We start from the raw sequence: 115,343 nt of genomic DNA on the forward strand, positions 1-115,343 counted from the left end.
CTGGAGCCGTAACGCGTATCCCCGCTGGCCTGCTGTTTCTGCACACCGAAGCGCGCACCCAGGCTACGACCGAACTTCTCATCTGCAATGACCAGGCGCGATTCGATCATGACCTGCTTCACCGGGATGTCGATCTTGTTGATGATGCTCTGAACCTCTTCCAGATGCTTGGCCGTATCCTGCACGAATACCGTATTGGTGCGCGCGTCCACCACGGCGCTGCCACGCTTGGACAGAATCTTCTGCTTGCTGTCGCTGATGATATTCTTGAAGTTCTCGGCCTTCTGGTAACGCAGGGTGAACACTTCCGTCCGCATGGGCTCCAGTTCCTCGATCTGCTGACTGGCCTCGAGCAACAGCTTCTCCTTGGCAGCCACTTCATCAGAAGGCGCGACCCAGATCACGTTGCCGGTCTTGCGCTGGGTCAGCCCCTTGCTGGACATGATGATGTCCAGCGCCTGATCCCAGGGCACATCCTTGAGACGCAGGGTCAGATTGCCCGTCACGGTATCGCTGGTGACGATATTGAGGCCAGTGAAGTCCGCAATCACCTGCAGCACCGAGCGCACATCGATGTTCTGGAAGTTCAGCGAGAGCTTTTCTCCCGCATAACCGGGCTTGGATCCCTGTACCAGCTTGTTCGGGTCTTCCACGACGGGACGGATGTCGATAATGAAGCGCTTGTCGGCCTGATAGGCTGATTGCTCCCACAAGCCCTTGGGCTCGATGATCAGGCGGGTGTTCTTTCCCTGCTTGATGGCATCGACATACAAAACTGGGGTATTGAAATTGATGACATTGAGCCGACGTTGCAGATTCTGCGGCAGCTCGGTATTGAGAAAATCCACGACCACGGTCTTTCCCTGCTGACGGATGTCAATTCCGGCAGATGCATCGGACAAATCGACAATGATCCTGCCCTCGCCATTCTTGCCGCGCATGAAATCGATGTTGTTCACGCTGTGGAATTTCTCACCAGCCTTGGCTTCGGCGAATCTGGACACGGTATCGTTGCTGGCAGTATTGGTTTCCGAAGGCTGCAGGATGATGGTGGTTTCCTTACCCTGTGTCGTGGTGTTATAAGCCACCATCTTGGCAAGGTTCAGCACGAGCCGGGTACGATCTCCGGCCTGGGCAAGGTTCACGCCTTTCAGCACCCCCTGCCCTGTCTGCAAACTGTTCTTGCCCAGACCATTGCCGACGGCAGGAAAATCCAGCGCAATGCGCGAAGGGTTATTGAGAGTGAATCCGGCGGGAGGATTGGGCAAGGGCATGGTCGTCTGCACCTGTACTGCGATTCTTCCTCCCGACAGGGCGACGAAATCGATTTTCTCGATCTTGTTGGCAAACTCATCCTGCTCTCCGGCTGCCTGTGCCAGCGGCATCAGCATCAGAAACACCAGCCCAGCAGCCCATTTCATTATGTTCATGCGTTCACCCTCAATCCTGCAATTCAATACTGGATATACGTTCTATCCAGTCACCGCTTAATTCGTCCTGTATGATTTCCTTGAGCGTCACGCCGCCTTCGCTGATCTCGGTCACCATGCCAAAATTCTGTCCCATGTACCCACCTACCTTGACTTGCTGAACCAGGTTGTCAGGGGTCAGGATCAATGCATACTTCAATTTCTCCTTCGACAAGGAGCCAACAAACTTTAGGCTTTCCAGTGGAAATGCTTCCAATGGTTCACGCGGCCGATTCATATTGGGTTGCAGACTGCTGCGCGAATTGATGATCTTGCGCGCCTTGAACGGGTCATTCAGTGCGCCGTCGGCGTTATAGGTCGCCGCAGTATATGGCTTCACCTCGGGCAATGGCTCCACCCGCGCGAGCATATCGTTGCCTGCATCCCGAATGAAACGGTCCAGATCGTCGCCCTGCCCATCCCCACACGCGCTCAGCAGCAGACTCATGCCCAGCGTAAGCGCCATGGCTTGCCAGCGTTCACGCCCCACTTTCATCCTCATTTACGTGCCTCTTTCTTTTCCGCCTGTTTCTTGCTGGCAATCTCATTGGCATCCAGGTAACGGTAGGTACGGGCGACCGCTTCGATCACGAGCCGCCCGTCCTTGCTGTCCTTGCCTGCGGTATTGATGACGATATCGTTCAGCGTCACGATGCGGGGCAGCCGAGCAATATCGCCCGCGAACTGGCCAAGGTCATGATAGGTTCCAGTCACCTTGATGGAGATCGGCATTTCCGCGTAGAAATCCGCAATGACTTCCTGTCCGGGCTTGAACAGCTCGAACTCCAGGCCGCGCTCAAGCCCCGCCTGGTTGATGTCGGTCAGCAGGCCATCCATCTGGGACCGGTCTGGCAGCTGCTTGACGAGGGCACCGAAGGTACGCTCAATTTCCACCATTTGCTGCTTGTAGGCTTCGAGGTTGATGGCCTGGCGCTTCTTGGCAAGGAAGGTATCCCGCAGCTCCTTTTCCTTCGCCCGCGCCTGCTCCAGCTCTTCCATTGCCGGACTCCAGAAGAACCAATAGCCGGCAATGACAATCACCACGAGCAGCAAACCCAGCAAGACCCCCTTCACTGGCCAAGGCAGGCTGCCGGCGTTTTTCAAGTCGATATTGTTGAAATCCTGCAGGTTCACTGTGCACCGCCCTTCTTCATGTCTGACACCCCATCCTCTGGCGATGGCGGTGCCTTGAGCTGGGCATTGACTGTAAAGTTGTTCTGCCTGATACCATTCACCGTCGCAGACTTGATTTCGACGAGATTGGGGGATTGCAGCCACTCGGAACCGGACAGGTTGCGTACCAGCGTGGCAACGCGGGCATTGGTATCTGCCACGCCTTCCACTGTCACCAGATTGCCCTGTTGTTTCAACGCCCGCAGATACATGCCTTCCGGCAGCTGACGGCTGATTTCATCCAGCATCATGACGGACTGGCTGCGATTGACCTGTAGGTTCTCCACAATCTGCTTACGGTCCAGCACATTGCGGATCTGGGTCTTGAGCTCCCTGATTTCCTCGATCTGCTTGTCGAGGTTGGCGCTGGCAGCTTCCAGCCGCGCATTGCGGTCCGCCTGCTCATCAAGCTTGCTGCCGAGAATGGTGCTGCCCAGGAAGACAATCGCAACGCCGGCTGCCGCAGCGCAGGCCAGCATCAGGTTGAATTGACGTTGCCGCTCCGCACGGCGGATCTGGCGGTGGGGAAGGAGATTGATCCTGACCATGCTAGTCAAACCTCCGCAGGGCCAGCCCGCATGCCGTCATCAATGCCGGTGCATCGGCAATGACTTGCTGCTGCTTGAGGCGTGGATTGATGGACATTTGGCTGAAGGGATTGGCAATCAGGGTATTGGCCTGGGTTTTTTCCTGGATCAGGGCTGCCAATCCCGGAATAGTGGCACATCCGCCCGCAAGAAGGATATGATCCACCTTGTTGTACTGGGTGGAATTGGTGAACAGCTGCAGACTGCGCATCACCTCGTTTGCCAACGACTGCATGAAAGGTTGCAGTACCTCGCTTTCATAACTTTCAGGCAACCCGCCGTTTCGTTTGGCAATTTCCGCCTCTTCCCCGGATATGCCAAAGCGGCGCTGGATTTCCAGTGTCAGCTGGTTACCGCCAAAGGCCTGCTCGCGGCTATGCACGAGCTGTCCATCATGGAATGCATGCACGTGGGTCATGACACTGCCTATGTCTGCCACCATGACCGTTCTTCCCTTACCGGATTTCGGCAATTCGGCTGCCGCAAGCGTATAAGCAGCCTCGGTCGCATAGGATTCGACATCGACAATCAGCACCTTGAGCCCTGCCCCTTCCGCCGCCGCAACCCTGTCCTCGATCTTTTCCTTGCGCGAGGCAGCAATCAGCACCTCGACTTCATCGGTGCTACTGGGCGAAGGGCCCAGCACCTGGAAATCGATGTTGACTTCATCAAGCGGGAAAGGGATGTATTGATTGGCCTCGGCCTCGACCTGGAACTCCATGTCTTCCTCGCGCATGCCGCCCTGCATGATGACCTTCTTGGTAATGACGGCAGTGGCCGGCAAAGCCAGCGCCACGCGCTTTTCACGCGAAGCCAGCAGCTTCCAGGCACGCTTGACGGCATCAGCAACCAAGTCGAGGCCAACAATGTTGCCATCCACAACAGCATCTCTTGCCATGGAAGCGATGGCGTAACCCTGCAGGTGATAACCACCCTTGCTCCCCTGCGTCAGCTCGACCATCTTGACCGAACTGGAGCTGATATCCACACCGATCAGAGGGGGGGTTCGCTCTGAAAAAAAGTCGAATTTCAAAAGAAATTCCCTTTCAAATACAGTTAGTTACATTAATTTTCAATAATCTACTTTAGATGCTACCAACAAGCATCTGAGAAGTCAAAACAGATTATTTGATTTTAAATTCACTGTAATGACAATTATAATAACGGCGTCTGTTACCAATACTGAACCCTAATCAATGCTCCCGAAAAAATGGTGGCAGTTCCTGATCCTCGCCGGCATCATCCTGGGATTGGTGGCAACTGCACTGGTAGCGCTGGCTGCCACATTGATCTACCCCGAACTGCCTTCCCTTGAAGCCCTCACCGACTACAAGCCCAAGGTGCCAATGCGCGTCTATTCCGAGGACGGCCACTTGATAGGCGAGTTCGGCGAGGAGCGCCGCGCCTTCATTAGTATCGACGAGACGCCGCAGGCGCTGAAACAGGCCATCCTTGCCGCCGAAGACGAACGTTTCTACCAGCACGGAGGTATAGACACACTGGGCATCCTGCGCGCGACCGTGTCCAACGTGACCTCTGGCCGCTTCAAGGAGGGCGCAAGCACGATCACCATGCAGGTTGCCCGCAATTTCTTCCTTTCCAGCGAGAAGACCGCCACTCGTAAACTCAGCGAGGCATTGCTCTCGATCAAGATCGAGCACAACCTGACCAAGGACCAGATCCTGGAGCTTTATATCAACCAGATCTACCTGGGCCACCGCTCGTACGGCTTTGCAGCCGCTTCACAGGTGTATTACGGCAAACCACTGGATCAGCTCAGTATTGCGGAGGTCGCCATGCTGGCCGGCCTGCCCAAGGCACCGTCCCGATACAATCCCTTCGCCAATCCCAAGCGCGCTGAAGCGCGCCAGCGCTATGTGCTGCGCCGCATGAAGGAATTGCGTTTCATCGACCAGCAGCAATATGAAGCTGCGCTGGCCGAGCCGCACCGTTTCCGAAAGTCCCGCAAAATACGCGATCTCTCAGCAGACTATGTGGCTGAAATCGTGCGGCAAGCCATGTACGAGCGATACAAGGATGAGATCTACAGTAGTGGCCTCAAGATCTACACCACGATCCGCAAGAGCAACCAGGAGGCCGCCAACCGCGCCATCCTCCAGGGAATCATCGACTATGACCGCCGTCATGGCTACCGCGGCCCAGAGAGAACCGTGACGCCCGGCGCCAATGACCAAGGCAACGGCAACTGGCTGGATAATGCCATGGACGACCTGGAAACATTCCAGGGCATGATCCCGGCCGTCGTGACCAATGTCACGCCCAAGGCCGTCAGCGTCCATGCAAAGGATGGTAGTAATATCGAGATCAGCGGCGACGGGCTGGCTTTCGTACAGAAACAGCTGGCAGAAAAAGATGCTGCCAAGCGTACCATCAAGCCAGGCGCCGTCATCCGCATCATGCGTCAGGGAGAAAGCTGGCACATCGTGCAGTTGCCGCAGGCAGAGGCGGCATTGGTGGCGATGGACCCGGAAACCGGTGCGGTACGGGCACTGGTCGGTGGCTTCGACTTCAACCGCAACAAATTCAACCATGTGACACAGGCATGGCGCCAGCCCGGCTCCAGCTTCAAACCCTTCATCTATTCGGCATCGCTGGAAAAAGGGTTCACACCAGCCAGCATGATTGAGGACGAGCCCATTTCCGTATCGGCGCGAGAAACCGGCAGCGGCTCCACATGGGAGCCCAAGAACTATGACCGCAAGTACGATGGTCCGATGCGCATGCGCACCGCCCTGATCAAATCCAAGAATATGGTTTCCATTCGCATCCTTGAAGGCATAGGCGTCAATTACGCGCAGGATTACATCACTCGCTTCGGCTTTTCGCCCAAGGACCACCCCCCTTATCTCGCGATGGCATTGGGTGCCGGCTCGGTCACCGCCTGGCAGATGGCCGGGGCTTATTCCGTATTTGCCAACGGCGGCTATCGCGTCAAGCCATACATCATCGACAAGGTCGTCGACAGCCGCGGGAATGTGCTTGAACAATCCAAGCCCTTGCTCGCCGGCCAGGGCGCTGCGCGTGTGATTGACGGCCGCAATGCCTTCATCATGAATTCGATGCTGCAGGATGTAGTTAGACTGGGAACGGCCACGCGAGCGCGCAGCCTGGGCCGGTCAGACCTGGCGGGGAAAACCGGCACGACCAACAACCAGATCGACGCCTGGTTTGCCGGCTACAGCCCGAAGCATGTCGCGATCACCTGGATGGGGTATGACAAGCCCAAGTCACTGGGCAGCCTGGAAACCGGCGGCAAGGCAGCGCTACCGATCTGGATAGACTATATGCGTTCCGCACTGAAAGGCGTGCCGGAAGTCACTCCGGAAATGCCTGCCGGTGTCAGCGCCATCCGCATCGACCCAGCCACAGGCATGCGGGTCAAGGGAGACGAGGAAGGCATCGTGGAATATTTCTATCATGAGTTTCCTCCGCCCGAGCCTGAGGAGTCCATCTTTTCCATTATTCCCGGTTTCCCGATTCCCGGCCATGGGTCGCCCCCACCCATGGAAAAACAGGACAATGCGCCACCAGGGCCAGATCAGTTGTTTTAGAGCACTCCAGCCCGCACGAGTTGGGAAGATGGCCAATAAGCGGGCGGATTAATTTTCAGAAGGGCGCTTGCACCATATGGCAAAAGACAGCAGCAATCGCCAATCCCAATTGCGTCAGAGGATTGCGCAGATGGCAGCGCGCATGATGGCAGAAGAAGGCATCGCCGATTACGCCCATGCCAAGCGCAAGGCGGGCCGCCAGCTTGGCATCACCGATTCGCAATGTATGCCCACCAATAGCGAGATCGAGGAAGAAATTCGCGTTTATCACGACCTCTACAGCAGCGAGGATCAGCCCGAAGCGTTGCTGCAGTTGCGCAAGGACGCATTGGTGGTCATGCAACTGCTGGCGCGCTTCAACCCACACCTGACTGGGGCGGTGCTGGACGGCACGGCCGGAAAGTATGCAGAAACCCACGTTCACCTGTTCGCGGACAGCTTGAAGGAAGTAGAGATGTTCCTGCTCAACCAGCAAATCCCCTATGCCACTGACGAGAAATCCTATCGCATCAGCGATCGGCGCAGCATGGAACGCAAAAAAGTGCCGTTATTTACCCTGGAAGGACCGAACGGCCTGATCAGGCTCAGTGTGTTCGAGGTCGATGACATGCGCATGCCGACCAAGAGTCCGGTCAATGGCAGTAACGCGAGCCGGGCCAATATCGAAACACTCGCCAGCCTGATTCAGCAGAGCAAGCCTTACCCTGAGATTTAAGAGCCACTAACAAAATCCAGAGAAACGATTCTGGCTAGACGCTCTGCCGCAAACAACAGTACAACAAGGCAGAGCAACAACGCCGGAAGGGGTTTTAACGGCGCTAAGCCTCGCGCAACCAGCGGGCAATATCCATGGCGTAATAGGTCAGAATGCCGTCGGCCCCGGCGCGCTTGAAACCCAGCATGGCTTCCATCACCACGGCCCTTTCATCCAGCCAGCCGTTCTGCACGGCGGCCTTGAGCATGGCATATTCGCCACTCACATGATAGGCATAGGTTGGCACGCCGAATTCATGCTTTACACGGCGTACGATATCCAGGTACGGGATGCCCGGCTTGACCATGACCATATCGGCGCCCTCCTCAAGGTCGAGCGCTACTTCGCGCAACGCTTCGTCCGAATTGCCCGGGTCCATCTGGTAATTGTATTTATTTCCCTTACCCAGATTAGCGGAAGAACCGACTGCATCGCGGAAAGGGCCATAAAAAGCGGAAGCATACTTGGCAGAGTATGCCAGGATACGGGTATGAATGTGCCCGGCCTCTTCCAGCGCGTCGCGGATCGCCCCGATCCGCCCATCCATCATGTCCGAGGGCGCCACCACGTCCGCCCCTGCCTGCGCATGGCAAAGCGCCTGTTTCACCAAGATTGCCACAGTCTCGTCGTTGAGCACATAACCGGTATCGTCGATGACACCGTCCTGCCCATGCGTGGTGTAAGGGTCGAGCGCGACATCGGTGATGATGCCCAGTTGCGGATAGAGCGCCTTGAGCGCGCGCACGGTGCGCGGCACCAGCCCGTCGGGATTCCATGCTTCATCTGCGGTCAGACTCTTGTATTGCTGGTCGACGACAGGGAATAGCGCCAGTGCAGGTATGCCTAGCGCCACGCATTGCCCAGCGGTTTCCAGCAGGCGATCTATGCTCTGGCGTTGCACGCCAGGCATGGAGGCGACTTCCTCGACTCGGTGCTCCCCTTCCAACACGAATACAGGATAGATCAGGTCATCGACAGTGAGCACATGCTCGCGCATCAACCGACGCGAAAAATCGTCACGTCGCATGCGGCGTGGGCGGATGGCAAGAAACTGGCGTGCTGATGCAGTCATACAAATTCCTTATGCGAATACCTGGGCCAATGCCAAACCTGGATCAGGCTGGCGCATGAATGCCTCGCCAACGAGGAAGGTATGCACCGCATGGCGGCGCATCAAGGCAACGTCCTCGGCAGTGAAGATGCCCGACTCGGTGACGACGGTCTTGCCTGCAGGGATACGGGGCAGCAGTGACAATGTCGTTTCCAGCGTCACCTCGAAGGTGCGCAGGTTTCGATTGTTGATCCCCAGCAACGGCGTCTTCAGCTGCAAGGCCTGCTCCAGCTCCTCGCCGTTGTGCACCTCTACCAGCACGCTCATGGCGAGCCGGTGGGCGATGGTTTCCAACTCACGCATCTGGGACAGGTCAAGCGCTGCCGCGATCAGCAGGATGCAATCAGCCCCCATCGCGCGCGCCTCGAACACCTGGTAGGGGTCTATCATGAAGTCCTTGCGCAATACAGGAATATCACAGGCGGCGCGCGCCGCCTGGAGATATTCGGCACTGCCTTGGAAGAACTGCTCGTCGGTCAATACGGAAAGGCAGGCCGCGCCATGGCTGGCGTAACTGGCAGCAATCTCGGCAGGACGGAAATCCTCGCGAATCACGCCCTTGGAGGGACTGGCCTTCTTGATTTCCGCAATCACGGCCGCCTTGCCTGCCGCAATCTTCTCTTGAATTGCGCGGAGGAATGCACGTGGCGCGGCCTGGGCCAGCGCCTCCGCTTCGACTGCCGCCAATGGCCTACGCTGTCGCGCAGCATCGATTTCCGCCCGCTTCACTTCCAGAATTTTATTGAGTATGTCTGACATTGCCCTGCAATCGCTTTCGTTAATCATGACTATATTTCTGATTATTGATACAACCTGCCTTGATAGCGCAGCCATCCGCCCGCATGCTGGCCGCGAGGGTCATGATGGGTCCAGTGTATGACGCCCCCCTTGGCGTTCCATTCATAGACACCATTGAACTCCACGACATCGCCGACCTCCAGGCCATCCAGCCTGGGCGCCAGATCGATATTATGCGCCACCAGCACTGTCATACCGTTATCCAGCTCAAGAATGAAGCGCTGGTGGCGCGACCCATCATTGTCGTCCGGCAGCACTTTACTCACCACGCCGGCAGATTGTACCGCCACGCCATGCTCCCGCTGGCTGAATGCCTGTGCTATCCGCTGGTTCGCCGCAGCATGGGAAGAGACCGATACTGCCTGAACCCCGGCAGCATCATGCTGCCCTGGCTGCGTGAAATGGAAAAAGGTATAGGCAGCTGCAATGGCAACCACCAACCATAAGAACCTGTTCACGATATTTTCATGGGGCGCGCTGTCCCGGCGGTGTAAACGATGCAAGGCACGAACCGAAGCCATCTTGATTGTCCGGCGAGGATTTGCAGCGCGGCTGCGCTGCCGGGGCAACCCGAAGGGCATGGCTCTAGGCGCATCATGCCGCCTGGCTCAGCGCCTTGAGCTGCTGCAGCTTGTGCAATGCCGCGCCGGAGTCCAGCGAATGGGCAGCCTGCGCTATGCCGTCCTGCAAATCGCCCGCGATCCCGGACACGTAAATCGCCGCCCCCGCGTTCAGCAGGACGATGTCGCGCGCCGGGCCACGCGCGCCAGACAACACCCCGAGGATAATCTCGCTGGATTGCTGGGCGTTTTCCACATGGATGCTGTCGATCTCATGCAAAGGCATGTCGAACTGGGCAGGATTGAGGGTATATTCGTTTACCTCGCCATGCTTGAGCTCGGCAACATAGGTATCCGCGGAGAAGGAAATTTCATCCATCCCGTCCGCGCTGTGCACCACCATCACATGCTCGCTACCGAGCTTTTTCAACGTATGTGCCAACAGGCTGACCAGGTCGCGATCGAACACGCCCATCACCTGACGCTTGGCCCCTGCCGGATTGGTCATCGGCCCCAACAGATTGAACATGGTGCGCACGCCTAGCTCGCGCCGCACCGGCGCTGCGTATTTCATCGCCGCATGGTGGTTAGGGGCGAACATGAAGCCGATACCCGCCTCATTCACGCATCGGGCCACTTGCTCGGGTGTGAGGCCGATATTGACGCCCAGCGCCTCCAGTACATCGGCGGAGCCGCTCTTGGACGAGGCTGCGCGCCCGCCGTGCTTGGCGATACGCGCACCGGCTCCGGCAGCCACGAAGGCCGACGCCGTGGACACGTTAAAAGCCTTGGTGGGAGCACCGCCGGTACCGCAGGTATCGACCAGGTAGCTGCTGTCTTCCACTTCCACCTTGCTGGAAAGTGCACGCATCACCTGCGCTGCTGCAGCAATCTCCGTGACGGTCTCGCCCTTGACGCGCAAGCCGGCAAGAAAGCCGGCGATCTGGACCGTGGTGAAGGCGCCGCCCATGATCTGCTGCATCACGTCCAGCATTTCTTCGTGTGTGAAATCGGTATGGTCGATCAGCCTCTGCAGGGCAAGCTTGGGGGTCATGCTCATCAATACGCTTTCAGGAAATTGTTCAGCAGCTCGTGGCCGTACTGGGTGAGAATGGACTCGGGGTGGAATTGCACGCCCTCGATCGGCAATGTCTTGTGGCGCACACCCATGATCTCGCCGTCTTCTGTCCAGGCAGTAATTTCCAGACAATCCGGAATCGACTCGCGCTCAATCACCAGCGAGTGATAGCGCGTTGCCGTGTAGGGATTGGGCAAGCCTTTGAACACGCCAAGGTCGGCATGGTGGATTTCGGAGGTCTTGCCGTGCATGAGCTGCTTGGCATGGACGATCTTGCCGCCAAAGGCCTGGCCTATGCTCTGGTGGCCGAGACATACCCCGAGGATGGGGATCTTGCCCGCGAATTCGTGGATCAGCGGCACGGAAATGCCGGCCTCATTGGGCGTACAGGGGCCGGGCGAAATCACGATATGGCGAGGGTTGAGGGCAGCTACGCCTGCCAGGTCGATCTCATCGTTGCGGTAGACCTGGACGTTCTGCCCCAACTCGCCCAGATATTGCACGAGATTGTAGGTAAACGAGTCATAGTTATCGAGCATCAACAGCATAATGTGCATCCTTCATCTTGCACCGGGCGAATCTGTTATTCTGGGCGCAATTGATCATAAAAAAAAGTCCTTGTCCTGCACCATCTGCTCAAAATCCTGGATCAACATGGGCTTGGCAAACAGATACCCCTGGAAAAACCGGCAACCATAGCTTTGCAGCAATTCAAACTGCACTTCGGTCTCCACACCTTCGGCAATCACCTTCAGTCCCAGTGTGTTGCTCATCGCCAGAATGGCCTGCACCATAGCCGCATCGCTAGCATCCTCGGCGATCTCGCGCACGAACGACCGATCAATCTTGACCTGGCTGAGCGGCAAGCGCTTGAGATAGGCCAGGGAAGAATACCCGGTGCCGAAGTCATCCATGGAGAAACGCACCCCGAGCTCACGCAAGGCGTTCATCTTGGCAACCGCATCCGCAATATTGTCCAGCACCACACTTTCAGTCAGCTCGAGCTTGAGCAGGCTGGGATCCGCGCCTGTGCTCTGCAGGATCTTCCTGACTTCGTCGACAAAATCAGCATGGCGGAACTGGCGGGCGCTGACATTCACGGCCAGCTGCAAGCTGTCGAAGCCCGGGCGAGCTTCCCAGTCCTTGAGCTGCAGACAGGCGTTATACAACACCCAATGGCCTATCGACACGATCAACCCGCTGTCCTCGGCAATACCGACAAACTCCTTGGGAGCCAGCAGTCCATGGTCCGGATGTTGCCACCGCAACAGGATTTCCGCCCCAAAGACCTTGCGCTCGGCATCCACCTGTACCTGGCAGAATAGCCTGAGTTGCTTCTGTACGATCGCCAGGCGCAGCTGCAATTCCATATCGACCCGTCTTTCCAGGGCCGCCTGCATGGCAGGATCAAAAAAGCGCAAGGTATTGCGCCCGGCCGCCTTTGCCTCGTACATGGCAGTATCGGAACGCTTGAGCAGCTCTTCCATGCTGACGAAATTGCCATTAAACAGGACAATGCCGATACTGGATGAATTATGATGCTCAATTTCGCCCAGCTGGTACGGATGGTTGATGATCTCCAAGACCTTCTGGGCAACCTGCCGGGTTTGCGCAATGGCCTGCTCCAGATTGAGGCTGAGATCCTCCAGCACAATCACGAACTCATCGCCCCCGAGCCGGGCTACCGTATCTTCATTGCGCACGCACTGACGCAGACGGCGCGCCACTTCCACCAGCAGCAAGTCACCGATATCATGCCCGCGTGAATCATTCAGTGCCTTGAAGTTATCCAAGTCAATGAACAATACGGCACCATGCCTGCCATGCCTGACACTTGCCGCAATCGCCTGCTGCAGCCTGTCCAGCAGCAGGCGGCGGTTCGGCAAGGTAGTCAACGCATCATAGAAAGCCAGGTTACGGATTTCAGACTCGACCTTGCGGCGCTCTGTCAGGTCGCGGAAAAAGCCCGTCAACAGCGGCAGGCCCTGCTCCTTGAGCGAGGTGATGGTCACTTCGACCGGGAACTCGGTACCGTCGGCGCGCAAAGCGCTCAGCTCCAGCCTGCGGTCGAGCATCTTACTGACCCCTGAAGCCAGATATCGCTCGTGCCCCCGCCTGTGGGCATCACGTAGCGAGAGTGGAATCAGGATATCCACCAGCATCTTTCCCAGCACATCCTCGCGGCGATAGCCAAACATGACCTCCGCTGCATGATTGAATTCCACCAGCCTGCCGTCCTCATCTATGCTGACGATACCGTCCTGGGCATTTTCGATCACCGCCCTGAACTTGGTTTCGCTGTGGCGCAATGCCCTTTCCGTCACCTCGCGCGAGGACTGCAGGGCAGCAATCAGCATACCGACAATCGAGAGTGTCGCCATCAGCACCCATAACGCCCATACCGGCTGATACCCCGCGTGATCCAGGCCGGCTTGGTAATCGACCTGGGCCGACATGAGCGCCACAATGGACAAGGCAAGCACCACCATGGATACGCCGGTGATCCCCATGCGCATGGAAATCAGCACCACCAATGGCAAGACCAGGAAGGCAAACCACATGTATTGGTCCGCATAGTCCGGAACAAGCTGGAAGATCGCCCATTCGACCGTCACCGCAAGCAAGGCCAGCAGGCTGAAACGCGCCCGCCGCTGCCAGAAACTCCGTATCTCGGCCCAGGTGATATTCAGCAACAATGGCAGCAACAAGAGCACGCCTAGCGCATTGACGAGCCAGGCGAACAGCAAGGCCGGCAATACATGCTGCAGTGTCACCAGCTGTGCCTGGTACAAAATGGCCACATTGACCACAGCGGACACCAGCATTCCCACGGCGACGCCCAACATCATGATGGGAATGCGCGTATCCTGTCCAATGCATGATGGAAGCCGCTGAGCCGCAAGATCCACGCGGTAAGGAGGTAAGTGGTCGTGCAAGCCGTAGGAAGCGCAGCGATCAAGAATGCATTGGCCGGAATAGGGTCATACGTTGCAAATGCCAACGCGACATGCGCGCCAAGAATGGCGGGCCAGTAGACCATCCCCCAACGGAGCAGGGCTGCGACGGCAACACCTGCTGATAGCCAGACCAGGTTGGCTTGCCATGCAGGAAATGGCAGCACCTTAGCCAGCATGCCAACAGCAAAACACCCGAGTGCCAGAATGATGAGCCGGAGCAGAATCCGACTGTTAGCTGCCGCCATGCCTACTCCTTGTTATCGAGTCCTGCCTGTACGATCTCCGCGGCGCGCAATACCGCGCGCGCCTTGTTCTGGGTTTCTATCCACTCGTTTTCCGGTATTGAGTCGGCGACGATGCCGGCCCCGGCCTGGGAATACAACATACCATCCTTGATCACGCCAGTGCGGATGGCAATTGCGAGATCCATGTCGCCATTGAAGCCGAGATAACCGACAGCGCCGCCGTAGATGCCTCGCTTGCTTGGCTCCAGCTCATCAATGATTTCCATCGCGCGCACCTTGGGTGCACCGCTCAGGGTGCCGGCAGGGAAAGTCGCCTTGAGCACATCGATCGCGTGCAAACCGGACTTGAGCCTGCCTTCGACATTAGAGACGATATGCATGACGTGCGAATAACGCTCGATCACCATCTTCTCCGTCACCGCCACACTGCCTACCTGCGCAACACGGCCGACATCGTTGCGCCCCAGGTCCATCAACTGCACGTGCTCGGCAATTTCCTTGGGGTCGGCCAGCAGCTCTTCCGCCAAGGCGATATCTTCCTCTCGGGTCTTGCCGCGGGGCCGCGTGCCAGCAATCGGCCGTGAGGTTACCGTCTCATCCTCCAGGCGCACGAGAATTTCCGGGGAAGCACCAACGACATGATGGTCCCCCATGTCGTAATAAAACATGTAGGGCGAGGGGTTGAGGCTGCGCAAGGCACGGTAGAGCGACAACGGCGGCGCTGTGAAAGGCTTGGCCATGCGTTGCGACAGCACCACCTGCATGATGTCACCATCGAAGATGTACTGCTTGGACTTGGCCACTGCTTCCTTGAAGCTCTCCTCACCAAACTCCGACTGCGCCTCGGTGACCGGCATGGCGACGGCATACGGAATATCCACCGGCTGGCGCAGGCGTTGTACCAATGCGTTCAGGCGCTGGATGCCCTGGGTATAGGCATTTCCACTTGCCGGATCGGCATACACGATGAAATACAGCTTGCCTGAGAGATTGTCCACCACGGCAATTTCTTCCGACACCATGAGCAGAACATCAGGCACGCCGAGCGCATCCTGTTTGGCATTACCCGCCAACCGGCGCTCGATATAGCGAATGGTGTCATAGCCGAAATAACCGGCCAAGCCTCCGGTGAAGCGTGGCAAGCCCTGATACGGTGGAATGCGAAACCTGGCCTGGTAGGCCTGGATGAAGTCCAGCGGATTTACATGATTCGTCTGTTCCAGCACCTGATCGCCGTCGAGCACCCTGACCGTCTGGCCTTGCACCTCTATACGGACGCGGGCAGGCAGACCTATGATGGAATAACGACCAAAGCGCTCCCCGCCCTGCACCGATTCGAGCAGGTAGGAATAAGGCTGGTTAGCCAGCTTCAGGTAGAGCGAGAGCGGGGTATCGAGATCGGCAAATGTCTCGACGACCAGAGGAATGCGGTTATAGCCCTGGCTGGCCAGGGCATCAAATTCGTGTTGACTGATGGTTTGCAGCATAAAGACTCCCGAATCCTGATGATTTCCAATTGGGGTGGCACCCATGCATCAGCATGGGCCAAGGCGGCTACTTCAGCGCCACCATCGCCAGCTGCTGCGATAATTCAGGATTCGGGCGTTCATGCGCAGGCTGCCTATACTTTGGCCAACTCAGCACGCAATGCGCCGATGACAGTGTCATAACGGTTGGGATCGGTATCCTTTCCTGCGCCAAACACGGCAGAGCCTGCCACAAAAGTGTCGGCGCCAGCACGGGCGATTTCAGCGATGTTGGATGGATTCACACCACCGTCGATTTCCAGCCAGATTTCGCGGCCGGTCTTCTCCGTGTAGGCATCGATACGGGCACGCGCCTCACGCAACTTGTCCAGCGTGCCGGGAATGAACTTCTGGCCACCGAAGCCTGGGTTCACGGACATCAGCAATACCATGTCGATCTTGTCCATGACGTAGTCCAGGTAGGACAGCGGCGTCGCAGGATTGAACACCAAGCCTGACTTACAGCCGTTGTCACGAATCAGTGACAAACTGCGATCGATATGATCGGAAGCTTCCGGATGAAAAGTAATGATATTGGCACCAGCCTTGGCAAAGTCAGGAATGATGCGGTCAACGGGTTTCACCATCAAATGCACATCAATAATGGCATCCGTGACGGGGCGGATAGCCTCACAAACCAACGGACCAATGGTCAGATTGGGAACATAATGGTTGTCCATCACGTCAAAGTGGACAATATCCGCGCCGGAAGTGATCACATCGGTAATTTCCTGGCCCAGCTTGGCAAAGTTGGCGGAAAGGATACTAGGGGCAATTCTGAATGGTTTAGCCATGATGTCGAGGTTATATAGCGTAAAAAATGGTTATTTTAACTGAAAATGTGTCAACGCACCCGGCCTCAGCAACGCTTATTGCAAAACCCATACTGGAATCAGGTTTATACGCGGCCCAAGATCATGCTATTCCCATAAGCGGCGGGGGATGATAGCCAAATACTTGGGTCCAACAACCAATGGCTTGGTTCAACGCTACCAAATGAGAGTATGATAGCGGCCTGCCGGGCATGCAATACAGTTAGCTTAATTACTTGAAATTGTTGCTCAAGTTGCCGCGATACAGGAAAATTGCAGGATGCACTTATTTACAGTCGGCGTTAATCACACGACCGCACCAGTTTCAATACGTGAGAACGTCGCTTTCCAGAACGAGCATCTCAGTGGCGCCCTGCGCGACTTGAACTCTCACGGCATTCGCGAGGCCGCCATCCTGTCGACCTGCAACCGCACCGAACTCTACTGCAATACCGATGACCCGCAAAAGGCCCTGGAGTGGCTGGCGAACTATCACAGACTTAAGCCGCAAGCCATTGCTCCTTACATGTACACCCTGCCCCAGGAAAATGCCGTCAAACATGCTTTCCGCGTGGCTTCCGGACTCGATTCCATGGTACTGGGAGAGGCCCAGATACTGGGCCAGATGAAGCAGGCAGTCCGCATTGCGGAAAATGCCGGTACCTTGGGCACACTGTTGCATAAACTATTCCAGCGCACCTTCTCCGTCGCCAAGGAAGTGCGTACCAATACCAATATCGGCGCCAACTCGGTCTCGCTGGCGGCGGCCAGCACCCGCCTGGCACAGCGTATCTTCGGCGCCCTGAACAACCAGCATGTGCTGTTCATTGGCGCAGGCGAAATGATTGAACTCTGTGCCGAGCATTTCGCAGCACACCGACCCTTATCACTGACTGTCGCCAACCGTACGCTGGAACGCGGCCAAGAGCTGGCTGCCAGCATTGGTGGCACCAGCATGCTGCTGGCCGATCTACCCGATCGCCTCGCGGAATTCGACATCGTCATCACCTCAACTGCCAGCCAATTGCCCATTGTGGGCCTGGGGATGGTGGAGCGCGCTATCCGCGCCCGCAAGCACAAGCCCATGTTCATGGTGGACCTGGCAGTGCCGCGCGATATCGAGCCCGAAGCAGGAGAACTCGATGATGTGTTCCTTTACACCGTGGACGACCTGGCCCAGATAGTCCAGGAAGGGATGGAGAACCGCCAGGAAGCCGCGGCGGAAGCCGAAGCCATCATCGACATGCGCGTGGAAAACTTCATGCAATGGTTGAAAACCCGCAGCGCGGTACCGACCATCCGTGCCTTGCGCGAGCAGGCGGAGCGCCACCGCCTCAACGAGCTGGAAAAGGCCCGCAAGTTACTTGCCCGCGGGCATGATCCTGCACAGGTTCTGGACGCACTGAGCAACGCCCTGACCAACAAGTTGCTGCACGGCCCCAGCCATGCACTTAACAGTGCTACCGGTGAAGATCGCGAACAGCTGGAAGCGACATTGCGCCAGCTATACCAGATTCACCACTAGCCTTCCCTCTCAACTCCTTAAATAAAGTATTCCCTACTTTCCTAGCAATGAAACCTTCAATGATCAAAAAGCTCGCCACTTTGAGCGAGCGCCTCGACGAACTGAACCGCCTGCTGTCCAGTGAGGACGTGACTAACGACATCGACAATTATCGCAAGATCACGCGCGAACATGCCGAAATCACACCCATCGTCGAACAGTTCCGCGCCTACGAGCAAGCTGAAATCGATATCAAGGAAGCCCAGGCCATGTTGGCCGACCCGGAGATGAAGGAGTTTGCACAAGAGGAAACCGAGGCAGGCAAACAAAAACTCGACGACATCGAGAAACAGTTGCAGAAGCTGCTGCTGCCCAAGGACCCCAACGACGAGCGCAACATCTTCCTGGAAATCCGCGCGGGCACCGGTGGCGACGAATCTGCGCTGTTCGCGGGCGACCTGTTCCGAATGTATTCACGCTATGCAGAACGTCAAGGCTGGAAAGTCGAGATCGTCTCCGCCAATGAATCCGAAGTGGGCGGGTACAAGGAAATCATCGCCAAAATCGAGGGCTTCGGTGCCTACTCCAAACTCAAGTTCGAATCCGGCGGACACCGTGTGCAACGTGTTCCGGAAACCGAGACCCAGGGTCGCATCCACACCTCGGCCTGCACCGTGGCGGTATTGCCGGAAGTGGACGAGGTCAGCGATGTCACCATCAACCCGGCAGATATTCGTATCGATACCTTCCGCGCCTCTGGTGCCGGCGGACAGCATATCAACAAGACCGATTCTGCTGTGCGTATCACCCACTTCCCCACCGGCATCGTGGTGGAATGCCAGGATGGCCGCAGCCAGCACTCCAACAAGGCTCAGGCAATGCAAGTGCTCGCTGCACGCATCAAGGCCAAGCAAGTTGACGAGCAACAAAGCAAGATCGCCAGCGAGCGCCGCAGCCTGATCGGCTCAGGAGACCGTAGTGAGCGCATACGCACTTACAACTACCCGCAAGGTCGCATCACCGACCATCGCATCAACCTGACGCTGTACAAGATTGATGCCATCACCGAAGGCGACATGGATGAGCTGATCAATGCCCTGGCGGCAGAACACCAGGCCGACCTGCTCGCCACGCTGGGCGAAGACAACTAAGCCATGTCGGCGAGCGTACGTACCATTGCCGTATTCGAGGCCAGCAAGGGCATCATAGTACTCGCTGCATCGCTGGCACTATTCCGCTACATCAATGCAGATTGGCAAAGCCATGCGGAAACATTTATCCGCCACCTACACCTCAACCCTGCCAACCATTACCCACGCATCCTGTTGCACTGGGCGGGCAACATCACTGAGCCCAGGTTAGCGGTACTGGCATTCGGCGCCATATTCTATGCCGTCATCCGCCTGCTGGAAGCCTACGGCCTATGGCTGGGCCGGCATTGGGCTGTCGTGCTCGGCATGGCCAGCGCTGGACTTTACCTGCCATTCGAGATACTGGAATTGCTCGCGCATTTCAGCTGGCTCGGGTTTGCGGTATTTGCCGCCAATATCGTGATCGTGGCCATCCTCTGGCGCCATCACCGCTAAGCACCTAGCCATGGCCAAGCTCAAGCACCTCGTGTCATGCGCCGCCAACCGCCTGCAGCAAGCCAGTGGCCTGGATCTGAACGAGGCACGCATAGAAATCCGCGCACTCATGCAGCACAGTCTTGGCGACGTCGACCACGCCTGGTTGATTGCACATGGCGATGAAGCCGTGACAGATGCGCTTCGCGCACGGTTTGAATCATTGCTCGCCCGGCGCATTGAGGGGGAGCCCGTTGCCCACATCCTGGGCAGGCGCGAATTCTATGGCAGGGATTTCATCGTAACGCCAGACACCTTGATCCCACGGTCCGATACCGAAACCCTGGTGGAAGCCGCCCTTGATCGCATCCCAGTTGGCCAAACCTGCGAGATCCTCGACATGGGCACCGGCACAGGGGCGATCGGCATCACGCTGGCGCTCGAACGGCCGCAAGCCAAGGTCACCATCGTGGATTATTCGGAAGCCGCGCTCGCGATTGCCAGGGAGAATGCCCGGCAATTATCCGCGCACAATGTCACAGCGCTCCGCAGCGACTGGTTCAGCGCCCTGGGCGGCCGGTGTTTCGACCTCATCGTCAGCAATCCTCCTTACATCGAAGCCGCCGACCCGCACCTGCAGCAAGGCGACCTGCGCTTTGAGCCCATCGCCGCCCTGGCCTCCGGCGCAGACGGCCTGGATGACATCCGCATCCTCAGTGCGCAAGCCGCGGACCATCTCATTACCAACGGCTGGCTCATGCTGGAACACGGCTATCAGCAAGGCGCTGCGGTGCGCTCTCTCCTGCAACAGCATGGTTTTGCCAATATCGGCACCGCGACTGATCTGGCAGGGCATGAAAGAGTGACGCTAGGACAACTCGCCTAAACGTCTGCAAGCGAATGCGCCCTGCGCTTACAATACTCCCAACAGTGCAAGGCTTTTCCTGCCAAGCACCACTCGCTTGTCTGCATCAACGGCGCTATGAACATCCATATTCAAGGCGAATGTGTAAATACGATTGTTTTTATGCACCCATCCCACCCACCATCCGACTCCGGGATTAGGGGCACTCTCCCAACCGGTTTTGCCATATAGCACCCAGTCCTTACCCTGATCCACCTGGACAATTTCCCTGACGCTTGCCTGCAACGCTGCGGGGAACGGCAATATGCCCTGAGCCAACCTGGCAAGGAACCGAGCCTGCTCTATCGCGCTGACCTTGAGCGGGCCATCGAGCCAGAAACGATCCACCTGGGAACCAATCTCCTTGTTCCCGTAATCCATTTTCATGATGTTTTCCCGCATGTGCTCCAGCCCAATACGCTGCGCGAGATGTTGATAAATCGGAACATTGGACAGGGCAATGGCTTTTCTCAAGCCCATATCCTCTTCCCACTCTTTCATAAACTGTGGCTGGCCGCCGTAAGGCAGGACTTCATCCACATCCTTAACCGCGCCAACCGAGAGCCCAATCAGCGTATTTGGAATCTTGAAGGTTGAAGCCGGGACAAACCTCGTCTCAGCCCTGGATTGGTTGTAGCCAATATATGCATCATCGGCAATATCATAAAGAACAAATGTTCCGTTGATGCCCGCACTTTTGAAAAGTGCGCCAATATCGCCACGCTCCTTCCAGTCGGCGGCCTCAACCGGGAAAACAAGCAAGGCAACAACGATAGCCAGTACATATTTCATTTTATCTCCCCAACATCCCATCAATCCTTTACACACTTTGCAAGCCATGATGACGACAGCGTGTGGTCCCATCACTTCTTCTTCCGCAAACTAATCATCATCACCCCGACCAGCACCAGCACCGACCCCAGGAACTGGATCAGCGACAATTGCTCGCCGAGGAAGACGTATGCTAGGTAAATCGTCGCTACCGGCCCCAACGCGCCTATCATTGAGGTCTGCATTGACCCTATGCGCTTCATGGCGGCCGCGAGGGCAAATGCCGGCAATACCGTGGAAAAAAGCGCCATATTCGCCGTCAGGACATAAACCCGGCCCGATTGCCGCAATGCATCCAACGGATGCGTCAACAGGAACTGGGCTATGCAGGCCAGACAAGCCACCGTCATCGCATACGCCGTGAAGCGCATGGCCCCGATGCGGGCAATGGTATGCCCCGCCCCGACCAGGTAGACCGCATAGGCAAACGCGCTGGCAAACACCAATCCGCCGCCCAAAAACAAGCCATCACCGCTCATGCTGAAGTCATGCACGAACACCAGCACGATGCCGGCATAGCTCAGCAAGAGTGCAACCATCACCGTCCTGCCGATACGTTCGCGGAACAACAACGCGCTGATGAGCACCACCATGGTCGGATAGAGGAACAGGATCAGGCGCTCCAGCCCGGCGCTGATGTATTGCAGGCCGAGAAAGTCCAGGAAGCTCGCAAGATAATATCCGATGAAGCCCAGGACCAGCACCGCAAGCCAATCGCGCCGCTGCATCGCCACTGCTTTTTCCTGTCCGTAAAACATGGCAACGATGAAGAACGGCACCGAGAATGCCATGCGCAAGGCTAGCAGCGTCACCGCATCGACAGGCTCGACATAGGCTAGCTTGACGAAAATCGCCTTGGCGGAAAAACCAATCGCCGACACCAGCGCAAACAATACCCCCAACGCCTGCTGACGCGAGGAAAAGAATTTTGCAAGAAACGGAGGCATAAGGAAAACCTGTATCTAAACATTCAAAAACACAGGCCTTATCACGGAAAGACAGCAACAACGGGACAAGGCCCGCATCGCCATCTGAAGATCAACAACTCAATGTCATGATCCGACGCGCCGGGCAATGGCAGGCAGCCGCCACAGTCGCAGAATCAGCAGAAGATTGAAGGCATTCATGATGCTTGCTACTTTAGGCGATGGCAGAGCTGCTGTCTACAGCGCATTGCCGACAGCCATCAGGTAATGCTGTTTCAGGCGCATGTAATGCTGGGCCGAATACATGAAATGGGCGATTTCCTTTTCCGTCAGCGCCCTCACCTTGCGCGCGGGACTGCCCAGATAGAGAAAGCCGCTTTCCAGCACCTTGCCTTCCGGCACCAGACTGCCTGCGCCGAGCAACACATGCTTTTGTACGACAACCTTGTCCATGACAATACTGCCCATGCCGATCAGGCATTCGTCTTCCAGCGTGCAACCATGCAGAATGACTCTATGACCGACAGTAACATTGCGACCAACAATCAGGGGGCAGCCCTGTGGCTCCCAACTGGATTTGTGGCTGACGTGAAGGATGGAACCATCCTGGATATTGCTGCCCTCGCCGATACGGATATGATTGACATCGCCGCGGATCACAGCGCCCGGCCAGACTGAGGCATGGTCACCCAGCACCACATCCCCGATGATCACTGCAGAAGGATGGATGAAAACTTCCTGCCCGACTTGCGGCGAGATTCCCTGGTAGGCGGCAAGCACAGAACCCGCTTGCGGGGTATGATGGTCCGACATAAGCCATAGTATAATCCCATCCATGCAAGATTCTTCATCTGTCGGCATCGTCGCCCCGCAAATCGCCCATTTCCAGCAACCGCTCATACTGAAAAGCGGCGAAGCGCTTCCCTCATTCGAGATCGTCTACGAGACCTATGGCACATTGAACAGCGACAAATCCAATGCCGTCCTGATCTGCCACGCACTGTCAGGCAATCATCACGCCGCAGGCCGGTACAAGGAGGACGACAAGTATCCCGGCTGGTGGGATAACCTGATTGGGCCTGGCCGGCCGCTGGATACCAACAAGTTCTTCGTCATCGCACTCAACAACCTGGGCGGATGCCACGGCAGCACCGGCCCGGCCAGCATTGAGCCAGCCACAGGCAAGCCCTGGGGCTCCCGTTTCCCCATGGTCACGGTAGAGGACTGGGTCAAGTCCCAGGCCATGCTGCTTGACCATCTCGGCATTACCCAACTGGCGGCCGTCGTCGGTGGCAGCCTGGGCGGCATGCAGGCATTGCAATGGACGCTGGATTTTCCCGAGCGCGTACGCCATGCGCTGGTAATCGCTTCCGCCCCCAACCTCACCGCGCAGAACCTGGCCTTCAATGAAGTCGCGCGCCAAGCCATCATGACCGATCCCGAGTTCCACAATGGCGACTATTATGAACACGGCGTAATTCCCAATCGCGGCCTGCGCATCGCCCGCATGCTGGGCCACATCACTTACCTTTCCGATGACGCCATGGGCGCGAAATTCGGCCGCAAGCTGCGCGATGGCAGCCTGAAGTATAACTTCGAGGTAGAGTTCGAGATGGAGTCCTACCTGCGCTACCAGGGCGACAAGTTTGCTGCTGCGTTCGACGCCAATAGCTACCTGCGCATGACCAAGGCGCTCGATTACTTCGACCCCGCCTTTGCACACGGCGGCGATCTCAGCCTGGCGCTTGCCAAGGCCAAGGCAGATTTTCTGGTCGTGTCGTTCACCAGTGACTGGCGCTTCTCGCCAGCTCGTTCGCGCGAGATCGTCAAAGCCTTGCTGGACAACGAATTAAGCGTCAGCTATGCGGAAGTCACCGCTGCGCATGGACATGACGCATTCCTGATGCCCGACCCACACTACCACCAGATTCTGCGTGCCTATCTCGCCAAGATCGATACAGGAGCCAGCGCATGAGCACAACGGAAATTGTCAAAGAAGCAGAAAGCCGCCATGATTTTGCGTTAATCGCAAACTGGATACAGCCTCAATCCAAGGTCCTCGATCTGGGTTGCGGCAACGGCTCCCTGCTATCTTTCCTGCGCGAGAAGCTTGGCGTCAAGGGCTACGGCGTAGACAAAGACGACGATAATGTGCTGGCCTGCATTGGCCATGGCGTGAATGTGATTCAGATGGATCTTGAAGCAGGTTTGGCGGGATTTGACTCCCTGTCCTTCGATTATGTCATCCTATCCCAGACCTTGCAGGCGATGGTCAATACCGAAGGCGTGTTGCGCGAGATGCTGCGCGTAGGCAAGCAAGGCATCATCACCTTCCCCAACTTCGGCTACTGGCGCCACCGCATCCAGCTCATGGCTGGGCATATGCCGGTGTCGGACAATATCCCGCACCAGTGGTACAACACGCCCAACCTGCACCTATGCACCATCGACGACTTCGAAGCACTGTGCGACAAGATGAATATCCGCATTACCGATCGTATCGTTATCAACGAAGGCAATACCGTTAGCTTCATGCCCAACCTGTTTGGTAGCCTGGCCATCTACCGTTTCGAGCAGGCAGCTTGGCCAGTCAGTTATTGATCCCAATTCTGAGTAATATACTCAAAACCAGAGGCGCATCAAGCCAAGCACGCCAAACAGCAGCACCGCCAAGCCGCTGACACGCCTAACCCACAGCCGCTGTAGCCACGCTTTGAGACGTACCGCCGCCATGCCCATCGCCAGCAGAGTGGGCAATGTTCCGATACCGAAAGCCAGCATCAGTACCCCGCCCTGCACTGGGCTGCCTGTTGCCAGAGCGGCAATCAACACGCTATAGACCAGTCCGCAAGGCAGCCAGCCCCAGATCGCGCCCAGCATGCCCGCCTGGGCAATGTTGCGTACCGGCAGCCAGCGTTTGCTGAAAGGCTGCAGCCACTTCCACAACACCGTACCGATACGCTCCAGGGCAATCACGCCATGCCAGAAATTGGCAAGATAGAGTCCCAGTAGAATCAACATGATATTCGCTAACGCATATAATATCTTGCCGACCGGCAGCAGATGCTGCAGAAAGAAGCTGCTGGCACCTACCGCGCCAGCAATCACGCCGGCGATGCCATAGCTACCGATGCGCCCGAGATTATAGGCCAGCAGCAAGCGCCACTGAGGGCGGCTACCAGGCATGCTCATGCTCACAGCGCCCACGATGCCGCCGCACATTCCCGCACAATGTCCACCGCCCAACAGGCCAACCAGCAGGGCAGCGAACAGGCTGAGCTCAGGCATGCCGCTCCCAGCCCCTGAAGCGTCGGATCATGAGCAGGCCCGGTATGGCAAGCACGGTGCACAGGAAGAAGAACATGGTCCAGCCCATTTCCCCGGCCATCCATCCCGTCGGCGTGGAGAGAATCACACGCGGCACGCCCATGAGACTGGATAGCAAGGCGTATTGGGTAGCGGTGAATCTCCTGTCGGTCATCGCGCCCATGAAGCCGACGAAGGCGGCAGTGCCCAGGCCACCGGTAAAATTCTCTACCGCGATGACGCCAGTCAGCATGGGCAGGTTGTATCCCACCTGCGCCAGCAACACAAAGCCGAAAGTCGATGCCATTTGCAGGAAGCCGAACAACCACAATGAGCGATACAGCCCGATACGCAATATCCAGATACCGCCCAGCGTGCCGCCTATCAGGGTAGCCCAGAAGCCGAACAGCTTGGCGATGGCGCCAATCTCGCTCTTGCTGAAACCCAGGTCGAGATAGAAAGGCACGTTGATGGCCGAAGCCAGGGTGTCGCCCAGCTTGTAGAGCAGGATGAAGGCAAGGATGGTGATGGCCTCGGGCCGCTTGAAGAACTCCAGGAACGGCTCCACCACGGCTTCACGCAGGGTACGGGGGCTGCCTGCGGCTTCCCTGGGCTCGGGGGAGAATAGCGTCACCAGGATGCACAAGCCCATGAATAGGGCCATGAGCTGGTACATTTTGGGAAACGTCAGCAGGTCGGCAAGAATCAGGCCACCGCCGCCAGCGAGCAGCATGCCGACGCGGTAACCGTTGACGAACATGGCGGACCCCAGGCCCAGCTCCTGATCGGACAAGCTTTCGCGGCGATAGGCATCGATGACAATGTCCTGAGATGCCGAGAAAAAGGTTACCAGCAAGGCCGCAGCAGCCACGCCCCAAAGACTGCTGGCCGGGTCGCTCATACTCAAGCCCAGCAAGGCGAGCACCAATGCCAATTGGCTCAGGGCCAGCCAGCCGCGCCGCCGCCCAAACAGCGGAATGGTATAACGATCGAACAGCGGCGCCCATAGGAACTTGAGTGTATACGGCAGGCCTATCATCGCCGCTGCGCCTATCATGGCAAGGTCGACACCCGACTCCTTGAGCCATGCCTGCATGGTGGAGCCCGTCAGGAGCAGGGGCAATCCCGACGCGAATCCCATCATCAGCGCCACCAGCATGCGCCCGCTTACCACGGCCTTGAGGGCAGCCCCCCAGCCTTGCTTGTTCATTGTGTATCCTGACTTGAAATGACTGATCTACCAAACATTATTGGTAATCAACGATAAGCGGCGCGTGATCGCTGAAGCGCGCATCCTTGTATATCGAAGCGCTGACCGCCCGCGCCGCCAATGCCGGCGTCGCCACTTGGTAATCGATGCGCCACCCGACATTCTTCGCCCAGGCCTGTCCGCGGTTGCTCCACCAGGTATAGCAGGCATCAGTGGTATCCGGATGCAGCAAGCGGTAAACATCCACCCAGCCGACTCGGCCGAATAAATCCGTCAGCCAGGCACGCTCTTCCGGCAGGAAACCCGAGTTCTTGCGGTTGCCGCGCCAATTCTTGAGATCAGCCTCCTGGTGGGCGATGTTCCAGTCGCCGCAGATGACGACATCACGGCCATCCCGGATCAATGACTCGAGGTGCGGCATGAAGCGTGCCATGACACTGAATTTGAATGCCTGCCGCTCTTCCCCGCTGGAACCGGAAGGCAAGTAAAGCGACACGACGCTCAGGTTGTCGTAGCGCGCTTCCAGATAGCGGCCTTCGCTATCGATATCAGCCATCCCCAGCCCCACAATCACAGCGTCGGCTTTCTTCCGCGAGTAAATGCCCACACCGCTGTATCCTTTCTTGTCGGCATAATGGAAATAGCCGTAATACCCTTCCGGCTGCAGCATTTCCGCCGTCATGTCGGCTTCCTGCGCTTTCAGCTCCTGCAGGCAGACGATATCGGCGTGCTGTTCCTGCATCCACGGATAAAAGCCTTTGCTGGCAGCAGAACGGATGCCATTGAGATTCAGGGATATAATACGCAACACTACAACCTTTCTTCACTCATCATGTCAGATTCAACGCAAGATTTTATCCAATTCGCCATTCAAAAGCAGGTATTGCGTTTCGGAGAGTTCACCACCAAAGCCGGACGGCTCAGTCCCTATTTCTTCAACGCGGGCCTGTTCAACGACGGCGAAAGCCTGATGCGCCTGGGCGAATTCTACGCCGCCGCCATCGTGCGCTCCGGCGTGCAGTTTGACATGCTGTTCGGCCCTGCCTACAAGGGCATCACCCTGGCCGCCAGCATCGTCATCGCCCTGGCTAGGCAAGGCCGCAACGTACCTTATGCCTTCAACCGCAAGGAAGCCAAGGACCATGGCGAGGGAGGGACTATTGTAGGCGCTTCCCTGCAAGGCAGGGTATTGATTGTCGATGACGTGATCTCGGCCGGCACCTCGGTACGCGAATCGGTCAATATCATCACCGCCAGCGGCGCCAAGCCGTGCGGCGTCGCGATTGCACTAGACCGCCAGGAGCGCGGCCTGGGCGCCCTATCCGCCGTGCAGGAAGTCGAGCAGCAACATCAGCTGCCCGTGATCAGCATCGCCAATCTGCGCGACCTGATCCAATACCTGGAGCAAGACAATGAATTGGCCACCTACCGCTCTGCCATCGCCGCATACCGCAGCGCTTATGGTGTCGAATAAATTGAGTCATGCCACAGCAGCACATGCTGGTCCATAGCTTTCCTCCAGCCATCACCCCAGGTTGCCGGGTATTGATACTGGGCTCTATGCCCGGCAAGCGCTCCCTGGAAATGCAGGCTTACTACGCCCATCCACAGAACCTGTTCTGGCCGTTCATCACTCATCTCTTCAACATTCCGCCTGAGAGTGGATATCAAGAAAGATTACGTCTGCTTAACCAGCAGCATATCGGCATATGGGATGTGCTCAAGGAATGTGTCCGCACTAGCAGCCTGGATGGCGATATCGAGGAAACCTCCATCGTTGCCAACGATTTCAGTGCCCTGTTCATGCAATTTCCCCATATCCGCCATATCTTCTTCAACGGCAGCAAGGCCGAGCAGGCGTTTCGTCGCCACGTGCTTAAGCGGCAGATCATTCCCGCCCACCTGCATTATCACAAGCTGCCTTCCACCAGCCCTGCCAATGCTTCGATCAAGAAGGAGCACAAGCTTGCGCAATGGCAGCAGATCATCTCTGCGATCGACGGCTGAACAATTCCCTTCTCTTAATAATGGGTATAATTCGGCGCAAAATCGTGCGATAGTAGGCACCAAACAATCACAATGATCCCAAACGGAGGAACGGCATGCTACGCAGGTCGCATCTGCCAACGAACGTCATGGCATACCTGCTATTGACGCTGAACACCAGTACCATCTGGGCAGCTACGGAGTCCAAGCAGCCCAGCGGCAAGATCATGAAGTGGGTGGACGAGCAAGGCATCACCCATTATGGCGATACCCTGCCACCCCAATATTCGGGCAAGGAAAGCAGCATCAGTCCGCGCGGCCTGCCGCAAACCGACGCGGGCAATAGCACAGCATCTGAACCACCCGGCAAAGAAAGCGAACAAGCGAGGCGGGACAGGACTTTGCAAGCTATCTACAGCTCGGAACACGAAATCGACCGGGCGCGCGACCGCAACCTGGAAATGGATCAGGCCATGCTGGAGGGACTGGAACAGCGCAAGCTCAGCGTTACGGCGCGCCTGCAGGCGCTCAAGAATACAGAAACCGGCTATAGCAAGCGCGGCCAGCCGTTGCCGAAAGAATTCAAGAAGGATGTCAAAAGCGCCCTGCTCGAGATCGGCAAGATCGATGAGCAAATCGCGGAGCGCAAACACCATATGGAGACCATGCGTTCACGCTTTGAAGCCGACAAGAAACGTTTCATTGAATTGAAGACAGGCGTGCCGGCAGGCGAGAGCACCAGCACGGCACATTAGATTGTACTAACCCAGGCTGAGTTAACCTGCAAGCTTGCGCTTGAGGATCTCGTTGACCTGAGCAGGATTGGCCTTGCCTTTGGAAGCTTTCATGGTTTGGCCCACCAGGGCATTGAACGCCTTTTCCTTGCCTGCGCGGAACTCTTCCACCATGGCTGCATTGGCGGCCAGCACCTCGTCCACGATGGCCTCGATCGCGCCGCTATCGGTGACCTGTTTCAGGCCCTTGCGTTCGATGATGGCGTCAGCATCACCTTCGCCTGCCCACATGGCCTCGAACACATCCTTGGCGATCTTGCTGGAGATCGTATTATCCGCAATCCGCTTCAGCAAACCGGCGAGGAGAACTGGCGACACTGGCGCATCGGTGATCTCCCGACCCTCTTCATTCAGCTTGGCGCTAATCCCACCCATCACCCAGTTGGCCACCAGCTTGGCCTCGCCACCGAACTCAGCCAGCGTTGCAGTAAAGTAATCCGCCACGCTGCGCGAAGCGGTCAGCGCAGAAGCATCGTACGCCGACAAGCCGTAATCGCGCTCGAAACGTGCCTTCATTGCAGAGGGCAATTCGGGCAGCGTGACGCGGACAGCGTCAATGTCTTCCGTCGAAATTGCCAGTGGCAGCAAGTCGGGGTCAGGGAAGTAGCGGTAGTCGTTCGCCTCCTCCTTGGTGCGCATGGCGCGCGTTTCCCCGGTGTCGGGATTGAACAGTACCGTCGCCTGCTCGATCTTGCCACCATCCTCCAGCGTTTCGATCTGCCAGCGGGTCTCAAACTCGATTGCCTGTTGCATGAAGCGGAAAGAATTGAGGTTCTTGATCTCGCGACGTGTGCCCAGCTTTTCTTGACCCTTCCGACGCACCGAGACGTTGACATCACAGCGGAAACTGCCCTCCTGCATATTGCCGTCGCAGATATTGATCCACTGCACCAGCTCATGCAGCTTTCGTGCATAGGCCACCGCCTCGGCTGCAGAGCGCATGTCTGGCTCGGTCACGATTTCCAGCAGCGGCGTACCGGCACGATTGAGGTCGATACCTGACTGACCGGGGCTTGCGCCATGCATGGACTTGCCGGCATCTTCCTCAAGGTGGGCGCGTGTGATGCGAATGGTTTTTTCCGTATCGCCGACCTGGATGGTCAAGGCCCCCTTGCCCACCACCGGGAGTTCATATTGGCTTATCTGGTAGCCCTTGGGCAGGTCAGGATAGAAATAATTCTTGCGCGCGAAGACCGAGCGCGGCGCGATCTCGGCATTGACGGCAAGGCCAAAGCGGATCGCGCATTGCACGGCTTCCTTGTTCAGTACCGGTAATACGCCTGGCAGGGCGACATCCACCACATTCGCCTGTGTATTCGGTTCTGCACCGAAAGCCGTGCTACTGCCGGAGAAAATCTTGGATCTGGTATTGAGCTGGACATGCGTTTCCAGCCCGATGACGACTTCCCAACTCATGATGCGATTCCTTCAGGCATGCGGGTATGCCAATCTGTGACTTGTTGATAGACATGCCCGGCATTGAGCATGCGCGCTTCGTCGAAATAGTTGCCGATGATCTGCAGACCCACGGGCAGCTCAACGCCGTCTGCTGCTGGCGCGAATCCGGCAGGAATACTCATGCCCGGCAAACCTGCGAGGTTGACGGCAATGGTGTAGATATCCTGCAGGTACATCGAGACCGGATCATCCGCCTTCTCGCCGGACTTGAACGCGGTGGAAGGCGCAGTCGGGCCGAGGATGAGGTCGCACTGTTCGAATGCCTTGGCGAAATCCTCTGCGATCAGGCGGCGTATCTGCTGCGCCTTGAGGTAATAGGCATCGTAGTAACCAGCGCTTAACACATAGGTGCCAATCAGGATGCGGCGCTTGACTTCCTCGCCGAAACCTTCGGCACGGCTCTTGCAATACATGTCCATGAGGTCATCGTATTCGGCGGCGCGATGGCCGAAACGCACGCCGTCGTAGCGCGACAGGTTGCTGGAAGCTTCGGCAGGTGCGAGCACGTAATAGACGGGAATGGACAACATGGTGTTGGGCAGGGTGACCTCGACGATTTCCGCGCCCAGCTTGCGGTATTCGTCCACTGCCGCCTCTATCACTTTTGCCACACCGGCATCCAGGCCTTCGGCGAAATACTCCTTGGGCAAGCCGATCCTGATGCCTGCCAGCGATTTACCCAGCTCGCGGGTGTAGTCCTCCTTCTCGCGCTGCAGGCTGGTGGAATCCCGCTCATCGAAGCCGGTCATCACATTCATCATCAGCGCCATGTCCTCGGCAGAATGCGCCATGGGTCCAGCCTGGTCCAGGCTGGAGGCAAACGCGATCATGCCGTAACGGGAAGCCAGACCGTAAGTGGGTTTAAGGCCTGACAGGCCACATAGCGAGGCTGGCTGGCGAATCGAGCCGCCGGTATCGGTGCCAGTGGCCGCGGCACAAAGGCGAGCCGCCACAGCAGCCGCGCTGCCGCCCGAACTGCCGCCGGGAACACGGCTGCGGTCCCAAGGATTCTGCACCTTGCCGAAATAGGAAGTCTCGTTGGAGGAGCCCATCGCGAACTCATCCATATTGGTCTTGCCCAGATTGACGGCGCCGGCAGCATTGAAGCGCTCGATGATGCCTGCATCATAAGGGGCAATGAAGTTTTCCAGCATCCTGGAGCCGCAAGTGGTCCGCCAGCCCTTGGCACAGAAAATGTCCTTTTGCGCAATTGGGATGCCCGTGAGCGGTCCCGCGTCGCCATTGGCGATACGCTGGTCGGCCGCCTGGGCCTGGGCCAGGCTCAGCTCCGGGTTAACGGTGATATAGGCATTGATCTCCGGGTTCAGCTGGGCAATGCGGTTGAGATACTCCTGCGTCAATTCGACGCTAGATATCTCCTTGCTGGCCAACATGTCGGCCAGTTGTTTCAAACTATGATTGATCATGACAGGGACTTATTCGATGACTTTGGGTACGAGGTAGAGACCGTTCTCAACGGCCGGTGCGATGGATTGCAGCAAGTCGCGCTGGTTGCTTTCGGTCACCACATCCTCTCGCAGGCGCTGCGTCACGTCCTGGGAATGCGACATGGGCACGATCCCACTGGTGTCTACGGCCTGCATTTCCTCGATCAGGCCGAGAATTCCGGAAAGCTTGACCAGGGTCGCTTCGGCCTCTTCCTCGCTGACAGCGATCCGTGCAAGGTGCGCAATCCTTTTGACGTCATGTGTGTTGAGTGACATTTATCCAATCCAAATCTTAAATTTCCGGGAGATATCAGGTATTATACCTTGATTTTACGCACATCTTCAGCCGCAACAACATGGCCTGCACGGCCTGCGGCAGCTCGCCAGGATACAAATAATGTTCGGTCTTTTAAACAGCTACTTTTCCAACGATCTCGCCATTGACCTTGGCACAGCAAACACCCTGATTTACGTACGTGGCAAGGGTATCGTCCTTGACGAGCCATCCGTGGTGGCAATCCGCCAGGAAGGCGGCCCCACAGGCAAGAAGACCTTGCTGGCCGTAGGCCTGGAGGCCAAGCGCATGCTGGGCCGCGCGCCAGCCAACATCACCGCGATCCGCCCGATGAAGGATGGCGTGATTGCCGATTTCACCATCACCGAGCAGATGCTCAAGTACTTCATCCGCAAGATCCACGAATCCCGCCTGTTCAGCCCCAATCCCCGCATCATTATCTGTGTACCCGTCGGCTCCACGCAGGTGGAGCGCCGCGCGATCAAGGAATCCGCGGAAATGGCCGGCGCACGGCAGGTCTACCTGATCGAGGAACCGATGGCCGCAGCAATCGGCGCCAATATGCCGGTCGCGGAAGCGACGGGATCCATGGTGGTGGATATCGGCGGCGGTACCACCGAAGTCGGAGTGATTTCGCTGGGCGGCATTGTCTATGCAAAATCGGAGCGTGTCGGCGGCGACAAGTTCGATCAGGCCATCATCGACTACATCCGCCGCAACTACGGCATGCAGATTTCCGAACCGACCGCAGAATTGATCAAGAAGCAGATCGGCTCCGCATTCCCGGGTTCCGAAGTGCTGGAGCTCGAAGTCACCGGCCGCAATCTGGCCGAAGGCTTGCCGCGCAAATTCACCATTTCCAGCAATGAAATCCTGGAAGCGCTGACTGAACCACTCAACTCCATCGTCGGCGCAGTGAAATCCGCCTTGGAGCAAACCCCTCCCGAGCTCGGTGCCGACATCGCCGAAAAAGGCATGGTATTAACCGGCGGCGGCGCATTGCTGCGCGACCTGGACCGCCTGCTGCTGGAAGAAACCGGCCTGCCGGTGATCGTGGCAGAGGACCCGCTGAGCTGTGTCGCCCGCGGCTGCGGCAGGGCATTGGAAGAAATGGACAAGCTGGGCAATGTATTCGCCTACGAATAAATTGCGTTATCATGCGTACGGAATCAGGCCATATCACAATGGCCTGTTTTTTATTACCCGGCGCCCTGCAGGCTCCGCCATACCCTAGCAAACTAGACCAGACAACTACTTACATATCTCATGCCACGCGCCTTAGAACACCAACACCACACTGGCTTCTTTGTTCGCGGCCCGAGCCCCATCGCACGCCTGCTGTTTTTTTCCGTGCTATCTTTGGCGCTGATTGTCACGGATGCACGGCTCAACTACCTTATCGAAGTGCGCCAGGGATTCATTGCCCTGCTTCACCCCCTGCAGATCATTGCCAATGCCCCGCTCAGCCTGGTTGAAGACGTAGGGGCATACCTGCATACCCAGACTACCCTGGCGGAAGAGAACACCCGCCTGCGGCACCAGGCCCTGATGCATGCGGAAGAGCTGCAGCGCTTCCAGGCGCTGATGGCTGAGAATGAGCGACTACGCAGCTTGCTGGGCGCAGCCCAGGTATCCAGCCAGCCGGCAAGGCTTGCCGAGATATTGCATATGGGGCGCGACCCGTTCAGCCACAAGGTGGTCGTCAACCTCGGCTCAAGGCAGAACATCGTTCCGGGCCAGGCGGCAATTGATGAGCACGGGGTGATCGGCCAGGTCACGCGCGTTTATCCTTTCAGCAGCGAAGTGACGCTGATTACCGACAAAGAGCTCTCCATCCCTGTACAGATCGAACGGAACGGTTTGCGGGCCATCGCGTTCGGGCAAGGACGCAATGCGACATTGGAATTGCCCTCCCTGCCTGCGAACGTTGATATCCAGGTAGGTGACAAACTGGTGACTTCCGGCATCGATGGTATCTACCCGCCAGGCCTGGCTGTCGCCGAAATCATCCGCGTAGAGGCCGACGGCGACTCGCCCTTTGCCCATATCATCGGCAAACCCATCGCCGGTATCGATCGTCACAGGCAACTCCTTCTGGTCAGCATTCCCCAGGTTGAGCGCCCGGCAGACAGCAGCGCTGTGAAAACCAACTCCGCCACTCAAAAAACCACCCCGACCAAGCGCCATGTCCGCAACTAGCCTGAAACCCGTATACCTGTCGTTACTGGTGGCATTGCTCATGCAAATCCTGCCATGGTCAGGCAGCCTGCTGACAATACGCCCAGAATTTCTCCTGCTGACTGTGCTTTATTGGACACTGAGAGCGCCCCATCTGTGCAATATCGGCACCGCTTGGTTCGCCGGCCTCATGATGGACCTGGCTTCAGGCGGGTTATTCGGTCAGTTTGCGCTCGCTTATTCCGCTGCGTCTTTTTTTGCAGTGTCCTACCAGCGACGCCTTGCCCTATTCAACATCTGGCAACAAGCAGGTTACGTGTTTCTGCTGCTCCTGCTCAGCCAGGTCATCACCCTGGTGCTGAAACTATTCTCCGGTGGTGAGCTGCCGGGCTGGCAATATTTCCTGCCCAGTGTCAGCGGCATCCTGCTCTGGCAATTCGTCACCTTTTCACGTCTCCGTATCGATAGCCGATCCGACCAGGCCTGATCTTGCGTATGAGACCCCGTCGTTCAGAACTCAAGAACTACCAGAAGGAGCAACGCGATTTTCGTTCTCGGCTGGCTGCCGGAGCAGTGCTGGTTGTGATTTGCTTCGGCATCCTGATCGCTCGCTTCACCTACCTGCAATATACGAAATATGACCATTACCAGACCATGGCCGAGAACAACCGCATCTCACTGGTGCCCATCGTGCCGAACCGCGGGCTGATTCTGGACCGCAACGGAGTAGTGCTGGCACAGAACTCTTTCGTATATACGCTGGAAATCACGCCGGCCAAGGTCGCCAGCAGCGTGGAGGAAACCATTGATGAGCTGGCGAAGCTGATCGAAGTCAGTGCTAACGACCGCAAGCGTTTCAAGAAACTTCGTGCCCAAACCCATAGTTTCGAGAGCATCCCTATCCGCACACACCTCAACGAGGATGAAGCCGCCAGGATTGCCGTCAACCGCTTTCGCCTGCCAGGAGTGGAGATCCGATCGCGCCTGTTTCGCCAGTACCCACAAGGGAAATCAGGTTCTCATATCATCGGTTACATAGGCCGTATCAATGATCGCGACCTAGAGAACCTCAGGGAATCGGGCGACCTTTCCAATTACAAAGGCTCCGACCACATCGGCAAAAGCGGCCTGGAACAATATTACGAGCCACAGCTGCATGGTGTCACCGGCTTCCAGCAAGTAGAAATCGACGCGGGCGGCCATGCAGTGCGCGTACTATCCAGCACTCCGCCAATCCCTGGCAACAACCTGATTCTTTCCATCGACAGCAAATTGCAGCGCATTGCCGAGGAAGCCTTCGGCGATTACCGTGGCGCCCTAGTGGCAATTGAGCCCAGCACGGGAGAAGTGCTCGCATATGTCAGTCAACCCGGCTATGACCCCAATCTCTTCGTTGACGGGATTGACAGCGAAAGCTGGAAAGAACTCAATGAATCACTGGACAAGCCCTTGGTCAATCGCCCCTTGCGCGGCGTCTATCCTCCGGGCTCCACTTTCAAACCGTTCGTCGCCCTGGCCGGGCTTGAGGCTGGAAAGCGCGCGCCACCATTCAGCATCAGCGACCCGGGATTTTTTACACTTCCTGGAAATTCGCACCGCTACCGCGACTGGAAGCCAAGCGGCCATGGCACCGTTGACATCCGCAAGGCCATTGCAGTTTCTTGCGATACCTTCTTTTATGGGCTGGCCATGGAATTGGGGATAGAAAAGCTTACGTCGTTCGTCAGCCACTTCGGTTTCGGTAAACCTTCCGGCATCGACATCAAGGGTGAAATGAGCGGACTGTTGCCCACACCCGAATGGAAGCGCCGCCGCTTCAAGCAAGCCTGGTTCCCAGGCGAGACTGTCATTGTCGGCATCGGCCAGGGTTATATGCTCGCTACCCCAATGCAGCTGGCGCAGGCCACGGCCATTCTCGCCAACAATGGCAAGGCCATGCGCCCCCACCTGGTTTCCGCCATCCAGGAGAGCAAGAGCGGCCATATCCACCCCATCCCGCCAGAAGTCATTGACCAGGTATCGCTCAACCCGAAAAATGTCGACATCGTGAAACAAGGCATGATGGATGTCACCCTGCCAGGTGGCACTGCGGCCAGGCTGGGTGCCGACAGCCCCTACCTGATGGCATCCAAGACCGGCACGGCCCAGGTGGTCGGCATCAAGCAAAATGAGAAATACAACGAGAGCAAGATGCACGAGCGGCACCTCGACCACGCCTTGTTCATCACCTACGCGCCCGCGGAAGACCCCAAGATTGCCATCGCCGTGATTGTGGAAAATGGCCGCCACGGCGGGTCTACCGCAGGCCCGATCGCACGACGTGTGATGGATTACTATTTGCTAGGCAAAGAGCCGCCATCGGAAAAACCGGCAGCGGAAGACCCCAGCGTAGGCGCATCGGTCACCCCAGAGGCAAACACCCATGATGAGTAAACTGCTTAAGCGCCTAGTCCGGCATATCGACGGCTTTCTGATGTGCTGCCTGATCGTCACCATCATCCTGGCCTTGTGCGTGCTTTACAGCGCTTCCGGCCAAAGCATGGGCAAGATTACCAACCAGCTGATTAATATCAGTGTCGCTGTCAGCTTGATGTGGATTGCTGCCAATGTCTCGCCCCAGATTCTGGAGCGCATTGCATTGCCTGCCTATGTGGTGGGCGTATTGCTGCTGATCAGCGTGGCGCTGTTCGGCGAAATCAGCCATGGTGCCAGGCGCTGGCTGCATATCGGCGTTGCCAAGATTCAGCCTTCGGAGCTGATGAAGATTGCCGTTCCGATGTTGCTGGCCTGGTACTTCTCCCGCCGCGAATCCGCCGCCACATTGAAGGACCATCTCGTCGGCACGATATTGCTCGCGATCCCGGTCGGCCTGATCATGAAGCAGCCCGATCTTGGCACCTCGCTGATGATTGCCGCTTCCGGATTTTATGTCTTGTTCCTTGCAGGATTGAGCTGGCGCATCCTGATCGGCGCGGCCGTCGGCATAAGCGTTGCTGCCCCCATTCTCTGGACCATGCTGCACGATTACCAGCGCCGACGTATCGAAATACTCTTTGATCCCTATCAGGATCCTTTGGGCGCCGGATATCACACCATACAGGCCAGCATCGCACTGGGATCCGGCGGCCTCGCAGGCAAGGGCTGGCTCAATGGCACCCAATCCCAGCTCGACTTCCTGCCCGAGCGGACTACCGATTTTATCTTCGCCGTATTCGGCGAGGAATTCGGCCTGCTGGGCAATATCTTGCTCATCCTGCTGTTTACCATCATCATTGGCCGCGGCTTAGTGATCGCTGCCCAGGCACAAGGCACATTCAGCCGCTTATTGGCCGGCAGCATCACCCTGACCTTTTTCACTTATGTGTTTGTCAACATAGGCATGGTCAGCGGTATTTTGCCCGTCGTGGGTGTGCCCTTGCCGCTCATCAGCTACGGCGGCACATCGCTGGTTACCCTGCTGGTCGGTTTTGGCATACTCATGAGTATTCACACGCACAAGAAGCTTGTTACCTCATAGGAAAGAAAGGAGCGAAATAGGCCTATTGATCCAGGCCTGCAGACCCATGAAACTGATACGCAACCTGATTCCTGGCATCATTGCCCTGACGATGGCCGCCTGCGGTGGCGGCAGCAGCGTCAAACCCGAAGCGAGCAAGCCTGCTCCGACAACCCAATCTACCCCCAAGAAAGGGGGCTATTACCTGGACGACGGCCCGGGCGACAACCCACCAGCCGACATTGACAGCATACCGGACGCCAAGCCGCGTGCCGAAACACCGCTGCCACGTGCCAACCGTCCGTATACGGCACTGGGGCGCCGTTACACGCCGCTGACAGAACATACCCCCTATAAGCAACGCGGCATTGCCTCATGGTATGGCAAGCGCTACCATGGCCAGAAAACGTCCAGCGGCGAAGTCTACGACATGTATGCCATGACCGGCGCACATACCATCCTGCCGCTGCCAAGTTATGTCCGTGTCACCAACCCGGAGAACGGGCGCTCCGTCATCGTCCGCATCAATGACCGCGGCCCTTTCCATGACAACCGGCTGATTGATCTTTCATACGCTGCCGCCTACAAGTTGCGCCTGGTGGAAAAAGGCAGCGGGATTGTCGAGGTGGAAGCCCTGGACGAATATGGCCAGCCGATTTCAGCCCCGGCGGGCTCCCCAGTTGATCAACAGGCAAGGCCTGCGCTTGCAGAGGCCGGCAATGGCAACCTCACCAATGCAATGAGTGAAACCGTCACTACCCCACCCATCACAGGTGCCTATGTGCAGGTGGGCGCATTCTCGATCAAGGCAAACGGCGACCGGCTGGTCGAGACATTGCAGCAAAGCCAGCTCGCAAACGATGTCCAGATAGAGAATTGGTATAATGCCGGAACTTATCGCGTGCGCCTCGGACCATATAACAGCCGCCAGCAGGCAGAGGCCGCAGCGGAAAAGATCAAGCAGACACTCAATACCAACGCAATCGTGGTATACCAGTGAAGGTGTTGGCTATCCCCGACTGAACCCTAACCCATTGAGTTAAAGAGATTCTATGTCCTACCTTTCCATCTACAAACCAGTCACGATCATCGCTGTGGCAGCTGCCTTTACAGCCAACATGCTGATGGCGCACGCAGCAGATATCCCCCAGCCGCCCACGCTGGCGGTAAAGTCCTACCAGCTGTATGACTTCAATAGCGAACGAGTGATCGCGGAGCAGGATGGCAACTCCCGTGTCGAGCCCGCCTCCCTCACCAAGATCATGACTGCCTACCTTGCATTCAAAGCCATCAAGAACGGCCACTTGACCCTGACGCAGACACTGCCGGTCAGCGTCAAGGCCTGGAAGGTGGAAGGCTCCAAGATGTTCATCGAACCCAATAAGCCTGTCACGGTGGATGAGTTGCTGCACGGCATGATCATCCAGTCCGGCAATGATGCCTCCATTGCCCTGGCTGAAGGCATCGCAGGCTCCGAGGAAGGCTTCGCCGAGCTCATGAACAAGGAAGCCGCCCGGCTGGGGATGAAAGGCACCCATTACGTCAACGCCACCGGCCTGCCAGACCCGCAACACTATACTACCGCGCATGATCTGGCACTGCTGGCGGCCGCACTGATCCGCGACTTCCCTGACCATTACAAGCGCCTGTACTCCATGAAGGAATACACCTATAACAAGATCAGCCAGCCCAACCGCAACCGCCTGTTATGGCTGGACCCTTACGTTGACGGCATGAAGACCGGGCACACCAAGAGCGCGGGCTACTGCCTGGTCACTTCGGCCAAACGCGGTGATACCCGCATGATCTCGGTCGTACTCGGCGCTCCATCTGACGCCGCCCGGGCGACAGAGAGCCAGAAACTGCTCAACTACGGCTTCCAGTTCTATGAATCCAAGCTGGTGTACAAGCGCGGTGCCGAAGTCAGCAGCCTCAAGGTGTGGAAAGGTGCGGAGAATAGCGTTGTGGCAACGGTGGCCAAGAATGTCTCCATCACCTTGCCCAAGGGCGAATATGCCCGGGTCAAGGCCAAGGTAGTCAGTCAACAGCCCTTGATCGCGCCGGTCAGCGCCGGTCAACAGGTTGGCAAGATCCAGTTCATCCTGGATGACAAGGTCATCGCCGAACATAAGCTGGTCGCCGCCAAGAATGTGGCAGTCGCCGGCATCTTTGGCCGCATGCTGGATACAATCAAGCTCTGGTTCGAGTAATCCTGCGCTGCATGGATGACACCGTCTACCTCAATGGCTCATTCATGCCATTGGCACAAGCCACGGTCCCGGTCCTGGACCGTGGCTTTATCTTCGGCGATGGCGTGTATGAAGTCATCCCCGTGTATTCTGGCCATCCATTCCGCCTTGAGGAACACCTCGCCCGGCTTGCCATGAACCTGGAAGCAGTCCGGATCCGCAACCCGCTTGTCATCACGGCATGGCATGATGCCTGCTCACGGGTCATCGCAGCCAATGCCAGGCTAAGTGACCAATCACTCTACATCCAGGTTACGCGCGGGGTCGCGCCGCGTGATCAGGCATTTCCCCGCCCGGACGTGACTCCTACCGTCTTGATCATGAGCATGCCGCTGGTAACGCCAGGGCCCGAATTGGTGGAGTCCGGCGTCAGTGCGATCACGGCACTTGATATTCGCTGGCAGCGCTGCAATATAAAAGCCACTTCCCTGCTTGCCAATGTTTTGTTGCGGCAGGAAGCCGTGGATCACGGTGTTGCAGAAACCCTGATGCTGCGTGAGGGCTATCTCACTGAGGGCAGCAGCAGCAATGTCTTCATTGTGAAGAAGGGCGTGTTGCAGGCACCGCCTAAGAGCCAGTACATGCTTCCAGGCATCACCTATGATGTCGTACTGGAGCTGGCCCAGGCGCATGGCCTGCCATTCGACATCGCACCGGTAAGCGAGGCGCAACTGCGCGCGGCAGATGAAATCTGGCTCACCTCATCCACGAAGGAAGTGCTTGCCGTGGTCACGCTGGATGGCGCGAAAGTCAACGACGGCAAGCCAGGGCCGGTATTCAGACGCATGCATGCGCTGTACCAGGCGTTCAAGAATCAAGTCATGAGGGCCGCAAGGTAAGCAATATGGCAAATGAGCTTAATGGCAATCAGCCCAACGAGCAGGACACGCTGATCGATTTTCCCTGCGACTTTCCTATCAAGGTGATGGGAGAGGCACACGAGGAATTCGCCAACCTGATCATGGCTGTCATACAGCAACACCTGCCGGAATTTGATGCCACCCGCATCGAAATGCGGGCCAGCACCGGTGGAAAATATGTCAGCCTGACCTGTACCGTGCTCGTACATTCCAAGCCGCAGTTGGATGACATTTACCGCTCACTCACCTCCCATCCAAAGGTGAAATACGTCCTGTGATCATGGTGGCGGCAATACCCCATGCAGCATGAACGCATGAACCGGCCCCTAATCATTCGCACGCTGGGGCGCACCGATTACCTCGCCACTTGGCAAGCCATGCAGGCCTACACCCAGTCCCGAGACGAACACAGCCACGATGAGCTCTGGCTCACCGAACATGCCCCGATCTATACCCTGGGCCTGAACCGCAAGGGCGTGCGCCTGCCAAGCCGACATGATATTCCGCTGATCGAGGTGGATAGAGGAGGCAAGATTACCTATCATGGTCCGGGCCAAGTCGTCATCTATGTGCTGCTCGACCTCAAGCGCCGCGGCATGAGTGTACGCTCGCTGGTCAGCGCCATGGAAGACAGCATGATCGCCTTGCTTGCAGAACATGGCGTCACGGCAGCGGCTCGCGCCGATGCGCCGGGCGTCTATGTCGAAGGCGCCAAGATCGCCTCGCTTGGCCTGCGCCTCAAGCACCAGCGCAGCTATCATGGCCTGGCGCTGAATATCGATATGGACCTGGCGCCGTTCCTTGCCATCGACCCGTGCGGTTACCAGGGCCTGCAGGTCACGCAGGTCCGTGATCTGGGAATAGCCCTGACATCCGAGGCGGCGGCACAAAAGCTGCTTGATAAATTGACAACACAGTTAGGCTATACTGATCGTCTGACCGAGAATACCTTATGACAGAAATTACCGAACGTATCGTCCCGCCGCCCCGCAAGGTCGCGGGCGTCAAGGAATCCAGCGCCGAGAAGATGGCGCGCATCCCGATCAAGATCATTCCCATGCCGGCTATGCGCAAGCCGGAATGGATACGCATGAAAGTGCCGGATAGCGCACGTTTCCGCGAAATCAAGCAGGTGCTGCGCGAGAATAATCTACATACTGTCTGTGAAGAAGCATCCTGTCCCAATATCGGGGAATGCTTCAGTGGCGGCACCGCCACGTTCATGATCCTTGGCGACATTTGCACCCGCCGTTGCCCGTTTTGCGATGTATCTCATGGCAAACCATTGCCACCCGATGCCAACGAGCCTGAAAACCTGGGCCGTACCATTGCCCAGATGCGCCTCAAGTATGTCGTCATCACCAGTGTGGACCGCGACGACTTGCGTGACGGTGGCGCGCAGCATTTTGTCGATTGCATCGCAGCAGTACGCGCCCACTCACCACAGATCAAGGTGGAAATCCTCGTGCCTGACTTCCGCGGCCGCCTGGATCGCGCCATCCATATTCTCAAGGCCGCTCCTCCCGACGTCATGAACCACAATCTGGAAACTGTGCCGCGACTATACAAGGAGGCGCGCCCTGGCTCCGATTACCAGAACTCGCTGGATTTGCTCAAGGAATTCGGCAAGCTGCACCCCGAAGTGCCAACCAAGTCCGGCCTGATGCTGGGGTTGGGCGAAACCGACGAGGAAATTTTGGATGTCATGCGCGACCTGCGGGCGCACAATGTCACCATGTTGACCCTCGGCCAATATCTGCAGCCCAGCCCGCACCATTTGCCGGTCAAGCGTTTCGTCACGCCGCAACGCTTTGCCGAGTTCGAGCGGCAAGCCCTTGCCATGGGGTTCACCCATGCCGCCTGCGGCCCCATGGTGCGCTCCTCCTACCATGCCGATCATCAGGCACAACAAGCAGGTGTCAATTTCTAACTCCATCATTATGGAAAGTAACCTTTTACTCATTCTGCTTGCCTTATTCCTGGTCCTGCTCAACGGCTTCTTCGTGGCGGCCGAATTCGGCCTGGTCAAGCTCCGGCAAACCCGTGTCAAGGCAATTGCCAAGAACAATGGCTGGCGTGGCCGCATTCTCGCCAAGGTTCACCACCAGCTCGACGCCTACCTCTCCGCCTGCCAGTTAGGCATTACCCTGGCATCCCTCGGCCTGGGATGGGTGGGCGAACCGGCGTTCGCCAAACTGCTGGAGCCCTTGCTGTTCAATATGGGCATCACCACACCTGAACTCGTGCACGGTATTTCATTCTTTGTTGCCTTTTTCACCATCTCCTACCTGCATATCGTGCTGGGTGAGCTCGCCCCCAAGTCCATGGCCATCCGCCAGCCGGAAAGGATAGGCTTATGGACGGGAGCGCCCTTGTATGTTTTCTATTGGCTCATGTATCCTGCCATCTGGTTGCTCAATGCCAGTTCGAACTGGATATTGCGTAAGTTCGGCCTGAGCACCGGTCATGCCACTGACGCACATTATTCCGCCGACGAGTTGAAACTGATCCTGCGCAGCAGCCGCGCCTCTGAAGAGCTGACCAAGGATGAATGGAATATCCTCGCCCATACATTGGACTTCAGCGACCTGGAAGTAGCCGATCTGATGCGACCTTTCAATGAAGCCATTTCCCTCTCCGCCAAGAACAGCTTTGAAGAAAACCTGAAAATCATCGCCCAGCACCGCTACAGCCGCTACCCGTTTGTGGAGCAGGACGGCAAGGTCAAGGGCGTCATTCACCTCAAGAGCTTGTTCCTTGCCAAATTTGAGGAAGATGAACTGCAGGACCTGGGCCGCTTTGTCCATCCAGCCCCATTTGTACCTCCCGACCTGCCCGCGATAGAGCTGTTTCGCCGCTTCCGTGAAGGTAAGGTTAGCCATTTCGCCATCGTCGGGCGCAAAGGGCAGGAGCCCCTCGGCTTCATCACCTTGGACAACATGCTAGGGGCATTGGTCGGGGAAATCCGCGACGAATTCCGCCAGACTCAGAACGACTGGACCAAGCTGGATGACGGTACGCTCATCGGCAAGGGCAGCCTGCCCATTTTCACGCTGGAACGCGCCCTGGGCATCGAGATCGACAATGAGGACGAAGTCGATTCGGTGGGTGGGCTGGTGTTGTCCAAGCTAGGCTATATCCCCAAGGAAGGCGAGAGCATCGCCTTCGAGCAATTCGACATTGTCGTCAAGAAAATGAACGGCCCGCGCATCATCCTGGTCCGCATTCACCCGAAGCAGAAACATGATGAGTAATACAGCGGCCACAGTAAACCACTCTCAAAAAGTCGACCTGTTCATCGTCGGTGGCGGCATGATAGGCAGCGCGCTGGCTGCCAGGCTCGCGCCTAGCGGCATGCGGATCGCCCTGCTGGAAAACCATCAACCTGCCGCTTTTGACCCCTCCAGTCCTCCGGATTTGCGCGTATCGGCCCTGAGTCCTGCCTCTATCGACTTTCTTGAGCAAGCCCAGGCATGGCCGGCAATACAAACCATGCGCACTGCGCCGTTCAAGCGCATGCAGGTCTGGGAAAACCGCCAGGACCACGGCACCATGTTCGATGCGGCAGAAGTGGATGCGCCCTGGCTCGGCCATATCGTCGAGAACAGGCTGGTGCAGCTCGCCTGCCTGGAGATTGTTGAAGGTTACGACAACGTCACGCTGCTATGCCCGGGCGAAATCGGGCAGATCGCTTATCGGCCGGAAGGCAGCCACATCCGCCTGAACAGTGGTCAGATTTTTGAGGCAACACTCCTCATCGGTGCCGATGGCGCCAACTCCCAAGTCCGCAAAGCGGCCGGTATTGCATTGGACAGCCAGCAATACCCCATGCATGCCCTTGTCGCCACCGTTGCCATCCAAGGTGGTGAACGCGATATCACCTGGCAGCGCTTCACCCCCGACGGGCCGCAATCGCTGCTGCCCTTGCCCGGTGACTATGCCTCACTGGTGTGGTATCACCGCCCGAGCGAGGTACGCCGACTATTGACACTAGACGACGATGCGCTGCTGGATGCATTCCGCCAGCACTTCCCTGCTGTATTGCCTGAAATCACGGGATTGGTGCGGCGCGGCAGTTTCCCGCTCGCACGAAGCCATGCGCAAGCCTATGTACGTCCTGGCGTTGCACTGATCGGCGATGCCGCCCACACCATTCATCCTCTGGCAGGCCAGGGGGTCAACCTCGGTTTCCAGGATGCTGCCGTGCTCAGCGAGACACTGCTGAGAGCCTGGCAAACAGGCGCTGACCTTGCCGCACTGCCCCACTTACAACGCTATGAGCGCCAGCGCAAGCTGGCCAACCTCGTCATGCAGCGCGCCATGGACGCGTTCAGCTACGGCTTCAGCAACGATGTTGCGCCCTTGCGGCTGCTACGCAACTTGGGACTCAGGTTTGCCGACCACACTGGTCCCATCAAGCGTCAAGTCATCCGCTATGCACTGGGACTAGGCCCTCAACCCAGCCTGCCTCTACCTTCCGGTCTATCCAAGCTCCTACCATAGCCTGCCATCATCTGCAGCCTTCACGGCCAGCCCGTGCTGTGTTCAACGTATAAGGTATTGCAGAACAGTATTGAAGTAGATGGCAGACAATGCGGTATCATGCGCCAAGCGGCTGCTCGTCGACACCTGCCAAAGTCGCAGCGCCAATTTATCCGGCAATGTATCTTGACTCCCGGAAAGAACTATCCCTACCATGGGACTATACAGGTCAGTCAATATCACGCATGGAGGAGATGAAAATGAGCGAGTTTTATGGCGCGCAGCATAGGCAATGGCAGGAACATTTCGATGGAGTGGCAATGGCGGACCGGGTACGCGAACTGATCGTGCTGCCCAGTATCCCGGAAGAGCATGCAGGCTTCATCGGCAGCCGGGATTTCTTCTTTCTTTCCACCATAGACCACCGAGGCTTTCCCACGTGCTCCTATAAGGGCGGCCAACCCGGATTTGTCAAAATACTGGATGACACCACCCTGGCATTCCCCAGCCTGGATGGCAATAGCATGTATCTATCGATGGGCAATCTCTCGCTCAATCCTAAAATAGGGATGTTATTCATTGACTTTGAAACGCCACACCGAATCCGTGTTCACGGTACTGCCAGCGTTAAACCGGACGACACTTTGCTTGCGGAATATCAAGAAGCCGAGCTGATCGTAAGAATCAAGATCGAGGAAATCTTCGTCAATTGCCCACGCTACATACATAAGCACCAGCGTGTGCAACATTCGCCTTATGTACCGCAGGCCGGATGCACCACGCGAACGCCGCAATGGAAGCGCCTGGACAGTGTACAGGACGTGCTGCGACAACCTGACTTGGAGAAGGTGTCCCGCATGGGCGGCCCGATCACGATAGAAGAATATATGGAACTCGTGCTGCAGGGAGATGCCTGACAGCTTGCAAGTCATCATCACTGACAGAAAAGGAAACAGCATGATCAAGCTATTGGGTATTTCCGGCAGCCTGCGCAAGCAATCGTTCAACACTGCTTTATTGAACGCAGCAAAAACGCTTGCGCCTGCTGATGTGCAAATTGAAATTGCTACACTACACGGCATACCGCTTTATGATGGTGACATGGAAGAAGCGTCTGGCATTCCTGAAGCTGTGACAACACTCAAACAGAAAATGATCGCCAGCGATGGCGTCATCATTGCTACGCCTGAATATAATGGTGGTTTCCCTGGCGTCTTGAAGAACGCAACCGACTGGCTGTCACGTCCGCCTGCCGATATCGCGCAGGTCTTCAATGGACGCGCTTTCACCGTGATCGGGGCCACGCCATCTGGATTTGGCACCATTCTGGCTCAGGATGCCTGGCTAAGAATATTGCGCCAGTTGGGCACCCGTTACTGGGCAGGAGGCAGGTTGCTGCTCTCACGCGCTCACGAAGCCTTCGATGATCAAGGCCGGCTGGTCGACCAGCGCTCCAGGGAAGAATTGGAGAAATTCATCCAGGGATTCGCACAATTCGCGACAAAGACTCCGTCGTAAATTGACTTGATGAGCCCGACTTGGACACAGTGTGCAAGTCGGGCTCGCTCTATCAGTTCAGCACGGCTCCCCCAGCCCTACTGCGCGCACTTTGCCAAACCTTCGTTGCGAAGCATCATTCTGCCACTCTGGGGCCACTCCCCGATGATCCTGATGACTCTTGCTCCCAATGCAATCCCTGCAGGAACAATGCGACGAATGACAATCAACGCCAATTCCAGGCGCTAGCCCAGCGGAAGTCTGGACATCCTGGCTTATAATCCTGACAATACCTGCAGCCAGCCAATGGGAAGCCCCACCGAACAAGGCCTTGCCCGTGAGCGCCGGCCGCACTTTATCTTAGCAACCACCGGCATTGAATGGCCATATTGAAAAACCTGAGCAGCCCTCATGACCAGAACCATGTCTTTCCACAAAAATTGTGAACTCTGTACCACCGCCGGCGGCGAGATTCTTTGGCAGGATGCGCTATGCAGAGTCGTGCACGTGGAAAACCAGGATTATCCGGGCTTTTGCCGCGTTATCCTCAACCGTCACGTCAAGGAAATGAGCGACCTCAGGCCTGCGGAGCGCGACCATCTCATGTTGGTCGTGTTTGCAGTCGAGGAGGCCGTGCGTGAAGTCATGCGTCCGGACAAGATCAACCTCGCCAGCCTCGGCAACATGACGCCTCACGTCCATTGGCACGTGATCCCGCGCTTCAAGCGTGACCGCCACTTTCCTAACTCGGTCTGGGGGGAAACCAAGCGTGAGAGCCTGCCTCAAGCCCTCGACCAGGGGAGCACTACCGCATTGAAGAAAGCAATTTCCGTACGGCTGGACCAAGGCGAACCGGTGTTCATGGGCATGTAGACAATGGGTGCCTAAACGTCCGGCATCTGCTAGAGGTTTACACGCTTCCCATCTGGATCCAGGGCAGCAACTACTGTGTCGAGAAGCTATCTTCCTTGGTAAATATCCAGGTCCGTGTAATACCGATAATGTCGTATTCCTTGCGGATATCTTCAGGAAAGGCAGCATATGGCGCTGCTAGCTCTACGATGCGCTTGGCGGCATCATCGAGTATTTTATGCCCTGAACTTCGGGTGACCTGTATCTTGTCAATGGAACCGTCCGCGCGGATATCGACAGATAGCTGCAGTTTGCCATACAGCTTCTGCTCCTTGGCCGCCTCGGGGTAATTGAGGTTACCGATTTTTTCCACTTTCTGTCGCCATGCCTCGACATAGGTGGCAAAACGGTACTCTTGCGTACGTCCGCCCAGCTCCTTACGTTTGGGACGCTTCTGGTATTCCTCCTGCTGCTTGGCAATCTGCGCCTCCAGCCGCGCAATATCCAAACTGCTTGCGATCAGGTCACGTGCATTGAGGTTTTTGGGCGCTTCCTGCTGCTGGCCATTGTCGGGCATGGAAGCCGCGGCACTTTGGGCGGGCGCCGATTCCAGCTTCTTTTGCGCATTGAGCTGGGTCATCAATTCCTGCGCCTGGCGTTCTAGCTCCGCCACTTTATCCTGCTGGGCCTGTTCCTGCCTCTCCTGGCCAGGACGAGAGGCTGCAGCTGCTTCCGCAGCCTCGGCCTGGGCTACCTCGGTCTTCTTTTTCCGGGGCGGCGGTAAGGCCGTCTTCATCTGCCTGTCCAGGTCTGTATTGCCACCGCGATCAAGGTTGGCTTGGGCTAGGGCATCGGCCTTCTTAGGCTTGGACTCGGTCTTAGCATTGACCAACACCACCTCCAGCGGCGGAATTTTGTCCTGCAGGTACTTGAGGTCTGGAACTTCGAAATTGACTGAAAGAATCAGGATGACGTGAAACACAGCCGAAAGCAGCAAGGCCCAGCCCAGGACGCCCATCTCTTTCAAGCCTTGCAGCTTCACTAGGCCAGCCTCTCCAGCAAGCGCTCGTGAATACCGCCAAAGCCGCCGTTGCTCATGACGAGGATATGGTCACCCGGCTGCGCCTCGGCGGCAATGGCCTCGATCAGCACCGACATGCTGTCAAAGGCCGCCGCCTTGTGCTGGATCGGCTGCAGGGCAGACGCTGCGTCCCAGCCGAGATGCTCGCCATAGCAGAACACCAGGTCCGCATCGGCCAGGCTGCCGGGCAAGGCATCCTTCATCACGCCCAGCTTCATGGTGTTCGACCGCGGCTCAAGCACAGCCAGAATGCGCGCCTTGCCCACCTTGTCGCGCAAGCCAGCTACCGTGGTGGCGATCGCCGTGGGATGGTGGGCAAAGTCATCGTAGACGGTAATGCCATTTGCTGTACCCCGTACCTCCATGCGCCGCTTGACGCTCCTAAACTGGGATAAAGCCACTATTCCGGCATCAATGGCAACCCCGGCATGCCGGGCCGCGGCCAACGCGGCAAGTGCGTTCATGCGGTTATGCTCGCCCAGCAATTGCCATTGCACGCGTCCGTACGCCTTGCCCTGAAAGCGCACGGTGAAACTGCCTGCCGCATCGACATCGGTAGCCTGCCAATCCGTGCCGAAATATTCCACTGGCGTCCAGCATCCGCGTTTGATCACACGCCTGAGGCTGCCTTCTTTGCCATTCGCCACCACCAACCCGTTACTGGGCACAGTGCGCACCAGATGGTGGAACTGGGTTTCTATCGCTTCCAGGTCGGGAAAGATATCCGCATGGTCGAACTCCAGGTTGTTGAGGATGACCGTGCGTGGACGGTAATGCACGAACTTGGAGCGCTTGTCGAAAAAGGCGGTGTCGTACTCATCCGCCTCGATCACAAAAAATGGCGAGACACCCTTATCATCCTGGCGCGGAACGCCGGGCAGGCGGGCAGATACGCCAAAATTCTCCGGCACGCCACCGATCAGGAAACCCGGGGCTAGCCCGCCATATTCCAATATCCAGGCCAACATGGAGGTCGTCGTGGTCTTGCCATGCGTCCCCGCCACCGCAAGCACCCACTTTTCCGGCTCCCCCTGCTTGGCGTACAGGAGGTGCTCTGCCAGCCATTGCGGACCCGACATATAAGGCAGGCCACGGTTGAGTATCTCTTCCATCAAGGAATTGCCACGCGCCACTACATTGCCTACGACGAACATATCGGGATTGAGGGAAACCTGCTCCGGGCCGAAGCCTTCGATCAGCGCTATGCCCTGGGCTTCGAGCTGCGTACTCATGGGTGGATAGACATTGGCGTCGCAGCCGGTCACATGATGTCCGGCCGCCTTGGCCAACACCGCGATCCCGCCCATGAATGTGCCGCAAATACCGAGAATATGGATATGCATAACGCTCACTAAATTTTTGAATCAGGATTGATTGTAGCAAAGGTGGCAGCAAGCAAAGATTACGACAGATTCGGCGCCAGCCAACGCTCCAGGTATTCTCGCGGCAGCCCGCGCCGTTTGGCCATGTCCAGTAACTGGTCTTCGCCGATCTTGTCCACACTGAAATACCTGGCTTCAGGATGGGCAAAATAGAAACCTGAAACCGCAGCGCCCGGCATCATCGCAAACGAGTCGGTCAATCGAATGCCCACTTCCTCACATTTCATCAGATTGAACATGTCCGGTTTGACGGTATGATCCGGGCATGCCGGATATCCAGGCGCCGGACGGATGCCACGATACTGCTCCTTGATGAGCGCCTCTTTACTCAGTGCTTCATCGGGCGCATATCCCCACAAGTCCTTACGCACGCGCTCATGCATGTATTCGGCAAATGCCTCGGCCAGGCGGTCAGCCAGCGATTTCAGCATGATGCTGCTGTAATCGTCGTGCGCTGCCTCGAAGCGCTGCTCGTATTTCTCTATGCCCAGTCCACCCGTCACGGCAAACATGCCAATGTAATCGGCAATGCCACTTTCCTTGGGTGCAATGAAATCCGCCAGACACTGGTTTGGCCGCTGTTCGCCCTTCACTATCGGCTTCTGAGTCTGCTGGCGCATGCCGTAATAGGTGAATGCAACCTGGCTGCGGGTGTCATCTGTATAAATTTCGATATCGTCATCATTGACGCTATTGGCAGGCAGCAGGGCGACCACCCCGCTCGCCGTGAGCCACCGTCCCTCGATGATTTTCTTGAGCATGGCCTGCCCTTCAGCAAACAGCTTGCTGGCAGCCGCTCCCACCACATCATCCTGGAGGATGGCAGGATAAGACCCCGCCAGATCCCAGGTCTGGAAGAACGGGCCCCAGTCGATATATTGGGCGATGGTAGCCAGGTCGATATTCTTGAACACCCGGCGCCCGATGAACTTGGGCTTGACCGGAGCAAAGCGGCCAGTAAAGTCGAGCTTGGCCTTGTTGGCCCTTGCTTCTGCCAACGTCAGTAGTGGGATGCCCTTCTTGTTGGCATGCTGGGTGCGCACGCGCTCGTAGTCCTGCTGCACCTCGGCAATATAATTGTCGCGCTGCTCCGGCGTCAGCAATGACTGCATGACGGAGACGGAACGTGAAGCATCGGGCACGTAAATCACCGGGCCGTCATAATGCGGCGCGATCTTCACGGCTGTATGCGCGCGCGAAGTAGTCGCGCCGCCAATCAGCAACGGCATCTTGATGCCATGGAAATAAGGGTCGCGCTGCATTTCCCGCGCCACATATGCCATTTCCTCGAGCGAAGGCGTGATCAGCCCGGACAAACCGATGATATCGGCGCCGGTAGCCTTGGCCTGCGCCAGAATCTCAGCGCACGGCACCATCACGCCCATGTTCACCACCTCAAAATTGTTGCACTGCAGCACTACCGAGACGATATTCTTGCCGATGTCGTGTACATCGCCTTTCACAGTGGCGATCACCATTTTGCCCTTGGGCTTGGCAACGATACCGGTACGCGCTTCCTCGGCGCGCTTTTCCTCTTCAATAAAGGGAATGAGGTGGGCTACGGCCTGTTTCATCACGCGCGCAGACTTCACCACTTGCGGCAGAAACATCTTGCCCTGACCGAACAAGTCGCCGACCACGTTCATGCCGTCCATCAGCGGCCCTTCGATCACATGGATCGGGCGACCGCCCTCGCTCATGACCTTCTGCCGCGCTTCCTCGGTATCTTGCACGATGAACTCGGTAATGCCGTGCACCATGGCGTATTCCAGACGCTTTTCCACCGGGACCGGGTTTTCAGGGGTGCCACGCCAATCCAGGGTTGCCTCCTGCTTTTTGCCTCCAGCGGCCAGGGTAGCGGCAAATTCGATCATCCGCTCGGTGGCATCCTCGCGGCGGTTGAGCACCACGTCCTCCACACGCTCGCGCAACTCCGGGTCGAGGTCGTCGTATACGCCTATCATGCCAGCGTTGACGATACCCATGGTCATGCCAGCCTTGATGGCATGATAGAGGAACACGGTGTGAATCGCTTCCCGCGCGGCTTCGTTGCCACGGAAACTGAAACTCACATTGGACACGCCGCCGGAAATACGCGCATGGGGCAGGTTTTCTTTGATCCAGCGCGTGGCGTTGATGAAGTCCACTGCATAGTTGTTGTGCTCTTCGATGCCAGTCGCCACGGCAAAAATATTGGGATCGAAAATGATATCCTCGGGCGGAAAATTCAGCTTCTCCACCAGCAGGTCATAAGCGCGCTTGCAAATCTCGATTTTTCGCTCGAAGGTATCGGCCTGCCCGGTTTCGTCGAATGCCATGACAATCACGGCCGCGCCGTAGCGACGGCACAACGCGGCCTGGCGCAGGAACTCGGCCTCACCTTCCTTCATGGAAATGGAATTGACGATGCACTTGCCTTGCACGCACTTGAGTCCTGCCTCGATCACCGCCCACTTCGACGAGTCGATCATGATGGGCACGCGTGCGATATCGGGCTCAGAAGCCACGAGATTGAGGAAATGCGTCATGGCCCGTACAGCATCCAGCATGCCTTCATCCATGTTGATGTCGATCACCTGCGCACCGTTTTCCACTTGCTGGCGTGCGACAGCGAGGGCCTCCTCGTACTGCTCGTTGAGGATCATACGGGCGAAAGCCTTGGAACCCGTGACATTAGTACGCTCGCCCACATTGACGAACAAGGAGTCTTCATCGATCGTAAACGGCTCCAGCCCAGCCAGCCTGGTCGCCACGGGGATTTGCGGAATGCGGCGCGGCGGGATATCCCTGACCGCCTCGGCAATTGCTGCGATATGCGATGGGGTGGTGCCGCAACAGCCGCCGGCAATATTGACGAAGCCACTCTCGGCGAATTCCCTGAGCAAGGCAGAAGTATCCTCCGGCTTCTCGTCAAAACCAGTGTCCGACATCGGGTTGGGCAAACCCGCGTTCGGGTAAATACAGACAAAAGTATCGGCGATCCTGCTCAGCTCTTCCGCATAAGGGCGCATCAGAGCCGCACCCAGTGCGCAGTTGAGCCCGATCGTCAACGGTCGCGCATGACGTATCGAGTACCAGAATGCAGGCACGGTCTGACCGGAAAGAATACGTCCGGAGGCATCCGTCACCGTTCCCGAGATCATGATGGGAAGACGCTTGCCGGTTTCCTCGAAATACTGGTCGATCGCGAACAATGCTGCCTTGCAGTTCAAGGTATCGAACACAGTCTCCACCATCAGGATATCAGCCCCGCCATCGACCAGGCCGCGGGCCTGCTCATGATAGGCCGCCACGAGCTGATCGAAAGTGATATTGCGCGCCGCCGGGTCGTTCACGTCCGGGGAAATGGAGGCGGTCTTGGGCGTCGGGCCGAGGGCACCCGCGACGAAGCGCGGCTTGTCCGAGGTGGAAAACTTGTCGCAAGCCGCGCGTGCGAGCCTGGCAGCCTCGACGTTCATTTCATAAGCCAGGTGGGCCATGAAGTAGTCTTCCTGTGCCACGCTGGTCGCCCCGAACGTATTGGTCTCGATAATATCTGCACCAGCCGCCAGGTATTGCTCGTGTATTTCCTGGATGATCTGCGGCTGGGTGAACGTCAGCAACTCGTTGTTGCCCTTGACGAACAGTTCCCGCTCGCCCTCAGGCGCAGCAAAATCGGCGAACCGCCCTTGCGGACCACCGCGATAATCCTCCTCCGTCAGCTTATATTGCTGGATCATGGTCCCCATTGCGCCATCGAGGATCATGATGCGCTTGGACAGGATTTCTCGCAGCAAGACCTCGGTGGGGGACATTTCGTAATGTTTCATGCGGAACCTTAATGCTGGCGAACCAAACAACTGCCAGGTGATTGAATATTCAGGACGTGATTATAAAACAGGAGTGACATGGCGCATAACGAAGTCGGCACTGACGGCAGTGCCGACCTTTTCCCCATGGCCTGTTGTATCTACTGAATACGTCTAGGCTACAACCCCAGCCTGCGGTATTGCACCGCTTCGGCAATATGAACACTTTGCACGGCTTCACTGGCAGACAGGTCCGCAATGGTGCGTGCCACCTTGAGGATACGGTGATATGCACGTGCAGACAGGTCGAGGCGTGCAATCGCCTGTTTCAGCAAGGCAGCCCCTGCTTCGTCTGGCTGGCAGTATGTTTCCACCTGCTGGCTGGTCAGCAAATAATTGGCGACGCCCTGACGATCCAGCTGGCGACGCCTTGCCGCCTCGACCCGGCTCCTGATTGTGGTACTCGCCTCGCCTGCCGGCGCCTGCATCAACTCCTCCTCAGTCAATGCCGGCACCTGGATGTGAAGATCAATGCGGTCCAGCAACGGCCCAGACAATCGGTGGCGGTAGCGCGCGATCTGGTCCGGCGTGCACCGGCACTTGCCGTTAGGATGCCCAAGATAGCCGCATGGACATGGGTTCATGGCGGCAACCAGCTGAAAGCGGGCGGGAAACTCCGCCTGGCGCGCTGCGCGTGAGACAGTGATGTGCCCGGACTCCAGGGGTTCACGCAACACTTCCAGCACCTTGCGGTCGAACTCCGCAAGCTCGTCCAGGAACAAAACACCATGATGCGCAAGCGAAATCTCACCCGGCTTGGGAATCGCACCCCCACCCACCAGGGCCACGCCCGAAGCCGTGTGGTGAGGCGCGCGATAGGGCCGCTTGCCCCAATCGCTGGCGCGGAAACCCTTGCTCAGAGACTGGATAGCCGCAGACTCCAGCGCTTCCACCTCCGTCATCGCAGGCAATATGCCAACAAAGCGCGAGGCCAGCATAGATTTGCCTGTGCCAGGCGGGCCGGACATCAGTACACTATGACCACCCGCAGCGGCGACCTCCAGGGCGCGCCTGGCTTGTAACTGACCCTTGACCTCGGCAAAATCGCCCTCAGCGGAAGCGTGCTGGACAACACTGACCACTTGCGGCGCCAGTAGCTCACGACCTGTCAAATGCGCGCACACTTGCAACAAACTGGTGGCTGGCAGGACTGCTACGCCTTGCACCAAGGCCGCCTCGGCAGCACTGTCCTGGGGCAGAATGAAGGTACGGCCAGATTCCTTGGCCTTGTATGCCATGGCCAAGGCTCCCCGAATCGGCCGCAACTCGCCGGTCAACGCCAGCTCGCCTGCCACCTCATACTGATCCAGCCCCTGAAGAGGAATCTGTCCGGAAGCAGCCAGAATGCCCAATGCAATAGGCAGATCATAACGACCACTTTCCTTAGGCAAGTCTGCAGGCGCCAGGTTGACGGTAATCCGGCGAGCCGGAAATTCGAATTGGGCCGTCTGCAGAGCAGCCCGCACCCTGTCCTTGCTCTCTTTCACCTCTGCTTCAGGCAGGCCCACAATGGTAAAACTCGGCAAGCCGTTGGCAAGATGAACCTCCACCGCGACCGCTGGCGCCTCCATTCCGGCCAGCGCGCGGCTATGTAACACCGCCAGCGCCATGTTCAGGAAGACTGCCCCAGCTTCGCTTCAATTTCAGCCAATTGTTTTTCGAGAGCAGCCAATTGAGCCCTTGTCTTGCGCAGCACCTCGGTCTGGACATCAAACTCTTCACGTGTGACGAGCTCCAGTTTTGTGAATGCGCCCTTTAATAGTGCATGCAGGTTGCGCTCGACATCCTCGGCAGGCAAGGAAGCATATATTTCTTTGATTTTATTAGATAACTCATCAATAAACTGAACACTCATGATTTCAAAATCTCCCAAGTTATCGACAGTTTAGCAGTTTTTTTCCGCCAAAAATCCAGATTAAACGCAATCAACTCAATCACTTACAAACATAAACCAAGGTCCGCACCATTTCAGCCCATACAAAATCACAGAAAAAATAACGTAACTTTTTGTTTTATATGAATGTTGTTTTTATGGCACAGGTGTTGCTTATTACCCAACGCAGAGTTTTCGTTGTGTTTTATTTTTCAAACCTTGAAAGGGTACATTATGCGCAATTCGCTTCTACTTGCCGCCATCGTTGGCACATTTGCAGCACCTGCCGCCGTCATGGCCGAAGAAGCTGCTGGGGCAACCTCTCCTCACACTGTTACATATAACATCGGCCTCACAAGTAACTACATTTTCCGCGGCACCAGCCAATCCGGTGACCGTCCAGCGATCCAAGGTGGTATGGACTACTCCCACGCCAGCGGTTTCTATGCTGGTACATGGGCATCCAGCATCAGCTGGTTGACTGACACTGGTGCCGACGGTTACGGTGGTGAGCGCGCCTACAATAGTTCCAGCATGGAATTGGATATCTATGCAGGTTATACCGCTGAAATCGGCGAAACCGGCATTACTTATGATGTAGGTGTCAATCAATACATCTACCCAGGCCGCCGCAATACTGCTGTTAGCCCATACAACGCTGATACCACTGAAATCTATGGAGGCCTTGCCTACAAGTGGGTTTCCGCACGTTACAACTGGTCCCCAAGCAAGTCTGCCTTCGGCTTCCAAGGTCGCGGTGCCAGCTATATCGACCTGACACTGGACATCCCATTTGGCGATACAGGCTATAGCGCAATCGCCCACGTTGGCCGCCAGGAATTCGGCAATGGCCCCAGCGAGTACGACTATACCGACTGGAAACTCGGCCTGAGCAAGGCATGGGATAACGGTATTGTCGCCGGCGGTTACTATACCGACACCGATGCCGATCCTAGCGCATTCACCTACGGCCCTGTGTTCTCCGGTAAGGAAAACTGGACTTTCTTCGTCCAAAAGACTTTCTAATAAAACAACTAAGTTAGAAGGCAAGGCGTTTGCCTTGCCTTTTTTATTTGAGAGGAGATCACCATGAAACTCGTATCCGCTATCATCAAGCCCTTCAAGCTTGACGAGGTGCGTGAAGCCCTTTCCTCCATTGGAGTTCAGGGTATCACCGTCACTGAAGTCAAAGGCTTTGGTCGTCAAAAAGGCCACACCGAGCTTTACCGTGGTGCAGAATACGTTGTCGATTTTTTGCCCAAGATCAAGCTGGAAGTCGCAGTCGCCGATGAATTACTTGACCAAGTAGTGGAAGTTATCGAAAAATCTGCCTCCACTGGCAAAATCGGCGATGGCAAGATTTTCGTCTTCGACTTGGAACAAGTCTACCGCATTCGTACTGGCGAAACCGGCGCTGATGCGCTTTAAGGGAGTTGATATGAAAAAAATTCTTTCCATGATTGCACTGGTTAGTGCGCTGGGTTTCTCCGGCCTTGCATTGGCCGAAGAAGAAGTTGTCATCGTTGACGAAGCTGTCTCCACTGAAATCGCACCCGCTGCTGCAGAGGCGGTAGACACAGCCACCGAGGCCATGTTGGCCCTGAGCCCCGGCGATACTGCCTGGACCATCGTCGCCACTGTGCTGGTGCTGGCCATGATCATTCCCGGCGTCGCCTTGTTCTACGGTGGCTTGGTTCGCACCAAGAATATGGTTTCCATCCTGACCCAGGTGTTCGTCACGACAGCGCTTATGTCCGTGATTTGGGTCGTCTACGGCTATAGCCTGGCCTTTACTGATGGCGGCAGCCTGAACGCCTATATCGGCGGATTCAGCAAGACCCTGTTATCAGGCATCACGCCCGATACCTTGCTGGAAGGCGGTACCATCCCCGAATATGTATTTGTTACCTTTCAATTGACCTTTGCGGCAATCACCCCGGCACTGATCGTCGGCGGCTTTGCCGAACGCATGAAGTTCTCTGCCGTACTGGCCTTCCTCGCATTGTGGGTGACGTTCATCTATATCCCGATCGCGCACATGGTCTGGGGTGGCGGCTTCCTGGGCGACCTCGGCGCAGCTGACTTTGCAGGCGGCACTGTTGTTCACATGAATGCGGGTATTGCAGCACTCGTCGGCGCCATCGTCGTTGGCAAGCGTCTTGGCTACGGCAAGGAAGCTATGCCTCCGCACAGCATTACGCTAACCATGGTCGGCGCTTCCATGCTGTGGGTAGGCTGGTTCGGCTTCAATGTCGGCAGTGAACTTGCCGCCGACGGTATTGCAGGCCTGGCCTTGATCAACACACAGGCAGCTACCGGCGCCGCCGTATTGGGCTGGGTTTTCGCAGAATGGCTGTTCAAGGGCAAGCCCTCATTGCTGGGTGCCGTTTCCGGTGCAGTCGCCGGCCTGGTTGCCATCACGCCGGCCTGCGGCTTCCTCGGCCCTGTCGGCGCCATCGTACTTGGATTTGTTGCCAGCGTTATCGCTTTCTGGGCGGTCACCAGTCTGAAAGTCAAGCTGGGTTATGACGATTCCCTGGATGTATTCGGCATCCACGGTGTCGCTGGCCTGATCGGCGCATTCGGTACCGGCATCCTCATGAGTGCCGACTTCGGTGGCATCGGCTACGAAGAAGGCACGACGATGGCAAGCCAGCTTTATGCACAAGCCGTCGCGATTGGCGTCACCATCGTATGGGGTGGTATCGGCAGTTATATCCTGTTCAAAATCGTCGACCTTTTCATCGGCCTGCGCGCCAGCGAAGAAGCCGAACGTGAAGGTCTCGATACCTCCGAACACGGTGAGCGTGCCTATCACTACTAAGTTGGGTAATAGCTAGACTCGACGGGCGCTTTCAGCGCCCGTTCTTTTTCACCCATGCAAGCTCATCCATCGCATCGAGAAATGACCCCAATGCACTCAATCGGGGCAATCCTGCACCACTTCGTCACAGCAGCAGCATAAAACCTGCCTCAACAATGGAAATTGCCCCCTGCAAAGTTGGCACGCTGATTGCTTATCTATGATCAAGCGTAATTTGATCTTTACGTCGCAAGACCAGGAACATTTTACTGCCTAGTTTTATGCATTATCTCCTCCTCCTCAGGGCGCTTCGAGCGCCCCTTTTTTTTGCCTATAACTTTAGCTTCCTTTTCATCAGGCAGGATGACTGCCCCAGGACCACATCTCCTGAAATCATCAGGAGCAAATGCACCATACAAACGACGCAAGAGTGCGCATTCGACGCATTGCGACCATTGAAGCCATCGGAAACCTCAGGCTCAAGCCAAGACAGACTCATTGATCCCCATGCGCTGCTCGCCGGAACGGACAGGAACGCTGGCGCGAATAAAACGGGAACTACCCCTGGCTTTACGCTAAAATCTCCGCCTACTCTTGGCTAATCAGGTGTCCTCTTAAACATGATGGTTCCCCACCTTACGACGGCGCTCACCGGTCCATTGCTCACCCTGGAAAAGCGCCTGCTTGACAACATGCCGCGCATTGAACACTGGTTCCGCAGCCAATGGCAGGAATATGGCGCGCCATTCTATGCCTCGGTGGATCTGCGCAATGCTGGCTTCAAGCTGGCGCCAGTAGATACCAACCTGTTTCCGGGCGGCTTCAACAACTTGAACCCGGACTTCCTGCCTTTATGCATCCAGGCCGCCATGGTGGCTGTGGAAAAGATTTGCCCCGATGCGCGGCGCCTGCTGCTGATTCCGGAGAACCACACACGCAATACTTTCTATCTGCGCAACGTCCATGCCCTCACCCATATCTTGCGCCAGGCAGGTCTGGAGGTACGCATCGGTAGCATCGCCCCTGAGATTACCGCACCCACCTTCCTCGAAACGCACGACGGTCATAGCATCTTGCTCGAGCCTGTACGGCGCAAAGCCAACCGTCTGGAGCTGGACAATTTCGATAGCTGCGCGATCCTGCTCAATAACGATCTTTCCGGCGGCATCCCTGACATTCTGCAGGGCCTTGAACAATCGCTGATCCCGCCTTTGCATGCAGGCTGGGCGACCCGCCGCAAATCCAATCATTTCACTGCTTATGATCGTGTGGTCGAGGAGTTCGCGCCTTTGATCGATATCGACCCCTGGCTGCTCAACCCTTATTTCGATACCTGTGGCGGACTGGATTTCCATGCCCGCCTTGGCGAGGAGCAGCTCGCAGAGAAAGTGGACTCCCTGCTGGCCAAAATTCGTCGCAAATATGCGGAATATGGCGTGAAGCAGGAACCCTTTGTCATCGTCAAGGCTGATGCCGGCACATACGGCATGGGCATCATGACGGTCAAAAGCGCTGACGATGTCCGCGACCTCAACCGCAAACAACGCAACAAAATGTCCGTGGTGAAGGAGGGCCTCAAAGTAAGCGAAGTCATCCTGCAAGAAGGCGTGTACACCTTCGAACACCTCAAGGATGCCGTCGCCGAGCCTGTCATCTACATGATGGACCACTTCGTAGTAGGCGGCTTCTACCGCGTCCATACTTCCCGCGGCGCCGACGAGAACCTCAATGCGCCAGGCATGCATTTCGAGCCCCTGACATTCGAAACCCCGTGCTCCACGCCAGACTGTGCGGGTGCGCCGGACGCGGCACCCAACCGCTTCTATGCCTACGGCGTAGTAGCGCGCCTAGCCTTGCTCGCCGCTACCATCGAGCTGCAGGAAACCGACCCGGACTTACTGGACGAAAGAACCTAATGATGCGGATTGCCATCATTCTCGACCCGCTCGACAACCTCAAGCCATACAAGGACACCAGCCTCGCCATCATGCGCGAAGCTGCGTTGCGCGGACACGCCTTGTTCGTGGCGTTGCAACATGACTTGCTGCTGCGCCACCATGAAGCCAGGCTGCGCACCCGCGCTTTCAGGTTCATTGATGGCGACCCTTGGTATTCGCTGGGTGAATCCCATGAAGAAGCCCCGGAGGCATTCGATGCCATTCTCATGCGCAAGGATCCACCATTCGACAACGAATACCTATACAGCACCTACCTGCTGGAGCAGGCTGCCAGGCAAGGCGCGCGCATTTATAACAACCCAAGCTCCATTCGCGATTGGAACGAAAAGCTCGCCGTGCTCAACTTCCCGCAGTTCGCACCTGCGTTCCTGGTCTCCAGCGAGCAGGCACTGATTCGTGAGTTCCTGGCGGAACACCAGGATATTGTCGTGAAACCACTGGACGGCATGGGCGGCAGCAGCGTTTTCCGCCTTCGACAAGGTGACCCCAACCTAGGCGTCATTCTTGAAACCATCACGCGCCACGGCAGCCAGACCATCATGGCCCAGCGCTACTTACCCGCCATTACACAAGGCGACAAGCGTATCATCGTCATTGACGGTGAACCGCTGCCCTACGCCCTAGCCCGCATCCCGCAGAACGGCGAAACGCGCGGCAACCTGGCTGCAGGCGGCAAAGGCGTGGCCCAGCCGCTGACCAGGCGGGACTACGACATTGCCAATACCGTCGGCAAGGTGCTCAAGCAAAAGGGGCTATTCCTGGTAGGACTGGACGTAATTGGCGAACACCTGACCGAAATCAATGTCACCAGCCCAACCGGCATGGTGGAGATTGCTGCACAAACGGAATGTAAGCCAGCTAGCATCCTGCTCGACAAATTAGAAGACTCAGCTAGAAAACAATGAATGCGGCCGATAAAACTCGACAAAATAATTCGGCCCAGGTAGCTCTGATGCAAGTATTACGATCGATGCGGCAATTCAGCAATACCAGATAAGAAAAAGCCAGGGCACATCCCTGGCTTTATTACATTTGCTTGCCCATCCTTTTACTATTTTGTCAGCTCGCGCCAGCCTGTGCGCCGCGATACAGTGTCGGATGCAGCAGTATCAATCCCAATCGTCGTCTTCCGGCCTTGTGCATCAGTAATAATTGCCTTGAGCTGCCCATTGGGCAAGCGGACAATCACCATCCCTACGGACAACCCCGTTGCAAGCTTCTGGCCGAAATGCGTTGCACCAGGTACCATCAAGCCTGTCCTATAATCAAACTGATAAACTCGGGTCGTCCCACCCAGTGAGCATCCATCGGAATGTACGTTGTCGATCTGCGGCGTATTGCTATTGACTGTCAGTGTCCCTAAAGCCAATTGGGGATCGAGGCTCACCCGCTCTCGCAGCTCCGGTAAATCAACGTACCAACCTCCTCCTGCCCAATCCAATTCGCTGCCATTAATCGAAGAGGTCGTATCTCCATGGGTAATCGTCCGTGGTGTCAGGGCACGTCCGTTATAGCTTATGCCATTGTCACGGATTGCATAAACAGACTGGCGCTGGGCATTCGTCACGTCACTGAGTCCCAGATAGCGTCCAGTGGCTACAAAAATCACTGGCTCGTTCACTTTCGGCACCTTGCCAATTTCTGGCTTGGTAGTAATAGGCTGCCCCAAACCGTTAGGATCAGTCAGTTTGGCCAGTCTGGTAATCGCAGGAATAGACGTTCCCAGGTTTACTTTCCACAAGTTTCCCTCAAGGTCTCCCCCATATAAAGCCACCAGCGTCGCATCGATATGCGCATTGCCATTAATGCCCGAACTGCTGGCAAGCTTGGCGAAGCCGCTAGGGCTTTCCGCAGTCCCCACCCCAGTTCCAATCTTCTCGATCAACTCACCTGTGATCGCATCGAGAATATAGACATATCCTTGTCCATTGCCCGGAGATACATTGTTATAACCTGAAGTAAAAATCACCACCCAACGTCCTGCATGCGCATTCCCCTCTGGCAGCTTCGCAATGATAGGGTTGCCGTAAGTCAGGCCCAAATCCTCATCCCATCGGTTGCAGTAGCTATTGGTATGACAGAATTCCCACAACGCTTTCGGGTTGTCCTCATCGGTCACATCCAATGCAAAATATCCGCGCCCGCCTGCATTCAACCCGCCGACAAGAATCGTACGCCAGGCTGAGGAGGAAGCATCGTAAACATCCATGACCTGCGGAGAGCCATCCACCAGAAACTGGTGATTGGCGCCGTAGTTCTTGTCTGCCAGCTTGAACATATTCGGCATGACGAACTGCGGCACATAGGCCCAGCTCTCATGGCCATTGGTAGTGTTGAATGCATGCAACATGCCGTCATTACCGCCGACATAGAGCATGCCATGACGATCAGCCTGCTCATTCTTGAATGTCTGGTAATTAGGCAACACGTTGTCAATAAAATTGAATTGCGGGTGTTTTACGTAAGCAGGCGCCGAATTTACAATATCGCCCAGCAGATGCGCACGCAATCGGTATGGCTTATTTGTCTGGCTCGTTTCGCCGCTATTGACAGACTGTCCCCGCAGATAATTGAGAAGGTTCTCGCCTGAGTTTGCGATCTCTTTGATATCTGCCGTAAAGCCATTACATTGGGACAGCAATTCACACTTGTGATTGAAGTAAACTTTTTCTGCTGTGCTCAGGTTATCCCATGCAAATGGCTCAATTGCCTTGGTATCACGATTGAACTTGAAAATATTACGTCCACCACCACTCAATTGCGCCTGAGCACTCCACACATGTGCTTCGCTGACTGTGCCGTCGGCAGGATTGATCGTTTGTGCCTGCACATCCCCATCCCAGTGCACACTACGGTAAGTAGAGCTGAAAATGTAATTATCGCTTTGGGTAATATTGGGGCTACTAGTTGCCGACGCGGCAGCTGCGCCTGTTCTATCTGATACACCGGCCAAAGCACTACGTAAGCCAGAAATCAGCTCTTTTGGCTGCTTAGCGCTGAAATATAAGCCGCGACCATTGACTGCGGCATGCCAGAGATCATCGAGTGAGCTAGGAGATTCAGCAGCAGGAACAGGCCAATCTCTCAACCCTTGTTTAATCTCGGCAAAGTCTCCTTCGTTAGCAACTTCATAGTCTGATCGATAACTTAGCTCTCCATCCAACCCGAGCCCTAAGGTAAAAGTATTCATATGTTGTGCCGGGTTTCTATCCTTGCTGGTAGTTGGCACCTTATTTTCCATATCGTTACGCAAGTCAGTTTTATAGTAATACATTGCAACATCAGCAAGCGTATTTGTCGCGCCTGGCAATCCGCCATCGAATGCACCATCCACACGCCTGGAATAACCTTGATCTTCATTATCTTGGTTACCAATTCCCCCACCACCAATTGTGATCCCAGCCGCACCATTCCAATATCCATCAGTAGTCAAAATAGTGAAGTTCTGCTGACAGGCAAATTGCACTGGGTCCTCACTCATTCCGGAGTTAATACCACTCTTGACACCAGCATAGTGTCTTCCAACTCTAGACAGCGCCTGACGTAATGGCGTGCCACCACTAGCCGTTGATGAATAGAACTTTTTATACCAATTTTCCTTGTGCCTAGGCTCAAAATCATCAATCTTAAGATATTTGTTTTCGGCTACAGGAGAACCTGGATTGATAGTTAAGAAACCAACGCGATAATTATTATCAATAGTTGCAAATGCCTGTCCGGCAGCACTCTTCATCGCAAAAGATCGTGTACGGTAATAAGCATACCAGTTGGCAAAATTGGTCATTTCTTCGGCATAGGTACATACGCTACCCGCACAATCCACCCGGTCAAGATATTTGACATAGGTTTTCTCTGGCACAATGTCCGTGCGAACAAAAATTCCATACCGTGCATAGCGATAAACATTGCTGTGCTTATCCTGACACCTTCCATCCCCACTTACTGCAGCGCTTGTAACAGCATCAGCATTTGACGCACAATATCTGACATAGGCTGGTAAACTATGTGTTGCACTAGGTGTTGTTCTTAGTGTGCAAACATCCAGCTGACTCGTCGTACAATATTCTCTGGGGCTAATTAGAAAATAATGAGGGTGGCTATTGATCGTTCTCCCCGATGAAAATGTATTATTTGGCCAATCATAACCATTAGTGGTTCCAGTTGCAGGCTCATCTATTCCATTTCGCTTACATACTGTTTCGTTCCTTCTAGTGCTCGAGTTATAAACCGTTCCGCAATATGCTCTTTCTGGATATTCAGTCAGAATATTTGCACGTGCAGAATTCTGTACACAGGAGCCATTGTTAATAGCATGGCCAACCACTCTCACCGCTCGCCACCCATCAGTATTAGTAGCATTCATGGTCGGCAGGGTTTGAGATGTGTCACATGGGTTAATTGGCGGTGTATAGCTAATCTGCGGATTATAGTAAATCGCATTCACCAGCGGACTGTACACTGGAGGATCGCCACCTGTAGCAGGTCTGTTTTGACCGCTCTGAGAGGTACCAGCACATGAGGCGGTCATGTTGCCATTGCTCGCCCTGCATTTACCTGCCATATAACTACCGTATCCCAGAAAATCCGGCATGAAACTAAAATTCATACTCCCGGAATCGTCCAACACAAACATCACGTTTGGCCTGACCACCGTACCTGAAGCAGTAGATAGCGGATTGCTGGAAATATCAGTGACTGCAGCCTCGGCGAGCCATGCGTTTCCAACTAGCCATATTGTCGCCAATAGCAGGACTCTCCCCGATAATCTTCCTTGAGCTTGTTGTTGCATCGTTCTACTCTCCCTGAGATACTGGGTTGTTTTGTTTATACTGGCACCATGACAGTAGCCTGCACGATGCTGACAGTGCTCCTTGGCCCAAGCACCCTAGCCGTGATGCGGTAGTACACTGATGGGCTGGACTGATAGACGGCGGCGCCAATCTGCAAGCTGCTACCGAGGGTAGCATTGGTGACTGGCGCCTTGGACAGGGAAGTGGAGCACGAATTAGGCTGCCCCGTGCCATCTTCGCCGTTATAGGCACCCGTTGTACGGCAGAGACGGTGGATTAAGTATTGCACCCGATTGCCTGCAGCATCGGTTCCCAGATCCACGGCATTACTCCAGATGGCATTACTATACCAGTCCGGTTCTGTTGTAAGCGTATTAGCAAAATAACCCCTTGAAGGATTATTGTCATTCAAAGCATTGCGGTTGTTGTCCAACCAAACTAGCGCCGCCTGCAAGCCTCGGTCAGCGGACATAGTGGCGGACTGCTTGAAAGCAAGATTGCCGGCAATGACATTGCCGGCATCCACAGCACGCCATAAGGCCAGGCCTGCCAGTGTCATGGCGATCAACACAATCAGCGCTACCATGAGCACGACACCGTGCTGGAGTGTCGGGCCTGGGCTTCTGCGCAAAGGCGTCTTCATGAAGGAGGCTTCCATAAGATGTTGCGGATTACCACAGTAGTTTCAAATACCCGATAGCGATATTGCTGCCAATCCTCCAGATTGGACACGTTGCCGAATGTACCACCCGCCCAGGTTAGAGGTTCTGTGGTGACTGCGCTCGCTTCCTTTTTGCTGCTACGACTCACCAGCCCGACCCGGATAGCAATGACTTTTTCCCATTCATCCCAGCTGATTACACCATTACCATCCAAATCTGGAGACATCCGATATTCATCAACGGTATTTTCCGTATCTCCGTCTAAATTGAGCCCGTAATCGGCCTGCAAATCGACAATTCCGTCAGCGACCAGATCTACATCACCTGTCAGCTCGGAAAATACTTGCAAGCCACCATCAACGATCGAATACCGGTTACTGACTGGGCTCCTACCCACGTTGTAGACTTGCGCTCCGGAACTGAACACCTGTATACCACGATAGCGTGACGTGGCCGCCACATGGATATCATTCTGATAAGGGTTAGCAGGCGTAGCAGTAATCTGGGCCAAATCGCAATCCAGGCCCGGCGCTGCTACGACCACTACATCATTGACATTGAAACCAAAACGATTAGTTACGGTATAAACCGTATTGGTGCTGGTCGCAGCCGAGTCTTTCATCAGCGCAGATGGGCTGGTCACCATGCTGGCGTTACTGTAAGTTAACTGGATCACATCTGGAGCTGTATCCTGTCCCTGAGTAATCACCGCTGGAGTGAACAAAAACCGCACATTCCGGCCAGTGGCGTTATCGACGCCTGTGACCTGGCAGCCGAGGTTCTGCGATACATTCATGCCGTATCCGGCCTGACGGATATCACGCTCAATCGCCAGCAGGGCCAATGCGCCATTCTGCTGAGCAGTACCACCGCTGCTGGTCGTGCGATTGCTGTCCTGAGATACGGACAACACTTGCGCAATCACCAGCAAACCCAACAGCCCAATTGTCATGCCAACCATGATTTCCACCAAGCTGTACCCGGCGTGGTACTTGAGGATTGTGCTTATCTTCATGGCGTTGGATTAGTGTTGATATAGGCTATAGTGGTATGGCTATGCGGATCGGTTTCTGAAGGAGGCTGCCAGAACACAGTTACCGTCGCGGTGAAGCCTGCGATTGCATCTCCGGTGATCACGACTGTAGGCGCTTTGGTCTCGGCACCAGGCAAACGCTTCTTCACATCTGCCAACCACTCCGCTAGCGTTTCGGAGCTGCCTCCCGGCAAGCCATAGTTCGCAATCTGAGAAGGTCCGGCCGTCCAGATGCTGGCCACTAGGCGATTAGCAAGATAGCTTGCCTCCAAACGATATTGCGCATCTGATACAGTTTTCATGGAAGCAGCCTGCAAACCGATGATTGCCAGTATGCCCATTGAAAACACCAGGATAGCAATCAACCCTTCGAGCAGGATGGCACCCTCCTGGTAAGAGTGCAGTTTGCGATAGGCGGGCATTAGGCGCATACGCGTGGATCTCCTACTGTTGATATGCTAGGGTCGCAAAAATGCACGCTGCCGCCCCGGATCAGGATACGCAGGTTCCGCCCATTGCCTTCGTTCGCGGCAATATCCAGCTGGCGCATGACGTTGCTGCCGTCATTGTTGAAGGTCACACGACCCAACCCATTGAAGGTCACACTGTGAGCACCTGCCGGCACTACCTCGACATTGATGCTGACTGCTCCCTCAGCACTTTGTTTGCCTTGGATGACCTCAGGACAATCTTCCACCCCATCGTTATCAGCATCGGCCACCACTACCTGGCATCCAACCGTCCATGTGGCATTGCTGCTTAACGTGAATACTACATTGACATTGCGGCGAATAGCCTCGGCCCGGGCGATTTGTAACCCAGTGTTCAAACCTTCCGCCGCAGAGCGTATCTGGAAATTCAACAACATTTCCCGGAAACTGGGGGCGGCCATTGCAAGTAGAATCGTCAATATGGTCAAGGTCACAACCAATTCGACTAATGTAAAGCCATATGCCCTCATGCTTCAGCATCCCCCGCCGTGCTTAGTAATCCAGCAATCTGCTGGCACCGAGGCGTCAGGGAATGCTGTTGTCCTGCGCACATTATCCTGATTGATAGTGAACTCGTAGCCACTCATGCCTTGCGAAGCTATACCGGTAGCAGTGATCAGGAAAGTCTGGTCTCCGTTAGGGGTGCTACATGCATAAGTAAAATACTGAACGGTAGGGCTGGTGGGCATCACAACATCGTCACAACTGTAACGTCGCTTGTCCTGATAGTTTCGTTCCATACGGTTTCGAATATCAGATAACTGCGAAATGGCCTCGGCCACCTTGGCACGTGCCACATAGCGCGAATAAGCAGGCAAGGCGATAGATGCCAAAATGCCAATAATGGCTACCACCACCATTAATTCGATTAAGGTAAAGCCCTTATTTACTGTTCTCATTCACATTCCTTTTTTGCCTAGAGTGAATCATGCAACGTTCTCCCGCTTGCTTGCCAATTCATCCGACAAACGGAGGTACTGCACCGATAGACGGTATAACGATTTTGGTACGCTGAAATTTAGCCTTACAGAAATACTCAGGTCATTATCTTCGAATTCGTGCTTAGCCCCCATCATGCATCTTTGCCCAGAATCATTTCATTAAGCTGTGCTGACGCAGGCAAACAATGGCTTTACCTGAAGTTTGCCCCCTCACTGGCCCTTCGGTAAAATACAGCGTTTCGTTTACTTACCTTTTCCCTTAAGGATATCCAGATGTCAAAAATCGTTTTCAAGGCTGGTGAAGCCACTATTTTCAGCGAAGGTAAAGATGTCACTGCCGCGATGCCAGAGATTGTGATTGGTGCTGTCGACGGCCCCGTAGGTCAGGCATTTGCCAATCTGATGGCCCAGAGCAAGGGTCACTCCGCCATGTTCGCCGTACGTGACATCAATCAGATGGTGCGCCCTGCCACCATGATGGTGCCCAAGGTCACCTTGAAGGACTCCATCAATATCGAATTGTTCGGCGGTGTGGTGCAGGCAGCTACTGCCGATGCAGTACTCGACTGTGTGATTGAAGGCATTATTCCCAAGGATCAGGTCAACGATCTGTGCATCATCAGCCTGGTCTGGATCGATCCAGGCTGCGGACCGCTGGCGAAGGAAGGCAAGCTGGACAAGGCTGACATGTACAAGAACAACTATGAAGCAACCAAGCTAGCGATCAAGCGCGCCCTGAACGATGAGCCCTCCATTGACGAGCTCATTGCCAACCGTCACAAGATCAAGCACTGCATGTGGGAAGAAAGCTGGGGCGACATCTAAAGTTTTGGCCCGACCATCCATGCAAAAGCCCGCTCAGCGGGCTTTTTTCTTTCCTCGTAGGGATGAACACAACATTAGGAGAATCACCAGGAAAAGCAATCCGGATGCCCGGCGCTCAGGTTCAGTTCAAACCAACGCCAGCTGCTGTCCATGCTGTGCAATCTGCTGACGCGCAACCAGGGCCTGCAGTATTTTGCGCACAGGTACAGGCAGCCCGGCATCGATCGCCTCATCCAATGGCATCCATTGCAGGCCCGGTTCCCGCGCCTGTAAAGGCATGATGTTCACGAGCATATGGTTGGCAGTGATGTGCAACTTGAAATGCGTAAATACATGGGTCAACTGCATAAGTGGAGTCAACGAATCTCCCTCCACGCCAAATACCTGCCGCCCCCATGTCAGGACGTCCTCGCCGGCCCCCAGCTCAGGCAGGCTCCATAGCCCGCCCCAGATACCACTATCCGGACGCTTTTGCAGCAGCACGCGACTCCCATGCGTCATCACCAGCATCTGCACGGCTTTCTCCGGGATGGCCTTGCGTGGCCTGGAAGCAGGCAGTTCGCCAACGCGCTCCGTCAGCAAGGCGCCGCAATCCTCCTGCAACGGGCAGTTGGCGCAGCGAGGACGGCGCACACATACCGTGGCCCCCAGGTCCATCAGGGCTTGGGCATAGGTACCCATTTCAGTTTGCGGCTGCATTGCCTCCGCAATTTGCCACAGCTGCTTTTCCACCTTGGGCAGGCCGGGCCAACCTTCAATCAGGAAATAGCGCGCGAATACACGTTTCACGTTGCCGTCCAGTATCGGCTGCGGCAACCCGAAGGCGAACGAAGAGATGGCGGCGGCCGTAGAACGGCCAATCCCCGGCAAGGCCTGGATGGCGTCGAAGTCGCGCGGAAATTCGCCAGCATGCAGGCTCATCACTTGCTGCGCCGCCTTGTGCAGGTTGCGCGCGCGCGAGTAATAGCCCAGGCCGCTCCAATACTGCATCACTTCATCCTGGCTCACTGCCGCGAGGCTGGCAATCGTCGGGAAGCGCTGCATGAACTTGTGGTAATAGCCAATGACTGCCGCCACTTGTGTCTGCTGCAGCATGATCTCGGACACCCAGATGGCATATGGATCATGTGTATTCTGCCAGGGAAGGTCATGGCGGCCATGCTGCTTCTGCCAGGTAATCAGCCTGTCGGCGATGGGAGGATATTGCGTCAGGGGCATCTCAGCGAGGTTCATTTCAGCGGCCGAACAGGTTCTGGAGTTTCTGCTTGACCTTGTCTTCGGATGAGGCAGCCGAAGCTTCACTGCCGGCTTCATCCTTGCGATTGCCGCTTTTTTGATTGAGCAGCGACTTCACCGCTTCTTCACGATTGCCCTCCAGCAGGTTCTTGACCGCCTCGCCCTTGGCGCCGCCAGCACCTTCCAGCAGCCTGTTCTTGGCCACCGCGGCAGCCAGCCCGGCAAAGTCGATGGCAAAGGCTGGTTCAGTGAAAGTCCCGGTGACCTTGACCGGAATGGTCAAGCCGTTGAGCTCCTGCAAGCTGGCCCCGCCCTGCCCCTTGAGGGAGGCAACGACAGTGGGCTTGGCAAGATAGTCCAGGGTTTCGTTGACGATGTCGATGCTGCCACTACCCGCAATGCGGAACAAGGGTGCCTTCATGTAGAGGTCGTCATTGTGCGCCACGCCGTTCTTGATATTGAAGCTGGCGGACATTTCGCTGAAATCGGTCTGCTTGCGCTTGTCCCCCGCGACACTGGTATTGCCCTTGAGCACATCGAGCTTGTCCTTGGCACCACGCAGCGTCCCAGCGATATCGATGCCCTTGACCGCACCATCCTTGAGGTTGAGCACCGCCTTGCCGTTCAGCCCTTGCTTTAGGGAATTGACGCTATCACCACTGGTGGTGAGATCAAGATTCAGGCTACCCTTGCCATTCAACATGTCATTGTTGATGACATCTGTCAGCAAAGGGCCGATCGCGATGCTCTTCATATCCTGCTTGATGGCGATATTCGGCGTGCTGCGGGCGTCGACCGTCAGGGCGCCGTTCATGGAGCCCTCGTAGAGGTTAGCGGAAAAAGGGGCGAGTTCGGCCACCCCCGAGTCCGCCTTTAGCTTGATGCGCACATTGGTGCTGTTGACGTTGGCCACCTTGAGCGAGCCGATGCGCAGCTCGCCATCCGCATTCAATTGCCGCAATGCACTCAGGTCTATGGGAGCGCCTTCCTGCGGCTTGCTGACCGCGGCTGGGGCCGGTTTCGCAGGCTGCGCGTCGGAGTCGGTGATATAGCGGTCCGCATCCAGCTTGTCGATATCGACGTCGAAATGGTAGATCGGCCGCTCGAACCGGCTGATGCCGAACTTGCCGTTGATCGTGGTTTCGTCGAGCTTCACCTTGAACGGGCTGACGTCGAGCGTCTTGCCGTCGGCCTTGATACCAAGTTTGAGCCCGGTCAGGCGGAATTTCTCATAGACGATACTGCCGATATTCACATTGCCCTGCAACAGCAGGTCTTTCAATGCCGAAAGATCGGGGGCGGACGGCTCAGCCGCCGACTTGCTTGCGGCTTTCTGCGTAGGTTTGGCATTGGCTACGTTATTACCCAGCAGTTTGTTCAAGTCCAGTTTGTCGCCATTGAGGCTGAAGCGGATATCGGGCTTGGCAAAGCCGGCCACGGCCACGTCGCCCTTGAGCTTGGTGTCCTCGACATCCAGGCTGAAATCGCTGTCTACCTTTTCCTGCTTGACGTCAGCCAGCAGCTTGAAAGCGAACTCGCCCTGGGCAGCACCTTTCGGCAAGGCCTTGTCCTTGATGTCTATCCTACCTGCCAGCTTGGGCAGCTCGAACACCAGGTCTTCCAGGTTACCCTTGAATGGCGATGAGAACTTGCTTTCCACGCTGCGATCGGCTTGCTTGAGGCTGAATTCGCCATTGATGCCGCTGCTTTGCAGCTCCCTTGGCGAGCCCTTGATGTCCGCCAATACCAGTTGGGCCTTGATGCTCTGATCTGTTTTTTGCTGGCTGAAGGTCAATTCGGCCTTGTCACCCGATACCTCATCCTGACGTACGACCAGCCTGGGCGCAGCGAAATCTGCTGCCAGCTTGGCATCGGCAAGCTGACCGGCAAACGCAAGCTTGAGGCCGTTGACCAGGAATTCCATGTGTTCAGGGCGCGCATCCACATCGCCTGTCAGGCGGATGTCCACCTCCTGAACATCGGCGATATTACCCTTGACCACGGTATCCAGCTTTTGGATGGCAAAATGCTGGCTCTCGAGATCTGCCATGAAGTTGCCTTGCAACTTGACTCTTGCCTCGACCTTAGGTGCGCTGGCACTTACTTCGAAATTGCTGGCGAGGTCGAATGGCGTGGCAAGTGCAACGCGTCCGGTCTTGAGGTTGAACTTTTCGATGGCGTAGGTATTGTCTGTCGCCTCATCATGGAAGCTCACGGCAGAATTGCTGACGTTGATGCTGGAAATATCGAAGGCAATTTCCTGCGAAGACTCTTCCTTGTCCTCGCTTAGCAAGTCGTCAAAATTGGTACTACCATCCTGGTAGCGCACGATATTGGCCCGCGCGCCATCCACATAGACCGCATCTACCACCAGCTTCTTCCTCAATAAGGGGATCAGCGCTACGGAGACTTTGAGGCCTTCCACGGCAGCAAATTCCTTGTCGCCATTATGCTCGGAAAGGGAAATCCTGCCGAGATCCGCACCCAGCTTAGGCCAGAATGCGAGCTTGATGTCGCCGTCGATATCAAGCGTGCGCTGCTTCTTGTCCTTCACCAATTGCACGATCATGGGTTTGTAGTCGTTCGGGTTGAAAGTGGCGACAAACACCGCCACGATGATGACCAGCACCAGAACGATTCCGCCGAGGCCAAACAAGGAATACTTGAGGATTTTATTCATTCACCCATCCCGTTTCGATTGCGCGCGAAGAGGATAAGTGTATCACCGGCGGTGTTCGACCGGCAGTGATACACAATGGCGGCGATTACCAGTAATAAGCCAGGACAATGATGCCGAGCACGATACGGTAATAGGCAAAACCCTTGAAATCATGGTTGGCGACATAGCGGATCAAGGTTTTGATCGCCACCAGTGCGGCAAGGAAGGCGGTGATGAACCCCACGGCGAACATCGCCAGGTCCTCGAATACGAACAGACTGAAATTCTTGTACACGTCATAGAACGTAGCCGCGAGCATCACCGGGATTGCGAGAAAGAAGGAGAATTCAGTGGCCGTCTTGCGGTTGAGGCCGAAAATCATGCCACCCAGGATAGTGGCGCCGGAGCGCGACACACCAGGCATGATTGCGAGCGATTGTGCGCAACCGACCTTAAGCGCCTGCCATGGCGTAATCTCGTTGAGGTTGGACGCCTTGGCGGCCGGAGCCTTGTCGTGAGCATAGAGATTTTCTACCAGCAGGATGGCAAAGCCGCCAACGATCAAGGCACATGCTACGGTAATCGAGGAAAACAGATGCTCCTTGATAAAGCCGTGCAACAGCAATCCAAAAATGGCTGCAGGCAGGAAGGCGACGAACAGGTTGAGGATGAAGCGCTGCGAGGTATTGGTATGCAAGGTGGTCGCCACGGAGATCAGGCGGCTACGGTATTCCCAGCATACGGCAAGAATGGCGCCCAGCTGAATCACGATTTCGAATACCTTGCCCTTGTCGTCGTTGAAATCAAGCAAATCGCCAACGATGATAAGATGGCCCGTACTGCTGATAGGGAGGAATTCGGTGGCACCCTCGATAATGCCGAGGATAAAAGCCTTCAATAATAATAAGATATCCATGACCTGCTGTCTTTTTTGTTGATGTTGGCGGCATCATCATGCCGCATGCTTGTGACCCTGCGATGAACCGCCTCCCGACGGATCTGCAGAAATACCCTTATCCCTTAAGCAAGGAAAATGCCCGTGCCATCAGCTCTGCCTGGCTGCCTGGCAGTTTGCCGTCCGGGCTGAGCTTGTCAATCGCCTGCGGCAGGTACTCCGCCAGCTTGCTGCCGAAATCATCGACAGGCAGGGAAAACTGTGTCGCCATCGACTGAATCAACTCTGTGCCGAACACCTGCAACACCTGTTGCAGGTTCAATGGGAGATTATTGCCGGAACCCAACCATGACTCGACTTCTGCGTCCAGGCCGTTGGCCCGCAGCTTATCAAGCACGCCTTGCGGCCCGCCGCACTTGTTCATGAGCTCCAGCCCGGCCTGTATCATTGGGTTGCCGCTGCTACCCGCCATCTTGTTCATCACCGAGCCTGCAATACTGTCGAATAATCCCATCATGCTTCCTTGCTCATGTCCATGCATGGACCTTGTATCGTCTTCAAAATTACACGCTTCAGCGAGTTACCAAACGGCCGCCTGCCAATAAGACAGCCTGCCCAAGGTTGCCTAGAAACGCTCGCCTGGGCGCAGATAACGCCACATCCCAACAGGCAGCTTACCCAGGGTCACGCTACCAATGCGCACGCGCTTGAGCCCAACCACGGTAAGTCCAACCAGTTCACACATGCGGCGGATCTGGCGCTTCCGCCCCTCGCGCAGTACAAAACGCAGCTGGTCCTCATTCTGCCAGGAGACCTTGGCCGGCTTGAGCTTGACACCATCCAGGCTCAGGCCGTGATTGAGCTTCCTCAACCCTTCTTCGCTCAAGGTCCCGGTGACGCGCACCAGATACTCCTTCTCGACTGTCGAATCCTCGCCAATCAAGCGGCGAGCCACGCGGCCATCCTGCGTCAACACCAGCAATCCGGTGGAATCGATGTCCAGGCGACCGGCAGGTGCCAATCCTCGCAAATGCCCGCGTTTAAAGACCGTCTGGCTCGGATCTTCCTTCCACTGGTTGTCCGGATGCACCAATACCACCGCAGGCTCATAACCATCCTCTGCCTGGCCGGAGACATAGCCTACCGGCTTGTGCAGCAGGATAGTGACAGTCTCGGCTTGGTGCTGGTGCGCTTCCTTGCTGACTTCTATCTTGGCATCGGGCGCCACGCGTGTGCCCAGCACATCGACGACTTCGCCATTCACCTTCACCCAGCCATTGGCAATGAACTCGTCCGCCTCTCGGCGCGAGCACAGGCCGAGCTCGGCCATCCGCTTGGATAGCCTGGGCAATTCAGGCTGGCTGGGAACAGGCTTGGGTGAAAACTTGGGGTTGGTCTTTCTATCCTGGTTGAACTCGCCAGACTCGAACCCGTCGCGCTGCTTGCCGCCGCGGCGCGGCGTATCCCGATCGTCAAACTGGCGCGGCCTGCCGTCTTGCTTGCGATCTTGCTGGCTGGCAGAGACTGGCGACTTTGCTGGCCTTGCCGGGAGTTTGCCAGCCACTTGATGAGGGGCCGCGCTAGGCCGCGCTTTTCGTTCTTTTTCGGGGCCAGGCCCGGCTTCGACGTCTCTTGCCGTGGATGCCTTGGCGATATACTCCGGCACCGTCGTACGCGACCGCTTGGCGGGGTCCGCCCTGCGCACCGGCGGCTTGCCGGGAGCCTTAGGCGGAGTTGCCGCACCGGGTTTCAATTTAAGTGTGGTCATTATGCGATTTTAGCATAGCTGCAACCGCTATCCTGAATCCCACTAGGCGGCCTTCCATGTATGCACAATGAAAAAACAGGCATCCGTGTGTTTTGTCGGTTTCTTAAACCTTCTGATAAACCTCGCTGCCGCGCTTAACGAACTCGATCGCCTTTTCCTGCATGCCCTTGCTCAGCGCCGCCTGCTCGTCCACACCCAGCTTGTTGGCATATTCGCGCACGTCCTGGGTAATTTTCATTGAACAAAAGTGCGGACCGCACATGGAGCAGAAGTGCGCCTGCTTGGCCCCTTCCTGCGGCAGGGTCTCGTCGTGGAATTCCTTGGCTTTCTCCGGATCGAGGCCGAGGTTGAACTGGTCCTCCCACCGGAACTCGAAACGTGCCTTGGACAGGGCGTTGTCGCGAATCTGAGCGCCGGGGTGGCCTTTGGCCAGGTCGGCGGCGTGCGCGGCAATCTTGTAGGTGACGATGCCGACGCGCACGTCTTCCTTATCCGGCAGGCCCAGGTGCTCCTTCGGCGTGACGTAGCACAGCATCGCGCAACCGTACCAGCCTATCATCGCGGCGCCGATGCCGGAGGTGATGTGGTCGTAGCCGGGTGCGATATCGGTGGTCAAAGGTCCCAGAGTATAGAACGGGGCCTCGCCGCAATGCTCCAGCTGTAAGTCCATGTTTTCCTTGATCATGTGCATGGGTACGTGGCCAGGGCCTTCGATCATGGTCTGCACGTCATGCTTCCAGGCGATCCGGGTCAATTCACCCAAGGTTCTCAGCTCAGCAAACTGGGCTTCATCATTGGCATCGTAGATCGAGCCGGGACGCAGGCCGTCGCCGAGCGAGAAGCTGACATCGTAGGCCTTCATGATGTCGCAAATTTCCTCGAAATGCTCGTAGAGGAAAGACTCCTTATGGTGCGCCAGGCACCACTTCGCCATGATGGAGCCGCCGCGCGAGACGATGCCGGTCATGCGCCTGGCGGTCATCGGAATGTACTGCAAACGCACGCCGGCATGGATGGTGAAATAATCCACGCCCTGCTCCGCCTGCTCGATCAAGGTATCGCGAAAGATTTCCCAAGTCAGGTCTTCGGCCTTGCCGTTGACCTTTTCCAGCGCCTGGTAGATAGGCACGGTGCCGATCGGCACGGGTGAATTGCGGATGATCCACTCGCGCGTTTCGTGGATGTTCTTGCCGGTGGACAGGTCCATCACGGTATCGCCGCCCCAGCGGGTGCCCCAGACCATCTTCTCGACTTCTTCGCCTATGCTTGAGCTGACGGCGGAATTGCCGATATTGGCATTGATCTTCACGAGGAAATTGCGGCCGATGATCATCGGCTCGATTTCGGGGTGGTTGATATTGGCAGGAATGATTGCCCGGCCGCGCGCCACTTCGTCCCGGACGAACTCAGGCGTGATGATTTCAGGAATGGAAGCGCCGAAATGCTGCCCGGCATGCTGGGTCTGCAACAGTTCGCTCATGCCTTCGCGGCGCTGGTTCTCGCGGATGGCGATGAACTCCATCTCCGGAGTAATGATGCCTTGGCGCGCATAGTGCATCTGCGTCACGTTCCTGCCTGCCTTGGCACGCAACGGTTTGCGATGCAGGTTGAAGCGCATGTCGGCCAGCTTGGGATCGTGCAGCCGTTCCAGGCCATAGCTGGAAGTCGGCCCGTCCAGTTGCTCGGTATCGCCGCGCTCGGCAATCCAGCCAGCGCGCAGGGCCGGCAAACCGTTGCGGATGTCGATCTGCACATCCGGGTCAGTGTAAGGACCGGAAGTGTCGTAGACAATCACCGGCGGGTTCTTCTCGGCGCCGAATGCCGATGGCGTATCGGACAGGCTGATCTCGCGGAAAGGAACGCGGATGTCGGGGCGCGAGCCTTCGATATAGATCTTGCGGGAATTGGTAAAAGGCTGCGTTGCGCCCGGATCGACCTGGGCGGTGGCATTGAGGAAATTCTGCTGCAGGTTTTTGTCGGTGGCGTTCATTCAAGTCTCCAAAATGCGGGAAGCGTTTTGGAGTACCGACAGGGGAATAAAAAAATAGAAACCACCCCATCAAACCAAACTGCGCTTCCCTACGGTGGGATAATCCACATCAGGTTCAAAGGGTAATTCTCACTGCCATTGCATGCCTCAGCGTGCAACAGCAGACCCCTAGCGATGGAAGGAATGTACGTTAAAACCCTGATTCGATCAAGATTATTGTGGACGATGCACAGTTGATGCAGAGCATCATGTGCCTAAAGCTGGCAGGTCACGCGATCCAGCTTGAAACTCTGCCGTCTGGCGCTATAATCGGCAAACCGATAGCCATGCGATGGATAAGGACAATTGCGATGCACCATGATGTAGAACAAGCCCGCTTCAACATGATAGAGCAGCAGATCCGCCCCTGGGAGGTGCTTGACGGCACCGTGCTCGACCTTTTGGGCCGCGTGCCGCGCGAAGCGTTTGTCCCCGAGCAATATCGCGGCCTGGCGTTTGCCGATATCGAAATCCCCATCGGCTTCGGCCAGACCATGCTTTCCCCCAAGATGGAAGGCCGCATCCTGCAATCGCTGGAAATCAAGCCAACCGATAAAGTCCTGGAAATCGGCACCGGCAGCGGCTACTTCACCGCCCTGCTTGCCTCACTTGCGCAAGAGGTGCACAGCGTCGAGATCAATGCCGAACTCAGCAATCAAGCGCATCTCAAGCTGCTTCAGCAGCAAATCCACAATGTGACGCTGCATATAGGAGACGGCGCACGTGGGTGGCCGGGCAATGCCCCCTATGACGTGATCGTCTTCACCGGTTCACTGGCCCTGCCGCCGCTGATAAACGATCAGTTGCGCGTCGGCGGCAGGTTGTTCGCCGTCATTGGCGAGCCCCCCGTGATGGAGGCCACCATCATGCGCCGCATCAGCGAAGATGCGGTACGCCAGGACGTGATTTTCGAAACCACGCTTCCTCAGCTCGAGAACGCCCCCCAGCCGGAAAAATTCGATTTCTAGGAATATGGACCGGCACCTGGGTGCCTAGGTGCCATATCTCCGAGATATGACACACTACCCTGTGCACCCGTTCTTTATCATCCGCGCGCCTGCACATCCTGTCCATTGCCTTGGCACCTTTGCTGAAACTATCGATAGACACCGCTCAGCTAACATTATTTAATAATCATCCTTGATGATCCCTATCCTTCCAGCCTATGCTCCCTAGCATCAACAACTTGTCGGAATGCCAGGCGCCGGCTGATCCTCAGTGCCGCCTGAAAGCGATTGCTATGGCATGGGTGTCGCCATCATGCGCGGGAACAAGCCAGCGCATGGCCTGCATGTCCACCCAGTGATCCAGGCCTCCATCCCCAGCATGTAGGTATCGATATGCCGTTATTACTTTCGAGCACACCACTTCACTCATGGCTGTTAGCCATCTCCGTTTCCCTGCTGGTCGCTTGCCACAAGCCGGCACCCGAGGCGCCGCCACCACGGCCCGCCCTCGTCATGCAGCTCACCGACCTGCATACCGACCATGGCCAGTGGCTGACGGGAGAAGTGCGTCCTCGCTATGAATCGGCGCAGGGCTTTCGTATCGCAGGCAAGATCATCCAGCGTCACGTGGAAGTCGGTGACCATGTCAAGAAAGGCCAAATGCTGGCAAGGCTGGATGCCGAGGATAACCAGCTCTCGCTGGCCTCGGCCCAGGCCGCACTGCAGTCCGCAGAAGCGCAATTGGCCTTGGCCGAAGCCGACAGCAAACGCCAACGGCAACTATTCGAGAAGCGCTTCATTTCCGCAGCCGCCCTGGACACGGTGGAAACGCGCCTGAAGTCTAGCCTGGCACAGGTAATGCAGGCTCAGGCGCAGGTCAGGGTAGCCAGCAATCAGGCACAATACACGACACTGGCAGCGGAACGCGATGGCATCGTGACGGCCATCGACGCAGAACCGGGACAGGTCGTGAGCGCCGGGCAGGTGATTGCCCGGGTGGCAGTGCCTGACGAGCTTGAAGTACAGATCGCCATTCCCGAATCCCGTCTAGAGAACCTGGAACCGGGAGCGCCGGCCATCATCCGCCTTTGGTCGAACCGCGACCAGGTCTACCAGGGGCGCATCAGGGAAATCGCTCCTGCGGCCGACCCGGCAACCCGTACCTTCAGGACCAAGGTATCGCTGCTCAATGCCGACGAGAAAGTACAAATCGGCATGACGGCAGGTGTCAGGCTGGAGCGCCAGGAGCAGGCGTTCGTCCTGCCCAGCACAGCCGTGTCGCAACAACATGGAGAGGCGCAGGTATGGGTGATGGATGCGAACAATCGCGTGCATGCGCAGCAAGTGGACATTGGTGGCTACAGCGAACAAGGGGTCAGCATTGTATCCGGGCTCAAAGGCGATGAGACCCTTGTCGTCACCGGCATTCACACCCTCACTGAAGGGCAAGCGGTCACGCCGCTCAGGACAGAAATCAATCAATGAGTGAGCGCCTACCTTTTAATCTATCTCGCTGGGCACTGACGCATCGCAGCCTGGTGCTTTACTTTATGCTGGTGCTGACGCTGGCCGGCATGCTGGCCTACACCAAGCTCGGGCAGTCGGAGGACCCGCCCTTCACGTTCAAAGTCATGGTGGTCCGCACAATGTGGCCAGGGGCCAGCACCCACGAAGTGGAGCAACAGGTCACTGACAAACTCGAAAAGAAGCTGCAGGAGCTGCCCCACCTCGATATCCTGCGCAGTTACTCACGCCCAGGCGAGTCCCTGATTTTCATTCTGGCCAAGGACTCGACGCCACCCTCCGCCGTGCCGGACGTCTGGTATCAGGCAAGAAAAAAAGTCGGCGATATCCGCAATACATTGCCCGACGGCATTCAAGGCCCGTTCTTCAATGACGAATTCGGCGACGTCTACGGCAACCTCTACGCCCTGCATGGCGAAGGCTACGACTATGCGAGGTTGAAGGAACAGGCAGAATCCATCCGCGGCGAGTTGCTCAAGATCAAGGATGTCGCCAAGGTGGAGTTTTTCGGTGAACAACCGCAGCGCATCTATGTCGAGCTGGCCAATGCCAAGCTGGCGACGCTGGGCATTGGCATCAGCACCCTGCTGGAGACATTGCAACAGCAGAATCAGGTCAATAGCGCCGGTGCCTACGACAGCGGGCCGGAGCATATACGGCTAGCGGTCAGCGGTCGCTTCGACCGCCTGGATGAACTACGCGAGTTGAAACTCTGCGCCAACGGCAATGAGTTCCGCCTTGGCGACATCGCCAAGGTCTACCGCGGATTCGAAGACCCGCCCACTGCGCGGGTACGCTACATGGGCAAGGCAACCTTGCTGCTCGGCGTCGCCATGAATGACGGCGGCGATATCATCCAGCTCGGCCAATCGTTGGATGAGGCCGTCGCGCGCATCGATGCCCAGTTGCCGGTCGGCCTCAGTCTCGACACCGTCTCATCCCAGCCCCGTGCCGTGATCCGTTCCGTCGATGACTTCGTCCACTCGCTGGTCGAGGCGCTAGTCATCGTGCTCGGGGTCAGCCTGCTGTCCCTAGGCCTGCGCACTGGAATCGTGGTCGCCATCGTGATTCCAGTCGTCCTCGCCATCACCTTCCTGTTCATGAAAATATTTGGCGTGGGCCTGCACAAGATTTCACTGGGCGCATTGATCCTTGCCCTGGGGCTGCTGGTGGATGACGCGATTATCGCGGTGGAAATGATGTCGTCAAAAATGGAGCAGGGCTGGGAGCGCATGAAGGCCGCCTCTTTCGCCTTCACTTCCACCGCCATCCCCATGCTCACAGGCACGCTGGTCACCGTGGCTGGCTTCCTGCCCATCGCGACAGCCGCGTCCTCCACGGGCGAATACACGCGTTCCATTTTCCAGGTGTCGGCGATTGCCTTGATCGCATCATGGGTAGCCGCCGTGATCTTCGTCCCCTACCTCGGCTACTACCTGTTGCCCGACTACAGGCAGCAGGCGGCCAAACCCCCTTCACGCATGACACGCTGGCTGCAACGCATCGCCCCAACCATCAGCCGACGCCTCGCTAACCGCAAGCAGCGCCACTTGCAGCACATGGCAGCGGGCGAGCATACCGATTTCTACGACTCGCCCTTCTATCGGCGCTTGCGCAGCCTCATTACCCAATGCGTGCACCATCGCTGGATTGTCATCATCGTCACAGTGTCGCTGTTCATCGCCTCGGTCGCGGGCTTCGGGCTGGTGCAGCAGCAGTTCTTCCCGGATTCCACCCGACCAGAGCTGATCGTCGACCTGCGCCTGGCGGAAGGCGCTTCCTACGCCGCGACCGATGCCGAGGTGAAAAAGCTGGAACAATGGCTGCAAGGGCAATCCGGCATCGAAAACTACGTGGCCTATATCGGCAGCGGCAGTCCACGCTTCTATCTGCCGCTTGACCAGCAATTGTCGCAACGCAGCTTCGCCCAGTTCGTCATCCTGACGGCAGGCAATGCCGAGCGCGAGGCGTTGCGCGGCAAACTGCTGCACCTGTTCAATACCGACTTCCCCGCGCTCCGGGCTTCGGTATTGCGCCTGGAAAATGGTCCGCCAGTCGGCTTTCCCGTACAGTTCCGCGTATCTGGCCCCAATGTGGACAACATCCGCGACATCAGCCACCAGGTGGCCGACATCATGCGGCGCAACCCCAGCCTCAGCAATGTGCAGCTGGACTGGGAAGAGCCCAGTAAAGTCATGAAGATCGAAGTGGATCAATCCAAGGCCAGGCTGCTGGGTGTCAGCTCCACCGATATTGCCAACCTGCTCAATGCCGCCATGCGCGGACTGTACGTCACCGAATTCCGTGAAGGCATCGAGCGCATCGACCTGGTGCTACGCGGCGACACGCTGGAACGCACCCATCTTTCACACCTCCCTGAACTCATGGTGCCCACCAGCACCGGCACCAGTGTGCCGCTGTCGCAGCTGGCAACCCTGACTCCGGGTTTCGAGGATGCCGTGATCTGGCGCCGCAACCGCATGCCCACCATCACGGTGCGCGCCAACCTGATCGGCGACCTGCAGGCGCCGGTAGTCTCCGGCCAGGTCGAGCAGCAGCTGGTCGAATTACGCCAGCGCCTGCCCCTGGGCTACAGCCTGGAGACAGGCGGCGCAGCGGAAGAGTCGGCAAAGGGCGGTCAATCCGTGGCAGCGGGCGTACCGCTATTCATCTTTGCCGTGCTCACCATCCTCATGCTGCAACTGCAAAGCCTTTCCCGCACTTTCCTCGTGGTACTGACCGCGCCGCTCGGGCTGATCGGTGTTACCGCCGCCCTGCTCATCTTCAACAAGCCCTTCGGCTTTGTGGCGATGCTGGGTACCATCGCCCTGTCAGGCATGATCATGCGTAACTCCGTCATTCTGGTGGACCAGATCGAACAGGATAAGCGCGCCGGCAAACCCGAATGGGAAGCCATCGTCGAATCAGCCGTGCGCCGCTTCCGCCCCATCATGCTTACCGCGGCGGCGGCAATCCTGGCTATGATTCCGCTGACACGCAACACCTTCTTCGGCCCGATGGCGGTCGCCATCATGGGTGGGCTGACCGTCGCCACCGTGTTGACGATATTGTCGCTGCCGGCACTGTATGCCGCTTGGTATCGGGTTAGAATGCCGGACAATCAATCCCTGACAAGGTACGAGACGGATTTACAGAGATGACTGCCATGAAAGTTGCCCGCATCCATTGCTTTGCCATTGCACTGGCCAGCCTGCTCTCCTGCCATGCGCAGGCCGCCAATGGGCAGAACCTGCTCGATATCTATGAAATTGCCTTGACCAATGACCCGACACTGGCCGCCGCACGCAGCGGCAATCTGGCGGCACAGGAAAAAATCGAGCAAGGCAAGGCGCTGTACCGCCCCACGGTCAACTTCACGACCGATGCCAGCCACTCCGAGACCGACATCCGCTACCTCGGGGAAAACGCGATTTTCCGCAATGCGGGGCGTGAGTCCTTTGATACCTTCGGCTTCGGTGTCAACTTCAGCCAACCCATCCTGCGCAAGGAGAACTGGGTGCAGATGAAGCAGGCGCAAACCCAGGTTTCACAGGCTGACAAGCAATTGATGCAGTCACAGCAGGAGCTGATGCTGCGTAGTGCACAAGCCTATTTCGATGTGCTGATGGCGCAGGACCAGATCGACCTGATCAATAGCCAGAAAGCGGCAATTTCCCAACAGCTGGAACAAGCCAAGGCCAATTTCGAGGTGGGTACCGCCACCATCACCGATGTCAATGAAGCCCAGGCGCGGTACGATTTGCTCAAGGCTCAGGAAATCGCCGCGCTCAATGACTACGAAGTGCGCAAGCGTGCAGTGCAGGCCATCACTGGACGCTTGCCCGAGCGCCTCGCCACGGTGCGCCAGGACCTGGAAACCCGCCCGCCGCAGCCACAGGACATGGAGCAATGGGTCCATCTTGCCATCCAGAACAATTTGGCGCTGAGCATCCAGCAGGAAGCTTTGCACCTAGCCACGCAAGAAGTAGAGCGCATGAGCGCCGGGCACTGGCCAACACTGGATATGGTGGGCAGTTATACCGACACCCGCGCCAGTGGTAGTCCCAACGGTTTCGGCAGCGACCTGCAGAACGCCACCATCGGCCTCAGGTTCAACATCCCGCTGTACCAGGGCGGCGCCATCAGTTCGCGCGTACGCGAAGCCATCGCCAACCAGCAGAAAGCCATGGATGAAGTCGAGGTCGCCCGCAGAAAGTCCGAGCTGGATACACGGCAGGCCTACCTCAGTCTCACCGGCAGCGTGGCGCAGGTGCAGGCCTATGAAAAGGCGCTCAGCTCCAGCCAGAGCCAGCTTGACTCCACCAACCTGGGATACGAGGTCGGCGTGCGCAACAGCGTGGATGTGCTCAATGCCCAGCAGCAGCTGTTTACTGCCAAGCGCGACTTGTTGCAGGCACGTTACAACTACCTGATGAATATACTCAGACTCAAATATGCCGTCGGCCTGCTGAATGAAAACGACCTGAGCGAAATCAACCAGCGCCTGGTCCTGACCAGCCAGTTGCCGGACTGGACGAGTACCCAGGAAGAGAACACGCCATGACAGCCACTGATCTAGCCGCCCGCGCGCTCAGCCAGCTCGTCATCATCGACGTCCAGGAGAAATTGGCCGCCGCCATGGACCAGGATGCCATGGCGGCACTGACACGTGATTGCAACATCCTGCTGCAGGCTTCACGCCTGCTGGAGGTGCCCGCCATCGTCACCGAGCAGTATCCCAAGGGCCTGGGCAACACCATCCCTAGCCTGCAAGACAGCCTCGAACATGCCTGCAGAATAGAGAAAACCGCATTTTCCTGCCATGCGGTACCTGCATTCCGCGCGCAATTGCATGCCGACCGACCACAACTCGTGCTGGCAGGGATGGAAGCCCATATCTGCGTGCTGCAAACGGCACTGCAATTGCAGCAACATGGCTGCCAGGTCATTGTAGTGGAAGATGCCGTACTGTCGCGCAACCCGGCCAACAAGGCCAATGCCCTGCTCAGGCTGCGCCAGGCTGGCGTGATCATCAGCAATACGGAATCTGTCGTGTTCGAGTGGCTGGGCGTGGCAGAAGGTGAAGCCTTCAAAGCCATTTCGCGCATGGTGAAGTAGGCCTCGCGCTGAGCAGGCCGGTCACCAGCAAGGCGGCGTGTCAATCGACAGGCAAATAGCGCGACACCAACTCGGCAACCCGCTGCGTGGCGCCCCCGGCACCGGTACTGAACTCCAGCGCCTTCCAGCTCATTGATTGGCGCAGCTCCGGATCACCGAACAAGCGTTGCAGGGCACGTGCCAGATCGGCCACGTCCTGCACGCGCCAGGCTGCCTTGGCTGTGATTGCCATCTCGGTGGCAGCAGCGAAGTTGAAGGTGTGCGGGCCGACCAGCACCGGCTTGCTCATGGCGCTCGCCTCGATCAGGTTCTGCCCGCCCAGCGGCTGCAGGCTGCCGCCGATAAAGGCAGCGTCGCAGGCAGCGTAATAGGCGAACATTTCCCCCATGCTGTCTCCCAGCACCACATCCACACTGGCAGGCACCGTCTGCGGCAGCCTGGAACGGCGCACAAAATGGATGCCGCGCCGCGTCAGCAGGTTGGCCACCTCGTCGAAGCGTTGAGGATGGCGCGGCACGATGACGGTGAGCAGCTGCGGCAGCGCAGCCGCCGCGACGGCCTCCAGGATCATGGCCTCCTCACCATCGCGCGTGCTGGCAGCAAGAAAGACCGGTCGCGTACGGCCAAAATGCTGCCGTAACGCTTCACCCTGCGCCAAGGCGTTGGAGGGTGGCGTCACATCGAACTTCAGGTTGCCTGTCACTTCGACCGGCAACCTGTATCCATGAGCGGCAGCCAGGGACTGCAGGCGTTCGGCATCCTGCCGGGTCTGCGCCGCAATCGCCGTCAATTGCCGCAAGCCGTTGCTGGCCAGGCGTCCCAGCCGCGCATATCCCTGTGCGGATTTGGCGGAAAGCCTTGCATTCACCAGCAGGATGGGAATATCGCGCGCCTTGCAACCTGCGATCAGGTTGAACCACAGCTCCGTCTCCATCAGCAGGCCGAGCCTGGGCTGGAAATGTCTAAGGAAACGCGACACCGCGCCCGGGGTGTCATACGGCAAATAGCAGCGCAACACGCTGTCGCCGAACAGTTGCTCGCCCGCTTCCCGGCCTGTCGGCGTCGCATGCGTGATAAGAATCTGGTATTGCGGATAGCGCTGCTGCAACTCCTTGATGAGCGGTGCCGCGCCGCGGGTTTCTCCTACCGATACGCAATGCATCCAGATCAGCGGCCTGGTGACAGGAATGCTGAAAAACCCGAAGCGCTCTCCCCAGTGGCGCAAGTACTCACGCTGCCTGACGCCACGCCACAGCAGGCGCAGCGGAGCAAAGGGAAGCAGAAGGTAAATCAGCAGGGAATAAACGAATCGGGGCATCGCGTGGATTTTCTCATGATTATCGTCGGCATGTATAACATCCGGCATGAAGGCAGGCATAATCATGCACCTCAACCACCCGGACCGGACTGTCGTGCGATCAAGACTGCTCATCATGCTTGCCCTTTGCTGCCTTGCCTTCAGCACGGCTTGCAAGGCGCAGGATTTGATCATCAAGCGCGAAGTCTTCCGCGACCCGAGCAATAGTCTGGATATTCATGCCGTCGAGCGGCAGCAGTTCGAACCGGCCAAGAAACTGCTCACGGCAGGCTACACGCCCGATACCCACTGGCTGCGCATTGTCGTGGGCCCAAGCAGCCCACAACCGCTTGAGCTGAGAATACGCCCGACCTATCTTGACGAAGTCACCCTCTATCAGCCCGACCCAGACCATCCAGGCCAGTGGCTAGCCAGAACCACCGGCGACACCTACCCCTTCGAGGAACGGGACGTCCTGTATCCCACCGCCTTCGGGTTCCTGATCCAGGGGCAGCCGGAATCGACCGTCTACTACCTCAAGCTGAAAACGACCAGCACCTCCATCCTCTATGCGGAAGTGCTGACGCCCCAGGACTCCAGGCTTAAGGATCTGCGTCGCAGCGCCCTGATCGTGATCTATCTCTCCCTGATGCTGTGGCTGACCTTCTGGGCCGCCAACGACTTCATCAGCACCAGGCATCGGCTAACCGGGCTGTTCGTGCTGTACCAGCTCACGCACATTGCCTATGTGCTTTCAGTCCTTGGCTACCTGGCACCCTTTGTCCATGCCCCTCTGAACGATAAGCTCACGAGCCTGCTGGTCATCAGCGTGGCTTTCATCAGTATGATGCTGCATTACAGCCTGCTCGTGATCTACAAGCCCTCCCGCATCGGCATGCGCGCCCTACTGGCACTGTCTTTCTTCTACCCGTTCCTGCTGTTCCTGCTCTGCACCGGCCATGCACAGGCAGCGTTGCAGATCAATGCCTACATCATCCTGGCTGGCGCCATCCTGTTTCTCACGCTTCCCTATACTGCACGCCAGGACAGCACACCCAGCCGCAAAACGCTCCAGATCATCTATGCATTACAGACACTGTCAATCGGCTCCTCCATGATGCCCATCGTGGGCTGGATTGCCACCGATGAATGGAACCTGAATTCCGGACTGGCCTACAGCCTGGTTTCCGGCTTGCTGATGTATATCATCCTGCAGCAGCGTTCCGCCGCTTTACGCCAGGAAGCCGAAAAAACCCGCTTGGCATTGCAGCTTGCCCAGCAGGAACTGGCTTTCGAACGCGAGAAACGCGATGAGCTTGGGCATTTCATGGCCATGATCACCCATGAGCTCAAGACGCCTTTAGCCGTCATCAGGCTGGCACTGGATGCCATGCAGATGACTGGCCCGCTGAAAAAACATGTAGAACACAGCATCAACGATATCAGCGACATGATAGACCGCTGCGCCCAGATCAACAGGATCGAAGACCAGAGCATCCAGGTGAATGTCGAATCTTGCGACACGGGCAGGATACTGACGGCGCTGATCAGCGAATACGGATGCGCTGCCCGGGTAGATCTCTGCATCGGCGCGGCCGCTGTCATCAACACTGACCAGCTGATGCTGAGGCTCATACTCAGGAACCTGCTGGAAAACGCACTCAAGTATGCCCCTGCTGGCAGCCCCATTCTCATCGAGGTGAGTACACAGCCGCATGCCGATGGCAGGAACGGCATCTCCATCTGCATCGAGAACAGCGTGGAAACACTGCCGGATATCAGCCGCCTATTCGACAAGTATTATCGCGGTCCCGGCTCCCGCAAACAGACAGGCTTTGGCCTAGGCCTTTACCTTTCGCGTGCATTGGCGCTATTGCTGAAAGGCAGACTGGATGCTTCGCTGCATGGTGATAGAATTCGACTCTGCTTATGGCTACCCCATTGAACATCGTCGTTATCGAAGATCATGACGCCTTGCGGGAAGTGACCGTGGCTGCGCTCTCGGGCAAGGGACACCATGTGGTGGGTCTGGAGTCCGCTGAAGCATTGCCGGAGCAGAAAGACATCAGCCATATCGACATCATGCTGATCGACCTCAACCTGCCCGGAGAAAGCGGCTTCAGCCTTACCCAGCGCATCCGCAGGATTTATCCGGACATCGGCATTATCATCGTCAGCGCCAATACCGAAGCAGAACATAAAAGGCAGGGCTATGACCACGGTGCCGACATTTACCTCACCAAGCCAGCCTCTCTGGATGAAATCCACGCCGCCATCCAGGCCTTGTCCCGCCGGCTCAAACCGGCACCTTTGAATGCCCAGCAGATCGAGCTGCACCTGCAAAGCCTGTCCCTAAGGAAGCAAGGACGCTCCGTGCCCCTCAACCAGCATGAGACAGCCCTGCTGCAGGCATTGCTGCGCGCGCCGGACCAGCGGCTGGAAACCTGGCAATTGCTCGAAGTGATCAGCGACGGCCAGCATGATTACAGCAAAGCCTCGCTGGAAGTGCTGATTGTCCGGCTGCGCAAGAAAATCGCCTCGCTGGGCACCACTCAAAATCCCATCCGCTCGATCCGTAATCACGGTTACCAGCTCTGCGAGCCCATCACCGTGCCGAATTGACAATCATTCCCAGTCTGTAGGGTTTCGTAGGCTTCGTTTTTTCCGCTTTGCTAGCATCCCCCGATGCATGGAACGCCAGTGTTGGCGCCGCCTGCACCATGATTCAGCCGTTCTCGGGGAGAAAGAATGAAACACCAGCGCAACACCATCCGCCTGATTCCAGGCATCACTACCAGCTGCCTACTTGCCTTGTCACCAGCCTTTGCAGATCCCATAGCGTACGACACACCGGTAACAGACATCGCCCCCACACCTGCCAAAGCTGCGGCGATTGCTGTCTCTCCCGGCACTGGCAGCGCAGGTGCTGCAGGCAGGCCAGGTGGCTATCGCTGCGATCAAATGACATGGGGACTAGCCTGCGCTGCTATCTACAAGTTCGGAACTTACACCACTTACGATGCGACGCCCGGCCGAGATGCGCCAGGCGGGTCCGCCACGACACAGATCGACATTTCCGATTACACCATTATGGATGCATCGCCTGACGATAATCCTGCCGCGGGTAATTATGTAATCAGCATTGCTCGGCTGGCCAGCAATATGCGACAAAGCACCAATGCCAATGCCGCCTTGCAGGAGAGTACCGTCCTCAATGATGGCCATGCTTTCGACGTCACGCTCAGGCACGAAACTGAAGGTGAGCTCGTTATCAGCATGACCGAAGGATCCACACTCGGGGACCTGAAGGATGCAATCAATGCCCTGAACAACGAGAATTTCCAAGCCAGTATCGAACATGCGGATATTGAACTCGTTCCTGGAGATGCTTCGACAAAGACGCGGGTTGCCGTATTGGCTATCGAAGGAAAAACCGGGGCAGGTAATGACTTCACCGTTAGCACAACCAGCCTCGCCCCCGTGACAGCTCCTATTCCGGGTGCCCCAACAACGCCTCCTTCGGTCGCGGGCCTGGAATTCTCCCCGCCTGCGGAAGTGACCTATCTTTCTGATCCTAATGACCCGAATTCATTAGTTAGAGTTACGCCTCTCGGTATCACATCTCAGGATGCCGAATACACCATCAATGGAATTCCTCACACATCATCAACCAACCAGGTCGCCCATGATGGCTTTACAGTGAACCTCCTGGAAACCGGCAGTTCCACCATTTCCGTCACATCAGTCAGCAGCGTGGTCTCCAATGGCGCCAATGGTATTGCAGGAACAGCTGCGCCGGACTTCACCAGCACCATCGAAGCCACCGACATCATCACACCGGGCAACACGGCGTTTACCTTCCAGCGCACCAGTGGACAGGGCGGTACTGCTCAGATTGGCGGAACGGGCGGAACGGGCGGACAAGGCGGAGATGCCGTTGTCGGCACTATCCCTGTAAACAACCTGCTGATTTTCCCGCCTATGGTCATACCCAATACCAGCGCCTACGGTGTACAAGGTGGCGCAGGCGGCACTGGCGGGCAAGGCGGCACTGGCGGTGCAGGAGAGGTCGGTGGCACCGGCAGTGACATTACGCTCAACCTGAATGCGGAAACTGCCAATGCCGATACTATCGCTGCATTATCGTCAACAGGCGGACAGGGTGGCACGGGCGGACAGGGCGGACAAGGCGGCAAAGGCGGTCAGGGCGCGCATGCCGTGGGAGAAATTGAATCCAGTAGCTTGCTTCCAGTAGCGAAAACAGCGCTAGGTAACATCGGAGGCATAGGCGGTATAGGGGGTATAGGCGGCACTGGGGGAATAGGGGGCGTTGGCGGCAATATCGAGCTGAATGCCAATATTGAGATCACCACTGCTATCAATGGCTACCAGATCCAGAGTATGGGTGGACAGGGAGGCACTGGCGGACAAGGTGGGACAGGCGGACAAGGTGGGACAGGCGGACAGGGCGGTAACGGAGGAAATGGCGTCGGAATAGCAGCCCCCGCTCCATTCACCTTCAAGGAAAAGGAGGATGGGTCACAAGGCGGCACTGGGGGCATTGGCTACACAGGAGGCACAGGAGGCACAGGAGGCGCCGGTGGAAACGTCTTGGTATCTCTTACTGGCGGCGAACTATCTACCAGCGGCACTGGCATTCTGGCATCCAGCCAGGGGGGGCGTGGGGGAACAGGTGGGCGCGGTGGCACAGGGGGTCGCGGCGGTACGGCTGGCGATGGAGGTGGGCATACTCTTCACAGCTCCCAGTCCATTGCCAGTGACGGCGGCGGCGGCGGAAACGGCGGAACAGGGGGCAATGCAGGCAATGGCGGAGCCGGTGGCAATGGCGGTTCTGTCTTCGTGACGACATTGGATACCACAGGCCGCATTGTTGCCGGCATGACAGCCATCCTGGCGGAAAGCCACGGCGGGATCGGTGGTGTTGGCGGCCAGGGCGGGACAGGCGGCCAAGGTGGGACAGGTGGGACTGCAGGCCATGTCACCTCCTGGTTCTGGGATGGCAGCCAGCATGGCGCATCCGGCGTAGGGGGTAACGGAGGCGCTGGTGGAAATGGTGGAAATGGTGGAAATGGTGGAAATGGCGGCAGTGTCAATGTCACCAATGCGCAACAACTGCAAACCACTGGTGCCAGCTATGCCTCGGCGATTTTAGCTCAAAGCCTGGGAGCGATTGGCGGTAATGGTGGCAACATCGGAAATGGTGGCGCTGCGGGCATAGGGGGTGCAAGCGGTTCAGACTGCTATCCTGCATCACTGCCCACTGACCCATGCATGAATCCAATTAGCTGGGCCGCGGGAGCAAATGGCACCGCGGGCCCGGCAGGCTCGGCCAACGGCAGCAGTAACCAAACAGGCGGCAGCGGAGGCCAGGTCACTGTCAACAATACCGGCAGCATCCTGACTGTAGGTTCCCGCTCCGATGCGATCACCGCCCTCAGCGTTGGCGGTGTGTCTGGGCTGGCCAGCTACATGGCACAAGACCTGTTCTGGGCCGGCCTGCCGACTGGTGCACAGTCCGGCGGTGCAGGCAATGTCGTGGCTGGCAACACTGCCCTACTCATGACAGAAGGCAATCAATCCAGCGGCATCATGGCGCTCAGCCTGGCGTCCGGGTTCGGCGCTGGTGATGTCACGGCCACCAACACCGGCACCATCGTCACCCATGGCAGCGCGAGTCATGCAATGGCTGCACGCTCCCAGGTCTATGCCATGGGCACTGGAAATTCAGCAGCGGGCGATATCAGCGCCAGCAATATCGGCGGCACTATCCTCACGGATGGGTCAAGCGCAGCAGGGATCATCGCTGAAAGCATTTCGGCCATGGGTACATCTGGCGATGTGACAGTGGACAGCACCAATGGTGTGATACAGCTGACGGGCAGCGGTCACGCTTCTGCCATCAGTGCATTGAGCCAGGCGGATGACGATGCGGGCAATGTGAGCATCAGCAATGTATCAGGCAGGATCATCAGTGCCACTGGCGGCGATGCTTCCGCGATTCGCGCACATAGTATTTCGGCCACAGGCAATGCGGGCAATATCCGCCTGGATAATCGTGGTGGCGAGATTGTCTCAAACAATACTGGCATTGCAATCCACCTATCCAGCCAGGCCAATAATGGCATCGCAGGCAACATCGAGGTGCTGAACCATAGTGCCATCATTTCGACAGCACCAGGCAGCATCGCATTGACATTGGAAAGCCTCGGTTTCACCGGCGGCAACATCCTGTTCGAAAACGGCGGCCTGGTGGAAGGCGGCGCAGGCGGTACTGCCATCTCCCTGGTCGGCGGCAACAACAACCGGATTGTGAACGACAACAGCCTGGACCCTGCCGACACTGCGGTCATTCGCACTGGCGGAAACATATTCGACACCGTCATCAAGGGCACAACCGGCAACGACAGGATAGAGAACCTCAACGGCGCCATGATCTTCGGCTCCGTGGACCTCGGGGCTGGCACCAATGCGTTCCACAATGGCGCCGGTTCCTATTACCACACCGGCAGCCAGGTAAACCTGGGCGCAGGCAACCTGTTCACCAACGACGGTTACTTCTCCCCTGGCGGCCTGGGCACGGTCATGTCCAACCTCAGCGGCAACGGGCCTGTCACACTCACCGGCGACTTTGTCCAATCTGCCACCGGTCACCTGCTGTTCGACATTAATTTCGCCACCAGCGCAGCAGCACTGGACTTCACTGACCTGCTGCACGTGACAGGCACAGTGTCCCTGGATGGACAGGTGACACTCAATCCTGTCACGGCCGGCGCCGGCAAACCCGGCTTCAACCAGATTCCACTGGTGGTCTCAGGAGCTGGTGCGATCACGGACAACGGCATTACGCTCAATCCGTATTTCTATAACGGCAACCCTTCCACTACAGTCGCCTTCAAGCCGACACTGACCTTCATCGGCGATACACTGTTCCTGACCTACAATGTGGAATACAGTCAAAACTTCGCTACGCAGAACGCAAGCAGCTATATCAACAACCTCATCAACCCTGCCCAGATTGCCGGCGCACCCGCCTACCAACCTGTCATTGATGCAGTCATCAGCATCTGGGACCCGGTAGCTTACCAACGCGCAGTGGATTCCATCACAGGTGAAGGCACAGTGGCCAGCCAGCAAGCGATTGCCAGCTCGCGCGCCGGGTTCGCCAATAGCATATTCAACGAATCCTCCGCGTTGCTGGATTGCGATAGCAACCCCATCACGGCAACACGCCAGGAATGCGAGAAGGAGGAACGCAGCTGGATCAGGATGAACCGTCGCGTCATGGACATATCGGGCAATCCGAATACAGCCTCCACCTGGAGCAGTGATTCAGGCGCTGCCGCAGGCTATGACCGCCGCGTAGGTGAGCATACCGTCGTAGGGGCGGCGCTCGGCTTCTCGCACCTGAACTACAACGTGTCGGACCGCTGGACTTCCGGCCGCGCCAATGGCATCAATATCGGCGTGCACGGCATGGTGAAATCCGATGCCGGCCTGTATGGCAAGGCGCTGCTCATGGCCGGGTATTTCGAGAATGACCATAGCCGCTACGCGATTGGCCGCCGTGTGACTGGCGACCACAAAACCTCTGCATTTGGCGGTGCCATCGAGTTCGGATTCAAGAGCTACCTGAACTCCTTGAGTATCAACCCATTTATGGCAGTGCAATACGACAGCATCCGTCAGCGGGGATATGCTGAAGACGACCCAACCTGGGGTAATCGTTACGAGTCGGAGAGCGTATATTCCCTGCCAATATCAGCCGGGCTGCGCATCGAAGGTAGCGTGGTCAATGGGTTCGGCCTCATGGTCAAACCCAATCTGAAGTACGCCTACATTCACGAAGCCAAGGGTGACCGTGGGATTACGCTCTCGCCTAACCCGGCACCAGCGTATCGCACCCGGATTGATGGCCTCAGCGCACCCGATAACGTTCAGCAACTCGAAGTAGGGCTCAAGGCACAATTGAGCAATACCATCGAATTCAACCTGAATATTGTCAAGGAATGGGCCTCTGGCACCAACGCCACCCTGGGTGCGCTGGGCATGAGCTATTTCTTCTAGCCATCTGGCAGGTTCCGTCACGCTCGCAATACAGGTCAATCTCTTTATACTGCCACCTACGATCAATACACATGGCCCCACCCCAGTGGGGCCAATAACCCACAGATCAACAGGAGAGAGATCATGACCACGACACTGCGCGACTTGACCGGGCTTGGCCAGGCACCGGCATCACTGGCCGATTCGGCCCTGATCCTGATTGACTGCCAGAACACTTATCGCGAAGGCATCATGCAACTGGAAGGCGTCGAACCCGCGCTGCAGGAAGCAAGGCGCCTGCTGGAAAAAGCGCGCAAGCTCGAGGTACCGGTGATCCATATCCAGCATGATGCAGGCGAAGGCACGCCATATGATATTCGTGCCAAGATCGGCCAGATTGCGGATGCGGTCGCACCCATTGAAGGTGAAACAGTCATTACCAAGCATTATCCCAACTCCTTTGTTGGAACCAACCTGGATGAGGCATTGAAGGCCAACGGTGTCCGCAACATTGTGTTGGTGGGCTTTATGACGCACATGTGCATCAACTCCACCGCGCATGGTGGCTTCAACCTGGGTTATGCGCCCACCGTGGTTGCCAGCGCCACCGCAACCCGGGCCCTTCCCGGTGCGGACGGCAGCATCATTCCGGCCTCCGATGTGCACAAGGCTGCACTGGCTGCTACGCGCGACTTGTATGCTGCCATTGCCAATGACGTGGATGCAGTCATCCAGGCATGAGATAGAACAGCACTGGGTGGGTGCTCACCACTCAGTGCAGCTCTTTCGATCATGCCTTCCTTCCCGCAATTCCCTCCAGCTGGCTCAACAAACATTTCCTGAAATATCAACTCTCATCCGAAGCAAGGACTCACCCTGCGCCAACACATTGTCGGCAAAAGGCATATGCTCCGCATGCTCTTTTCCGAGGCATGCGCATCGTGTCGTGCACCAAAAAACACCCTTGACCAACACAAGGAAATGACATAACTTCTCATCCAGTCACTATATGTTGTGGTCAGCAGCATTGCCATGACATCAAAGCCTGCACACTCAGCAACAGCGAACTCAGCCAGAAAAACCAGAGAGGACCCCCCATGCTCAAGGCCGTGAAAACTGCTAAACCCGAGACTCAGGAAGCCGAAGTGCCAGATGTTCCCATGCAGTCCGTTTCCCTGGACATTTGGGACAAGAAGTACCGCCTGAAAACCAAGCAAGGCAGTTTCATCGACCAGGACATGGACGACACCTACAAGCGCGTAGCACGCGCATTGGCCGATGTGGAGGAAACCGAGGAAAAGCGCAGCCTGTGGTTCGAGAAGTTCCTCTGGGCGTTGCGCCGCGGCGCGATCCCCGCCGGACGCATTACCTCCAATGCAGGCGCGCAGGAGCACAAGCCCGCCACCAGCACCATCAACTGCACCGTCTCCGGCATCGTCGAGGACAGCATGGATGGCATCCTGGAGAAAGTGCACGAGGCCGGCCTGACCTTGAAGGCGGGCTGCGGCATCGGCTATGAGTTCTCCACCCTGCGGCCCAAAGGCGCTTTTGTCGCAGGCGCGGGCGCCTACACCAGTGGCCCGCTCTCGTTCATGGATATCTACGACAAGATGTGCTTCACTGTCTCGTCCGCAGGTGGCCGCCGTGGCGCACAGATGGCGACCTTCGACATTTCTCATCCTGACGTGACCGATTTCATCAAGGCCAAGCGCGAGGCAGGGCGCCTGCGCCAGTTCAACCTATCCACCTTGATCACCAGGGAGTTCATGGAAGCGGTGAAGACAGATGCGGAATGGAAGCTCGCCTTCCCCGTCACCGCGAGGGAGGCCGAGCAGGACAAACTCGACCTCGACGATGAGCACGCGGTAGTCTGGCGCGAATGGCCGGTGAAGGACAAATACCTCACACGCGAATCCGACGGCAAGGTGGCCTGTCGGGTCTACAAGACCATCAAGGCGCAGCGCCTGTGGGATGTGATCATGTCCTCCACCTACGATTTCGCCGAGCCCGGCTTCATCCTCATCGACCGCGTCAACGAGATGAACAACAACTGGTATTGCGAGAACATCCGTGCCACCAACCCATGCGGCGAACAGCCGCTGCCGCCTTATGGCGCCTGCCTGCTTGGCTCGATCAACCTGACCAAGTTCGTGCGCGAACCGTTCACCGACAAAGCCTATTTCGACTGGGACGAATACCGCGAAGTCGTCGCCATCTTCACCCGCATGCTCGATAACGTCGTCGAAATCAACGGTCTGCCCTTGCAGCAACAGCGTGACGAGATCGCCCGCAAGCGCCGCCACGGTATGGGCTACCTGGGGCTGGGCTCCACGCTCACCATGCTCAGGATGAAATATGGCGAGGCCGATTCGCTGCAGTTCACCGAGGAAGTCACCAAGGTCATGGCCGAAGTCGGTTGGGAAGTCGGCGTGCAGCTGGCGGAAGAAAAGGGCCCGGCCCCTATCATGGAGGAGGAATTCGAGATCACTCCCGACCTCCTGTCCAAGCGCCCCGAAATGGCGAAAGACGGCATCAAGCTTGGCGACAAGGTCAAGGGCAAGGTGCTCATGGGCCGCTACAGCCGCTACTTGCAACAGTTCCCGGCAGCGCTGCGCAAGCGCATCGCCGAGACCGGCGCCCGCTTCAGCCACCACAGTTCGATCGCACCGACCGGCACCATCTCGCTCAGCCTGGCCAACAATGCCAGCAACGGCATCGAGCCATCGTTTGCGCACCACTACAGCCGCAACGTCATCCGCGAAGGCAAGAAGTCCAAGGAAAAGGTCGACGTGTTCTCTTACGAACTGCTGGCCTACCGCGCGTTGGTCAACCCGGATGCGATGCCGTTCTCCGACCAGGCCGAAACGCAGTTGCCGGAATACTTCATGGATTCGTCCACCATCCCGGCAAAAGCCCATGTGGACATCCAGGCCGCCGCGCAGAAATGGATAGACAGCTCCATTTCCAAGACCATCAATGTGCCGACCGATTACGATTTCAACGATTTCAAGGACATCTACCTTTACGCCTATGAAAAAGGGCTCAAGGGTTGCACCACCTTCCGCTTCAATCCCGAAGCCTTCCAGGGCGTGCTGGTGACAGAGAAGGACCTCGAGAACACCACCTATAAGTTCACGCTGGACGACGGCACCGTGATCGAGGCCAAGGGCAACGAGGAAATCGAGTACGACGGCGAAATCCACACCGCCGCCAACCTCTACGACGCCCTCAAGGAAGGCTATTACGGCAAGTTCTAAAACACATTGCCGGGCAGCGGACTACAATCTGTTGCCCGGCCCCAGTGGCGCAAGCACACAGGAGACGATCATGGCAATCAAGATAGACAAGAAAATCACCGGTTACAACGTCATCACCGAAGAAGACAAACTCAAGGCGGCACAAATGGCGGCCGAGCAGCAGGCGCACGAGCAGAAGCTTGCCGAGATCGTGCAACTGGGCGAACCGCTCAGCCGCCCGGAAATGCTCATCGGCAACACCTATAAGATCAAGACGCCGGTGACCGAACATGCCCTCTACATTACTATCAATGACATTGTGATGAACGAAGGTACCCCGCAGGAGCACCGCCGCCCGTTCGAGATCTTCATCAATTCCAAGAACATGGAGCACTTCCAGTGGATCGTTGCGCTCACGCGTGTCATGTCGGCCACTTTCCGTAAGGGCGGCGATATCACTTTTCTGGTGGAAGAGCTCAAGAGCGTATTCGAGCCCAGCGGCGGTTATTTCAAGAAAGGTGGCAAGTACATCCCCAGCCTGGTCGCTGAGATCGGCGAAGTGCTCGAGCAGCATCTCTATCAGATCGGCATGCTGAAGAAGTCCGGCCCCGATGAACACCAGCAGAAGCTCATCGACGAGAAACGCGCCGAATACATGGAAAAACATGCGGCATCTGGTGCTGAAACCAATGCCGATGGATTCCCGCCCGGCGCGCAATTATGCAATAAGTGCCAGACCAAGGCCGCTATCGTCATGGACGGTTGCCTCACATGCCTCAATTGCGGGGATAGCAAGTGTGGCTGAGTCTCAGCCGGCTTGGAGTCGGCCAGTAAGCCTGTTGTACACCATCAGTTAATATCTGCCAGTCTCGGCTTCATCAAAAACAAAAATCCCATTTAAATGGGATTTTTGTTTTCAACACCACCCTGCCATTTTCACCAGGGCAACTCTGTCCTGTTGACTGCAGCGCCCGATAGCGCCAGCTCTCCAGTCCAGATAGCGTTATGAAGAGGAATCTTGCCCCCTGTGGAGCTACTTGGCCTGAAAGGGGTGGGCGCTAGCCTTGTACTGGGCAAGAACAGTTGAAACCTTTGGTTCTCGCTTGACTGCATTACGAAGGGCTTGCAAGGTTGCGGAATAATTCCAATCCTGGATGCGCTCGTCAATATCTGCCTTGCTGTCGATGAACACGCCAACGCAGATAAATATATCGTCCGCTTCTGCTTCGGGAATAGTGCCTTCAGCCACGGCATCCATGACAGCCAATGCAACACCACGTTGGGCAGGGCCGAACATTTGCACCGCTTGCCTGCCATTCTTGATGGTGACCTTGTTAAACATCACCGTCGCTGGCTTCGTCATGAGGTTGGGCGCGACTACTGCCAACAATCCATTCACCCCTGTTTTCTGGTCTGTGAGCGTGCGCACGAATGCATCTTCTGCAGCACTTCCTCTAGGGCCAATGATGAGATCAATATGGGCGACATTCTGAAGATCCAGCCCGCTTCCGTCAGGCCGCTGATCCACGACGAGTGCTTCGCCAACTAGTACACGATCGATAATTGCCATTTGTAACTCCTATTGCTGATAAAAAATGAAGCTGTCCGCACTATTGGAGATTCCCTCCAAGTGCTTTGTATAGTTGCAACTCACTGATCAACTTATCCCGCTGGGTTGTAACGAACTGTTGTTCAGCTTGATAAACGGAACGTTGCGCATCCAGCACGGTGAGATAATCGTCGACCCCTGATTCATAGCGGTTTTGCGCCATGCCCAGATATGCAGTTGCGTGATCAAAATAGGCTGTCTGGGCATCAAGCTGATTGGTGTAGGTCTTACGTGCCGCCAACCCATTGGCCACTTCCTTGAAAGCAGCTTGAATAGCCTTCTCGTACTGCTTGATCTGGATATCCTTCTGAATCTCTGCATAATCCAGATTTGCCTTCAGCCTGCCTGCGGTAAAGATGGGAATGGAGATTTGAGGGGAGAATGACCAGGCGCCTGATCCGCTACCGAACAACCCAGACAATTCACTGCTGGAAGTGCCCAATGATGCCGATAACGCAATGCGGGGAAAGAAAGCAGCCCGGGCGGCACCAATATTGGCATTTGCAGCCTTTAACTGGTGCTCTGCCGCTTGAATATCCGGCCTGGCCAGCAATACTTCCGAGCTCAACCCTACTGGAAAATCCTCTAGTTGACCCGTGGCTAACATCGTCTTGGGGCTGTCTAACTGAATGGGATCTTTTGTCCCCACCAATAATTGCAGGGCATTGATATCCTGCTCGACCAGCCTGGTGTATTGCTCCACGCTTGCACGCATCGTTTCTACCTGGATGGCCGCTTGCTTCAGACTCATTGCGGAGATGAGCCCGGTCTTGAAATTGGTTTCCATCAAGTCATAGCTTTGCTGATAGGTTTTCAAGGACCGCTGGCTTATTTCCAGCAACCTTGAATCTGACTGCCAGGTAAAGTAGCTCTCGCCGATGCTTGTGATCAGGCTTAGATAGGCTGCCTTCAGGTTTTCGGTATTGGCAAAGTACTGCTCGAGGGCCTGGGTATTCAGGCTTCTCACACGTCCAAACAAATCCAGTTCATATGCCGTCAACCCAATCGATGCTGAATACTGGGTCAGCATCCAGTCTTGATTGGCTGGTGAAATCGCTGCAGGTGTCCTTGAACGTGTCCCGCCACCAGTAGCGCTCAGCTGAGGAAAGAGTTCGGACCGCTGTATCCTGTATAAAGCCTGATAGGCCTCGACATTGGCAACTGCAATGCTGATATCGCGATTGTTTAACAACGCCATGGTCACCAGCTTCTGGAGCGCTTCATCCTTGAAGAAATGCCGCCAGTGAGGAAGTAGAGTATTGGCTGCCTGGCTGGTGGTATCCGCATCCCCGGCAGGAAAGACCTCGGTCACCGGAGACTGCGGCCTTTCATAAGTCGGCATGTATGAGCAAGCGCCCAATGCCAAGGCCAATGTCAATGTCATCACAATGAGTTTGTAATTCATTTCTAAAAATACCTCTTCAACCTTCTTGAGAGATGGGATATCTCACTCATGACAGGGGTATGCTCGAATCACGCAATCCCCAAGCCACCATGCATTTGATGTCTGCAACATCATTCTTCCCGATTTGCTGATGGCTTCTTTTTACCTTTGATGCCATCCACAACCAGCACATAGAACAAGGGCACGAAGAAAATGGCGAGGAAGGTTGCAGTGAGCATGCCCCCTACGACACCTGTACCAATGGAGTGCTGGCTGCCGCTACTGGGGCCATTGGCAAGAGCCATTGGCAGTACACCAAACAAGAAAGCGATTGATGTCATGATGATGGGGCGCAGCCTGAGACGGGCAGCTTCAATCGCAGCATCCACTGTAGTTTTGCCATGCTTATCTCGTAGCTCCTTGGCGAACTCGACGATCAGGATCGCGTTCTTGGCAGCCAGGCCCATGGTCGTGAGCAAGCCAACCTGGAAAAATACGTCAGCAGAGATTCCGCGCAACATGGTGGCCGCCACAGCGCCAATAATCCCCAATGGAACCACCATCATGACGGCGACAGGAACGGACCAGCTCTCATAAAGTGCAGCAAGGCAAAGGAATACAATCAAGGCGGACAGTAGGAAAAGCACTGTCGTCTGCGACCCTGCTTCGCCCTCCTCATAAGAAAGACCGGTGTATGCCAGGCCGATGCCTGGGGGCATTTCATGCATGATGCGTTCCACAGAAGCCAAGGCTTCACCAGTGCTGAATCCTGGTGCAGGCTGACCAACAATCTCCACGGAAGATACGCCATTGAAGCGTTCCAGCTTGGGAGAGCCATATATCCAGCGGCCTGATGCAACAGCCGAGAAAGGAACCATTTCCCCACTATTGCTCCGTACGAACCACTTGTTGAAATCTTCCGGCGAGATGCGAGAGCTGCTGACACCTTGTATAAAGACTTTCTTGACGCGACCACGGTCTATGAAATCATTGACGTAAGCCGAACCCCAGGCCACCGACATGGTTTGATTGATTTCCGCAAGGCTGACCTGTTGAGCCCTGGCCCGCTCTTCATCAATCAATATTTCATACTGTGGTTCATCATTCAGGCCATTGGGGCGCACCAGGGCGAGTTTGGGATCCTGTGAAGCCAGCTGCAAGAACTTGTCTCTCGCCTGCATTAAGACCTCATGGCCCAAGCCGGCCTGATCCTGCAGGAAAATATCAAAGCCGGATGAGTTCCCGAGCTCAAGAATAGAGGGAGGAACAATAGGAATGATGGTAGCGTCCTTGATCTTCTTGAAATCCTCGAAGGCCCTCAATGCTAACGCCTGCACCTTTTTACTGGTCTCTTTACGGTCGGCGAAATCAAAGAACTCAATAAATGCGATACCGGAGTTCTGTCCATTCCCTGCGAAGTTGAAGCCTCGGACGGTGAATACGCTTTTTACCATATCCCCCTCTTTCGACATCAGGTGTTCCCGCACCTGATCGAGCACAGCTTCAGTACGTTCTGCACTAGAATTCGGAGGCAGTGTCACCTGCATCATCATCACGCCCTGATCCTCCTCCGGCAGGAAACCGCTCGGCAGATTGGTGAGCATCACCCCCAGCCCCCCCAACGATGGCAAGATAGATCACAAAGACAATGCTGCGGTTTTTAAGGGTTTTTTTCACGGCTCCTTGATAGCCATGACTGCCGCGTTCGAACACCCGATTGAACCATCTGAACGGCGCCCACACATGTCCCGAGCCATGATTAGCCTTGAGCAAGGTGGCACATAGCATGGGTGTGAAGAAAATCGCCACCAGTACCGAAAAAGCCATGGCAGCAACAATCGTGATGGAGAATTGCCGATAAATCACCCCAGTAGAGCCTGAAATGAATGCCATTGGCAAGAACACCGCACTAATCACCACGCCAATGCTGATCAAGGCGCCTTGAATCTGATCCATGGATTTACGTGCTGCTTCCTTGGCACTCAGGCCTTCCTGCGTCATGAGTCGTTCTACGTTTTCCACGACGACAATGGCATCATCAACCGCGAAATTGCATCCCCACTGCTCACCTAATTTCATTCCATACTTCTCAGTAATTGCATAAGGTAATGCGCATCGATTTCATCTTTACTATTCACCAATTGCATGTGGCTGCTCAGCAATTGCATCATAGTGCTCAGCAGCACCCGAGTAATCAGTGAATTTTTAAGTGACGCCAAGACACACCGCCCTAGCGTCTTACCCCATCAGTCCTTTGCTCTACTCTTTCGCATAGAGTCTCCATTCAAATGAATATGGTGCGCAGAATGTACAATGCGATCCAGTATCGCATCGGCAACCGTAGGATCCCCCAGTAATGAATACCAGTTATCAGTCGGATATTGGCTGGTAATAACCAGAGGGCCTGTGCGCAACCGGTCACGTTCATCGACAATTGAAAATAGTGTTCTGGCTACCAGAGCGTCAAATGGCATTAGCCCCAAGTCATCAATCACCAGGATGGCAGCCTTGACCAATCTTCCTTTCAGTTGGGGCAATGAGCCAGTTGCCTCTGCAATAATAATTTCTTCAGCAATTTGATTGGAGGAACGGTAGATTGCTGATAACCCTACACGGCACCCCTGAACGGCTAATGCGCATGCGACCCAACTTTTACCGGTACCTGTGGCGCCGGTAAAGATGATGTGCCTGCATTGACGTACCCAATCGCAACTGGCCAATACTGCAAACAGCCCTTTTTCCAGTCCACGCGATTCGCGGAAATCTACATCTTCCAGGCAGGCAGAGGGATACCGCAACTTGGCCACTTTAAGCAAGCGATTCAATCGCCGACTTTCGCGGGAGGACACTTCACTGTCAACCAGAATGCCCATCTGCTCTTCAAATGTCAGACTGCGGAATGCTGGCTGCCCGAGATTGACTTGCAACGCATCTGCCATACCCGGTAGTTTCAGCTCCCTTAATTTCGATAGGGTTTGTTGTGTCATCATTCTTTTTCTCCGATACTTTGTTTGTAGTAATCACGGCCACGTAAATTGGCGTGGCTAGCTTGTGCTTCAGTTTTTGAGGGTTGCTCTGGTCGTTGATCCACCTTGCTACGGAAAATAGACAGGATGCTGGAGTGGGTAACAGAGTTGATCCGGATGGCGTACTCGCATACTGCCTCCAGCCTCTCCACACCGTATTGACGGCCTAGCTTCTGGATTGCACATGCGGTGCGTATTCCATTCGCCAGATGGCGACTTTCCAGCAGATGCTGTTGGAATACCTTTTCGGTTGCCATGCCAACACTTTTTGACCATTGCAGCAATTGATCCGGACCACCTTCAAGATAGGCAATATGGTTTGGTGACCTATGTTGCGGATGGGTGGTATAAACGCCGGGAAGATTGGATAACACATGTGACGCAACCCGCATCCCGTTATGAATGATCTCTATGGTTTTCGAGCTGGCACGGATATCTACAAAGCTATGAGCAAGTGCATACGGCACTGAGTAGTAATGACCATCATGGAGTACGTGGTAGTTATCACCGACCCGCACCTTGAGCCGCCAGGCGGCATATTCATAGGCAGTATCAGGCAGCGGCTTTAACGCAGGCTCGTCCAGCATTTCATAGCGCTGCTGACGCGAAGTTTTGTACGCCTTCATTTCCCGATGGTTGAGTATTTCCAATAGCCTCAGGATTTCGGTATTGGCTTCTTCCAGTGAGTAGAATTGCCGATGACGAAGTGCTGCCAGAATCCAGCGCTGGACGATCTGTACCGATACTTCTACTGAGCCCTTATCATCCGGTTTGCGCGAGCGTGCCGGCAGTATTGCGGTACCGTAATGCTCGGCAAACTCGGCATAGGTAGGATTGATCAGTGGTCCGCTGCGGGTGATTTTGGTCACGGCGGACTTGAGGTTGTCCGGGGTGATGATGCGCGGTACCCCGCCGAAATATTCCAGCATCTTGACGTTGCAGAGTATCCAGTCTGGGATGGTTTGGGACCAGACTGCCATAGAGAAAGAGTAGCTTGAGGCACCCAACGTAGCCACGAATACCTGGGCACGTCGTACCTCATGGTTATCGGGGTTATAAATCGGTAAAGTGCGTCCGGCAAAATCGACAAATATGGACTCACCGGGATAATGGATTTTGCGCATACTGACGCGCTGCTTTTTCAGCCATTTACGATAGATGCGTGTTGCCTGTGGGTAGGAAACGCCATCACGATGGTCTGTATGCCATTCTTCCCACAACAAACGTAACGTCACATCCTTGTCGCGCTCCATTTCCATATGCCATAGCAGGCAATCTGGATAAGGTCGATTTGACTGTATTGGTTTTGGTTTGTTGATAAAGGCGGCCAGAAAGGCATCGTCGTCTAGTGTTTTAAGCTCATCCCATGACATTCCCAACATCGGCAGTTGAGATGCGATCTTGTTGACAGAGCCGGATGCAACCTCAAGCATGTTAGCGATCTGGCGGTTCGATAAATTGCTGTTTACGCATAATAGGCGCACGATTTCACGGCGCTTGAAAATGGGTATTGCCATGACTACTCCTCACAGCTGCCGGCATGGATGCGATCAGCTGCATGATTAAAGAGTGTGGTTGGTGTTCGGATAAACTGAGGCCTCGGCCTTGACAGCCGATTTAGGAGCGTAGACAATAAAGTCATCAAGGGTGCAATCTTGAGGTTTTGCCGAAAGGCTTGGGTCCACATAACCCAAGCCTTTTGCGCTTCTGGGCCTGGCTAAAGCTTGCAGCTATGGTCCCATCATGATTTCCTTCTCATCATTATTGATTTGCAATGTTTTTATCTTGACCATCACTGCCACTCTTAGCGCGGCTTGCAAGCCCGGCACGTTCCGATAGCCATTTTTCCACTTCGGTGGATAGGAATAAGCGGCACCTTCCCACACGGAATGAGGGAGGCATTGGCAAGCCCAGGCTCAACCGGTTGCGACCAGTGTTTTCGTTTATCTTCAGAATCCTGCAAACGTCATTCAAAGTCATGGTTTCCACAATGGCTTCTCCATAAAAAACCCGAAACATCACGATGGGACATACTAGGAAATTTTGATAAGGTGTTGCTAGTCTCTGTTTTGGACACTTGATTCCAAATGCCTCTATATCTTGATTCGTCTGTGATCGAAGCTAGTTTCAGTGAGCCGGTGGCGGAAGCCATGTTGGCAATCAAAGCTGTCATGGACGGCAAGCCAGTAACACCTAGCTTGGCGGCACGCCTCATAAAAGATCATCTATTGCCGCTCATTGCGCTTGAGTATCGTGATGTATTCACTGCCGGTAAGGCTCCCAGCTGGGATGACATTGCACATGCTTACCCGACATTGGTTTTCTGTAGCGAAGGACAGAAGGGAATACTGACCGAGGTAGCAAGCGCGATTAATGCAATCTGGACGTATACGAAATCGCCGCCCCGTGATGTTGTGATATCAGACTTGATTGAAGTCAGTCACTTCTTTCACCTGTGCGATCATCTTAAGATTCCGGTGAAGCACTTGCGTTACCAGCATGGCACATCTTTTGATCTGTTCCGATTCTGCAAATACTGCTGGCGCCGACCGGTGCCCGGGCGGTCTATCTGTCCCGTGCATACATTGGGCAGCAATCATGTCAGTGGTATCGGGCCTCATTCGGAAACAAACCATCATAGTGATCTGGGGTTTCTGGAATATAAGGAAGGTAAGCGCCAACGAGAACGTTTCGATGCAGCCTTAAACGATATCCTGACGCGGGAGGTCATGGAATTTCATGATAGCAATTTCACTGCACAGATTTTGTTGCCCGCGGCAGGCATCAAGGACTGGCTGGCATTGCGCAGACCACATCTGCGAGCAGCGCTTGCACTTGAATGGGAATCGGCAACGGATACAATCCTGATTGATACTTTAATAAACGCCCTGCATAACCCGGGCAGGATGGCTTTCTCAGTACAGCAAGCTTATGTCCATGCGAATACCCTGTTCAGAAATCACCCCATCCTGCTTTGGCCGATGTTACTACGTGCAGAGGCTTGGTTAGTCGCTAGGCAAAAACGACATAGCAATTGGGGTGGAAAAAGAAAGAAGGCGGGAAGGAAGAAAACCATACCAGCTATTGATGTGTCAAATTTCTGTAGCTACATAAAGAATTCACACATTTTGAGTTGGTGGTGACTTACAGTGGAGATTCAGGGGCAGTTCTGGCTGCTGCTGCGTAGCAGACGAAGTCCATTAAATACCACGATCAGACTTGCGCCCATGTCGGCAAATACGGCCATCCATAGTGTGGCTGCTCCTATTACAGCAAGCACCAGAAACACAACCTTGATACTCAAGGCAATGAAAATGTTCTGTTTCAGAATAGCGGCGGTTTTCATGCTCAGTCGAATAAACTGCGGAATCTTGCGTAAATCGTCATCCATTAATGCCACATCCGCTGTTTCCAGCGCTGTATCGGTGCCAGCAGCACCCATGGCGAAACCGATACTGGATTTGGCTAATGCAGGCGCATCGTTGATACCGTCGCCTACCATACCTACCGTTTCATAACTTGCCAGCTCAGCATTAATGACAGCCAGCTTATCTTCGGGCAGTAAATTGCCTCGCGCATCGTCTATACCCACTGATTTGGCGATCACATTTGCCGTCAGGTCATTGTCACCAGTTAGCATCAGGGTACGTATACCCAGTGCGTGCAGCTCTATAATGGCCTGGCGGCTGGTTTCGCGAATTGTATCCGCCACACCAATCACCGCAAGCGGGGTTGCTTCGCTGCAAATGACGACAGCGGTTTTGCCTTCGCTTTCCAGTCTGCTCAATATACTTTCCGTCGTAGCATTGCATATGCCCAGCTCTTCGACTAGACGGTGGTTACCCAGGTAAAACCATTGATCTGCAATTCGGCCTTTTACACCGCGGCCGGTGATGGCTTCGAAGTCGCTGACTTCGTCCAGTACAACCGCGCCTGCTTGTGCTTTCCAGTAGACACTGACGGCGGTTGAAACCGGATGGTCGGAGCGTTCTGCCAATGCGGCTGCCAATTTCAGGCTGTCTTTCTGCTCGCCGCTCAATGCCACTAGGTCAGTGACCACCGGTTTTCCTTGGGTGATGGTGCCGGTTTTATCCAGAGCCAACGATTTCAGCTTGCGTCCTTCTTCAAGATAGACGCCGCCCTTAATCAGAATACCCACTTTAGCCGCCGCTGCCAGTCCGCTCACAATCGTCACCGGCGTTGAAATCACTAATGCACAAGGGCAAGCAATGACTAATAGTATTAGCGCCTTATATACCCATGGCAGCCAAGGCAGTGAGAATGCGAGCGGTGGTACGATGGCGATACTGAGTGCAAGGATAAATACAATAGGCGTATATATCTTGGAAAAATCGTCCACAAAGCGTTGCGTGGGGGCTCGGCCACCTTGCGCGTCTTCAACCGCACGGATGATGCGTGACAAAGTAGAGTCAGTTTGTGCAGCAGTGATGCGATACTCAAAAGAACCGGTTTCATTGATGGTGCCTGCAAACACCTTGTCACCGATCGCTTTAGAAACCGGCATGCTTTCTCCAGTGATCGGTGCCTGATTGACGGCAGATTGTCCTTTGGTCAATTCACCATCCAACGCTATCCGCTCGCCTGGTCCCACGCGCGCTATTGATCCGACCATTATCGTTGCCGCCTCCATTTCTTTCCATGTACCGTCTTCCTGTAATACATGGGCTTTGTCAGGGGTCATTTCCAGCAAACCGCGTATGGCATTGCGTGCACGGTCTAGGGATAGCGCTTCTATCATCTCGGCCAATGTAAAAAGCACCATCACCATGGCGGCTTCCGGCCATTGCCCGATAATCACCGCACCGGTAACAGCAATCGCCATCAGTGCATTGATGTTCAGATTGCGGTTTTTGAGCGCGATCCAGCCTTTAATATAGGTGCCGGTGCCACTGCTTGCAATTGCACACAGGGAGAGGGCAATTACTGGCCAGGATTTGTCCGTGCCAGTGCTCCAGGCAATAACTTCAGCAAGTATTGCGGCTACGCCGCCGAGGCCTAATAACCACCATCTTTTGTGCGAGTTTGGCGCTGGCATTTCTGCGGATGCGCTTGACCCCAAGGTCCTGGCTATCGGCACCGCATGCATGCTGATGGCTATCAGTGCCTGCTGGATTAGCTCTGGCTGATCTAGCGTATGTGTAACGGTGAGTTTGCGCTGCATTAGATTGAAATCCAGTTTTTCAATCCCATCCATGGGTAACAGTTTGCTGCGAATCAAGGCCTCTTCGGTCGGACAATCCATGTTGTCAATAGTGAAGATGCTTTGCGAACTGCTGCCATGCGGAGTCTCTATCGCTGGCCCCATGTCAGGTTTAGCCACTGTGGGCTGTGAATTTGACGGATTAGCGTGATTGCAACATTGGTGTTCCTGGTCCGACGTCATGATGTTTTCCTTGATAAGCGCTTATTTCAGAGCTACCTGCCTTAGCAGGTAGACGATCAACTCTTGGATCGATAAATCATTTGATAAAGCACTGGCAACACCAGCAAGGTCAGTAGTGTGGACGATAAGATGCCACCAATCACTACAGTTGCCAGTGGCCGTTGCACCTCGGCACCAGTACCTGTCGCAATCGCCATAGGAATAAAGCCTAGTGAAGCGACCAAGGCTGTCATCAGAATAGGCCGCAACCTGGTGAGCGCACCTTCTTCTATCGCTTCCATCAACGGCTTACCTTCGTCTCTCAAAGCGCGAATGAAGCTGATCATTACCAAACCATTGAGTACCGCTACGCCCGACAAGGCAATGAAACCGACTCCCGCCGAGATTGAGAGCGGGATACCACGTAACCATAAAGCGATTAATCCGCCAGTCAGAGCAAACGGGATTCCTGTAAACACGATAAGTCCGTCTTTCATATTGCCGAACACGGCATAGAGCAGCATGAAGACCAGCAACAACGAGATCGGAATGACGATCTTGAGTCGCTCTGTGGCCGATTGTAGTTGTTCAAATGTGCCACCCCAGCTCAACCAGTAACCAGTTGGTACTTTGACCTGTCCATCGATGCGCTGCTGGGCTTCGGCTACAAATGAACCAATGTCGCGATCACGTACATTCGCTGTGACGACCACCCGCCTTTTGCCATTCTCACGGCTGAACTGGTTGGGCCCGGGCGCTATATCAAGCTCGGCTACTTCGCCCAACTGCAGATAGACAGGATTGCCTGTGGTTGTCGATGGCAGGCGGATAGGCAAGCGCTTGAGCGCTTCCACATCGGTACGCATGGTTTCAGGCAACCTGACGACCAGTTCAAAGCGGCGATCACCCTGAAACACCATGCCCGCCTCCTGCCCATTGGTAGCGGTTGCCACAGCTTGTTGCACATCGGCAACATTGACCCCCAGCCTTGCAATCTTGTCGCGGTCGATTCTGACGGTCATGATGGGCAAGCCCGAGGTCTGCTCGATCTTGATATCCTGCCCACCTGGTATGCGGTTCAATACCTCAGCGATCTTGCCAGCCGTCTGGTTCATGACGTTCATGTCGTCTCCAAAGACCTTGATACCGACATCGCTACGCACCCCGGAAATCAACTCATTGAAGCGCATCTGAATAGGCTGCGTGACTTCAAAGTTATGTCCTGGCACTTCCTGCACGGCATGCTCGATACGCGCAATGAGCTCGTTACGGCTTAATGCAGGATTCGGCCATTCCGCTTTGGGCTTGAGCATGATGTAGGTATCGCCCATATTCGGCGGCATGGGGTCGCTGGCAATCTCAGCCGTCCCCAGTTTGGAGAAGACGCGCTCAACTTCCTTAAATTGCATGATCGTATGCTCGATCTCGCGCTGCATTTTAAGGGATTGCGTGAGGCTGGTTCCCGGGATGCGTATTGGTTGAATGAGCATATCTCCCTCGTTGAGGCTGGGGATGAATTCACTGCCCATGCGTGTGGCCATCAATCCGCTAAGCAGCACGGTGACAAGCGCTGCCGTGAGCACAATCGCCTTGTTGGCCATCGTCCAGTTGAATACAGGGTGATAAAGACGCTTGGCCCATGCAATAAGACGATTCTCTTTTTCTGAGACGTGACCCGTAATGAAAAGCGCGATGGCTGCCGGGATAAAAGTCACTGATAGCAACATGGCACCGATCAAGGCCGTCACCACGGTAAAGGCCATGGGATGGAACATCTTGCCTTCTGTTCCGGTCAGGGCAAAGATGGGCAAGTAAACCACCATAATGATGAGCTGCCCGAAGATCAGCGGTCTGCGCGCTTCGCTGGCTGCCTGAAACACTGCCGTGAAACGCTCCTCCTGCGTCAGCAGCCGTCCACTAGTCTGCTGTGCGTGGGCCAGCCGGCGCATGCAGTTTTCCACGATAACGACAGCACCATCGATGATGATGCCGAAATCGAGTGCTCCCAAGCTCATCAGGTTGGCACTAACTTTGTTGCTTACCATGCCGGTAAAGGTGAACAGCATGGATAGCGGGATAATCAGCATGGTAATGATGGCGGCCCGCATATTGCCGAGAAACACAAATAGCACAGCAATAACCAGCAAAGCGCCTTCGACCAGGTTCTTCTTTACCGTGTTGATAGCCTTGTCGATCAGATGGGTGCGGTCGTAGACGGTTTTGGTCAAGATTCCGGGTGGTAATGTCTTGTTGATCTCGGACAGGCGCTTATCCACAGCCGCTGAGACTTCACGACTGTTTTCCCCAATCAGCATGAATACGGTGCCGATCACGACCTCCTCACCATTTTCCATAGCAGCACCGGTACGCAGCTCATTGCCGAAACCAACCTCCGCCACATCCTTGATTCGTACTGGTATGCCGCTTTTACTGGCGACCACGATGTTGCCGATATCGTTGAAACTGCTGACCTGGCCCGGTACACGGATCAGGTATTGTTCGCCTGACCTCTCGATATAACCGGCACCAATATTGGCATTATTGCGTTCCAGCGCCTCCACGAGGTCGGTCAAAGCCAGGCCTTGCGCAACCAGGCGATCAGGAAACGGGGAAACCTGATACTGCTTGGTATAACCCCCGATGGTGTTGATCTCGTTCACGCCAGGTACATTCCTGAGCTGGGGTTTTACGATCCAGTCCTGAATCTCGCGCAGATCCATGGGAGTGTAAGGCGTGCCATCAGCTTTGAGTGCGCCTTCCCTTGCTTCCACTGTCCACATGTATATTTCGCCCAGGCCGGTCGATGTCGGCCCCATGGCGGGGATTATCCCTGTTGGCAATTTCTCCCTGGCCTGACCAATACGCTCATTGACCAGCTGCCGTGCAAAATAGATATCAGTGCGTTCCTTGAATACCACCGTGACTTGCGAGAGGCCATAGCGCGAGATCGAACGTGTCGATTCAAGCCCGGGCAATCCAGCCATTGCTGTTTCTATGGGATAGGTGATACGTTGTTCGACCTCTAGTGGCGAGTAGCCAGGTGCCACTGTATTGATCTGTACCTGAACGTTGGTGATATCGGGTACGGCATCGATAGGCAACTTCTGGTAGCTATAGAGGCCAATAGCCGCGATCGCCAGCGCTAGTATCATCATGAGCCAGCGCTGGGTGATGGATAAACGGATCAATTTATCGAACATGATGGCTACTCCTCATGCTCAGCGTGAGCCTTGCCAAGCTCGGCTTTGACCAGATAGCTGTTTTCGGACGCATAAGTATCACCGGCCGATATACCTTCGACCACCTCGGCATAACGCTCATCCTTGTGCCCCAGTTTGACTGGCTGGGTCTGGAAGTACTCTCCTTCACGACGAAATATCACCGTTTCACCATCCAGCTCTTGCAGTGCTTCCGTCGAGACCGCTACCGCCACTTCGATTTCCTGCGCTTTCAGGTCAATATTCACAGGTAGCCCTGGCAACCAGGTGCGGTCAGGATTTTGCAGCACAACACGCGCCATGGCCGTTCTGGATTCCTGGCCAACAAGGGCGCCGACATAGGTCACTGTGCCTTGGGCCTCTGCTTCAAAGGCTGTAGACTTGACCACAACCTGCTGGCCAACCTTGACGGTATTGATATCCTTGGCGTAAATGCGCATCTCGGCCCAGACAGTAGATAGGTCGGAAATCAGAAATAGATTCTCGGTGCCGACGAGTACCTGACCAGTGGCGACCTGTTTTTCGGTAATGATGCCATCGATAGGCGAGCGTATCTCGTAACGAGTCAGGTTGCTGCTGCCAGTACTTGCTCCTATCGCCTGTAGCTTCTGTCTCGCCTGTTGCACAGCGATTTCAGCTTCCTGCTGAACTTGCCTTGCTTGCTGGTAATCCTGCTCTGCGGATATCTTCTCTTCCCACAGCTTCTTCTCTCTGGCATAAGTCAGTTGCGCCAGTGCTAGGCGCTTCTCTGCAGCCAATAATTCACTGCGCTGATCAGCTATCGACTGGCTGGAAATGACGGCGAGCAATTGGCCTTTCCTGACCTTCTCGCCAGCATTCGCCGAAACCGTTTCGACTATTCCCGGTAATCTGGGAACGACCTGCACGTTGCGATCAGAATTAACGCGGATTTCGCCGATCAATCGCAAGCTGGTTCGTATACGCGCAGGTTCCGCCTTCAGGAGTTCGATTCCATTGAGCTTGACCTGCCTGTCGCTCATGGTCACGCGACCTTTGACCTCAGCCCCCTCATTACCATGCTCATGCTGGGCAACGGTTTTATCGGCAGCGGCTTCAGCCTTGGCTTCATCAAACTCCTGCCGCTGGGGCTGTCCATTACGCAGAATCAGCACGGCGAGCAGCACACCGACAAGCACAATATTTAGGATGATCGGTAGCTGCTTCAGCGGTAATTTTTTTTTGAGATTATCGAGTGACATGTAAGCCTCCTAAGGCTGTTTGTCCGGGTGCGGCATTGCATCACCCAGAATGCGTTCAATTTCTGCGGATGCCTGATGCGCTTCCACAAGTGCGTTGAGATATTGGTTCCTGGCCTGGAATAGTGTGCGTTGTGCGTCCAGCACTTCGAGATAGCTGAACTTGCCATAGGCGAACCCCTTGCTGGCAGCCTCGAAAGCACTCTGGGCACCTGGCAAAATTTCGCTCTTCAACGTCTGCTTCGCATCAATTGCGGCGCGCAAGCGTTCATAGCTCTCAGCCAGTTGAGCCTCAAGCTGAACCTGCAGAGCAGTCAACTCGTCACGGGCCTTATCGGTGCGGCTCAGCGCCTCTTGCAGATTGCCCTGGTTACGGTCAAATACCGGAATCGGTACCGTGAGCCCGAGCAGCGCTTGGTTGGCACCCAGTTCCTCATTGCGTTGCGCACCTACGCTGACGGTAATGTCTGGCGTCCTGCGCGTGGATTCGATGGTGGCCAACGCTTGGCGCGTCTCGATTTCCAGCTTGGCCTGCTTGATGGCTGGGGCCTGTTCTAGTTTCG

The 115,343-nt window shown here is 56.1% G+C and carries 96 protein-coding genes and 1 riboswitch (2 of these 97 cut by a window edge); of the genes, 45 read left to right on the top strand and 51 right to left on the bottom strand.

Annotated elements, in window-relative coordinates; all coding sequences use genetic code 11:
- The 5 genes in view from pilQ to MFLA_RS12560 are tightly spaced (at most 10 nt apart) and all read right to left on the bottom strand, a layout consistent with a single transcriptional unit that may run on beyond the window.
- A protein-coding gene (gene pilQ / locus MFLA_RS12540; RefSeq protein ID WP_011480675.1) for a type IV pilus secretin PilQ crosses the window boundary here: on the bottom strand, positions 1-1,430 show its 5' portion. The gene continues 742 nt to the left of window position 1, outside the view; the window shows 1,430 of its 2,172 coding nt (coding positions 1-1,430); it begins with the start codon at positions 1,428-1,430; its stop codon lies off the left edge, out of view.
- Between the two features lie 10 nt (positions 1,431-1,440).
- Complete coding sequence (locus tag MFLA_RS12545) at positions 1,441-1,971, bottom strand: pilus assembly protein PilP (protein WP_011480676.1); 531 nt, start codon at positions 1,969-1,971, stop codon at positions 1,441-1,443.
- Positions 1,968-2,603, bottom strand: coding sequence for a type 4a pilus biogenesis protein PilO (locus MFLA_RS12550; protein WP_011480677.1), 636 nt, complete (start codon positions 2,601-2,603; stop codon positions 1,968-1,970). Before MFLA_RS12550 ends, MFLA_RS12545 begins: the two co-directional genes overlap by 4 nt.
- Positions 2,600-3,190 (bottom strand): PilN domain-containing protein, encoded by a 591-nt coding sequence (locus MFLA_RS12555; RefSeq protein ID WP_011480678.1) that lies wholly within the window; start codon positions 3,188-3,190, stop codon positions 2,600-2,602. The genes MFLA_RS12550 and MFLA_RS12555 overlap by 4 nt, the downstream gene beginning before the upstream one ends.
- A 1-nt stretch (position 3,191) precedes the next feature.
- Positions 3,192-4,262 (bottom strand): pilus assembly protein PilM, encoded by a 1,071-nt coding sequence (locus MFLA_RS12560; RefSeq protein WP_011480679.1) that lies wholly within the window; start codon positions 4,260-4,262, stop codon positions 3,192-3,194.
- 163 nt (positions 4,263-4,425) lie between these two features.
- Between MFLA_RS12560 and MFLA_RS12565 the strand changes: the two genes are divergently transcribed.
- A complete protein-coding gene (locus tag MFLA_RS12565) occupies positions 4,426-6,801 on the top strand; it encodes a penicillin-binding protein 1A (RefSeq protein WP_011480680.1) in 2,376 nt (791 codons plus the stop codon).
- Positions 6,802-6,877: 76 nt separating this feature from the next.
- On the top strand, positions 6,878-7,516 hold the full coding sequence (locus MFLA_RS12570; protein ID WP_011480681.1) for a hypothetical protein: 639 nt from the start codon (positions 6,878-6,880) through the stop codon (positions 7,514-7,516).
- Between the two features lie 103 nt (positions 7,517-7,619).
- On the opposite strand, the gene hemB is transcribed toward MFLA_RS12570, so the two are convergent.
- The 9 genes from hemB to rpe form a co-directional block, all read right to left on the bottom strand.
- Positions 7,620-8,627, bottom strand: a complete 1,008-nt coding sequence (hemB, locus tag MFLA_RS12575) for a porphobilinogen synthase (RefSeq protein WP_011480682.1) — start codon at positions 8,625-8,627, stop codon at positions 7,620-7,622.
- Between the two features lie 9 nt (positions 8,628-8,636).
- Positions 8,637-9,425, bottom strand: coding sequence for an indole-3-glycerol phosphate synthase TrpC (gene trpC / locus MFLA_RS12580; protein ID WP_048811746.1), 789 nt, complete (start codon positions 9,423-9,425; stop codon positions 8,637-8,639).
- A gap of 41 nt (positions 9,426-9,466) precedes the next feature.
- Positions 9,467-9,922, bottom strand: a complete 456-nt coding sequence (locus tag MFLA_RS12585; RefSeq protein WP_229407060.1) for a DUF3465 domain-containing protein — start codon at positions 9,920-9,922, stop codon at positions 9,467-9,469.
- 136 nt (positions 9,923-10,058) lie between these two features.
- Positions 10,059-11,084 carry an anthranilate phosphoribosyltransferase gene (trpD, locus tag MFLA_RS12590; RefSeq protein WP_011480685.1) on the bottom strand — a complete coding sequence of 342 codons (1,026 nt, stop codon included), beginning with the start codon at positions 11,082-11,084 and terminating at the stop codon, positions 10,059-10,061.
- Positions 11,084-11,650 (bottom strand): aminodeoxychorismate/anthranilate synthase component II, encoded by a 567-nt coding sequence (locus tag MFLA_RS12595; protein ID WP_011480686.1) that lies wholly within the window; start codon positions 11,648-11,650, stop codon positions 11,084-11,086. The genes trpD and MFLA_RS12595 overlap by 1 nt, the downstream gene beginning before the upstream one ends.
- A 54-nt stretch (positions 11,651-11,704) precedes the next feature.
- A complete protein-coding gene (locus tag MFLA_RS12600) occupies positions 11,705-13,951 on the bottom strand; it encodes a putative bifunctional diguanylate cyclase/phosphodiesterase (RefSeq protein WP_195742011.1) in 2,247 nt (748 codons plus the stop codon).
- Positions 13,948-14,304, bottom strand: a complete 357-nt coding sequence (locus MFLA_RS12605; RefSeq protein ID WP_011480688.1) for a hypothetical protein — start codon at positions 14,302-14,304, stop codon at positions 13,948-13,950. The genes MFLA_RS12600 and MFLA_RS12605 overlap by 4 nt, the downstream gene beginning before the upstream one ends.
- A 2-nt stretch (positions 14,305-14,306) precedes the next feature.
- The gene (trpE, locus tag MFLA_RS12610; RefSeq protein WP_011480689.1) at positions 14,307-15,791 is read right to left on the bottom strand and encodes an anthranilate synthase component I; all 1,485 of its coding nucleotides are present in this window, start codon (positions 15,789-15,791) and stop codon (positions 14,307-14,309) included.
- A gap of 134 nt (positions 15,792-15,925) precedes the next feature.
- On the bottom strand, positions 15,926-16,624 hold the full coding sequence (gene rpe / locus MFLA_RS12615; protein WP_011480690.1) for a ribulose-phosphate 3-epimerase: 699 nt from the start codon (positions 16,622-16,624) through the stop codon (positions 15,926-15,928).
- Positions 16,625-16,922: 298 nt separating this feature from the next.
- Between rpe and hemA the strand changes: the two genes are divergently transcribed.
- From hemA to prmC, 4 genes are read left to right on the top strand one after another with little or no spacing between them, the layout of a single operon-like run.
- Positions 16,923-18,167, top strand: a complete 1,245-nt coding sequence (hemA, locus tag MFLA_RS12620; protein ID WP_011480691.1) for a glutamyl-tRNA reductase — start codon at positions 16,923-16,925, stop codon at positions 18,165-18,167.
- Between the two features lie 47 nt (positions 18,168-18,214).
- Complete coding sequence (gene prfA / locus MFLA_RS12625) at positions 18,215-19,297, top strand: peptide chain release factor 1 (protein WP_011480692.1); 1,083 nt, start codon at positions 18,215-18,217, stop codon at positions 19,295-19,297.
- Positions 19,298-19,300: 3 nt separating this feature from the next.
- The gene (locus MFLA_RS12630) at positions 19,301-19,732 is read left to right on the top strand and encodes a DUF2127 domain-containing protein (protein ID WP_011480693.1); all 432 of its coding nucleotides are present in this window, start codon (positions 19,301-19,303) and stop codon (positions 19,730-19,732) included.
- Positions 19,733-19,742: 10 nt separating this feature from the next.
- Positions 19,743-20,597 (top strand): peptide chain release factor N(5)-glutamine methyltransferase, encoded by an 855-nt coding sequence (gene prmC / locus MFLA_RS12635; RefSeq protein ID WP_011480694.1) that lies wholly within the window; start codon positions 19,743-19,745, stop codon positions 20,595-20,597.
- A 27-nt stretch (positions 20,598-20,624) separates the two neighbouring features.
- Here the strand turns inward: prmC and blaOXA are convergent, their stop codons facing one another.
- The 3 genes from blaOXA to MFLA_RS12650 all read right to left on the bottom strand — a co-directional run bounded on the left by blaOXA (position 20,625) and on the right by MFLA_RS12650 (position 23,185).
- Positions 20,625-21,407, bottom strand: coding sequence for a class D beta-lactamase (gene blaOXA / locus MFLA_RS12640; RefSeq protein ID WP_011480695.1), 783 nt, complete (start codon positions 21,405-21,407; stop codon positions 20,625-20,627).
- 71 nt (positions 21,408-21,478) lie between these two features.
- Positions 21,479-22,393 (bottom strand): DMT family transporter, encoded by a 915-nt coding sequence (locus MFLA_RS12645; RefSeq protein ID WP_011480696.1) that lies wholly within the window; start codon positions 22,391-22,393, stop codon positions 21,479-21,481.
- A gap of 216 nt (positions 22,394-22,609) precedes the next feature.
- The gene (locus MFLA_RS12650; RefSeq protein ID WP_048811748.1) at positions 22,610-23,185 is read right to left on the bottom strand and encodes a gamma carbonic anhydrase family protein; all 576 of its coding nucleotides are present in this window, start codon (positions 23,183-23,185) and stop codon (positions 22,610-22,612) included.
- A gap of 22 nt (positions 23,186-23,207) precedes the next feature.
- Here MFLA_RS12650 and MFLA_RS12655 point away from each other — a divergent pair, with 22 nt between their 5' ends.
- Positions 23,208-24,347: a homoserine O-succinyltransferase MetX gene (locus tag MFLA_RS12655; RefSeq protein WP_011480698.1), complete on the top strand. Its 1,140-nt coding sequence runs from the start codon at positions 23,208-23,210 to the stop codon at positions 24,345-24,347.
- Positions 24,344-24,973, top strand: coding sequence for a methionine biosynthesis protein MetW (gene metW / locus MFLA_RS12660; RefSeq protein WP_011480699.1), 630 nt, complete (start codon positions 24,344-24,346; stop codon positions 24,971-24,973). Before MFLA_RS12655 ends, metW begins: the two co-directional genes overlap by 4 nt.
- Before the next feature lie 21 nt (positions 24,974-24,994).
- Here metW and MFLA_RS12665 read toward each other — a convergent pair whose 3' ends face one another.
- From MFLA_RS12665 to MFLA_RS12675, 3 genes are read right to left on the bottom strand one after another with little or no spacing between them, the layout of a single operon-like run.
- Positions 24,995-25,660: a sulfite exporter TauE/SafE family protein gene (locus tag MFLA_RS12665; protein ID WP_011480700.1), complete on the bottom strand. Its 666-nt coding sequence runs from the start codon at positions 25,658-25,660 to the stop codon at positions 24,995-24,997.
- Positions 25,653-26,888, bottom strand: coding sequence for an AmpG family muropeptide MFS transporter (locus MFLA_RS12670; protein WP_011480701.1), 1,236 nt, complete (start codon positions 26,886-26,888; stop codon positions 25,653-25,655). The genes MFLA_RS12665 and MFLA_RS12670 overlap by 8 nt, the downstream gene beginning before the upstream one ends.
- Positions 26,889-26,925: 37 nt before the next feature.
- Positions 26,926-27,696, bottom strand: coding sequence for an exodeoxyribonuclease III (locus MFLA_RS12675; protein WP_048811997.1), 771 nt, complete (start codon positions 27,694-27,696; stop codon positions 26,926-26,928).
- 24 nt (positions 27,697-27,720) lie between these two features.
- Between MFLA_RS12675 and pyrE the strand changes: the two genes are divergently transcribed.
- The 3 genes from pyrE to MFLA_RS12690 all read left to right on the top strand — a co-directional run bounded on the left by pyrE (position 27,721) and on the right by MFLA_RS12690 (position 29,629).
- Entirely contained in the window at positions 27,721-28,362 is a 642-nt protein-coding gene (gene pyrE, locus MFLA_RS12680) for an orotate phosphoribosyltransferase (RefSeq protein WP_011480703.1), read from the top strand.
- An 8-nt stretch (positions 28,363-28,370) separates the two neighbouring features.
- Entirely contained in the window at positions 28,371-28,895 is a 525-nt protein-coding gene (locus MFLA_RS12685; RefSeq protein ID WP_011480704.1) for a DNA-deoxyinosine glycosylase, read from the top strand.
- Between the two features lie 128 nt (positions 28,896-29,023).
- Positions 29,024-29,629, top strand: a complete 606-nt coding sequence (locus MFLA_RS12690; protein ID WP_048811749.1) for a DUF4124 domain-containing protein — start codon at positions 29,024-29,026, stop codon at positions 29,627-29,629.
- A gap of 21 nt (positions 29,630-29,650) precedes the next feature.
- Here MFLA_RS12690 and gatB read toward each other — a convergent pair whose 3' ends face one another.
- From gatB to gatC, 3 genes are read right to left on the bottom strand one after another with little or no spacing between them, the layout of a single operon-like run.
- Positions 29,651-31,084 carry an Asp-tRNA(Asn)/Glu-tRNA(Gln) amidotransferase subunit GatB gene (gene gatB, locus MFLA_RS12695; RefSeq protein ID WP_011480706.1) on the bottom strand — a complete coding sequence of 478 codons (1,434 nt, stop codon included), beginning with the start codon at positions 31,082-31,084 and terminating at the stop codon, positions 29,651-29,653.
- Positions 31,081-32,553, bottom strand: a complete 1,473-nt coding sequence (gatA, locus tag MFLA_RS12700; RefSeq protein WP_011480707.1) for an Asp-tRNA(Asn)/Glu-tRNA(Gln) amidotransferase subunit GatA — start codon at positions 32,551-32,553, stop codon at positions 31,081-31,083. Before gatA ends, gatB begins: the two co-directional genes overlap by 4 nt.
- A 9-nt stretch (positions 32,554-32,562) precedes the next feature.
- Entirely contained in the window at positions 32,563-32,850 is a 288-nt protein-coding gene (gene gatC / locus MFLA_RS12705; RefSeq protein ID WP_011480708.1) for an Asp-tRNA(Asn)/Glu-tRNA(Gln) amidotransferase subunit GatC, read from the bottom strand.
- Between the two features lie 121 nt (positions 32,851-32,971).
- Between gatC and MFLA_RS12710 the strand changes: the two genes are divergently transcribed.
- From MFLA_RS12710 to MFLA_RS12785, 16 genes are all read left to right on the top strand, one after another.
- The gene (locus tag MFLA_RS12710; protein WP_011480709.1) at positions 32,972-34,015 is read left to right on the top strand and encodes a rod shape-determining protein; all 1,044 of its coding nucleotides are present in this window, start codon (positions 32,972-32,974) and stop codon (positions 34,013-34,015) included.
- Between the two features lie 120 nt (positions 34,016-34,135).
- A complete protein-coding gene (gene mreC, locus MFLA_RS12715) occupies positions 34,136-35,068 on the top strand; it encodes a rod shape-determining protein MreC (protein ID WP_011480710.1) in 933 nt (310 codons plus the stop codon).
- Positions 35,055-35,534, top strand: a complete 480-nt coding sequence (mreD, locus tag MFLA_RS12720; RefSeq protein ID WP_011480711.1) for a rod shape-determining protein MreD — start codon at positions 35,055-35,057, stop codon at positions 35,532-35,534. Before mreC ends, mreD begins: the two co-directional genes overlap by 14 nt.
- Before the next feature lie 8 nt (positions 35,535-35,542).
- A complete protein-coding gene (mrdA, locus tag MFLA_RS12725; protein ID WP_011480712.1) occupies positions 35,543-37,480 on the top strand; it encodes a penicillin-binding protein 2 in 1,938 nt (645 codons plus the stop codon).
- The gene (gene rodA, locus MFLA_RS12730; RefSeq protein WP_011480713.1) at positions 37,470-38,564 is read left to right on the top strand and encodes a rod shape-determining protein RodA; all 1,095 of its coding nucleotides are present in this window, start codon (positions 37,470-37,472) and stop codon (positions 38,562-38,564) included. Before mrdA ends, rodA begins: the two co-directional genes overlap by 11 nt.
- Positions 38,565-38,610: 46 nt before the next feature.
- Positions 38,611-39,543: a septal ring lytic transglycosylase RlpA family protein gene (locus MFLA_RS12735; RefSeq protein WP_011480714.1), complete on the top strand. Its 933-nt coding sequence runs from the start codon at positions 38,611-38,613 to the stop codon at positions 39,541-39,543.
- A gap of 52 nt (positions 39,544-39,595) precedes the next feature.
- Complete coding sequence (locus MFLA_RS12740; RefSeq protein WP_011480715.1) at positions 39,596-40,753, top strand: D-alanyl-D-alanine carboxypeptidase family protein; 1,158 nt, start codon at positions 39,596-39,598, stop codon at positions 40,751-40,753.
- Positions 40,754-40,764: 11 nt separating this feature from the next.
- Complete coding sequence (locus MFLA_RS12745; protein WP_011480716.1) at positions 40,765-41,631, top strand: D-amino acid aminotransferase; 867 nt, start codon at positions 40,765-40,767, stop codon at positions 41,629-41,631.
- Positions 41,632-41,636: 5 nt separating this feature from the next.
- On the top strand, positions 41,637-41,930 hold the full coding sequence (locus MFLA_RS12750; protein WP_011480717.1) for an HP0495 family protein: 294 nt from the start codon (positions 41,637-41,639) through the stop codon (positions 41,928-41,930).
- Positions 41,931-41,951: 21 nt separating this feature from the next.
- Complete coding sequence (lipB, locus tag MFLA_RS12755) at positions 41,952-42,608, top strand: lipoyl(octanoyl) transferase LipB (RefSeq protein WP_011480718.1); 657 nt, start codon at positions 41,952-41,954, stop codon at positions 42,606-42,608.
- A complete protein-coding gene (lipA, locus tag MFLA_RS12760; protein WP_011480719.1) occupies positions 42,605-43,582 on the top strand; it encodes a lipoyl synthase in 978 nt (325 codons plus the stop codon). The genes lipB and lipA overlap by 4 nt, the downstream gene beginning before the upstream one ends.
- The gene (locus tag MFLA_RS12765) at positions 43,542-44,906 is read left to right on the top strand and encodes a hemolysin family protein (protein WP_229407061.1); all 1,365 of its coding nucleotides are present in this window, start codon (positions 43,542-43,544) and stop codon (positions 44,904-44,906) included. The genes lipA and MFLA_RS12765 overlap by 41 nt, the downstream gene beginning before the upstream one ends.
- A complete protein-coding gene (locus tag MFLA_RS12770; RefSeq protein ID WP_011480721.1) occupies positions 44,896-46,155 on the top strand; it encodes an FAD-dependent monooxygenase in 1,260 nt (419 codons plus the stop codon). Before MFLA_RS12765 ends, MFLA_RS12770 begins: the two co-directional genes overlap by 11 nt.
- A 239-nt stretch (positions 46,156-46,394) precedes the next feature.
- Positions 46,395-47,051, top strand: a complete 657-nt coding sequence (locus MFLA_RS12775) for a pyridoxamine 5'-phosphate oxidase family protein (protein ID WP_011480722.1) — start codon at positions 46,395-46,397, stop codon at positions 47,049-47,051.
- A 40-nt stretch (positions 47,052-47,091) separates the two neighbouring features.
- Positions 47,092-47,652, top strand: coding sequence for an NADPH-dependent FMN reductase (locus tag MFLA_RS12780; protein ID WP_011480723.1), 561 nt, complete (start codon positions 47,092-47,094; stop codon positions 47,650-47,652).
- Between the two features lie 390 nt (positions 47,653-48,042).
- Positions 48,043-48,504, top strand: a complete 462-nt coding sequence (locus MFLA_RS12785) for an HIT family protein (protein ID WP_011480724.1) — start codon at positions 48,043-48,045, stop codon at positions 48,502-48,504.
- Between the two features lie 70 nt (positions 48,505-48,574).
- On the opposite strand, the gene MFLA_RS12790 is transcribed toward MFLA_RS12785, so the two are convergent.
- From MFLA_RS12790 to MFLA_RS12810, 5 genes are all read right to left on the bottom strand, one after another.
- Positions 48,575-49,525 (bottom strand): energy transducer TonB, encoded by a 951-nt coding sequence (locus MFLA_RS12790; RefSeq protein ID WP_011480725.1) that lies wholly within the window; start codon positions 49,523-49,525, stop codon positions 48,575-48,577.
- Complete coding sequence (gene mpl / locus MFLA_RS12795) at positions 49,525-50,907, bottom strand: UDP-N-acetylmuramate:L-alanyl-gamma-D-glutamyl-meso-diaminopimelate ligase (RefSeq protein ID WP_011480726.1); 1,383 nt, start codon at positions 50,905-50,907, stop codon at positions 49,525-49,527. Before mpl ends, MFLA_RS12790 begins: the two co-directional genes overlap by 1 nt.
- Before the next feature lie 59 nt (positions 50,908-50,966).
- Complete coding sequence (gene metH, locus MFLA_RS12800) at positions 50,967-54,755, bottom strand: methionine synthase (RefSeq protein ID WP_011480727.1); 3,789 nt, start codon at positions 54,753-54,755, stop codon at positions 50,967-50,969.
- Positions 54,756-54,913: 158 nt separating this feature from the next.
- Complete coding sequence (locus MFLA_RS12805) at positions 54,914-56,404, bottom strand: YifB family Mg chelatase-like AAA ATPase (protein ID WP_011480728.1); 1,491 nt, start codon at positions 56,402-56,404, stop codon at positions 54,914-54,916.
- Between the two features lie 2 nt (positions 56,405-56,406).
- On the bottom strand, positions 56,407-56,649 hold the full coding sequence (locus MFLA_RS12810) for an accessory factor UbiK family protein (protein ID WP_011480729.1): 243 nt from the start codon (positions 56,647-56,649) through the stop codon (positions 56,407-56,409).
- A 252-nt stretch (positions 56,650-56,901) separates the two neighbouring features.
- Here MFLA_RS12810 and MFLA_RS12815 point away from each other — a divergent pair, with 252 nt between their 5' ends.
- The 5 genes from MFLA_RS12815 (at position 56,902) to gshB (ending at position 62,333) form a co-directional block, all read left to right on the top strand.
- Positions 56,902-57,693: a TorF family putative porin gene (locus tag MFLA_RS12815; RefSeq protein WP_011480730.1), complete on the top strand. Its 792-nt coding sequence runs from the start codon at positions 56,902-56,904 to the stop codon at positions 57,691-57,693.
- Positions 57,694-57,756: 63 nt separating this feature from the next.
- Positions 57,757-58,095 carry a P-II family nitrogen regulator gene (glnK, locus tag MFLA_RS12820; protein ID WP_011480731.1) on the top strand — a complete coding sequence of 113 codons (339 nt, stop codon included), beginning with the start codon at positions 57,757-57,759 and terminating at the stop codon, positions 58,093-58,095.
- A gap of 10 nt (positions 58,096-58,105) precedes the next feature.
- A complete protein-coding gene (locus MFLA_RS12825) occupies positions 58,106-59,491 on the top strand; it encodes an ammonium transporter (protein ID WP_011480732.1) in 1,386 nt (461 codons plus the stop codon).
- Between the two features lie 602 nt (positions 59,492-60,093).
- Positions 60,094-61,386: a glutamate--cysteine ligase gene (gene gshA, locus MFLA_RS12835; RefSeq protein WP_048812000.1), complete on the top strand. Its 1,293-nt coding sequence runs from the start codon at positions 60,094-60,096 to the stop codon at positions 61,384-61,386.
- A gap of 2 nt (positions 61,387-61,388) precedes the next feature.
- A complete protein-coding gene (gshB, locus tag MFLA_RS12840) occupies positions 61,389-62,333 on the top strand; it encodes a glutathione synthase (RefSeq protein ID WP_195742210.1) in 945 nt (314 codons plus the stop codon).
- Between the two features lie 146 nt (positions 62,334-62,479).
- Here the strand turns inward: gshB and MFLA_RS14185 are convergent, their stop codons facing one another.
- From MFLA_RS14185 to MFLA_RS12870, 6 genes are read right to left on the bottom strand one after another with little or no spacing between them, the layout of a single operon-like run.
- On the bottom strand, positions 62,480-66,217 hold the full coding sequence (locus MFLA_RS14185) for a pilus assembly protein (protein ID WP_011480736.1): 3,738 nt from the start codon (positions 66,215-66,217) through the stop codon (positions 62,480-62,482).
- 35 nt (positions 66,218-66,252) lie between these two features.
- Positions 66,253-66,861, bottom strand: a complete 609-nt coding sequence (locus tag MFLA_RS12850; RefSeq protein ID WP_011480737.1) for a pilus assembly PilX family protein — start codon at positions 66,859-66,861, stop codon at positions 66,253-66,255.
- Positions 66,858-67,850, bottom strand: coding sequence for a PilW family protein (locus tag MFLA_RS12855; protein WP_229407326.1), 993 nt, complete (start codon positions 67,848-67,850; stop codon positions 66,858-66,860). Before MFLA_RS12855 ends, MFLA_RS12850 begins: the two co-directional genes overlap by 4 nt.
- 41 nt (positions 67,851-67,891) lie before the next feature.
- Entirely contained in the window at positions 67,892-68,344 is a 453-nt protein-coding gene (locus MFLA_RS12860) for a type IV pilus modification PilV family protein (RefSeq protein ID WP_229407062.1), read from the bottom strand.
- Complete coding sequence (locus MFLA_RS12865; protein ID WP_011480740.1) at positions 68,335-68,874, bottom strand: GspH/FimT family pseudopilin; 540 nt, start codon at positions 68,872-68,874, stop codon at positions 68,335-68,337. Before MFLA_RS12865 ends, MFLA_RS12860 begins: the two co-directional genes overlap by 10 nt.
- 3 nt (positions 68,875-68,877) lie before the next feature.
- Positions 68,878-69,303: a type IV pilin protein gene (locus MFLA_RS12870; protein WP_011480741.1), complete on the bottom strand. Its 426-nt coding sequence runs from the start codon at positions 69,301-69,303 to the stop codon at positions 68,878-68,880.
- A 315-nt stretch (positions 69,304-69,618) separates the two neighbouring features.
- Between MFLA_RS12870 and fae (MFLA_RS12875) the strand changes: the two genes are divergently transcribed.
- Entirely contained in the window at positions 69,619-70,170 is a 552-nt protein-coding gene (fae, locus tag MFLA_RS12875; protein ID WP_011480742.1) for a formaldehyde-activating enzyme, read from the top strand.
- 126 nt (positions 70,171-70,296) lie between these two features.
- Here the strand turns inward: fae (MFLA_RS12875) and mutY are convergent, their stop codons facing one another.
- The 6 genes from mutY to thiC all read right to left on the bottom strand — a co-directional run bounded on the left by mutY (position 70,297) and on the right by thiC (position 78,718).
- On the bottom strand, positions 70,297-71,403 hold the full coding sequence (gene mutY, locus MFLA_RS12880; protein WP_011480743.1) for an A/G-specific adenine glycosylase: 1,107 nt from the start codon (positions 71,401-71,403) through the stop codon (positions 70,297-70,299).
- A 1-nt stretch (position 71,404) separates the two neighbouring features.
- Positions 71,405-74,086 carry an AsmA family protein gene (locus MFLA_RS12885; RefSeq protein WP_011480744.1) on the bottom strand — a complete coding sequence of 894 codons (2,682 nt, stop codon included), beginning with the start codon at positions 74,084-74,086 and terminating at the stop codon, positions 71,405-71,407.
- An 85-nt stretch (positions 74,087-74,171) separates the two neighbouring features.
- Positions 74,172-74,981, bottom strand: coding sequence for an undecaprenyl-diphosphate phosphatase (locus MFLA_RS12890; RefSeq protein WP_011480745.1), 810 nt, complete (start codon positions 74,979-74,981; stop codon positions 74,172-74,174).
- Between the two features lie 97 nt (positions 74,982-75,078).
- Positions 75,079-75,477 (bottom strand): YidB family protein, encoded by a 399-nt coding sequence (locus MFLA_RS12895; RefSeq protein WP_229407064.1) that lies wholly within the window; start codon positions 75,475-75,477, stop codon positions 75,079-75,081.
- 108 nt (positions 75,478-75,585) lie between these two features.
- Positions 75,586-76,728 carry a pseudouridine synthase gene (locus MFLA_RS12900; protein WP_011480747.1) on the bottom strand — a complete coding sequence of 381 codons (1,143 nt, stop codon included), beginning with the start codon at positions 76,726-76,728 and terminating at the stop codon, positions 75,586-75,588.
- A 103-nt stretch (positions 76,729-76,831) separates the two neighbouring features.
- Positions 76,832-78,718 (bottom strand): phosphomethylpyrimidine synthase ThiC, encoded by a 1,887-nt coding sequence (gene thiC / locus MFLA_RS12905; RefSeq protein ID WP_011480748.1) that lies wholly within the window; start codon positions 78,716-78,718, stop codon positions 76,832-76,834.
- A gap of 69 nt (positions 78,719-78,787) precedes the next feature.
- A riboswitch (TPP riboswitch) is annotated at positions 78,788-78,898 on the bottom strand.
- Positions 78,899-79,068: 170 nt separating this feature from the next.
- Between thiC and MFLA_RS12910 the strand changes: the two genes are divergently transcribed.
- The 5 genes from MFLA_RS12910 (at position 79,069) to MFLA_RS12930 (ending at position 86,346) form a co-directional block, all read left to right on the top strand.
- Positions 79,069-79,725 carry a protein-L-isoaspartate O-methyltransferase family protein gene (locus MFLA_RS12910; protein ID WP_011480749.1) on the top strand — a complete coding sequence of 219 codons (657 nt, stop codon included), beginning with the start codon at positions 79,069-79,071 and terminating at the stop codon, positions 79,723-79,725.
- A 372-nt stretch (positions 79,726-80,097) separates the two neighbouring features.
- Positions 80,098-81,189, top strand: a complete 1,092-nt coding sequence (locus MFLA_RS12915) for an efflux RND transporter periplasmic adaptor subunit (RefSeq protein WP_011480750.1) — start codon at positions 80,098-80,100, stop codon at positions 81,187-81,189.
- The gene (locus MFLA_RS12920; protein ID WP_011480751.1) at positions 81,186-84,389 is read left to right on the top strand and encodes an efflux RND transporter permease subunit; all 3,204 of its coding nucleotides are present in this window, start codon (positions 81,186-81,188) and stop codon (positions 84,387-84,389) included. The genes MFLA_RS12915 and MFLA_RS12920 overlap by 4 nt, the downstream gene beginning before the upstream one ends.
- Positions 84,386-85,792 (top strand): TolC family outer membrane protein, encoded by a 1,407-nt coding sequence (locus MFLA_RS12925; protein ID WP_011480752.1) that lies wholly within the window; start codon positions 84,386-84,388, stop codon positions 85,790-85,792. The genes MFLA_RS12920 and MFLA_RS12925 overlap by 4 nt, the downstream gene beginning before the upstream one ends.
- On the top strand, positions 85,789-86,346 hold the full coding sequence (locus tag MFLA_RS12930) for an isochorismatase family protein (protein ID WP_011480753.1): 558 nt from the start codon (positions 85,789-85,791) through the stop codon (positions 86,344-86,346). The genes MFLA_RS12925 and MFLA_RS12930 overlap by 4 nt, the downstream gene beginning before the upstream one ends.
- Before the next feature lie 40 nt (positions 86,347-86,386).
- Here the strand turns inward: MFLA_RS12930 and waaA are convergent, their stop codons facing one another.
- Positions 86,387-87,664 (bottom strand): lipid IV(A) 3-deoxy-D-manno-octulosonic acid transferase, encoded by a 1,278-nt coding sequence (waaA, locus tag MFLA_RS12935; protein WP_011480754.1) that lies wholly within the window; start codon positions 87,662-87,664, stop codon positions 86,387-86,389.
- 64 nt (positions 87,665-87,728) lie between these two features.
- On the opposite strand from waaA, the gene MFLA_RS12940 reads away from it, so the two are divergent.
- From MFLA_RS12940 to MFLA_RS12965, 6 genes are all read left to right on the top strand, one after another.
- On the top strand, positions 87,729-89,588 hold the full coding sequence (locus tag MFLA_RS12940; RefSeq protein WP_048811752.1) for a sensor histidine kinase: 1,860 nt from the start codon (positions 87,729-87,731) through the stop codon (positions 89,586-89,588).
- The gene (locus MFLA_RS12945; protein ID WP_048811753.1) at positions 89,573-90,265 is read left to right on the top strand and encodes a response regulator transcription factor; all 693 of its coding nucleotides are present in this window, start codon (positions 89,573-89,575) and stop codon (positions 90,263-90,265) included. Before MFLA_RS12940 ends, MFLA_RS12945 begins: the two co-directional genes overlap by 16 nt.
- 126 nt (positions 90,266-90,391) lie before the next feature.
- A complete protein-coding gene (locus MFLA_RS15015; protein ID WP_011480757.1) occupies positions 90,392-95,728 on the top strand; it encodes an autotransporter domain-containing protein in 5,337 nt (1,778 codons plus the stop codon).
- A 123-nt stretch (positions 95,729-95,851) separates the two neighbouring features.
- Entirely contained in the window at positions 95,852-96,448 is a 597-nt protein-coding gene (locus MFLA_RS12955; protein WP_011480758.1) for a cysteine hydrolase family protein, read from the top strand.
- A 356-nt stretch (positions 96,449-96,804) separates the two neighbouring features.
- Positions 96,805-98,964 carry an adenosylcobalamin-dependent ribonucleoside-diphosphate reductase gene (locus tag MFLA_RS12960; protein ID WP_011480759.1) on the top strand — a complete coding sequence of 720 codons (2,160 nt, stop codon included), beginning with the start codon at positions 96,805-96,807 and terminating at the stop codon, positions 98,962-98,964.
- Positions 98,965-99,034: 70 nt separating this feature from the next.
- Complete coding sequence (locus MFLA_RS12965) at positions 99,035-99,748, top strand: hypothetical protein (RefSeq protein ID WP_011480760.1); 714 nt, start codon at positions 99,035-99,037, stop codon at positions 99,746-99,748.
- 228 nt (positions 99,749-99,976) lie between these two features.
- Here the strand turns inward: MFLA_RS12965 and fae (MFLA_RS12970) are convergent, their stop codons facing one another.
- The 6 genes from fae (MFLA_RS12970) to istA form a co-directional block, all read right to left on the bottom strand.
- Positions 99,977-100,513, bottom strand: coding sequence for a formaldehyde-activating enzyme (fae, locus tag MFLA_RS12970; protein WP_011480761.1), 537 nt, complete (start codon positions 100,511-100,513; stop codon positions 99,977-99,979).
- A 40-nt stretch (positions 100,514-100,553) separates the two neighbouring features.
- Positions 100,554-101,957, bottom strand: coding sequence for an efflux transporter outer membrane subunit (locus tag MFLA_RS12975; RefSeq protein WP_011480762.1), 1,404 nt, complete (start codon positions 101,955-101,957; stop codon positions 100,554-100,556).
- Positions 101,958-102,067: 110 nt separating this feature from the next.
- Positions 102,068-103,540, bottom strand: coding sequence for an efflux RND transporter permease subunit (locus MFLA_RS12980; RefSeq protein WP_324286804.1), 1,473 nt, complete (start codon positions 103,538-103,540; stop codon positions 102,068-102,070).
- Complete coding sequence (locus MFLA_RS15050; protein WP_011480764.1) at positions 103,455-104,015, bottom strand: efflux RND transporter permease subunit; 561 nt, start codon at positions 104,013-104,015, stop codon at positions 103,455-103,457. The genes MFLA_RS12980 and MFLA_RS15050 overlap by 86 nt, the downstream gene beginning before the upstream one ends.
- Positions 104,016-104,182: 167 nt before the next feature.
- Positions 104,183-104,926, bottom strand: a complete 744-nt coding sequence (istB, locus tag MFLA_RS12985; protein WP_011480765.1) for an IS21-like element helper ATPase IstB — start codon at positions 104,924-104,926, stop codon at positions 104,183-104,185.
- The gene (istA, locus tag MFLA_RS12990; protein WP_011480766.1) at positions 104,923-106,479 is read right to left on the bottom strand and encodes an IS21 family transposase; all 1,557 of its coding nucleotides are present in this window, start codon (positions 106,477-106,479) and stop codon (positions 104,923-104,925) included. Before istA ends, istB begins: the two co-directional genes overlap by 4 nt.
- A 633-nt stretch (positions 106,480-107,112) precedes the next feature.
- On the opposite strand from istA, the gene MFLA_RS12995 reads away from it, so the two are divergent.
- Complete coding sequence (locus MFLA_RS12995; protein WP_195742013.1) at positions 107,113-108,105, top strand: hypothetical protein; 993 nt, start codon at positions 107,113-107,115, stop codon at positions 108,103-108,105.
- A gap of 14 nt (positions 108,106-108,119) precedes the next feature.
- On the opposite strand, the gene MFLA_RS13000 is transcribed toward MFLA_RS12995, so the two are convergent.
- The 4 genes in view from MFLA_RS13000 to MFLA_RS13015 are tightly spaced (at most 56 nt apart) and all read right to left on the bottom strand, a layout consistent with a single transcriptional unit that may run on beyond the window.
- Complete coding sequence (locus MFLA_RS13000; RefSeq protein WP_011480768.1) at positions 108,120-110,366, bottom strand: heavy metal translocating P-type ATPase; 2,247 nt, start codon at positions 110,364-110,366, stop codon at positions 108,120-108,122.
- Positions 110,367-110,422: 56 nt separating this feature from the next.
- Complete coding sequence (locus MFLA_RS13005) at positions 110,423-113,545, bottom strand: efflux RND transporter permease subunit (protein WP_011480769.1); 3,123 nt, start codon at positions 113,543-113,545, stop codon at positions 110,423-110,425.
- Positions 113,546-113,550: 5 nt separating this feature from the next.
- Entirely contained in the window at positions 113,551-114,783 is a 1,233-nt protein-coding gene (locus tag MFLA_RS13010) for an efflux RND transporter periplasmic adaptor subunit (protein ID WP_011480770.1), read from the bottom strand.
- Positions 114,784-114,792: 9 nt separating this feature from the next.
- A protein-coding gene (locus MFLA_RS13015) for a TolC family protein (protein ID WP_011480771.1) crosses the window boundary here: on the bottom strand, positions 114,793-115,343 show its final stretch. Its footprint extends 715 nt past the window's final position; 551 of the gene's 1,266 nt are visible here — the last part of the coding sequence; the start codon falls outside the window, past its right edge; its stop codon occupies positions 114,793-114,795.

The sequence above is a fragment of the Methylobacillus flagellatus KT genome (genome assembly GCF_000013705.1).
GTDB classification, from domain to species: domain Bacteria; phylum Pseudomonadota; class Gammaproteobacteria; order Burkholderiales; family Methylophilaceae; genus Methylobacillus; species Methylobacillus flagellatus.

Excerpts from the sequence above, each read along its gene's own strand:
- MFLA_RS12545 (WP_011480676.1), bottom strand. The coding sequence starts at position 1,971 with ATGAGGATGAAAGTGGGGCGTGAACGCTGGCAAGCCATGGCGCTTACG.
- MFLA_RS12965 (WP_011480760.1), top strand. The coding sequence starts at position 99,035 with ATGGCAATCAAGATAGACAAGAAAATCACCGGTTACAACGTCATCACC.
- MFLA_RS12785 (WP_011480724.1), top strand. The coding sequence starts at position 48,043 with ATGACCAGAACCATGTCTTTCCACAAAAATTGTGAACTCTGTACCACC.
- MFLA_RS12910 (WP_011480749.1), top strand. The coding sequence starts at position 79,069 with ATGCACCATGATGTAGAACAAGCCCGCTTCAACATGATAGAGCAGCAG.
- MFLA_RS12895 (WP_229407064.1), bottom strand. The coding sequence starts at position 75,477 with ATGATGGGATTATTCGACAGTATTGCAGGCTCGGTGATGAACAAGATG.
- waaA (WP_011480754.1), bottom strand. The coding sequence starts at position 87,664 with ATGCCCCGATTCGTTTATTCCCTGCTGATTTACCTTCTGCTTCCCTTT.
- trpE (WP_011480689.1), bottom strand. The coding sequence starts at position 15,791 with ATGCTGCAAACCATCAGTCAACACGAATTTGATGCCCTGGCCAGCCAG.
- rodA (WP_011480713.1), top strand. The coding sequence starts at position 37,470 with ATGATGAGTAAACTGCTTAAGCGCCTAGTCCGGCATATCGACGGCTTT.
- MFLA_RS12565 (WP_011480680.1), top strand. The coding sequence starts at position 4,426 with ATGCTCCCGAAAAAATGGTGGCAGTTCCTGATCCTCGCCGGCATCATC.
- MFLA_RS12920 (WP_011480751.1), top strand. The coding sequence starts at position 81,186 with ATGAGTGAGCGCCTACCTTTTAATCTATCTCGCTGGGCACTGACGCAT.
- MFLA_RS12650 (WP_048811748.1), bottom strand. The coding sequence starts at position 23,185 with ATGTCGGACCATCATACCCCGCAAGCGGGTTCTGTGCTTGCCGCCTAC.
- fae (WP_011480742.1), top strand. The coding sequence starts at position 69,619 with ATGTCAAAAATCGTTTTCAAGGCTGGTGAAGCCACTATTTTCAGCGAA.
- MFLA_RS15015 (WP_011480757.1), top strand. The coding sequence starts at position 90,392 with ATGAAACACCAGCGCAACACCATCCGCCTGATTCCAGGCATCACTACC.
- prfA (WP_011480692.1), top strand. The coding sequence starts at position 18,215 with ATGAAACCTTCAATGATCAAAAAGCTCGCCACTTTGAGCGAGCGCCTC.
- MFLA_RS12570 (WP_011480681.1), top strand. The coding sequence starts at position 6,878 with ATGGCAAAAGACAGCAGCAATCGCCAATCCCAATTGCGTCAGAGGATT.
- MFLA_RS13005 (WP_011480769.1), bottom strand. The coding sequence starts at position 113,545 with ATGTTCGATAAATTGATCCGTTTATCCATCACCCAGCGCTGGCTCATG.
- hemB (WP_011480682.1), bottom strand. The coding sequence starts at position 8,627 with ATGACTGCATCAGCACGCCAGTTTCTTGCCATCCGCCCACGCCGCATG.
- gshB (WP_195742210.1), top strand. The coding sequence starts at position 61,389 with ATGCGGATTGCCATCATTCTCGACCCGCTCGACAACCTCAAGCCATAC.
- MFLA_RS12860 (WP_229407062.1), bottom strand. The coding sequence starts at position 68,344 with ATGCGCCTAATGCCCGCCTATCGCAAACTGCACTCTTACCAGGAGGGT.
- MFLA_RS12710 (WP_011480709.1), top strand. The coding sequence starts at position 32,972 with ATGTTCGGTCTTTTAAACAGCTACTTTTCCAACGATCTCGCCATTGAC.
- MFLA_RS12955 (WP_011480758.1), top strand. The coding sequence starts at position 95,852 with ATGACCACGACACTGCGCGACTTGACCGGGCTTGGCCAGGCACCGGCA.
- hemA (WP_011480691.1), top strand. The coding sequence starts at position 16,923 with ATGCACTTATTTACAGTCGGCGTTAATCACACGACCGCACCAGTTTCA.
- MFLA_RS12645 (WP_011480696.1), bottom strand. The coding sequence starts at position 22,393 with ATGCCTCCGTTTCTTGCAAAATTCTTTTCCTCGCGTCAGCAGGCGTTG.
- gatB (WP_011480706.1), bottom strand. The coding sequence starts at position 31,084 with ATGAGTTGGGAAGTCGTCATCGGGCTGGAAACGCATGTCCAGCTCAAT.
- istA (WP_011480766.1), bottom strand. The coding sequence starts at position 106,479 with ATGGCAATACCCATTTTCAAGCGCCGTGAAATCGTGCGCCTATTATGC.
- MFLA_RS12665 (WP_011480700.1), bottom strand. The coding sequence starts at position 25,660 with ATGCCTGAGCTCAGCCTGTTCGCTGCCCTGCTGGTTGGCCTGTTGGGC.
- fae (WP_011480761.1), bottom strand. The coding sequence starts at position 100,513 with ATGGCAATTATCGATCGTGTACTAGTTGGCGAAGCACTCGTCGTGGAT.
- istB (WP_011480765.1), bottom strand. The coding sequence starts at position 104,926 with ATGATGACACAACAAACCCTATCGAAATTAAGGGAGCTGAAACTACCG.
- MFLA_RS12870 (WP_011480741.1), bottom strand. The coding sequence starts at position 69,303 with ATGAGAACAGTAAATAAGGGCTTTACCTTAATCGAATTAATGGTGGTG.
- trpD (WP_011480685.1), bottom strand. The coding sequence starts at position 11,084 with ATGAGCATGACCCCCAAGCTTGCCCTGCAGAGGCTGATCGACCATACC.
- MFLA_RS12815 (WP_011480730.1), top strand. The coding sequence starts at position 56,902 with ATGCGCAATTCGCTTCTACTTGCCGCCATCGTTGGCACATTTGCAGCA.
- MFLA_RS12900 (WP_011480747.1), bottom strand. The coding sequence starts at position 76,728 with ATGACCACACTTAAATTGAAACCCGGTGCGGCAACTCCGCCTAAGGCT.
- MFLA_RS12930 (WP_011480753.1), top strand. The coding sequence starts at position 85,789 with ATGACAGCCACTGATCTAGCCGCCCGCGCGCTCAGCCAGCTCGTCATC.
- gatC (WP_011480708.1), bottom strand. The coding sequence starts at position 32,850 with ATGTCACTCAACACACATGACGTCAAAAGGATTGCGCACCTTGCACGG.
- blaOXA (WP_011480695.1), bottom strand. The coding sequence starts at position 21,407 with ATGAAATATGTACTGGCTATCGTTGTTGCCTTGCTTGTTTTCCCGGTT.
- MFLA_RS12975 (WP_011480762.1), bottom strand. The coding sequence starts at position 101,957 with ATGAATTACAAACTCATTGTGATGACATTGACATTGGCCTTGGCATTG.
- rpe (WP_011480690.1), bottom strand. The coding sequence starts at position 16,624 with ATGGCTAAACCATTCAGAATTGCCCCTAGTATCCTTTCCGCCAACTTT.
- MFLA_RS12885 (WP_011480744.1), bottom strand. The coding sequence starts at position 74,086 with ATGAATAAAATCCTCAAGTATTCCTTGTTTGGCCTCGGCGGAATCGTT.
- glnK (WP_011480731.1), top strand. The coding sequence starts at position 57,757 with ATGAAACTCGTATCCGCTATCATCAAGCCCTTCAAGCTTGACGAGGTG.
- MFLA_RS12745 (WP_011480716.1), top strand. The coding sequence starts at position 40,765 with ATGGATGACACCGTCTACCTCAATGGCTCATTCATGCCATTGGCACAA.
- MFLA_RS14185 (WP_011480736.1), bottom strand. The coding sequence starts at position 66,217 with ATGCAACAACAAGCTCAAGGAAGATTATCGGGGAGAGTCCTGCTATTG.
- MFLA_RS12850 (WP_011480737.1), bottom strand. The coding sequence starts at position 66,861 with ATGAAGACGCCTTTGCGCAGAAGCCCAGGCCCGACACTCCAGCACGGT.
- mpl (WP_011480726.1), bottom strand. The coding sequence starts at position 50,907 with ATGCATATCCATATTCTCGGTATTTGCGGCACATTCATGGGCGGGATC.
- MFLA_RS12655 (WP_011480698.1), top strand. The coding sequence starts at position 23,208 with ATGCAAGATTCTTCATCTGTCGGCATCGTCGCCCCGCAAATCGCCCAT.
- MFLA_RS12690 (WP_048811749.1), top strand. The coding sequence starts at position 29,024 with ATGGCATACCTGCTATTGACGCTGAACACCAGTACCATCTGGGCAGCT.
- lipB (WP_011480718.1), top strand. The coding sequence starts at position 41,952 with ATGCAGCATGAACGCATGAACCGGCCCCTAATCATTCGCACGCTGGGG.
- mrdA (WP_011480712.1), top strand. The coding sequence starts at position 35,543 with ATGAGACCCCGTCGTTCAGAACTCAAGAACTACCAGAAGGAGCAACGC.
- mreD (WP_011480711.1), top strand. The coding sequence starts at position 35,055 with ATGTCCGCAACTAGCCTGAAACCCGTATACCTGTCGTTACTGGTGGCA.
- prmC (WP_011480694.1), top strand. The coding sequence starts at position 19,743 with ATGGCCAAGCTCAAGCACCTCGTGTCATGCGCCGCCAACCGCCTGCAG.
- metW (WP_011480699.1), top strand. The coding sequence starts at position 24,344 with ATGAGCACAACGGAAATTGTCAAAGAAGCAGAAAGCCGCCATGATTTT.
- MFLA_RS12890 (WP_011480745.1), bottom strand. The coding sequence starts at position 74,981 with ATGGATATCTTATTATTATTGAAGGCTTTTATCCTCGGCATTATCGAG.
- MFLA_RS12685 (WP_011480704.1), top strand. The coding sequence starts at position 28,371 with ATGCCACAGCAGCACATGCTGGTCCATAGCTTTCCTCCAGCCATCACC.
- MFLA_RS12555 (WP_011480678.1), bottom strand. The coding sequence starts at position 3,190 with ATGGTCAGGATCAATCTCCTTCCCCACCGCCAGATCCGCCGTGCGGAG.
- gatA (WP_011480707.1), bottom strand. The coding sequence starts at position 32,553 with ATGATCAATCATAGTTTGAAACAACTGGCCGACATGTTGGCCAGCAAG.
- MFLA_RS12825 (WP_011480732.1), top strand. The coding sequence starts at position 58,106 with ATGAAAAAAATTCTTTCCATGATTGCACTGGTTAGTGCGCTGGGTTTC.
- MFLA_RS12740 (WP_011480715.1), top strand. The coding sequence starts at position 39,596 with ATGTCCTACCTTTCCATCTACAAACCAGTCACGATCATCGCTGTGGCA.
- MFLA_RS12605 (WP_011480688.1), bottom strand. The coding sequence starts at position 14,304 with ATGGCGGCAGCTAACAGTCGGATTCTGCTCCGGCTCATCATTCTGGCA.
- MFLA_RS13010 (WP_011480770.1), bottom strand. The coding sequence starts at position 114,783 with ATGTCACTCGATAATCTCAAAAAAAAATTACCGCTGAAGCAGCTACCG.
- MFLA_RS12810 (WP_011480729.1), bottom strand. The coding sequence starts at position 56,649 with ATGAGTGTTCAGTTTATTGATGAGTTATCTAATAAAATCAAAGAAATA.
- MFLA_RS12925 (WP_011480752.1), top strand. The coding sequence starts at position 84,386 with ATGACTGCCATGAAAGTTGCCCGCATCCATTGCTTTGCCATTGCACTG.
- MFLA_RS12945 (WP_048811753.1), top strand. The coding sequence starts at position 89,573 with ATGGCTACCCCATTGAACATCGTCGTTATCGAAGATCATGACGCCTTG.
- MFLA_RS12670 (WP_011480701.1), bottom strand. The coding sequence starts at position 26,888 with ATGAACAAGCAAGGCTGGGGGGCTGCCCTCAAGGCCGTGGTAAGCGGG.
- mutY (WP_011480743.1), bottom strand. The coding sequence starts at position 71,403 with ATGAACCTCGCTGAGATGCCCCTGACGCAATATCCTCCCATCGCCGAC.
- gshA (WP_048812000.1), top strand. The coding sequence starts at position 60,094 with ATGGTTCCCCACCTTACGACGGCGCTCACCGGTCCATTGCTCACCCTG.
- mreC (WP_011480710.1), top strand. The coding sequence starts at position 34,136 with ATGCCACGCGCCTTAGAACACCAACACCACACTGGCTTCTTTGTTCGC.
- thiC (WP_011480748.1), bottom strand. The coding sequence starts at position 78,718 with ATGAACGCCACCGACAAAAACCTGCAGCAGAATTTCCTCAATGCCACC.
- MFLA_RS12770 (WP_011480721.1), top strand. The coding sequence starts at position 44,896 with ATGATGAGTAATACAGCGGCCACAGTAAACCACTCTCAAAAAGTCGAC.
- pyrE (WP_011480703.1), top strand. The coding sequence starts at position 27,721 with ATGTCAGATTCAACGCAAGATTTTATCCAATTCGCCATTCAAAAGCAG.
- MFLA_RS15050 (WP_011480764.1), bottom strand. The coding sequence starts at position 104,015 with ATGAAATTAGGTGAGCAGTGGGGATGCAATTTCGCGGTTGATGATGCC.
- lipA (WP_011480719.1), top strand. The coding sequence starts at position 42,605 with ATGACAGAAATTACCGAACGTATCGTCCCGCCGCCCCGCAAGGTCGCG.
- MFLA_RS12940 (WP_048811752.1), top strand. The coding sequence starts at position 87,729 with ATGCACCTCAACCACCCGGACCGGACTGTCGTGCGATCAAGACTGCTC.
- MFLA_RS12630 (WP_011480693.1), top strand. The coding sequence starts at position 19,301 with ATGTCGGCGAGCGTACGTACCATTGCCGTATTCGAGGCCAGCAAGGGC.
- MFLA_RS12775 (WP_011480722.1), top strand. The coding sequence starts at position 46,395 with ATGAGCGAGTTTTATGGCGCGCAGCATAGGCAATGGCAGGAACATTTC.
- MFLA_RS12995 (WP_195742013.1), top strand. The coding sequence starts at position 107,113 with ATGTTGGCAATCAAAGCTGTCATGGACGGCAAGCCAGTAACACCTAGC.
- MFLA_RS13000 (WP_011480768.1), bottom strand. The coding sequence starts at position 110,366 with ATGACGTCGGACCAGGAACACCAATGTTGCAATCACGCTAATCCGTCA.
- MFLA_RS12735 (WP_011480714.1), top strand. The coding sequence starts at position 38,611 with ATGAAACTGATACGCAACCTGATTCCTGGCATCATTGCCCTGACGATG.
- MFLA_RS12750 (WP_011480717.1), top strand. The coding sequence starts at position 41,637 with ATGGCAAATGAGCTTAATGGCAATCAGCCCAACGAGCAGGACACGCTG.
- MFLA_RS12805 (WP_011480728.1), bottom strand. The coding sequence starts at position 56,404 with ATGGCGCTGGCGGTGTTACATAGCCGCGCGCTGGCCGGAATGGAGGCG.
- MFLA_RS12780 (WP_011480723.1), top strand. The coding sequence starts at position 47,092 with ATGATCAAGCTATTGGGTATTTCCGGCAGCCTGCGCAAGCAATCGTTC.
- MFLA_RS12980 (WP_324286804.1), bottom strand. The coding sequence starts at position 103,540 with ATGCTCACCAATCTGCCGAGCGGTTTCCTGCCGGAGGAGGATCAGGGC.
- MFLA_RS12600 (WP_195742011.1), bottom strand. The coding sequence starts at position 13,951 with ATGATGTTGGGCGTCGCCGTGGGAATGCTGGTGTCCGCTGTGGTCAAT.
- MFLA_RS12595 (WP_011480686.1), bottom strand. The coding sequence starts at position 11,650 with ATGCTGTTGATGCTCGATAACTATGACTCGTTTACCTACAATCTCGTG.
- MFLA_RS12865 (WP_011480740.1), bottom strand. The coding sequence starts at position 68,874 with ATGAGGGCATATGGCTTTACATTAGTCGAATTGGTTGTGACCTTGACC.
- trpC (WP_048811746.1), bottom strand. The coding sequence starts at position 9,425 with ATGTCAGACATACTCAATAAAATTCTGGAAGTGAAGCGGGCGGAAATC.
- MFLA_RS12915 (WP_011480750.1), top strand. The coding sequence starts at position 80,098 with ATGCCGTTATTACTTTCGAGCACACCACTTCACTCATGGCTGTTAGCC.
- metH (WP_011480727.1), bottom strand. The coding sequence starts at position 54,755 with ATGAAACATTACGAAATGTCCCCCACCGAGGTCTTGCTGCGAGAAATC.
- MFLA_RS12765 (WP_229407061.1), top strand. The coding sequence starts at position 43,542 with ATGCCGATCATCAGGCACAACAAGCAGGTGTCAATTTCTAACTCCATC.
- MFLA_RS12960 (WP_011480759.1), top strand. The coding sequence starts at position 96,805 with ATGCTCAAGGCCGTGAAAACTGCTAAACCCGAGACTCAGGAAGCCGAA.